Source organism: Providencia sp. PROV156 (assembly GCF_028480905.1).
Lineage (GTDB): Bacteria > Pseudomonadota > Gammaproteobacteria > Enterobacterales > Enterobacteriaceae > Providencia > Providencia hangzhouensis.
The window spans coordinates 1-115,343 of the sequence record NZ_JAMPPE010000010.1 but is presented as its reverse complement, the minus strand read 5'-3'; the positions used below and the strand labels follow the sequence as shown (position 1 = coordinate 115,343).

Annotated in this window: 96 protein-coding genes and 1 pseudogene (1 of these 97 running past the window's edge); 27 read left to right on the top strand and 70 right to left on the bottom strand. The window is 41.7% G+C overall.

All coding sequences use genetic code 11. From position 1 onward, the window contains the following. Positions 1–62, bottom strand: the start of a protein-coding gene (gene otnK / locus PSF31_RS09550) for a 3-oxo-tetronate kinase (RefSeq protein ID WP_096865129.1). 1,216 nt of this gene lie to the left of the window's left edge; only the first 62 of its 1,278 coding nucleotides appear in the window; the start codon lies at positions 60–62; its stop codon lies beyond the left edge, outside the window. Next, complete coding sequence (ltnD, locus tag PSF31_RS09545; RefSeq protein WP_164561228.1) at positions 59–967, bottom strand: L-threonate dehydrogenase; 909 nt, start codon at positions 965–967, stop codon at positions 59–61. Before ltnD ends, otnK begins: the two co-directional genes overlap by 4 nt. Positions 968–1,349: 382 nt before the next feature. On the opposite strand from ltnD, the gene PSF31_RS09540 reads away from it, so the two are divergent. Beyond that, positions 1,350–1,739: a YidB family protein gene (locus tag PSF31_RS09540; protein ID WP_004260854.1), complete on the top strand. Its 390-nt coding sequence runs from the start codon at positions 1,350–1,352 to the stop codon at positions 1,737–1,739. Between the two features lie 57 nt (positions 1,740–1,796). Here PSF31_RS09540 and metE read toward each other — a convergent pair whose 3' ends face one another. Further along, a complete protein-coding gene (gene metE / locus PSF31_RS09535; RefSeq protein WP_096865131.1) occupies positions 1,797–4,070 on the bottom strand; it encodes a 5-methyltetrahydropteroyltriglutamate--homocysteine S-methyltransferase in 2,274 nt (757 codons plus the stop codon). Between the two features lie 108 nt (positions 4,071–4,178). Here metE and metR point away from each other — a divergent pair, with 108 nt between their 5' ends. Beyond that, positions 4,179–5,135: an HTH-type transcriptional regulator MetR gene (metR, locus tag PSF31_RS09530; RefSeq protein WP_004260859.1), complete on the top strand. Its 957-nt coding sequence runs from the start codon at positions 4,179–4,181 to the stop codon at positions 5,133–5,135. On the opposite strand, the gene PSF31_RS09525 is transcribed toward metR, so the two are convergent. From PSF31_RS09525 to PSF31_RS09515, 3 genes are all read right to left on the bottom strand, one after another. After that, positions 5,020–5,919, bottom strand: a complete 900-nt coding sequence (locus tag PSF31_RS09525) for a carboxylate/amino acid/amine transporter (protein WP_004260860.1) — start codon at positions 5,917–5,919, stop codon at positions 5,020–5,022. The two genes, metR and PSF31_RS09525, sit on opposite strands and share 116 nt — an antisense overlap. A gap of 57 nt (positions 5,920–5,976) precedes the next feature. Beyond that, complete coding sequence (locus tag PSF31_RS09520) at positions 5,977–7,626, bottom strand: Na+/H+ antiporter (protein WP_096865132.1); 1,650 nt, start codon at positions 7,624–7,626, stop codon at positions 5,977–5,979. A 263-nt stretch (positions 7,627–7,889) separates the two neighbouring features. Then, positions 7,890–9,236, bottom strand: a complete 1,347-nt coding sequence (locus PSF31_RS09515) for an NCS2 family permease (protein ID WP_004260863.1) — start codon at positions 9,234–9,236, stop codon at positions 7,890–7,892. A 616-nt stretch (positions 9,237–9,852) separates the two neighbouring features. On the opposite strand from PSF31_RS09515, the gene PSF31_RS09510 reads away from it, so the two are divergent. Further along, entirely contained in the window at positions 9,853–11,541 is a 1,689-nt protein-coding gene (locus PSF31_RS09510; RefSeq protein ID WP_096865133.1) for an ArnT family glycosyltransferase, read from the top strand. Between the two features lie 46 nt (positions 11,542–11,587). Here the strand turns inward: PSF31_RS09510 and PSF31_RS09505 are convergent, their stop codons facing one another. After that, positions 11,588–12,871 (bottom strand): MFS transporter, encoded by a 1,284-nt coding sequence (locus tag PSF31_RS09505; protein ID WP_110592626.1) that lies wholly within the window; start codon positions 12,869–12,871, stop codon positions 11,588–11,590. 94 nt (positions 12,872–12,965) lie between these two features. Beyond that, entirely contained in the window at positions 12,966–13,718 is a 753-nt protein-coding gene (locus PSF31_RS09500; protein WP_094961400.1) for a sulfite exporter TauE/SafE family protein, read from the bottom strand. 211 nt (positions 13,719–13,929) lie between these two features. Here PSF31_RS09500 and PSF31_RS09495 point away from each other — a divergent pair, with 211 nt between their 5' ends. Then, positions 13,930–14,487: a helix-turn-helix domain-containing protein gene (locus PSF31_RS09495; RefSeq protein ID WP_004260872.1), complete on the top strand. Its 558-nt coding sequence runs from the start codon at positions 13,930–13,932 to the stop codon at positions 14,485–14,487. Here the strand turns inward: PSF31_RS09495 and PSF31_RS09490 are convergent. The 4 genes from PSF31_RS09490 to ivbL form a co-directional block, all read right to left on the bottom strand. Continuing rightward, positions 14,484–15,146: a hypothetical protein gene (locus tag PSF31_RS09490; RefSeq protein ID WP_164561229.1), complete on the bottom strand. Its 663-nt coding sequence runs from the start codon at positions 15,144–15,146 to the stop codon at positions 14,484–14,486. The genes PSF31_RS09495 and PSF31_RS09490 overlap by 4 nt on opposite strands. A 195-nt stretch (positions 15,147–15,341) precedes the next feature. Then, positions 15,342–15,626 (bottom strand): acetolactate synthase small subunit, encoded by a 285-nt coding sequence (gene ilvN, locus PSF31_RS09485; protein WP_004260877.1) that lies wholly within the window; start codon positions 15,624–15,626, stop codon positions 15,342–15,344. A gap of 2 nt (positions 15,627–15,628) precedes the next feature. Further along, positions 15,629–17,326 carry an acetolactate synthase large subunit gene (gene ilvB, locus PSF31_RS09480; RefSeq protein WP_036958316.1) on the bottom strand — a complete coding sequence of 566 codons (1,698 nt, stop codon included), beginning with the start codon at positions 17,324–17,326 and terminating at the stop codon, positions 15,629–15,631. Between the two features lie 103 nt (positions 17,327–17,429). Next, positions 17,430–17,519, bottom strand: a complete 90-nt coding sequence (gene ivbL, locus PSF31_RS09475) for an ilvB operon leader peptide IvbL (RefSeq protein ID WP_099975407.1) — start codon at positions 17,517–17,519, stop codon at positions 17,430–17,432. Positions 17,520–17,850: 331 nt separating this feature from the next. On the opposite strand from ivbL, the gene PSF31_RS09470 reads away from it, so the two are divergent. The 6 genes from PSF31_RS09470 to PSF31_RS09445 all read left to right on the top strand — a co-directional run bounded on the left by PSF31_RS09470 (position 17,851) and on the right by PSF31_RS09445 (position 24,267). Continuing rightward, positions 17,851–19,023 (top strand): MFS transporter, encoded by a 1,173-nt coding sequence (locus tag PSF31_RS09470; protein ID WP_096865136.1) that lies wholly within the window; start codon positions 17,851–17,853, stop codon positions 19,021–19,023. Positions 19,024–19,265: 242 nt separating this feature from the next. Next, positions 19,266–19,673, top strand: a complete 408-nt coding sequence (locus PSF31_RS09465; protein ID WP_004260890.1) for a helix-turn-helix domain-containing protein — start codon at positions 19,266–19,268, stop codon at positions 19,671–19,673. An 824-nt stretch (positions 19,674–20,497) separates the two neighbouring features. Next, positions 20,498–20,758, top strand: coding sequence for a hypothetical protein (locus PSF31_RS09460; protein WP_032471337.1), 261 nt, complete (start codon positions 20,498–20,500; stop codon positions 20,756–20,758). A 206-nt stretch (positions 20,759–20,964) separates the two neighbouring features. Next, on the top strand, positions 20,965–21,996 hold the full coding sequence (locus PSF31_RS09455) for an ABC-three component system protein (RefSeq protein ID WP_032471336.1): 1,032 nt from the start codon (positions 20,965–20,967) through the stop codon (positions 21,994–21,996). Next, entirely contained in the window at positions 21,989–22,465 is a 477-nt protein-coding gene (locus PSF31_RS09450) for an ABC-three component system middle component 2 (RefSeq protein ID WP_032471335.1), read from the top strand. The genes PSF31_RS09455 and PSF31_RS09450 overlap by 8 nt, the downstream gene beginning before the upstream one ends. Beyond that, positions 22,462–24,267, top strand: a complete 1,806-nt coding sequence (locus PSF31_RS09445) for an AAA family ATPase (protein WP_032471334.1) — start codon at positions 22,462–22,464, stop codon at positions 24,265–24,267. The genes PSF31_RS09450 and PSF31_RS09445 overlap by 4 nt, the downstream gene beginning before the upstream one ends. A 363-nt stretch (positions 24,268–24,630) precedes the next feature. Here the strand turns inward: PSF31_RS09445 and PSF31_RS09440 are convergent, their stop codons facing one another. The 6 genes from PSF31_RS09440 to PSF31_RS09415 form a co-directional block, all read right to left on the bottom strand. Next, positions 24,631–30,399 carry an ATP-binding protein gene (locus PSF31_RS09440; protein WP_164561230.1) on the bottom strand — a complete coding sequence of 1,923 codons (5,769 nt, stop codon included), beginning with the start codon at positions 30,397–30,399 and terminating at the stop codon, positions 24,631–24,633. Positions 30,400–30,472: 73 nt separating this feature from the next. Beyond that, entirely contained in the window at positions 30,473–30,949 is a 477-nt protein-coding gene (locus PSF31_RS09435; RefSeq protein WP_032471333.1) for a hypothetical protein, read from the bottom strand. After that, on the bottom strand, positions 30,942–32,951 hold the full coding sequence (locus tag PSF31_RS09430) for an integrase (RefSeq protein WP_096865191.1): 2,010 nt from the start codon (positions 32,949–32,951) through the stop codon (positions 30,942–30,944). Before PSF31_RS09430 ends, PSF31_RS09435 begins: the two co-directional genes overlap by 8 nt. Further along, positions 32,944–34,527 carry a tyrosine-type recombinase/integrase gene (locus PSF31_RS09425; protein ID WP_002024923.1) on the bottom strand — a complete coding sequence of 528 codons (1,584 nt, stop codon included), beginning with the start codon at positions 34,525–34,527 and terminating at the stop codon, positions 32,944–32,946. Before PSF31_RS09425 ends, PSF31_RS09430 begins: the two co-directional genes overlap by 8 nt. A 5-nt stretch (positions 34,528–34,532) precedes the next feature. Further along, positions 34,533–35,705, bottom strand: coding sequence for a tyrosine-type recombinase/integrase (locus PSF31_RS09420; protein WP_032471330.1), 1,173 nt, complete (start codon positions 35,703–35,705; stop codon positions 34,533–34,535). A 219-nt stretch (positions 35,706–35,924) separates the two neighbouring features. Further along, the gene (locus PSF31_RS09415) at positions 35,925–36,446 is read right to left on the bottom strand and encodes a single-stranded DNA-binding protein (protein WP_096864666.1); all 522 of its coding nucleotides are present in this window, start codon (positions 36,444–36,446) and stop codon (positions 35,925–35,927) included. Positions 36,447–37,054: 608 nt separating this feature from the next. Between PSF31_RS09415 and uvrA the strand changes: the two genes are divergently transcribed. Beyond that, positions 37,055–39,889, top strand: coding sequence for an excinuclease ABC subunit UvrA (uvrA, locus tag PSF31_RS09410; protein ID WP_004260897.1), 2,835 nt, complete (start codon positions 37,055–37,057; stop codon positions 39,887–39,889). A gap of 80 nt (positions 39,890–39,969) precedes the next feature. On the opposite strand, the gene PSF31_RS09405 is transcribed toward uvrA, so the two are convergent. From PSF31_RS09405 to dnaB, 3 genes are all read right to left on the bottom strand, one after another. Beyond that, positions 39,970–41,166, bottom strand: coding sequence for an amino acid aminotransferase (locus PSF31_RS09405; protein ID WP_036958319.1), 1,197 nt, complete (start codon positions 41,164–41,166; stop codon positions 39,970–39,972). Between the two features lie 102 nt (positions 41,167–41,268). Next, positions 41,269–42,351 carry an alanine racemase gene (alr, locus tag PSF31_RS09400; protein ID WP_004260901.1) on the bottom strand — a complete coding sequence of 361 codons (1,083 nt, stop codon included), beginning with the start codon at positions 42,349–42,351 and terminating at the stop codon, positions 41,269–41,271. 291 nt (positions 42,352–42,642) lie between these two features. Next, the gene (dnaB, locus tag PSF31_RS09395) at positions 42,643–44,055 is read right to left on the bottom strand and encodes a replicative DNA helicase (protein ID WP_004260904.1); all 1,413 of its coding nucleotides are present in this window, start codon (positions 44,053–44,055) and stop codon (positions 42,643–42,645) included. A 212-nt stretch (positions 44,056–44,267) separates the two neighbouring features. Here dnaB and PSF31_RS09390 point away from each other — a divergent pair, with 212 nt between their 5' ends. Further along, positions 44,268–45,251 (top strand): quinone oxidoreductase, encoded by a 984-nt coding sequence (locus tag PSF31_RS09390; protein WP_096864665.1) that lies wholly within the window; start codon positions 44,268–44,270, stop codon positions 45,249–45,251. Between the two features lie 77 nt (positions 45,252–45,328). Here the strand turns inward: PSF31_RS09390 and PSF31_RS09385 are convergent, their stop codons facing one another. From PSF31_RS09385 to PSF31_RS09360, 6 genes are all read right to left on the bottom strand, one after another. Beyond that, a complete protein-coding gene (locus tag PSF31_RS09385; RefSeq protein WP_036958321.1) occupies positions 45,329–46,510 on the bottom strand; it encodes an MFS transporter in 1,182 nt (393 codons plus the stop codon). An 11-nt stretch (positions 46,511–46,521) separates the two neighbouring features. Beyond that, positions 46,522–47,814 carry a dTDP-4-dehydrorhamnose 3,5-epimerase family protein gene (locus PSF31_RS09380; RefSeq protein WP_232062761.1) on the bottom strand — a complete coding sequence of 431 codons (1,293 nt, stop codon included), beginning with the start codon at positions 47,812–47,814 and terminating at the stop codon, positions 46,522–46,524. Positions 47,815–47,864: 50 nt separating this feature from the next. Continuing rightward, entirely contained in the window at positions 47,865–48,128 is a 264-nt protein-coding gene (locus tag PSF31_RS09375; RefSeq protein WP_004260915.1) for a hypothetical protein, read from the bottom strand. A gap of 629 nt (positions 48,129–48,757) precedes the next feature. Then, positions 48,758–49,759 (bottom strand): tRNA dihydrouridine(20/20a) synthase DusA, encoded by a 1,002-nt coding sequence (gene dusA / locus PSF31_RS09370; RefSeq protein ID WP_164561232.1) that lies wholly within the window; start codon positions 49,757–49,759, stop codon positions 48,758–48,760. Positions 49,760–49,972: 213 nt separating this feature from the next. Then, the gene (gene ycaC, locus PSF31_RS09365) at positions 49,973–50,599 is read right to left on the bottom strand and encodes an isochorismate family cysteine hydrolase YcaC (RefSeq protein ID WP_096864605.1); all 627 of its coding nucleotides are present in this window, start codon (positions 50,597–50,599) and stop codon (positions 49,973–49,975) included. Positions 50,600–50,736: 137 nt separating this feature from the next. After that, the gene (locus PSF31_RS09360; protein WP_096864604.1) at positions 50,737–50,946 is read right to left on the bottom strand and encodes a YdgH/BhsA/McbA-like domain containing protein; all 210 of its coding nucleotides are present in this window, start codon (positions 50,944–50,946) and stop codon (positions 50,737–50,739) included. Positions 50,947–51,189: 243 nt separating this feature from the next. Between PSF31_RS09360 and cbrC the strand changes: the two genes are divergently transcribed. Continuing rightward, complete coding sequence (gene cbrC / locus PSF31_RS09355) at positions 51,190–51,777, top strand: PF03691 family colicin E2 tolerance protein CbrC (RefSeq protein WP_096864603.1); 588 nt, start codon at positions 51,190–51,192, stop codon at positions 51,775–51,777. Positions 51,778–51,826: 49 nt separating this feature from the next. Here the strand turns inward: cbrC and PSF31_RS09350 are convergent, their stop codons facing one another. From PSF31_RS09350 to PSF31_RS09330, 5 genes are all read right to left on the bottom strand, one after another. Next, complete coding sequence (locus PSF31_RS09350; protein ID WP_096864602.1) at positions 51,827–52,621, bottom strand: inositol monophosphatase family protein; 795 nt, start codon at positions 52,619–52,621, stop codon at positions 51,827–51,829. 101 nt (positions 52,622–52,722) lie between these two features. Continuing rightward, complete coding sequence (locus tag PSF31_RS09345) at positions 52,723–53,196, bottom strand: DUF6882 domain-containing protein (RefSeq protein ID WP_096864601.1); 474 nt, start codon at positions 53,194–53,196, stop codon at positions 52,723–52,725. Positions 53,197–53,199: 3 nt separating this feature from the next. Further along, on the bottom strand, positions 53,200–54,135 hold the full coding sequence (gene uriH / locus PSF31_RS09340; protein ID WP_096864600.1) for a uridine-preferring nucleoside hydrolase UriH: 936 nt from the start codon (positions 54,133–54,135) through the stop codon (positions 53,200–53,202). 98 nt (positions 54,136–54,233) lie between these two features. Beyond that, positions 54,234–56,393: an ornithine decarboxylase gene (locus PSF31_RS09335; RefSeq protein ID WP_096864599.1), complete on the bottom strand. Its 2,160-nt coding sequence runs from the start codon at positions 56,391–56,393 to the stop codon at positions 54,234–54,236. A gap of 272 nt (positions 56,394–56,665) precedes the next feature. Beyond that, a complete protein-coding gene (locus PSF31_RS09330) occupies positions 56,666–57,685 on the bottom strand; it encodes a mechanosensitive ion channel family protein (protein ID WP_096864598.1) in 1,020 nt (339 codons plus the stop codon). Positions 57,686–57,828: 143 nt separating this feature from the next. Here PSF31_RS09330 and PSF31_RS09325 point away from each other — a divergent pair, with 143 nt between their 5' ends. Further along, positions 57,829–58,236 carry a DUF2750 domain-containing protein gene (locus PSF31_RS09325; protein ID WP_094961411.1) on the top strand — a complete coding sequence of 136 codons (408 nt, stop codon included), beginning with the start codon at positions 57,829–57,831 and terminating at the stop codon, positions 58,234–58,236. Positions 58,237–58,271: 35 nt separating this feature from the next. On the opposite strand, the gene PSF31_RS09320 is transcribed toward PSF31_RS09325, so the two are convergent. The 3 genes from PSF31_RS09320 to rbsK all read right to left on the bottom strand — a co-directional run bounded on the left by PSF31_RS09320 (position 58,272) and on the right by rbsK (position 61,697). Then, positions 58,272–59,288, bottom strand: coding sequence for an aldose 1-epimerase family protein (locus tag PSF31_RS09320; protein WP_164561233.1), 1,017 nt, complete (start codon positions 59,286–59,288; stop codon positions 58,272–58,274). A gap of 63 nt (positions 59,289–59,351) precedes the next feature. Continuing rightward, a complete protein-coding gene (fucP, locus tag PSF31_RS09315; RefSeq protein WP_096864596.1) occupies positions 59,352–60,659 on the bottom strand; it encodes an L-fucose:H+ symporter permease in 1,308 nt (435 codons plus the stop codon). Between the two features lie 108 nt (positions 60,660–60,767). Then, positions 60,768–61,697: a ribokinase gene (rbsK, locus tag PSF31_RS09310; protein WP_094961414.1), complete on the bottom strand. Its 930-nt coding sequence runs from the start codon at positions 61,695–61,697 to the stop codon at positions 60,768–60,770. A gap of 168 nt (positions 61,698–61,865) precedes the next feature. On the opposite strand from rbsK, the gene deoC reads away from it, so the two are divergent. Together deoC and deoR are read left to right on the top strand one after the other, a co-directional pair. Further along, complete coding sequence (gene deoC, locus PSF31_RS09305) at positions 61,866–62,534, top strand: deoxyribose-phosphate aldolase (protein ID WP_096864595.1); 669 nt, start codon at positions 61,866–61,868, stop codon at positions 62,532–62,534. Between the two features lie 54 nt (positions 62,535–62,588). After that, the gene (gene deoR / locus PSF31_RS09300; protein ID WP_004260957.1) at positions 62,589–63,368 is read left to right on the top strand and encodes a DNA-binding transcriptional repressor DeoR; all 780 of its coding nucleotides are present in this window, start codon (positions 62,589–62,591) and stop codon (positions 63,366–63,368) included. A 42-nt stretch (positions 63,369–63,410) separates the two neighbouring features. Here the strand turns inward: deoR and rnz are convergent, their stop codons facing one another. Further along, positions 63,411–64,325, bottom strand: a complete 915-nt coding sequence (gene rnz / locus PSF31_RS09295; RefSeq protein WP_096864594.1) for a ribonuclease Z — start codon at positions 64,323–64,325, stop codon at positions 63,411–63,413. Between the two features lie 234 nt (positions 64,326–64,559). Between rnz and PSF31_RS09290 the strand changes: the two genes are divergently transcribed. Continuing rightward, positions 64,560–66,740: an inverse autotransporter beta domain-containing protein gene (locus PSF31_RS09290; protein ID WP_164561234.1), complete on the top strand. Its 2,181-nt coding sequence runs from the start codon at positions 64,560–64,562 to the stop codon at positions 66,738–66,740. 88 nt (positions 66,741–66,828) lie between these two features. On the opposite strand, the gene rtcR is transcribed toward PSF31_RS09290, so the two are convergent. Further along, positions 66,829–68,412, bottom strand: coding sequence for an RNA repair transcriptional activator RtcR (gene rtcR, locus PSF31_RS09285; protein ID WP_096864591.1), 1,584 nt, complete (start codon positions 68,410–68,412; stop codon positions 66,829–66,831). 485 nt (positions 68,413–68,897) lie between these two features. Between rtcR and PSF31_RS09280 the strand changes: the two genes are divergently transcribed. The 3 genes from PSF31_RS09280 to PSF31_RS09270 are packed head-to-tail and all read left to right on the top strand — an operon-like array spanning position 68,898 to position 72,064. Then, on the top strand, positions 68,898–70,016 hold the full coding sequence (locus tag PSF31_RS09280) for a slipin family protein (protein WP_004260972.1): 1,119 nt from the start codon (positions 68,898–68,900) through the stop codon (positions 70,014–70,016). A 2-nt stretch (positions 70,017–70,018) separates the two neighbouring features. After that, on the top strand, positions 70,019–71,245 hold the full coding sequence (locus PSF31_RS09275) for an RtcB family protein (protein WP_096864590.1): 1,227 nt from the start codon (positions 70,019–70,021) through the stop codon (positions 71,243–71,245). A 24-nt stretch (positions 71,246–71,269) separates the two neighbouring features. Then, the gene (locus PSF31_RS09270) at positions 71,270–72,064 is read left to right on the top strand and encodes a nucleotidyltransferase domain-containing protein (protein WP_096864589.1); all 795 of its coding nucleotides are present in this window, start codon (positions 71,270–71,272) and stop codon (positions 72,062–72,064) included. Positions 72,065–72,147: 83 nt separating this feature from the next. On the opposite strand, the gene PSF31_RS09265 is transcribed toward PSF31_RS09270, so the two are convergent. The 5 genes from PSF31_RS09265 to PSF31_RS09245 form a co-directional block, all read right to left on the bottom strand. After that, the gene (locus tag PSF31_RS09265) at positions 72,148–72,603 is read right to left on the bottom strand and encodes a DoxX family protein (RefSeq protein ID WP_004260983.1); all 456 of its coding nucleotides are present in this window, start codon (positions 72,601–72,603) and stop codon (positions 72,148–72,150) included. A gap of 173 nt (positions 72,604–72,776) precedes the next feature. Next, the gene (locus PSF31_RS09260) at positions 72,777–73,343 is read right to left on the bottom strand and encodes a molecular chaperone TorD family protein (RefSeq protein ID WP_094961423.1); all 567 of its coding nucleotides are present in this window, start codon (positions 73,341–73,343) and stop codon (positions 72,777–72,779) included. Between the two features lie 38 nt (positions 73,344–73,381). After that, complete coding sequence (locus PSF31_RS09255; protein WP_096864588.1) at positions 73,382–74,281, bottom strand: dimethyl sulfoxide reductase anchor subunit family protein; 900 nt, start codon at positions 74,279–74,281, stop codon at positions 73,382–73,384. Next, complete coding sequence (locus PSF31_RS09250; RefSeq protein ID WP_004261008.1) at positions 74,278–74,916, bottom strand: DMSO/selenate family reductase complex B subunit; 639 nt, start codon at positions 74,914–74,916, stop codon at positions 74,278–74,280. The genes PSF31_RS09255 and PSF31_RS09250 overlap by 4 nt, the downstream gene beginning before the upstream one ends. Then, positions 74,913–77,330 (bottom strand): DMSO/selenate family reductase complex A subunit, encoded by a 2,418-nt coding sequence (locus PSF31_RS09245; protein WP_164561235.1) that lies wholly within the window; start codon positions 77,328–77,330, stop codon positions 74,913–74,915. Before PSF31_RS09245 ends, PSF31_RS09250 begins: the two co-directional genes overlap by 4 nt. A gap of 192 nt (positions 77,331–77,522) precedes the next feature. Between PSF31_RS09245 and PSF31_RS09240 the strand changes: the two genes are divergently transcribed. Then, on the top strand, positions 77,523–78,296 hold the full coding sequence (locus PSF31_RS09240; protein WP_096864587.1) for an AraC family transcriptional regulator: 774 nt from the start codon (positions 77,523–77,525) through the stop codon (positions 78,294–78,296). A 24-nt stretch (positions 78,297–78,320) separates the two neighbouring features. Here the strand turns inward: PSF31_RS09240 and PSF31_RS09235 are convergent, their stop codons facing one another. The 9 genes from PSF31_RS09235 to PSF31_RS09195 all read right to left on the bottom strand — a co-directional run bounded on the left by PSF31_RS09235 (position 78,321) and on the right by PSF31_RS09195 (position 86,091). Next, positions 78,321–79,475 carry an adhesin gene (locus PSF31_RS09235; RefSeq protein WP_096864586.1) on the bottom strand — a complete coding sequence of 385 codons (1,155 nt, stop codon included), beginning with the start codon at positions 79,473–79,475 and terminating at the stop codon, positions 78,321–78,323. A 16-nt stretch (positions 79,476–79,491) separates the two neighbouring features. Then, entirely contained in the window at positions 79,492–80,025 is a 534-nt protein-coding gene (locus PSF31_RS09230) for a fimbrial protein (protein ID WP_096864585.1), read from the bottom strand. Beyond that, complete coding sequence (locus PSF31_RS09225) at positions 80,025–80,540, bottom strand: fimbrial protein (RefSeq protein ID WP_096864584.1); 516 nt, start codon at positions 80,538–80,540, stop codon at positions 80,025–80,027. The genes PSF31_RS09230 and PSF31_RS09225 overlap by 1 nt, the downstream gene beginning before the upstream one ends. Then, positions 80,533–80,928, bottom strand: a complete 396-nt coding sequence (locus PSF31_RS09220) for a hypothetical protein (RefSeq protein WP_141395917.1) — start codon at positions 80,926–80,928, stop codon at positions 80,533–80,535. Before PSF31_RS09220 ends, PSF31_RS09225 begins: the two co-directional genes overlap by 8 nt. 50 nt (positions 80,929–80,978) lie before the next feature. Continuing rightward, positions 80,979–81,716, bottom strand: a complete 738-nt coding sequence (locus PSF31_RS09215; protein ID WP_036958337.1) for a fimbrial biogenesis chaperone — start codon at positions 81,714–81,716, stop codon at positions 80,979–80,981. A 14-nt stretch (positions 81,717–81,730) separates the two neighbouring features. Next, positions 81,731–84,283, bottom strand: a complete 2,553-nt coding sequence (locus PSF31_RS09210; protein WP_164561236.1) for a fimbria/pilus outer membrane usher protein — start codon at positions 84,281–84,283, stop codon at positions 81,731–81,733. Positions 84,284–84,371: 88 nt separating this feature from the next. Further along, positions 84,372–84,950, bottom strand: coding sequence for a fimbrial protein (locus tag PSF31_RS09205; RefSeq protein WP_096864581.1), 579 nt, complete (start codon positions 84,948–84,950; stop codon positions 84,372–84,374). A gap of 62 nt (positions 84,951–85,012) precedes the next feature. Continuing rightward, positions 85,013–85,600 (bottom strand): fimbrial protein, encoded by a 588-nt coding sequence (locus PSF31_RS09200; protein ID WP_004261070.1) that lies wholly within the window; start codon positions 85,598–85,600, stop codon positions 85,013–85,015. Between the two features lie 161 nt (positions 85,601–85,761). After that, positions 85,762–86,091, bottom strand: coding sequence for a helix-turn-helix domain-containing protein (locus PSF31_RS09195; RefSeq protein ID WP_164561237.1), 330 nt, complete (start codon positions 86,089–86,091; stop codon positions 85,762–85,764). A 621-nt stretch (positions 86,092–86,712) separates the two neighbouring features. Between PSF31_RS09195 and PSF31_RS09190 the strand changes: the two genes are divergently transcribed. Next, positions 86,713–87,333 carry a flavin reductase family protein gene (locus PSF31_RS09190; RefSeq protein WP_096864580.1) on the top strand — a complete coding sequence of 207 codons (621 nt, stop codon included), beginning with the start codon at positions 86,713–86,715 and terminating at the stop codon, positions 87,331–87,333. A gap of 56 nt (positions 87,334–87,389) precedes the next feature. On the opposite strand, the gene PSF31_RS09185 is transcribed toward PSF31_RS09190, so the two are convergent. The 11 genes from PSF31_RS09185 to PSF31_RS09135 form a co-directional block, all read right to left on the bottom strand. Beyond that, positions 87,390–87,902, bottom strand: a complete 513-nt coding sequence (locus tag PSF31_RS09185) for an AAA family ATPase (RefSeq protein WP_096864579.1) — start codon at positions 87,900–87,902, stop codon at positions 87,390–87,392. Positions 87,903–88,153: 251 nt separating this feature from the next. Then, positions 88,154–89,800, bottom strand: a complete 1,647-nt coding sequence (locus tag PSF31_RS09180) for a Na+/H+ antiporter (RefSeq protein ID WP_036958339.1) — start codon at positions 89,798–89,800, stop codon at positions 88,154–88,156. 267 nt (positions 89,801–90,067) lie between these two features. Continuing rightward, positions 90,068–90,616 (bottom strand): MarR family winged helix-turn-helix transcriptional regulator, encoded by a 549-nt coding sequence (locus PSF31_RS09175; RefSeq protein WP_004261083.1) that lies wholly within the window; start codon positions 90,614–90,616, stop codon positions 90,068–90,070. A 79-nt stretch (positions 90,617–90,695) separates the two neighbouring features. Further along, positions 90,696–91,451: a maleate cis-trans isomerase family protein gene (locus PSF31_RS09170; protein WP_004261087.1), complete on the bottom strand. Its 756-nt coding sequence runs from the start codon at positions 91,449–91,451 to the stop codon at positions 90,696–90,698. After that, the gene (locus tag PSF31_RS09165; protein WP_096864578.1) at positions 91,448–92,479 is read right to left on the bottom strand and encodes a carbon-nitrogen hydrolase family protein; all 1,032 of its coding nucleotides are present in this window, start codon (positions 92,477–92,479) and stop codon (positions 91,448–91,450) included. Before PSF31_RS09165 ends, PSF31_RS09170 begins: the two co-directional genes overlap by 4 nt. Before the next feature lie 9 nt (positions 92,480–92,488). Continuing rightward, positions 92,489–93,400, bottom strand: a complete 912-nt coding sequence (locus PSF31_RS09160) for a fumarylacetoacetate hydrolase family protein (RefSeq protein WP_096864577.1) — start codon at positions 93,398–93,400, stop codon at positions 92,489–92,491. Positions 93,401–93,500: 100 nt separating this feature from the next. Further along, positions 93,501–94,628, bottom strand: a complete 1,128-nt coding sequence (locus tag PSF31_RS09155) for a cupin domain-containing protein (RefSeq protein WP_004261095.1) — start codon at positions 94,626–94,628, stop codon at positions 93,501–93,503. A gap of 29 nt (positions 94,629–94,657) precedes the next feature. Continuing rightward, positions 94,658–96,955: a bifunctional salicylyl-CoA 5-hydroxylase/oxidoreductase gene (locus PSF31_RS09150; protein WP_096864576.1), complete on the bottom strand. Its 2,298-nt coding sequence runs from the start codon at positions 96,953–96,955 to the stop codon at positions 94,658–94,660. A gap of 16 nt (positions 96,956–96,971) precedes the next feature. Continuing rightward, positions 96,972–97,394, bottom strand: coding sequence for an acyl-CoA thioesterase (locus PSF31_RS09145; protein ID WP_096864575.1), 423 nt, complete (start codon positions 97,392–97,394; stop codon positions 96,972–96,974). Positions 97,395–97,404: 10 nt separating this feature from the next. After that, positions 97,405–98,934 (bottom strand): indolepyruvate oxidoreductase subunit beta family protein, encoded by a 1,530-nt coding sequence (locus PSF31_RS09140; protein WP_096864574.1) that lies wholly within the window; start codon positions 98,932–98,934, stop codon positions 97,405–97,407. A 9-nt stretch (positions 98,935–98,943) separates the two neighbouring features. Continuing rightward, the gene (locus tag PSF31_RS09135) at positions 98,944–101,142 is read right to left on the bottom strand and encodes a thiamine pyrophosphate-dependent enzyme (protein ID WP_094961459.1); all 2,199 of its coding nucleotides are present in this window, start codon (positions 101,140–101,142) and stop codon (positions 98,944–98,946) included. Positions 101,143–101,886: 744 nt separating this feature from the next. On the opposite strand from PSF31_RS09135, the gene PSF31_RS09130 reads away from it, so the two are divergent. After that, on the top strand, positions 101,887–102,894 hold the full coding sequence (locus PSF31_RS09130) for an AraC family transcriptional regulator (protein WP_036958341.1): 1,008 nt from the start codon (positions 101,887–101,889) through the stop codon (positions 102,892–102,894). Positions 102,895–102,975: 81 nt separating this feature from the next. On the opposite strand, the gene PSF31_RS09125 is transcribed toward PSF31_RS09130, so the two are convergent. The 7 genes from PSF31_RS09125 to soxR all read right to left on the bottom strand — a co-directional run bounded on the left by PSF31_RS09125 (position 102,976) and on the right by soxR (position 109,704). Then, on the bottom strand, positions 102,976–103,872 hold the full coding sequence (locus tag PSF31_RS09125; RefSeq protein WP_036958342.1) for a SphA family protein: 897 nt from the start codon (positions 103,870–103,872) through the stop codon (positions 102,976–102,978). A gap of 70 nt (positions 103,873–103,942) precedes the next feature. After that, positions 103,943–105,556 carry a phytoene desaturase family protein gene (locus PSF31_RS09120; protein WP_096864573.1) on the bottom strand — a complete coding sequence of 538 codons (1,614 nt, stop codon included), beginning with the start codon at positions 105,554–105,556 and terminating at the stop codon, positions 103,943–103,945. 3 nt (positions 105,557–105,559) lie between these two features. After that, positions 105,560–106,342 carry a cyclase family protein gene (locus PSF31_RS09115; RefSeq protein WP_096864572.1) on the bottom strand — a complete coding sequence of 261 codons (783 nt, stop codon included), beginning with the start codon at positions 106,340–106,342 and terminating at the stop codon, positions 105,560–105,562. 13 nt (positions 106,343–106,355) lie between these two features. Continuing rightward, entirely contained in the window at positions 106,356–106,892 is a 537-nt protein-coding gene (locus tag PSF31_RS09110; protein WP_232062918.1) for a flavin reductase family protein, read from the bottom strand. A 16-nt stretch (positions 106,893–106,908) separates the two neighbouring features. Then, complete coding sequence (locus tag PSF31_RS09105) at positions 106,909–108,153, bottom strand: styrene monooxygenase/indole monooxygenase family protein (protein ID WP_004261122.1); 1,245 nt, start codon at positions 108,151–108,153, stop codon at positions 106,909–106,911. 35 nt (positions 108,154–108,188) lie between these two features. After that, positions 108,189–108,974 carry an SDR family oxidoreductase gene (locus tag PSF31_RS09100; RefSeq protein WP_004261123.1) on the bottom strand — a complete coding sequence of 262 codons (786 nt, stop codon included), beginning with the start codon at positions 108,972–108,974 and terminating at the stop codon, positions 108,189–108,191. Between the two features lie 232 nt (positions 108,975–109,206). Continuing rightward, on the bottom strand, positions 109,207–109,704 hold the full coding sequence (gene soxR / locus PSF31_RS09095) for a redox-sensitive transcriptional activator SoxR (RefSeq protein WP_096864571.1): 498 nt from the start codon (positions 109,702–109,704) through the stop codon (positions 109,207–109,209). A 99-nt stretch (positions 109,705–109,803) separates the two neighbouring features. Here soxR and PSF31_RS09090 point away from each other — a divergent pair, with 99 nt between their 5' ends. From PSF31_RS09090 to PSF31_RS09075, 4 genes are read left to right on the top strand one after another with little or no spacing between them, the layout of a single operon-like run. Continuing rightward, positions 109,804–110,232, top strand: coding sequence for a DoxX family protein (locus PSF31_RS09090; RefSeq protein WP_004261127.1), 429 nt, complete (start codon positions 109,804–109,806; stop codon positions 110,230–110,232). A gap of 12 nt (positions 110,233–110,244) precedes the next feature. After that, entirely contained in the window at positions 110,245–111,354 is a 1,110-nt protein-coding gene (locus tag PSF31_RS09085; protein WP_096864570.1) for an efflux RND transporter periplasmic adaptor subunit, read from the top strand. A gap of 10 nt (positions 111,355–111,364) precedes the next feature. Beyond that, the gene (locus PSF31_RS09080; protein ID WP_096864569.1) at positions 111,365–114,469 is read left to right on the top strand and encodes a MexW/MexI family multidrug efflux RND transporter permease subunit; all 3,105 of its coding nucleotides are present in this window, start codon (positions 111,365–111,367) and stop codon (positions 114,467–114,469) included. Beyond that, positions 114,466–114,642 carry a hypothetical protein gene (locus tag PSF31_RS09075; protein ID WP_164561238.1) on the top strand — a complete coding sequence of 59 codons (177 nt, stop codon included), beginning with the start codon at positions 114,466–114,468 and terminating at the stop codon, positions 114,640–114,642. Before PSF31_RS09080 ends, PSF31_RS09075 begins: the two co-directional genes overlap by 4 nt. A 66-nt stretch (positions 114,643–114,708) precedes the next feature. On the opposite strand, the pseudogene PSF31_RS09070 reads toward PSF31_RS09075, so the two are convergent. Beyond that, a pseudogene (locus PSF31_RS09070) lies at positions 114,709–115,343 on the bottom strand (lipid IV(A) 4-amino-4-deoxy-L-arabinosyltransferase); the annotation flags it as partial.

Below are 115,343 nucleotides of genomic sequence, written 5' to 3'. Positions count from 1 at the left end.
AAGCCTGCAATATCTGTCGCACCGGTAAAATCATCCGCTATTACGCCTAACTTCACTGTCATGCTTTTTTCTCCGGTAAAGTAATACCTTTAAATGTTTTGATCACCGCGCTGTCATCCTGCTGACCAAAGCCTTCATTGCTCGCTGAAATAAACATTTGATGGGCTGTTGAAGCAAGTGGCAGCGGGAAATTTAATGCTTTCCCTGTTTCCATCACTAGCCCTAAATCTTTGACAAAAATATCTACTGAGGATTTTGGCGTATAATCACCGTCTAAGACATGTTGCATACGGTTTTCAAACATCCATGAATTTCCAGCTGCATGGGTAACAATGTCGTACATCACGTCAAGGTCAATACCCGCCTTGGCGGCTAAAGCCATACTTTCTGCGGCAACAGCTATATGCACCCCAGCTAATAACTGGTGAATCGTTTTGACGGTTGAACCTAAGCCGACTTCATCCCCTACGCGATATAAGCGCTCAGAAATAGCGTTAAATACGGGTGAAAGCTGCTCAAATAGAGCTGGTTCACCTGAAGCCATGATGGTCAACTTCCCTTCAGCGGCTTTAATTGAACCACCTGAAATAGGCGCATCTACAAGCGGTAATTGATATGAGGCAAGGCGCTGAGCGATATTTTTAGTTTGTTCCGCAGCCAAGGTACTGTGCAACACAATAACCGTACCGGGGCGTAGTTGTTCAACTAAAGGCTGTTCACCCGAAAATAAAATGGCTTCAACTTGACGACCATTAACCACCACCAGCAACAAAGCATCAATTTCATGGGCAAATTCCGCTGCATTTTGCCCCACTGCAATTGCGCCTGCGTTAAGTAGGCTTTTGCATGCACCTTGGTTTAAATCAAATCCATAGGTAGGAATGTTATTTTTTATAAGAGATTGTGCGATCCCCATCCCCATAGAACCTAGGCCAATCACGCTAATTTTATTAACGAAATTTCCCATAATGACCCCTGATGTTGTTAATCTTCGTGACTGTTGTGAATTTTCACACAATAAAATTCACAAACACATGACTAATATCACATTTGAGATAATATAAAAAACAAACAATAAAAGCATAATTAATTGAATTAAAACAAAATAAATAGAAATCTACCTTAAACATGCTTTCACAGAATAATGTGATAGAAAATGTGACGCTCGTTATATTTATTCACGTTTAATTCACAAATGAAAAACCTTTGTTTCTCTACTGGGCTATATTCAATGCATCATTTCTATTGACCTAAAACTCAAATTGCTGAAAATAGCCGACTACAATTTTTTGAATAATGCTCCATACTATGGATGAGAGCATAAATTGGCGGATTGCCTAGGAGATAACATGGGGTTATTTGAGCAAATGATGGGTATGGTTGCAGGCGATAAAATGCAACAATTTCAATCAGTAATAAACTGGGTTGAGGAGCAAGGTGGCCTTCAAGGTGTTATCGAAAAATTTAACGAGCAAGGCTTAGGCGGTGTTATTGCATCGTGGATCAGTGAAGGAAATAATTTACCTATCGATGCCAGCCAATTAATGCAAGTTTTTGGAAATGCAAATATCCAAGAATTAGCTCAACAGGTTGGCTTAGAGCCTCAAGCAACCTCAGAAATGATTGCTAAATATCTTCCTCAGTTGGTTGATAGCGCCACACCAAATGGCGAAGTCCCAGAAAACCTCGATTTGGCTTCTATCGGTATGAACTTACTGAAATCTAAATTATTTGGTTAATACTTTCTAAAAAGGCAGGGAAAACCTGCCTTTTTGACACACTAACTAATCGCCATTTTACTGCTCATTTCTGAGCTGTTTTGCTGCTTCAATCATGTTAGCTAATGCTTGGCGAGTTTCTGGCCAGCCACGAGTTTTCAAGCCGCAATCAGGGTTAACCCATAAGCGCTCAACCGGAACACGCTTCGCCGCCTTTCTTAATAGCGCAACAATCCATTCCACATTCGGTACATTTGGTGAGTGAATATCATAAACACCGGGACCAATTTCATTTGGATAATCAAAATCTTCGAATGCGTCTAACAGATCCATATCTGAACGTGATGTTTCAATCGTAATCACGTCGGCATCCAATGCCGCAATGGAATCCATGATGTCATTGAATTCGCAATAGCACATATGGGTGTGAATTTGCGTGTCGTCATCCGCAATCGCAGCACTGAGCTTGAAGGCGTCAACCGCCCATTTGAGGTAAGCTGCCCACTCGTCTCGACGCAATGGTAACCCTTCACGCAGTGCAGGCTCATCGATTTGAATAATACCGATACCCGCTTTTTGTAAGTCGTCCACTTCATCACGTAACGCTAGCGCAATTTGTTTCGCTATCGTTTCACGGCTAACATCTTCACGTGGGAATGACCAACATAGAATAGTGACAGGGCCAGTTAACATCCCTTTGACAGGTTTCTTCGTTAAGGATTGAGCATATTTTGCCCACTCCACCGTAATGGCTTCTGGGCGACTAATATCACCAATAATCACTGGCGGTTTAACGCAACGTGAACCGTAACTTTGCACCCAACCATTTTGGGTAAATACATAGCCATCAAAGTGCTCACCAAAGTATTCCACCATGTCATTACGTTCAGCTTCACCATGCACAAGGACATCGATATCTAAAATTTCTTGTTCTTTAATGGCTTGCTTAATATGTTCACTAATATTGGTGCGATAGTAGGTTTTATCCACATTCCCTTTTTTGAAGTCTAAACGTAATGTTCTGATTTCACTTGTTTGAGGAAATGAGCCAATCGTGGTTGTTGGCCATAATGGTAAGTTAAAGCGTTGACGTTGGCGCGCTGCTCGCTGTGGATAGGGGCTATAACGTTCTGTATCCCCTTCGCTGATTGCCGCCAAACGCTGAGCCACTGAAGCATTATTCACACGAGCTGATGTTCTACGCGCTCGAATAGGTGCGCTGTATGTATCTAATTCAGCAATATGGCTGTCTGTTGGCTGATTTAACGCTTTTGTTAACAGAACAAGTTCTTCGCATTTTTGGATAGCGAAAGCAAACCAGCTTTTCACTTCAGCATCTAAACGTGTCTCATCATTTAAGTCAATTGGGCTGTGCAGTAATGAACATGACGTTCCTACCCATATATCACGCTGACCTAAGAGCGGCTTCACCTGTAAGAATTTTTCCCCTAAGTCAGCCTTCCATACGTTACGACCATTAATAATTCCTAGTGATAATACCCAGTCTGCTGGCAGCACTTGATGTAGTTTTTCAATATCATCAGCGCCTGCGACCACATCAACATGTAGACCTTGCACAGGAAGTTGCTTAATCAAGCCTAAATGGTGGCTCACACCATCAAAATAGGTGGTTAGCAGTATTTTTATTTGGCCTGATAGCACTTGGTAAGCCTGCTGATAAGCTTGCTGCCATTGATCTGGTAAATCTAACACTAATGCAGGCTCATCAATTTGCACCCACTCAAGACCTTTTTCTGCTAAGCGTGATAGGATCTCCTGATAAACAGGTAATATTTCATTCAATAATGATAAGCGGTCAAACGGTTCACCTTTCACTTTACCTAACCAAAGGTAGGTTATAGGACCAATGATAACCGGTTTCACATTGTGGCCTAATGCTAATGCTTCATCGACTTCGTCAAACAGTTGTGTCCAAGACAGAGAAAATTGTTGCCCTTTTTGAAATTCAGGCACGATGTAGTGGTAGTTAGTATTGAACCACTTCGTCATCTCACCTGCTGGAGCGGGTTTGCCCGTTGGTGCGCGACCGCGGGCTACACGAAATAAGGTATCTAAATCAATCGAACCATCTTCATTTTGATGGCGTGGCGGCACATTGCCTAATAACAAACTGGTTGTCAGCACTTGGTCATACCAAGCGAAATCACCAACGGGTAATAGCTCAACACCCGCCTCTTTTTGTTGCTGCCAATGGCGTACACGTAGTTGATAACCAGTTTCTAATAGAGCGGCTTGGTCAATCTTGCCTGCCCAATAATCTTCTTGTGCACGTTTTAGCTCTCTTTTTAGACCGACACGTGGAAAACCAAGTGTATGATTTATAACAGACATATTGACCCCTTAAAATATTTAGCCGTCTAGATGTTTACACATCCATAATCAACAGGTACTGTATAAAGCACAAGCGCAAATTTTTCATTGTCACCGTGAAGGTTTCTCATGATCGAACTAAAACATTTAAAAACATTGCAAGCGCTCAGCCAATACGGTTCATTAGCGGCAACAGCAACTCACTTGCACCAGACACAATCTGCTTTATCACATCAGTTTAGTGATTTAGAGCATCGGCTAGGTTTCCGGTTATTTGTTCGTAAAAGCCAGCCATTGCGCTTTACGCCACAAGGGGAAGTCTTATTACAATTGGCGCAACAGGTTCTGCCATTGGTGAAAGATGCTATTCGAGTATGTAATGAGCCTGGGGTTTGTGCGTTACGCATCGCGATTGAATGCCATAGCTGCATTCAGTGGTTGACCCCTGCATTACAACAATTCAGACAAACTTGGCCACAAGTCAGCGTAGATTTTAAGTCAGGGGTGACGTTCGACCCTCAACCTGAATTGCTGTCAAGGGAATTGGATATTGTGATGACCTCTGACATTTTGCCAGATCAAGGCATCCACTATACGCCAATGTTTGATTATGAAGTGAAATTGATTGTAGCGAATGACCACCCGTTAGCCAAAAGGCCGCATATTGAACCCCATGATTTGGCAGATGAAACGTTGCTTATCTACCCTGTACAACGGGATCGCTTCGATGTTTGGCGCCATTTTCTGCAACCTGCGGGCGTGTCTCCTAATGTGAAAAATGTCGATAACACATTAATTTTAATCCAAATGGTTGCAGCCAAAATGGGCATTGCCGCACTACCTCACTGGGCGGTTGATTCATTTGAAAAACAAGGGCTAGTAAAAACCAAAACCTTGGGTAGCGGTTTATGGAGCCGGCTGTATGCAGCTTGCCGTGAAGGAGAACAGCGCCAGCCAGCTATTGAAGCGTTTACTGAGACGACGACGGACCACGCCGTGGAGAACTTGTCTTATGTGAAGGCCGCGAAAGGATCCAACGCTTATGCACCCAAAGAGAAGCAACTATCAGGCTCGATCCTATGGTAAAACTCAGCCAATCCGGATGTTGTTGCCAGATAGCAAAATTCACTAATAACCCCGCTGGAACCATCATGTTATTCATAATAGCAAGGGTTCCGGCATCCACTTTGGTTGCGCCATAGTTCCACATAAAGTAGCCAATGCCTGAAGCTGCAATACCCAACCACAGTAAGACGCCCCACTGGAGAGTCGTTGTCGGCATCATCGATTTATTACCAAATAGCAGCCATCCAAGTAATGCAATTAGCGTTGCACCAAGGTAAAACCATGAGAAAGCCTGATGTTGAGGGATCGGATGCACCTCCATCAGACGTTTATACCCCACCTGCCCAATCGCAAAAAAGATATTTGCTAACTGCACAAAAAGTAAACCTAACCAAAAAGATTCACTCAAGTGGTCATAACGAATAATTGCAGCACCGATTACCGCTAATAGTGAGCTAAACAAATAGCCTTTACGCAGCTTTTGCCGTTCTAATAAGTCATAAATTAACGTGACATATAGCGGCGTTAATACCGTAAAAAGCAAAAATTCAGCAACAGTAAGGTATTGATAAGCATGGAAGACAAACAGGTACATGATACCTAGTTGGCAAGCGCCCACTAGCATATAGAGCGCAATCACTTTAGCGCTAAATTGGCGCCAACGTAGGAAAGGTAAAAAAACCAGCGAAGCCAGTGCAACCCGTACTAACACTGAAAACCAACTATCTACTTGACCCGCAAGGTATTCGCCGATAAGACTAAACGACGCTGCCCAAAGCAGCGTCGTGATAACAAGTAACCACATAATGCTGTATTTCGCCCCAAACTTAAGAATGTTGGCTAGAATACTCGCTTTTTGGTTTTAATGCTCTTTTTCGATCAAGACGGCTTCTAATAAATCCAGATCAACCAGTAACGTTTGTAGCGTTTCATTACTGATTTTCTTGGTTGCGCGCAAGTGATAAAGCTCACCACGTTCTGCGCGTAATGCCGTTAAACGGAAACGCCGTTCAAGGTCTTCAACCAGCAAATTATGGTCAATTTCATCTTGTCCTGCGGTACGTCGCCTTAAATAACCCGTCACGCGGGAAGCGACTTCACTGATATCTTCTGAATCGAGTTTTTCATCAACGTCAGCAGATAAACGTTCCTGCATTTTATTTAAACTGACAATCGCCACTTCCGCCATCGCGGCTTTTGCCATGCGAATTTCATTGGCATCCGCTTCTTTATCTCCCACGTTAAAATTACGCAGCAGAAGCGGTAAAGCGACCACACCTGCAAAAATGGAAAATAAGATAACTCCCGCGGCAATAAACACGAGCTGGTAACGAGCAGGGAATGGCGAGCCATCCGTTAAAAATAACGGAATAGAGAGCACACCCGCTAAGGTAATAGCCCCACGTACCCCTGCAAAAGAGGCTAGCCAAAGCTCACGTACGGTATAGTTCGCAAATTGTAGTGGCTTTTTCTTTAAGAATAAACGGCTAAACCTTTTCATCAGCCATAGCCAACAAAAACGCAATAACAGTAAAGCAAAATAGATAATTGCCACCGCGGCAAATAGCATCCACGTTTCTACGCTTGGGTCGAGATCTGCTTGGATAACAGACGTTTCCCAGATACCGGGCAATTGAAGCCCTAACATGATGAAAACCAACCCGTTAAAGACAAATTCAAGCATCGACCAAACGCTATCAGCACGTAGCCTCATCGCTAATGGAGCGTTACGGATAACCCCCGATTTTGTGATGGTCATACCCGCCGCAACGGCGGCTAAAATACCTGAAAACCCAATATGTTCCGCAATCATGTATGATGCAAATGGCAGCAATAGCATAAATACAATTTGGGTTGCTGGGTCATCACCACTCCAACGGCTCATTAAACGTAACGATTTGCTGTACAGCCAAGTCACGATAATACCTGCGAGTAGCCCGCCAACCGCAACTTTGAAAAATTCAATGGTAACGCCAGAAGCACTAAACACCATGGTTCCCATGGCAATTGCTACCGCAAATTTTAATGCAACCAGACCAGAGGCATCATTCATCAATGCCTCCCCTTCTAGCACACTCATCATCCGTTTAGGGATACGCCCTTTTCCAACAATTGAAGATAACGCAACGGCATCAGTTGGAGATAGCACAGCCGCTAGAGCAAACGCAGCAATCAATGGAATACCTGGCATCAACCAGTAAATTAAATAACCAATCCCAATCACTGTAACCAGCACGAGAACCAACACTAAAATAAAAATTTCTCGACCATTTTGAAAGAACTCGCGTGTTGGGGTTTTCCACCCATCAACAAACAACAAAGGTGGGATTAACAGAACCATAAAAAGTTCTGGGTCAAAGGTGACATGCAGGCCGAATTGAGGCCAAGCCAACAGCGCACCGATAGCAATTTGAATGAGAGGAAGAGGAATACGAATAGGAAGAATTTTAGCGGCTACCCCTGAAACAGAGACAGCTAAAATCAAAATAAGAATAGTAAAGAAAATTTCCATGTTGCCCTTACTGAATTAACCTAGCGACTAGAACCTAAAATTTTGCCTGCCGCCGCATAGTAAGAGATAGCACCGTCCAGACCATGATAATTAAGACTAAGCCAGTAACCAGTGGAAATCATGCACATCCACTTGATTAACTGCCTTCTCTCTATTTTATCCCTAGCCATCCATTTTCGGGGAAAAAATTGAGACTTTACGATTAATTAATACAATAAGTTAAAAAGGTGGCAACACTAGCCACCTTTTTGAAATAATCCACTTTAGATTGCCAGACCTGAAGCATAAAACACCACTAAAAGTACAGCAATAATCACAGTACCAATATTCAATTTGCGCCATTCGCCTGCGCAAATGCGGCCGATAACCAAAGCAGCAAAGCCTAACATGATCCCCGTGACGATATTACAAGTCAGAACAATGAATACGGCACACAATAAGCCAGACATTGAATCCACAAAATCATCGAAATCAAGCTTAGAGACATTACTTAACATTAAAAGCCCAACATACATCAATGCTGGAGCTGTTGCATAGGCAGGCACCAAATAAGATAGCGGCGATAAAAAGAGAATAAGTAAGAACAGTACGCCGACAACCACGGCGGTTAAACCTGTGCGACCACCAGCGGCGGTACCTGCTGCAGATTCAATATATACCGCCGCAGGAGATGCACCAATCGCACCCGCAAAGATACTGCTTACAGAGTCTGCGGTTAACGCTTTACCGCCATCAATAATTTGACCGTCTTTATCCAATAAATTCGCTTGCCCCGCCACCGCACGAATAGTGCCTGTCGCATCAAAAACCGCCGTCATGACTAATGCAAGTAAGCTTGGCAATACCATTGGCTGTAATGCGCCCATGATATCCATATTGAAAACCAATGAAAGCCCGTCATCACCCAATGAAGGCAACTTGAAGAAACCTTGATATTTCACTGCGGGATCAAAAATTAAACCAATAATTGAAATTGCAATAATAACGAGGAGTACACCACCCGGAACACGACGTTTTTCTAAACCAAAAATAACCGCTAAACCAATGAGTGACATCAAAACAGGGAAAGACGTAAATTCACCAAGAGCAACAGGCAGGCCTGCATTTGGGTTTTTGATCACTAAACCCACCCCATTAGCAGCGATTAGCAGTAAAAATAAACCGATACCAATACCTGTACCATGTGCAATACCCATTGGCATATTGCGTAATATCCAACTACGAATACCTGTAACAGAAATGATGGTGAACAAACACCCCATTAAAAATACGGCACCTAGTGCCACAGGAATACTAATTTGCTGCCCTAATACCAAACTAAATGCGGTAAATGCAGTCAGTGAAATAGCACAGCCAATCGCCATTGGTAGATTGGCCCATAACCCCATCAATAAAGAACCAAAACCAGCCACTAAGCAGGTTGCAATAAAGACCGCAGTTGGAGGGAACCCTGCTTGCCCTAACATGCCAGGTACAACGATGACAGAATAAACCATCGCTAAGAATGTGGTTAATCCTGCAATGATTTCACGGCGAACTGAAGAGCCGCGCGCTGTTATCTTGAAAAATGAATCCAATTTGCAACTGGATGAAGCCTGTTGGCCTGACATGGTATACCTCTGCTGTTAATGGAAAACGAAGATTCTCAAATACTGCTAACAACTAACCTATACGTTGACGTAAACGATTACGTTTTTAAGAAAAAATAAACTAACTGAGAAAAAAACCCCAATAAAAACAGTTGCGCAATCGTTTGGCTTTTAAAATAGAATAAAACGTATCGTGAGGGGGGTAATTATCATTCTAAACAGGGGGAATGATCAAGTATTTTTAGCATTTCTTACCCATTTGCTGTTTTTAGCACCCAAATATGCAGATTCTTATGCAATAAAGATTATTTTCAAATAATGATTCTTTTTAGTTACATTTACTTTACGTAAAAATAGCTAAATACCTTTCATATAGTGTCTGTTTAAAGAGGGGGATCATTTTTTTGATACAATCCCAGAATATTTGCTTACAAAACCAATAGCTAAAAACTTATTTACTGGTGGTAATATGCGTCTTCTAAAAATAGAGCTAAAAAAACAGTTCCTATTGTTTTTTATTAAAAAATAAATATCACTTGCTGAGTAAATATATATTTAAGTATATAACCTGAATTATTATCAACTGCAGTTATAGTTTCAATTTAATCAAGTAAAAAACACATAAAACATATTAAAAATGTCAAATAAGAATGCACCATTAATCATATTACAGCGGAGTATTTTACTACTTTTCATTAGTTTTCTTGCTGTGTATTTATTACCAGGAATATATAGCCACAGCCCTTGGAAACAAGATGAAAATTATAGTTTTGGTATTATTCAAACTATGTATGAGACTGGTAAATGGTTAGTACCTACAAATGCGGGTGAGCCATTTATGGAAAAACCCCCGCTTTATTATTGGGTTGCAGCTATTACCTCTCATTTATTTTCAAGCTTCATGCCACTTTATGATGCAGCTCGTAGTGCAAGCTTATTTTTTTCGGTGATCAATTTTTCATTTTTTATTCTTTTGGCACGTCGTTTTTTCCAAGCCACAGACTTCACTGATACTCGCATTTGGGTCGCTTTTGCACTGTATGCCTGTGCCCCCGGTATTATCAGGCATAGTCATGATATGTTTACCGATGTTGCACTGATGGCAGGCGCAACCATTGGTCTGTATGGGTTATTGGGGCTGATACAACAACAAAAAATGCGCATGTCTGCACTTTGGTTATCTCTTGGAACCATCGTCACCATGTTGTCAAAAGGCGTTTTCATCCCCGGAGTTCTCTGGATTTGCCTGTTCTTATCTCCCATTTTTCTTGCTCAGTGCCGGACTAAGCAATTTTGGTTGCACAGCTTAACCGCAGGCCTAATCGCCCTTATCACTATTTTACCTTGGCCTATCCAACTCTACCTTCAGCATCCTGATTTATTTATAGTGTGGTTTTGGGAAAATAATATCGGCCGTTTCTTTGGTTTTTCTGTTGAGAAATTAGGCGCAAAAGCTAACCTAACGCGGATCCCTGCAGCGGTTTCCTTATTTGCCTTTCCTTCCGGTTTACTAGCTGTCGCTTATTTTCTAAGGCACCCAATTAAGCGTTTATTTAATTCAAACGAATTTCTGTTAGCACTATTTCCTTTATTAGGCGTTGTTTTCCTACAGATATCAGCTTCTGGTCGCGCACTATATTTATTGCCTTTTATTGCCCCAATGGCCATTTTAGGAACCCAAACACTACTTAGTTTCCCTGAAAAAATCCTTAATGGAATTGCCCGATTTGCGGCTATTTTATGGTCTGTACTCATTCTTTTTTTATGGGCTTGCTATTTCATCGCCTTGACTGGTCATCAACAAGAATGGCTAGCTCCATTTAGCCGCTGGCTCCCCATGAGCTACCAAATGCCATTTTCTTCCATTGCATTTATCTGCGCTCTGTTAATTACATTGGTATGGTTTTTACGCAATAAAATTATTCCAAACCCTATACCACCTGCTTTTCATATGATGAAAAACTGGTTATTAGGCTTATGTGCTGTTTGGGGGGTAATTTTAACCTTGTTTTTGGGGTGGATAGACTACGCAAAAGGTTTCGAAGGGGTTTTTGTCGATTTAAACCAGCATTTATCTGGCCAATTTACAGAAAATGATTGTATGGCTTCTGATAATATTGGCGAATCTGAAGCGCCAATGCTCTACTATTACACTGGCGTATTACACCAACGCCAAGACCGGTTTGAAAAACCTGAACAATGCCGCTGGCTAATTGTACTCTCAAAAACGATTAAACCTGCGCCACAAGGCATGGAGTTATTCTGGCACAATCACCGCCCAGATGAATTCCGAGAAAATCTAGTTGTGTATAAAGTTATTGAATAATTTATATGCGGTGCTCGCTAATTTGAGTAAAGCACCGCAAATCAGCTTATTGGATAACTTGTTCAACCGTTTGGGCGCTGTATTTTTCTCGTGTGAACCATAAAAATACTGTTACAGACAGAACCAATAACACCGGTAAACCTACAGGTGAGATTGAAGTCGCAACCCCAGCAAGTAATGGCCCTGATAAATTGCCAATTCCCCACAGCATAGCGGCAGCTGCATTAGCGATGATCAACTCATTCCCTTTGAAATATTGGCCGATTTGTACCAAAGCAATGGTATAAATTGCCCCCGCAGTCGCCCCTAAAACAAACAGCAATACCCAAATTAGATAAGGTTGAGTAATAAGGAAGGGCAATAATAGACTGGCTGCAAGTGTGATAATGCCACAAATTCGGTATAGTTTTTCTCTATTCATATGGTCTGCTAGCCAGCCAAAAGGTAACTGCATAATGGCATCCCCAGCAAGAATGGCGCTAATCATTAATGCAGCAACCGCCTCTGTGTGCCCCATTCCCATACCATAAATCGGGAACATCGATAAAATAGTTCCATCAAAGAAGGCAAAAAATAAAATTCCACCACAAATACCCGGTGCGATTTTTACAAATTGAATAATTGAAAAATTAGATTTCGCGGCATTTTCAGCTAAACGGTCACCGACTTTTTGATCCATTAAAATAAATAGCACCACAGAGATTAAATGGATCAACGTACAAATCAATAAAGGTGATTTATCTTCCACACCATAATAAGCAATAAATGAAGGCCCAAGTAGCTGGCTTACTGTGAAGACTGTAGTGTAAATTGCCAAAATACGGCCCCGTTTATTTTCAGGCGATAATTCGTTAATCCACGTTTCCCCCAAGCAAATCATCACACCACTCGCTAAGCCCGTTACTAACCGTAACGGAAATAATAACCAAAGAGGTAACGTACTCAATAATGGTAATAAGCTAATGGCAGAAACAATCGTTGCCAATAGCATTGCTTTTCGCTTACCTGACCAACGCACAATACGTTGAACCACTGGTGCAATTAAAAACATGCCTAATGCAGGTGCCGCCGAAATAATGCCGATATACAACTCATTGAAACCATAGTTATTTAGCCTAAGCGCAACCATTGGAATACTTAGCCCAATAACGATACCAATGACCGCAATACTCATAGTGATAGTAAAAATAGCAAAAGATGGGGAACGACGAAAATTTTGTAAACGCTGATTATCAGAGCTCATGTTGAAATTAACCCGTTTCTTTTTTACAAAAGAACAGATTTTAACTCCATAAAATAGATTATTATGAAAAATAAAAAACCACATCATTACTAGTGAAACTAATAATGTTTGCGGTGATTGTAACACGACTTATATATTCTGCTATTTATCTTTATGAAACTATTTTTGACGTTCTAAATACTTAAAGGACGAAAAAATACCGATAAAGCAGCACAACACCTGATAATAAAATGATGACATTAATAACTTTTAAAAAGCTTTCACGTGAAATTCTTAATGTTATATGCCGTCCAGCCCACGTACCAATTAACATGGCGGGAGAAAATGCTAAAGCAATCAATAAAATATCTAGATTGAGATACACCCCCATCACTAAAAATATCACGACTCGAGTTAGTGTGCTAAACCCAATTAATGTCATTTGAGTGATACGAAAACGCTGTTTATCTTCAATTCGGCTAGATAAATACATGGCATAAATAAAGCCACCACTACCAAATAAAGCACTAAAAACACCACCCACTAAACTAAATGGAACAACTAATGCTTTTGAAAAGGGTGATTTTGCTTTTTTAGAAAAGAAAGCGTGGAGTACATAACCTACAACGAATAACCCAAGTAATAATACGAGTATATCGGGGCGGGTTTTTAATAAAATCGCAGCACCGACTAAACTCCCCACTATCATTAGTGGAATTATCCATTTAATTTCCTGATAATCCGCATTTTTACCATCTTTAAATAAATTTAAAATCGCGGCGGTTAAATCAATTAACGCCAAAATTGGAACAATCATATTTAACGGCAAATACATGGCTAATACTGGTGTTGCAATCAGGGCTGAACCAAAGCCCGCCATGCCAAAAACCAAATAAGCAAAAAGCAGTGTTGAGAAACAAATCGCCATTTCTGGTGATAATAATTCAAACGGCATGACCTAAACTCCAGACGTTTTTTAACATCCTCACTATAGTTTCTTTCAAATACAGAAAATAGTTTTATTTTTGTAGGGTTTTAAATTTCAAATCTATATCAAAAAACAAAATAGCCGCTTTAAATACAATATACAATTAAGCGTGTATAATTTGCTTCTCTGAGTAATACAGAATTAGCACAATAAATTAAAATTCAGGTAAAGACACATTGTGGATAAAAAAATTAATATAAAAATCGGGCAAAAAATTCGCTTACTGAGGCAAGCAAGAGACCTTTCGCTAAACGAACTATCGCGTATATCAGGAATATCGAAAGCGGCTTTATCCAAGCTGGAGTCCGGTGACTCAAACCCACGTATTGATACATTAGAGTCGATTGCTATTGCCCTACGCTTTCCACTTAGCGACCTGTTTACTCGGCAACATGAGGCTTATCCCTATTTCCTCAAAGCCACTCCCAGCGAAAAAGAGTATTCACAACAGTTTAAATTTCGCATTAGCATGGGAAATATCTCTGAAATTTGGCAATTAACCATGAAGAGAGGCGCTATCATCAATAGCCCCGCCCATATGAGTGGAACCCATGAACACATTATGGTGAATTCTGGCTCCCTCATGTTACGACTGCATAACGACCAAAATATCGTCTTAGAGGCGGGGGACTTTTATGCTTTCAGTGGTGATTTCCCACATAGTTATCTCTGTATGGAAGGAGAACTTCAAGCAACTGTTGTTATGACCTACTCCCATCTTAGTGATAGCGTTTAAATTACGGCATGTTGTGCATCATAACTAATGCGCAGTGTCCCCTTTTTAAATTTCATCGACTTAATTGAAAAATGCTGAATATTATCTAGCGAAGAAACATGTGTTCCACCACAAGGCATTTCTTCAGTTTGGTCGATATAACTGATCCGTAAATCATCCTTTTGCTTTATTGCAACGGAGCGTCCACTACGAATGCTTTGGTTAACAATATCTTCAATATATTGGCTATCGAGTTCATCAAAAGGAGTAACATCCCCTTCCATCATGCTAAATTCCACTCGAGATTCATCAGGAAAATGATGGCCTTTTTGTGCAAGCCAGCCAAAACGACGCAATTCCCAATTCAACAAATGACCGGCGGTATGAAGAGCAGCGTAGAGCTGACGTTTTTCTTTGTCCACCCTTGCAACCACATTATTTTCTTGGCTAAAAGTAACACCTTCAGGTATGTATCCTACAATTAGCCCACCCGATTGTTTCTTAATACGAACAGGTATATCATTCACCCATGCTGTATCCATGGGTTGTCCGCCGCCTTGTGGGTGAAAAATGTTATCTTTTAAAGCTATCCAATGACCTTCATCATCATGCCCTTGTACCAGTAGGGATGTTTCAACTTCATACTGATAGGTGTCCGACAAATAGATATTGTTTTGCATAATTTTATACCTGTTTACTATTCATATTGCCAAATACAAACCTGCAATACATTCGGTGAATCATTATCCGGTAGCTGATTTTATATCATCTTTGTTCGCTTTAAGAAACCCTAAATTATCACTATAATTAAATGTAAAAGAAAATAGCCCATGCAATTGAATGGGCTATTTAAGTCATAAAGTTTAATATCAGAATTACTGCAAATAATTTTCCATTGTTTCGAAAAGACGCAAATCATCACTAAAGCGTACTTCCCGAACATCTTCTAATTTTTCAACTTGGTTAATCATTTGCGACAAGCGCTCATCTTTTTGTACTAATAGCCATATACGGCTCTCATCTTTATCTTTAATCGGCATACATAGAATGCCATCAACGTTAAATGCTCTACGGGCAAATAAACCACAAATATGTGACATAACACCTGGGTGGTTACGAACAATTAGCTCTAAAGCAATCGGATGATGTTCAAATACCATAATTACGCTCCAATCATATCAATGTTAGCTGCACCCGGCGGAACCATTGGATATACCTTTTGATTAACATCAATCAAGGCATGGATCAAACATGGACCTTTGGTATTCATTATCGCTTCTAATGCCATTTCTGGGTCTGCTTCATTATTTAAATCGCAAGTTTGCAGACCAAACCCTTCCGCAATCTTGATAAAATCCGTTTGATACGGATAAGCTGCAGCAAATATGCGGTTTTCAAAAAATAAATCTTGCTGTTGATGTACCATTCCTAACGCTTGGTTATTCATTAAGATGATTTTGATATTCAGTTGATGCTCCGCTGCGGTTGCCAACTCTTGAATATTCATCATCAAACTGCCATCACCGGAAAAACACACAATGGTTTTTTCGGGCTTTGCCAGCGCAGCACCAATGGCGGCAGGCAGACCAAAACCCATGGTACCTAACCCACCTGATGTCAGCCATTGACGTGGGCGAGACAGAGGATAAGCTTGGGCTGCCCACATTTGGTGCTGACCAACATCCGTTGTCACAATCGCATCTTCGCCTGCTGCACGTGCCGTAGACAGAACTAAACCATAATGGTTTAACGGGTTATCAGCCTCGCTAAAATTCAATGGATATTTCTCTTTTAATTGATTAACTTGCGCCATCCATTCTGTGCGCTCATTACGTTCAACTAAAGGCAATAACAATTCCAATATTTGACCCGCATCAGCATGAATGGCGATATCTGGGCGCTTAATTTTGCTAATTTCTGCTTTATCGATATCCACATGGATAATTTTTGCGTTAGGGCAAAATTTCTCAGCTTTCCCTATCGCTCTATCATCAAAACGCGCGCCAATCACAATTAACAAATCCGATTCTTCCATAATCATGTTAGTACTTGCGGCAGCATGCATACCTAACATCCCTAAATATAAGGGGTTTCGCATCGGGATAGTACCAAGTGCCATTAGTGTCATGGTTGTCGGTAACGTTGCTTTTTCCGCAAATGCAATCGCCGTTTCTGTGGAATCGGAGCTAATTACCCCACCACCAAAATACAGTACTGGACGTTTCGCGTTATTAATCATTTCAGCCGCTTGTAGCACTTTTTCCATGTCAAATGCAGGGGCTTTATCTTTCGGTAATACTTCTGGTATTTCAGTTAGTTCAATTGTGGCTGTTTGAACATCTTTTGGAATATCAATCCAAACAGGTCCAGGGCGGCCTGACTCTGCAATACGAAAAGCATCACAAATCACTTGTGGCAATTCATTGATATTACGAACCAAATAGTTATGTTTCGTTACTGGAATCGAAATACCATAGGTATCAACTTCTTGGAAAGCATCTGTACCAATCATTGATGAAGAAACTTGAGCAGTAATACAAACCAGCGGGATAGAGTCCAGCTTTGCATCTGCGATAGCGGTCACTAAGTTTGTCGCACCAGGGCCACTTGAAGAGATACAAACCGCGGCTTTTCCCGTGGTACGAGCAATTCCCTGAGCTATAAAACCTGCACCTTGCTCATGACGTGCCAGTATGTGGCGGATTTTCTGGCTTTGACCTAATGCGTCATAAAAAGGTAAAGCCGCTCCACCTGGAATGCCTGAAACGATAGTAATACCGTGCTTTTCCAGTAAATATACGATTAATTCCGCACCCGTAAAGCGGGTTTTATGTGGTGTTGTGGTGCCCGATTCGCTCATCATAATTATCCTTTGCTAGCCTGCGGATCCGAGCGAGAGGTGATAAAAAACCCCGCTCGGTTTGCGCCGGCGGGGTTTCTAAATCTGCGTTGATTTGTACCCGTTACGGCGCTAAGCCCACGACCACCACCACACGCACGACCACCGCGGCACATGGCGCGGTTAGTAGTAGGTTTGAGTGATTAGTAATCATGTTCACGGGATTTTCCTGTTTAGTCTGTCTAATTTATTGATTGTTGTTTTTCAGTTTCTTTTCTTAAGAAAACATAAATTTCTCAGGATGACAATCATTTTTTCTTGTTTTATTCCAAAGGAATGGTAATTGCGACATTCATCACACACCACTCTAATGGAGATATTATCTACAAAAATAAAAAAATACAGCATTAATCGCTATTTTAAATCACCCAAAAAAACCTTGACTTAAAGTCAACTTCAAGTTGCATCCTTTGCTCCAATCAAGGGGATTGCGCCTTGATGGAAATATTAACTAATTGATTTTTAATTAATAAATAGAGGGATATATGCCAAAATCCGTTTGGTGGTTAGCCATCACACTTGCATTATTTATCACAGGAAATGCTATTGTCCTTTCTGTAGCAGTGGTTATTGGCGAAAAACTGGCTACCAACCCAACTTATGCAACAATTCCACTGGTAAGCCAGTACGTTGGCTTAATCCTAGCAACTATTCCGATCGCGTTTTTAATGCAAAAGTATTCGAGAAGAGTAGGCTTTATTATTGGTAACATCGGTGGGTTAATCGGCGCAGGCTTTTCTATTCTGGGCGTGATAGAAAGCCATTTAGTTTATTTTTCTATTGGACTGTTTTTTACTGGGATTGCTATTGGTACTGCACAACAATTCCGTTTTACCGCAATTGAAGAAGCCCCCATTTCTTTACGAGCAAAAGCCATTGGCCTAGTTATGAGTGGAGGCATTGCCGCAGCCTTAATCGGCCCAACATTAGCTATTACCACTCAACGATTTTTTACAGAATACCCGTTTGCAGGGCCATTCATCACGTTAGCCGCCATTTATGTGATCGCATTTATTCTATTATTAATTGTGCCATTAAAGAAAATAGTGAAAACGCCATCGGATGAAGTGTTAGTCAAACGCGACTACAGTGCATTGTATTCACAACCTATTTTAAAATTAATCGCCATTGTTAGCGCGGTTGGATATGCCATTGTGGTTTTCACCTTTGCCTCGATACCGTTATCTATGAAACAACATGATTTCGCCTTTTCCTCTATTGCGATTGTATTTCAATTTCATGTATTAGGTATGTTTGCACCGTCATTTTTTACTGGAACATTAATTCATCATTTAGGGGCAAAACGCATTATTTTCTGCGGTATCATATTGTTAATTTTATCAGCGACTATGAACCTGCTAGGTAACCATTTTTACAATTATTTGTTGGCGGGTATTTTTGTTGGTGTCGCCTGGAATTTAATTTTAATCAGCACTACTAACCTATTACCACATACCTATGAAGCTCATGAACGCGCTAAAGTGCAGGGAATAACCGATTTTCTTATCTATTTCTTCGGTGGAATAGGGAGCTTAGGAGCAGGGGCTCTTTTCTTCACATTCGGTTGGCAGACGATGAATACCCTATCTGTCGTCATCTCAGCCATAATTTTAATTAGTTTTTGGAAGCTAAAGAAATATATCCCCAGCAACCAATGAAGAGCTTTACCATAGTACCGTGTTTTTATATTCAAAGGGCGTAATAGTTTCATCTGTTGCTAATCGATATCATTATGAATATATCTCCTTAAGATAAACTCTACTGGCTATAAACTAATTAAAAATCGGTATTTTGTCTATTTTACAAATTAACAAACTGTATTCGGTTTTGTTTACCATTTATTTATTGGCTATTGACTTAATGACGGATAAGATTAAAAAGTAACTAATAGGAAGATATTATGTATAAAGAAATCCCTGTTCCCTGTAATGGGAAATACACAGAATTTCAATCTACAGTTGTTAATGAAATATTAGTTTGGATTGAAATGAACTTAACCAGTCGTTTATTACTCGATGATATCGCACTCAGATCAGGATATACAAAATGGCATTTACAAAGAGTATTTAGAAAAGTCGTAGGTATGCCTTTAGGTGAATATATTCGCCGAAGGAGAATTTGTGAAGCCGCTAAAGACCTATGTTCCACCGAGCTTCAAGTTATTGATATTGCATTAAAATACCAATTCGACTCCCAACAATCTTTTGCAAAGCGATTTAGAGCTTATTTAGGTACGTCACCGTCAATCTATCGCCTATCGGGTGAAAGTCAAAATGACCCATTACTACTGGAACCTAAAGTAGCTTGATACGCTAATATGAAAATAAAATTTATATTTCCTTTTTTAATAACACTACCAATACAAAGCCCCATGTAAGTTAACTACTGGGGCTTTATTATTTCCCATTTAGTTAAGAAAACCTTAATTTAAAATTAATAAAACCTTAAGGTTTTAGTTTTATATTTACTTTACTATCTTAATAAAAAATAATAATTTTTTGGGTATATAATTTTATACATTTATCTTTATTAAAAAATAAAGGCTTCACAAGGAAGCCTTTATTTTTTGTGCATTCTAATCAGCAAATAAATTAGAACGGCAGTTCACATAAAGTTATGCAAAAAGCCATTCAAGCTATTAAAAGTATTGCCTTTTATTGTAAAAAAAGCCAATTTTGTTAAGTTAAACTCAAATATTGTCAACGATTTGAGCAAGAACTATGGAGTGTTCGCCGCTGAGCGTAAAGATAGCATCTTGACACTTTCGGCGACAGCACCTAATCAACAAAACGCCAACTGGATCTTGGAATATCGAGTGGGCCATAATTATCTCCTGTGATTATGGAGGAGTACCTTGAGAGATAGCCTCCCGAGGGTAAGGTATTGCTGTTTAGGGCCAGCTACCGCTATAGCCAGCGAGCGCTGACAGTGAGTAAAGAGTATGACAGGGACCAAAAAGGATAAAACTCTGTAATTGCCCTTTTAAGGTGCAAAAGACAAGTTTTCCTAAGCAAAGGATAGGATGAGAAGTATGATGATTCACTTATGAGTGGGTTAAACTATCCAAACATAAAGATCTAGGAAAAACTTTCACATGTGAAAGTTTTGCGGCTCAACTCCAAAGGAACAAAAATGGGCAGAACACTGGAAGATATTATTGCAGAGCAACCTCAAAATCTCGTTGATTCTGCTCAGGAAAAAGCTTCAAAACAGCTAATCCATATCCATTTAATCGAGTTACTAGAACGTATCGAGACTGATGCAGGTTGCCACATTGATAACTGCACAATCGATAGCCTACAGAGACTGAAGCAGCTTGTTGCATCCGCAGGAGGAAAACTTCGCCTTCATGTCGATCTACCGGATGGTTCAAATCACGGTTTTAAGCTGTGACCTGAATACTCAAAAGTACCACATTAAAACAAGAAACTTGGGAAGCTACTTTTTCTCGAACTTCAATTCTAATTGAACTTAGGAGCATTAATGTGTGCTATTGCTCAACCAAGTAATCTCAGGCTTTCAAATCTTCCGTTACTATTCACATTGAGCATTTTTTGTTTTAGTCTCAATTTGTTATTAGCGCTTATAGATGGAAACTAATGAGCACACATTTCTATCACCCAGGACCGGAACAACCAACACCGGAACAACGACTACTTTTATTCAATGATGTGAAGTGGGAGATGTTTATAGAACAGTGCGCCAGACAATTGCAAGTAGAAGGGAAATACACTCATGTGCATCGACTTGGTGGTGCGGGTGATAAAGGCAGAGACGTGTGCGGCTATTTACATCAATTGCCTGAAGAGGATACTTGGGACCTGTATCAGGGGAAATACTATGCAGGAACGCTATCTCCAAGTGCTTTTGCTCCTGACCTTGCAAAATTCTTATGGTACGTCTTCTCCAAGGCATACACGCGTCCTTTAAATTACTATATATGTGCGCTCAAAGTTGGTCCTTCACTGCTTGATTACACGCTAAATCCTGAAAGGTTTAAAGCTTGGATGCTTCAGGAATGGAAAGATAAGTCTGGAAATTTCGTAACATTCAAAAAAGATCTCACTCCAGAACTAGATCTATTTATTCAGAACTTTCCTTTTGAGGTTTTCAAGGTAAAGCCATCCGCTGATCTGTTAGAAATACACTCTCGATCATGCAAACACTGGGAGATGTTTGGCGTTTTACCTGCTCGACAGCCCAACCCAATTATGCCAAAAAATCCTGACACCAATGAGCATCAATTCGTCAAAGCACTTCTTGATGTCTATCAGGAGTTAGATCACATTGAACTATCTCATCTGACTGACATTCCTAAAAGGTATCAATCACATTTTAAAGCACAGCGAATGCTTTTTTACAGCGCGGAAGGTCTTAACCGTTTTAGTAGAGACAAGCTTCCAGGAGCATTTGATGATTTGAAGAACCAAGTCGAGATAGGGATAGGTAGCTCCTTAAATTATCCGCATGAGAATGGCCTCACAAGACTAAAAGAGGTTTTAAATACTGCAAACACATTACAGGTAACCTCTAACCCTTTAAGTGGGCGATTACAAGCAGGCGACCTCGGAGGAACCTGCCACCATCTTGCAAATCAGGGTAGAGTAAAATGGGTGGATGAAGATGAGTGATGTATTTAATACTCCATTTGAGCTTGGACTCAGAATGGTGCATTTGTTGATGGCTCTATATCCTAAAAAAGTTGATTTACAGCGCCTAGTTTATTTCGATTATGCCGCAATCTATTCGGCAGATCTAAACGGCCCAGAAAGCCTACATACGCCAGTTCCGCTGCGAGGTGGAGAATACGTCAGTAGGAGAGAGATAATTGAAGAAGGGTTATATTTGATGGCGCAACGGTCATTCATTGATGTACAGGCTGATGATGGTGGTATTAGTTTCCAGCTTGGTGAGAATGGTCCGGCCTTAGTTGGTCTGATTGGCGGAGAATACTCTCGAGAATTATACAAGCGCTGTGAATGGGTAGCGTCTGCGTTAGGTGATATGGATGAGAAAAATCTCGAAAAAATATTTGGAATGCGCGGCACCTTATGGGGCACAGAGTTCCTTCCAATAACAAACAAAGGAACTGCTCTATGACAATTAGTATTCATGAATTGGTGGTGACTGGGCCAGGAAAAGTGCCGGCAAAACTTACACTAAATGGAAAATCTCATTTAGTTTTTGGTCCCACTGATACAGGAAAATCTTACATTGTCGAATGTTTTAGATATTGCTTTGGTGGAGGTCAAAAGCCTAAAGGTGTTGGCTTCTCGGATGGATATACTAGGGCAGCAGTTCAAATCGTACTATCCAATGGCGACTATTTCACATTATTTCGAGACCTACTTAATGGTGAAGAAGCTGTGTATGAGGGCTTGCATGAGAATCCTCCTCAAGGTGAAATTGCAATTGAAAAAAATATAAGTGACCTGCTTCAGACATGGTGTGGAACTGCAGGAGTAAAGATACTGATTAAGGCAGGAAAGCTTGGCAATTTGACGGCAGGAGATCTTCGTCGCGTTAGCATATTTGATGAGATTGAAACATTAGACAATGTTTCATTTGAAGGTAAAGATACCAATCTGAAAACTCGAAACAAGTCTGCACTAGCTATGATCTTAAGTGGTTCAGATGATTCCGAAATGGTTCTTCCTGCATCAACAAACGATCGGAATATTGCAAAAGGACATATCGAGGCAATTAACCAACAGATCAATAACTTACTTGCGGACATACCTAATGACCTATCACTGAAAGATGCTCAGGAAAGTTTGCTTAAAGTGACAGCTGAGATTGGGGTCATCACAGCTCATATAAGAGGTCATGCCTCCGAACTTGCCGAGCTTAGAAATAACCGCTTAATAATTGATAAAGAAAGGCGACAACTATCTCAGGAGTTAGCAGCATTAAAAGAGGCAGAAAATAGATTTCAGTTGCTTGATAAAAAATATGTAAGCGATCAACAACGACTACAAGCTATATCAACTGCCGCATCAATAGCTGATAGTTTTGATATTCGACCATGTCCTCTTTGCTATACAGACATCCAACACCAGTTACGTCACAAAGATAAAGATACTCAGACACCAATGCTTCGCTTAGCTGCACATGCAGAGAATGAAAAAATCTCAGGATTACGTGATGGATTGAAGGAGGCTTTAAATGATGTTCTCATAAGACTTGATGAAATATCTAACGCACTGCAAAGAAATTCTAGAGAAGCTCTAGAAAATGAACAAAAACAAGAAGCACTTCTATCGCCACAAAGTCTTAATATAAAGTACGGCTTAGAGACTCTTTCAGATCGTAAAGTAACACTGTCTATGGCGGTTGCTGATTTATTAAGGGTTGAAAACCTTAAGATTCGGCTGGCTGAGATGAAAGAAAAAAGTAAGCGCAAAAAGCAAACTGTTAATAGAAATATGTCAGAAAGTTCGACAGTACTATGCAAAAGAATCAAAACACTATTAGATACTTGGGGGGTGCCTAGCGTAGATTCTGTTTATTTTGATGATAGCCTTTCTGACATTGATATTAATCAGCGTAGGCGTACATCCTATGGAAAAGGAAAGAGAGGTATTTTTCTAACAGCTTATATGGTTGCATTAATGGAGAGAGCTATGGTGAACGGACATCCACATCTGGGTTTTACTATTATTGACTCTCCAGTAGTGACGTATAAAGATCCCAAGCATGGAACTAACAGTGACGGCGAAGAACTTCTTGATGAAAGTGTTAAAGACCGCTTTTATGCTTGGTTAGCAAACCGTACCGAACCAGGACAGATTCTTATTTTAGAGAATGAAGAACCAAGTTTAGAGACCTTAAATATATTGAATTTTACTGAATTTGTTGGTTCTAAAGGTATCCCTGGCCGATTAGGTTTTTTCCCCGTATGAAAACCGACAATTATAGAACTTGTCCAAGGTTTGAGAAGGCCTCATTGAGGAGAGACCTCAAGGCACCATTGATTCTACTTGAACCACTTTCGCGACAAAGCAGTTTTTAGAAAGGTGGAGACAAACTCCACCTCGTCTCTCTGACCATCCGTCATGCGGATCATATTTACTAGCTCACACCAGAGACTTAAGTTGTTACTCTATAACTTTCACATGTGAAAGTTAATGCTTCTCTGCTTAAGCTTCAGTCAAGCTGGTGTTGCTTCCTAAATCCGACAAAGTATATAGATCTGAGTATCACATGACCTCGGCCAAGGCTTCGACAACTTTGCCAATATAGCAGTGCAATATGAGTTATATAAATCAACATATAAAAAACTCAATCTCTTGTTCATTAAACTCCCTAAAGTTATCTTCAGCTGTAAGCAGAATCGCCTTACATAAATAACAACTCTTACGTTCTGTTTCACTTGAGCTATGCCATTCTTCGATTCTTTCCTTGTTTACTACGGTATAAGAGCCACAAAATGAACGAATTCCTTTGGGATGAATAGGTTGCCAATCGTTATACCAGAAAGATGAAAAACCAACTTGAGATTCATGGACAAAGTAACTAAACAAACCATCGGAAGATGAACCAACAATTTTTTTACCATCAATGTTACATTTTGGAATGTAGAACCCTCGTGATTCAAGATCGGAGTGCCAATGTCCATACCTCATAAACGGAAACGTAGTGACAGCCATTGTAGGAACTGCGGACATCTGACTATTATCAAATTCATAAGACAGCTCATTATTCAAAAGATCACCAACAGCCAAGCAACCGGAGCGCTCTCTTACCTGTATATCAGGCGTAAGATCAATTTCTGTAGTCACCTTTACAACCGTCAGATCAACCCAATTATTGCCGTCAATTCTTATAGGTAATGAAAATGCTAAAAGGTCATTAGTGTCATCTATCTGTTTGAAATTAGATAACCCCTCTTTAACATAGTTGATCAAATTAGCTTCATTTGGGGAATTATGATTATTCCAAACCGGTAACCATTTTGGTTTTTGAGGACGAAGCTCCATATATGCAGGCTCGATGGGGAGTGCTGGTATGGAAAGATATTCCGCATAAGAATCAGGCATTCCGTAAAATTCTTTGGCTAGGTCTATTGTTCTCAGATATGCGGAACGACCTCGATGACTTGCTTGTGTATAGAATTGCCCAGTAGACCGTTGTCTATCAGCGCTAAAAAAGTAATCAATGGTTGTTGCTTTTGATGGTTGATACTTGAATGTATTGTTCCACTCAGTTTGGTAGTGCTCTATTAAAGGTAAACTGGTTCTTTTTGTTTCTTTTTTCAGCCAAGAATAGTAAACACGAGGAACATGACTTCCCTGATAATACTCGAATCTGGTATTGTCATGATCCAAAATAATAAAAGGAGCAAATGGATAAGCATACTGTCCGCGTTCAACTGAGGTAGGTAGCAATTCAGATAATATTATATCTGACAGTACGGACCTTGCTTTTATGTAGTTTCCGAGATTATTTGGGCAAATATACCCCTTACACTTCGCAATAAAAAATACACACAATACTTCTACGCACTCAGACTCTTGCTTCCTACTTGCTAAGTCTTCCTTTAATAATTCTTCAACTCTTGGATGTTGAGCTATTAAAAGTCGTGAAAGCTGTTCTATCACCCATAGTTTTACAGAAGGTATAGGCAACTTAAGCCTTGAAACTAAAGTTTTGAGCATCGCTTCTTCGAGAGAGTCATCGCGACGCCAATCCCAAGCCGGCTTTGCAAGTTGAAGATTGCGGACGCTCTCTTCTAAACTTGTAACCATATCTAACGTAAGCTTAAGTGCCTCATCTTTCCTACCACCATGAGAAAGCAAAAAAACTAACTTATCATTCGGAATAATTAATTTGCCAAACCTATCATTCCAATTATTCGGTTGTGATGTTGTTAATTTAATAAATTCGTCGATTTTTTTAGGGTATTGTTCTGCAACAATCTTAAGTCGATTGAGACTATTTTCTGAACTCTCATACCAATCAGACCACCCTCCCATTGCCTTGTGAGCCGCAACCAAAAGATCAAAGGCTTTCGTTTTACCTTCTAGTCCTCTCGCACTAAAAAAAAGAAGATCTAACAAATATCGCTTTTCATCAAAACGATCAATAAAACTATGCGCCTGTGGAATGAGCAGTTTTAATAAATCAGGTTCCTTACCTTGAGTACACCAATATTTGTACCAGGTCTTCCAAAATTCACCAGTACTGAATTTTCCCTTGAGTGCCGCAGTCAACTCTTCAAACTTGTCAGGCGGATAATCCGATGGCTGCAACGAAATTTTTTCATCAAGCTCATCAGTTGATGAACGCTTATCTTCAGTCATGTTTTGAACTTTAATACCAAGTAAGCTCTCTATTTCATCACTGATATGAATGGCCTGTGGATTTCCTTGTTCAATCTTTGCTCTAAGAATTTGGTAACAGCTCGAGTGCAACCCTGTCAGATATAAATGTTTAGTTATGGGCGAAGAAAGGTCACACCTTTCAAGCAATCTTAAAATTGTCTCTTCAGCATAATACCACTCGCCATCACTGAGCTCCTGCTCATAAACTGAAGCAGCTGTTTGTGGGTTTAATCTTGCTAACAACGAAGATATAGAGTGCTTAGAGTGCCTAGTTTCATCTCCGTCGGTAAACTTGGATATATTGAAAACGATCGATGATATACGCTCTAATATTTCCAGCGCAGAATCAGGATCAGCTTCAGAAAGATATTCCACAGCTGTCAAAACATCAAATATGGTAGGATCTTTGTGATGCCCGTAACCGAGCACAAAATCCCATGTTTTTCTCAAACACCTTTCAAAAAGGGCTAGATTATCGTGTTGGAATGCTATTTGAGCGAGTTCAAGGTAAGCATTAGAATTCTCAATTGTTTCTTCTAGCTCATTTAACTGTCGATCCTCTTCGAGTTCAATGAGCAGTGCAACTGCATCATCGTCTAACAGTTTGAGACCTACCTCCTTATACCATGACCGCAGCCAGTCAACTCTGAACACACCAGAGTCAATGATTTGCTTTAACTCATCACGCGAAACTTCAGATTTGGTTGTTATCAGGTGACAATCGGCCGCAATTTCAATCCAATCGCGCTTTAGAGCTATATCAGCTCTTCGTGTCTCCCAATGAACATCATCTAATATTGGCCCCGACGGAAACATCGTACAAACTACATCAAAGTTTAATGTGTTCCCTGCTAAAAGTTCATTTGCGATCCAATCTGAAAACTCATTAAGAAATTCATAATGATCTGACACATCCGTTCGATCTGATGTTGCACTAACTGGTAACCAAGAGAAGTCGCCTTCCGCACTTAACCTGATACAAAGTGAAGAAAAAAACCAGCTATGATAACCGTCAGTCTTTTCAACTTTGAAGACCGTTGCCGACGGGCCATCAAAATGGTGAGTCTTAATACTGGCAAATTTTTTCTTAGAGAATATATCTAAAAACTGAGATAACATCTGTGAGGAAAAAGCGCTATATTCTGGCCTACGAGCAATATCCGCACCCTCTATAATGCTTAATCTAATTGCATCGAGTTCGATTTGACCGATATGATTTGAATTACGGGGTAAACATTGCCAAGCCCTGAAGAGCAGACCCAGATCTTTTTTTGTACGGCATGCACGCCTAAAACTAGCCACATATCCATCGGGCCAATTAGAGAATTTTCCTTCTTCAAAAATCAAATCGTAGTTAAGGCTGTCAGTTAATACTCCTGCTTTTATCAATATAGCAGCTTCAGCTTCGTTATCCTGAGAGTGTCGTGAAGACAAAAGTTTGGTTCTAGCCCGATATCGATCAATAGCCTTCTGCGATAATAGCTCTGCTTGATCAACAGCCCCTCTATACCATAATGCATTTGCCAATATTGATAATTTGGTTGGTGAATACTCGTTTTGTCCAGAGATTATTTCATTCAGAGACGGCTGGTCAGCGATTATTAGAGAGAACGTTTCCAGGTTAGTGGAATCCCATGTCTGAAACTCAGGACCGTTGATAAGCCTAGTTTTTAGTGCTCTGTGCCGATATGCCTCTGCATACTCAAGATTCTGAAATGCATAAGTTTCTGCCTCAGATAATAGTCGAATGCATGATTTCACCGGCATTCCAGTAATAAGCTTATCAAGTACCCAGTCTCGAGTAACACCCTGTCGTAACTCCGAAGAGTCGCCCCCCCGAGCCAAACTCGACCAAAGCCAATTATCTTTGAGATGTATTGGGGCGCTCAAACTCAACCATTCGCAGACACATGGCAGTAATGCGTTTATTCGCTCCTGATGCTCCTCCTGATTTCGCACAAATACCACTAGACTTTCATGGAAAGGCCTTACGCCGCAAACTCCTTCTGACAGCATGTGTGCAACTGCATCTACACTCGGTGCATATTCGTGATTATCTTTTACAACAGTACCAATTGCCTGTCTCGGCCACGCAAACTGAAAACCACTGCACAGGTGAAGGACATCCTTTTGTCTATAATTTAAGTTACGCCAAAGCTCGGAATAGTAAGTAGTAATATTGCCATCGGAGCATGGAGGAAGCTTCTCAATCTGCCAGGAAGAAAGTGCTAATCCATGATGAGACAGATACTCAGAGGAATAGATCACATGCAGAGGATAGCCATTTGTAGCTTCTAATAACGCGCCGGCACTTTTCTGAATTTCTTCATCCACATGATCCTCATGACAGTTTAAGAATAATCGACCAGATTCAATATGAAGTTTTAAATACTCGTATATCGAATTTCCAGACATTTCAGGCAACCAGTGCCACTCATTCTTAGGTGAATGAGTAAGCAATGTGTGAGGGAGTAATTCATCGTCAACTGGCTGCGTTCCAACAAGTACCACTAAGTTTTCTGTTGTAGGTAGCAATTGTCTGAAGGTTTCGTCCAATGGCTTTTTATTTTTGGCATTGTCTCGCCACACATGATCCAGCCCATCAATTAATACTACAAAGGGTTTCCCCTTGTGTTTGTAATAACTTGCGCAGGTTACCAGCGCATCACGCAGGTTTTCAGGATGGGATGTTCTTGCATTGGCTTCTTTGTGAAAGCTATTGATTTGATGTAGCAGGGATTCAGCAACGATTCTTGGGCTTAGTCTGTCTTCAGTTGTATCGACCAACGATAAAAAATAGTGATGACGTAATAGCGGAATTTCCTGATCTTCCAATTCTTGACATAGAAACGATAGATACGTACTTTTTCCAACACCAGGCTTGCCCGTTAACGTAATGACTTCGCCTTTTGAACGGCTAATTCGAGCAAGTAGATCATTGTGAAAATCTGAATCAGGGAGGCAATAATCCTCAGGTACTGAGAATATTTCAGGTATGGGCTCCGGTCTTTTTGGCGATAAAACTTCTCTAACATGATGAAGATAAATCCAACCATTTTCTGGAGGATTATTCTGAAACATTGCCCATTCACGTGCTCTTGCGACAAGCCGCTCAACGCCTGTATCGTCGGAAAACTTCAAAAGCCCAGCTCGAACACTACGCTTTATCGTAAGGTAGTCTCCATCACTATGTTGGACGGTCAACTTCGAAAAAAGAAATATAGCGGCTTCGTGGCTTCCTAATTGTCGGATGATCTCTTGTTGTGAGTCATCATCAACCTGATTAAAGTCTATTTTAGAACCACGCAGGCAGGATTCCATAGATCTGTCCGGCCGCTTATTGGTCAATAGAACAACATCCCCAAGCTTTTCAGCTGGCACAGCATTAATGGCATTGTAGAGCTTTTTAAGAATGGAACGAGATCTAGCTGTTTTACCTGAGATTTTTAACAACCAATCCCACGTAAGGCAGTTTTCATCCTTCTCAGGAGAAGGGGTAAATTTAACTTGCCAAAAATCTTTAATGCCATTTGGTCGTTCACAAACAACATCATCTATACCTTCAGGTGTTTCATTGCTATCTGTGTCGGCTTCAAATGCTACCCTGGCATACTGAGTAGGGCTATGAAGCCATTCCGCAAGCAGTTTAACTCCCTGCAGCGTTTGATAATCATATCCCGTATAGATAATCGCAGAATTTTTAACTTTCATAAGACTCGAAAACACTCCTTATTCAATAAATCATCCTTTCCACTCCAAAAGTAAACCTCATCAACAGTTAACATTATGTTCTTCCCGAAGGCGGCATTTTTTTGTCGAAAGGACGTAATATTCGAGCTACCTCAGTATTTGAAGGAAGATCCCCCCCTTTTGGCGGAGTTTGATCAACGCTAGCCATCTGTATGCCTTTTTGCCGCACATGAAAGGCGATTTGCTGCCAGCGGCGTAACCATTGAGCTTCTTTTCTCTTGTAGGCTTCTAGTTCCGCTTTGAGGCGATCCACCTCTACCTGAAGCTCTTCCGCCTCTTTCGTTGCCTGCGCTTTGGTTTTCACGAGGCCACCCGACAATGCTTGTTTGGCATTGTCATAAGCGGCTTTAATTTCAGATTTGGCTTGGAGTGACTGACGACTAAAGCCAAAACGTTCTTCTAGAACAGCCCAGGTGAGTTTTGCTCCAAGCTCGCCAAGTGCCCAGCGATCCAAATCAGCTACGATTGTATTGATGTCACTATCGGACATGCGCCTGAAGCGCTTAACCATGCTCTACCTCGTTTAAATATTGTTCGGGATCAAAGTGCTCCACCCCGTTATCAGCAAGTTGCACAGCCAGCGTTTTGAGTTTTTTATCGTTATGAGCTAACCAATCAGCGCTCTTTTTGGGCTTGTTACTACTTAACTGTTTCTCTGCATTTTTTCGGGCCAATGCGGTAAGGGCATATTGGCGCTTCTGCTCGTCCAGCCTACCCTTGTCATCCTTGACCCACACGTAGTCTTTACAATCTGCCGAACATTGTAAATGGCGCTCGCAGGGTGTTTGAGAAAAGTTGTGGACGCAGATACCAGTCCCGACATCATGCACAGCCTGAATGCGTGCTTTAAGAATGGCATCCTGTACTTCTACCGGAACTACTTTTAGTTGCTCAGCCAATAGACCACCGACCAAGCCTTTTTTGATATCTTCGCGGAGCATCAATGCACGTTTTTCGCGGGATGTATGCTGATAGGCTTTGGTGTCCCTGGGATTGGTTCGCCCAAACCATTCGGTTTGCAGAAGATCACTTAACCCACCTTCATCAAGTAAAGTATTGAGCGTGTGGCGGAAGTGGTGACTGGTAAAATCTACTTCGATACTATTGGAAGCGTATTCAGCAGCAAGATCAGGGAAATAACGGAGAAATGTGGTGAACATAGACTGGCTACAGCTTGTAGCTAACCAGTGAGCATAGCTTCCAGTAGAAAGTCCCAATGAGCGAATAAATAAAAGATCTTTCAGATAGTATTCTTTACCAAATTGATCAATATGGAATGCTCGTAGTAGTTTTTCAGAAAAGTCTCTAAAACAATACGCTTTGACAGCGTCCTTATTTGTGTAGCAAATAGGGTTATTTGGCTTTTTCCCTTGCTTGGTCACTCGCTCATGGTCCTGCCAAACAAGACCAATCTTTCGAATCCATCCAGTAGAACAAATGGTATTGCTGCTTATCCCCATTTTTAACAGGTCATCAATGTATAACTTTCTTTTCTCTGGAATTTTATTCAAAAAACGAATATCGGGGCCGCTAGAACGATGCATTTCCTGTGCGGTAATTCTCACCGAATCTGTTGCCGCGCGTACCTCATCAAGTACATCTTTAACTATTGTTACGACCTCTGATGGCAAGTAGAGTTTTCTTTTAGGTGTAAATAGATCACCGAGACTAGCCTTTCGAGGGAAATATTCTATGAAGGCTTTTTGGTCTTGGTCTAACGTAACTTCTTGAAGCGGAAGTAATGAAATCTCACTAAAGCGGCGGCCAGTACAAGCAAGCAGAGTCAATATCAGGACATACAATCTGTATTTATGTTCTTTTGGAACCGTCAAATAGAGCTCACCGATAACCCGAAACACGGCAGGAGCAACAAGCTTCTCGGATTTGGTCTCCAGAACTTCAGGATCATCCAGCCTTTTATGATTCAGACCTCCTGTATTCACTGGGCGTACCATCTTCGAATATTTATACTGTAACAGCACCCTGCACAAACCATTAGCATCACAGTGTGCAGCGAACTCTGCAACATGCTTGTGAAGGTTGTAGGCAGTGGTGTCACTGTAGTGTTTTGAAATTAATCCACACGCATCGTCTAGCGCTTCTGGCGTGAGTTTGGTCAGTTCCTGCCCCAGTTGGTTAGCTGCAAATGAGATATACCCAACAGCGGTAATGAAGTTACGCTGATTGGGTGTTGATTGATGTTTTCTGTGGAATCGAAGAATCAGTAATGCCTTGGCAACCTCCTCCCAGTCATGACGTAGAGGTTCTGAGCCAAGTTTAGGGGGAAGCGTAAAAGCAAACGACGCAGTTTTGGCGTTTTTACCCGTAAGCTTGACTAGGCGGCCAGCATTCACTTGCCACACAGGATTACCCCAAAAAACCGACTCAAACCCTTCCAGCTTCATTAGCTTAGCTTTATCGACCAAAGCCTGGGTATTTGCCTTTCTATCGCGCTCAAGACGATCAATGAAGGGAATAACCTTGGCCTTACGATTTGAGCGACCATCAGACATTGCTACCTCCTTCTTCACAAAGCTGTGCCACCTGTGCGACCGCAGCGATTACCTCATCAAGCTGTATGCCCAATCGTGCATTCTCGTACTTTTTTAAACGCTCTTCACGATCGACCAGAAGACACTCCAAAACATGCTCATGATCAGCATGACGATAAGGCTGAAATTTAGGGCACAAATAACATGAATAAGGAGGATCAAGGTGGCAGACACTAGACTCCCCACACACACCAATATCAGACTGATCATCTGGATTTTGCTCATCGACAAACGTCAGGTGCTTGTCATCTCGCTCACCATTGATAGCGTCTTCATCATTATCAATAAGCTTACCTTTGAAGAAATTGAGGTACTTCGAGAATCCTTTTGCCATCGACTTGTCGAGATGCTCAACAACTGCTCCCGCAACATCAAAATATACCCCCACATGCTGGGTATCCGTATGATCTAATATCCTGGCTAGCTCACGCTTGCTGATACCCTCTGTCGCCAGGCCTGTTGCCAAGGTGTATCGTAACCTCCTTGGTGTGACATACATTAATTCACCAGTAAGAGGGGAAATTATGTTATGACGTTTTGTAAAGGCTGTAATTAAACGAGATATATCCCCGCTCGTCATATTGAAAATATGCTCTAAATCTAGAGAATGCATGGCAACGCGGTTACCGCTTGTTTTTATTAGAAGAGGTCGATTCTCTGGGGTAGAGAAGTCTTTACCTTTAAAGCTAAGAGGCACTAAGTTATTTTTCTCGACAAGATTTTCTAGAATTCTTCCGAAATGGGGATCTAAATATTCATCCATCAGGTCATCGCGAGGATTAACAAATCTCTTCTTAATACGCGGCATCCGAATGATATAACAGGGGTCTTCGTTCGATGGATCAAGCTTAACGAGATCACCTTCCCTTAGGTATGTCAGGTTTGCGGGGTTTCGGCCGAAAGCTAGTGACAAAGCCATAACAGCCTTTTGCTGGAGATGCTCAAACTCTAGGCTCTTGTCCTCTTTTAGCGCAGCAATCAAAAGAGGGAGCTCTAAGGATTTATGTAATGGCCCCATATCGGGGTCGGACATCCTAACGGCCTCACCCTTTGGACCTCCAGGTATAACCATTGCTTCAAGTTCAGCGGCATAGGCATCTGAAAATGTACTATCTGAAATGTTGTCAGAACACCAGATATACCACCGAATTGGCATATACATTGTCCAAAGCTTGTGCCGAGTGCGCTGAATGTTGATAGAGTTTTCAAATAAATCAATAAGATGATCTTTAGCACTTTCCGGTTGATTATCTTTCCCCCAATCCCTAAGAACGAGCCTCCATACATCACGAAAAACTTTGTATCCAGCGGATGTTGAAGTACGCCTAACTTGGTCAGACACATAGTGCTTCAACGCATTTCTCAGCTGTAAATTTGAGACTTTGCCAAAATCGAGTGTTGAGTGGCCACGAATCACTATGGGGAGCAACCATTGATCGCCTGATATATCAATTGTTTTCCCCTCTCGAGTAACCAAGATCTGCATCTCAGACCAAGACTGATCTACAGATTGTGTTTTCGATAAGTTCGTACTCACTTTGGCTACCTCTCGGACATCATATCTGCCTGATAACGCCTCAATGACTTAACCGCCTGCTCCTCCACTTCTTGGGCAATATAAATATCTTGTGAATCTAAACTACTATCGCCACGCAGAAAGGCCAGCGCTTCTCGTCTGCGCTGCTCATCCATTCCTGAAGCTCTAAGAACCCTCTCAAGCCGGGATGAGAATGTGTGCCTAAGAGACTTGGCCGTTAAGTTTTCAGGAAGACGGTCAACATATTGCGTTCGCAATAACTGAAAAAACTGTGTAATTGAGGATTGTGACAAGGGCGCCCCCTCATCACTCAAGATTAAATAGTCTGATTCATGGTTACTTTTGCTTTCAAGCACTTCACGCCAAGTAATAATGTACTCATTTAATGTAAAAGCAAACTGCCGACTCTCAATCGGAATAAGTCTACCATTACGCTTTATTTGAGGCCTCGGCCGCCTCACATCCAGTGGGTCTGCTGGTCTACGCTCAATCTTTATCGCCGAAATCGCACCAACTTGAACATCTTCTACCCTAAGGCTAAGCAGTTCACCTGGCCTTAGACCACAAAACAACATTAACCCTACAGACACATAGTTTCTAAACTTTACAGCAGGATCTCGTCCAAATCCTTGCTTAGCATCGGGATGCAACACGGCAAGCAGGAAGTCAACCTCTACCTCATTTAGCCCCTTACGAAGGCTTTTCTTCATTGGTGTGGCAGACATAAAGCTGCCTTCCAACATTTTTAGAAAGAATGACTTTCGCTCTCTCAAACGTTCATAGTCTAGGGAAGACAAAGGCAACTGGCTTATCAATACGTCCATACACCAACTGATAAATTGTCTAATAGTCGTTAACCGTTGATTAAAGGTATTAGGCGCTACTAAATTTATACGTCCATTGGCCTGATCAATTCTTAACGCTTCGACCAAGCCACCTTTTAATTCTGCTTCGTTGAATGAGTTCTGAGCCAGCAATTTCGCAGATAGGTCATAATTCGATTTATCCAGCCAGCGATAGAGCACTGATAGCTCTCTCAAATTCCGAACCAATGTATTTGTACTGAGGGAGCGTCTGGCAAGAATAAACTCATTAGGTAAGACAACTGGCATACCAGAATCATCCAGCATCATTGGTATCTGTTCGCCCGTTTCGTGTGTGACTAGCTCTATTTTCATTGCACCACCCTTATTGACAAAATAAGAGTAGCTACAAAATTTTATCTTTACAACTTTTAAAGTTATACGATTTTATAAAAACACAAAGTCACATAAAACGAAAAAGCCCTTCAAATGTTTACACACTCAAAGGGCTTAATTTTTCATTTTTATTCTTTAAAACCAATTAGTTAATTAGACTAATTTAAGAAATATTTAACAGTAATCACTTTATGTCATTCAGAACGGAATATCGTCATCGAAATCCATTGGTGGTTCATTAGTTTGTGGAGCAGGTGCTGATGAGCGTGCGGCTGGAGCTCCGCCACCACTAAATTGTTGTGCTGCTTGAGGCTGTTGAGGTTGGCCCCAACCGCCTTGGCCGCCTTGACCTTGTGATGGTGCATCACCGCCACGGCCACCTAGCATTTGCATTGAGCCACCGATATTCACAACAACTTCTGTCGTGTAACGGTCTTGACCACTTTGATCTTGCCATTTACGTGTTTGCAAAGAACCTTCTATATAGACTTGTGAACCTTTTTTCAGATATTCACCCGCCACTTCCGCTAATTTGCCGAAAATAACCACGCGGTGCCATTCGGTTTTTTCACGCATCTCACCGGTTTGCTTGTCACGCCAACTTTCAGAAGTTGCCAGAGTCAGGTTTGCCACAGCTCCGCCGTTAGGCATATAACGGATTTCTGGATCTTGTCCTAGGTTACCGATAAGAATTACTTTATTTACGCCTCTGCTGGCCATTTATTACTCCTGATGCATTGAATTTTAATCTCTGGATTAGCCGTGAAGTTTACCACGACAGAGCTGATTTGCACCAATATTTGAAATTAAGCTTGTTAATTTGCGAAACGCTTTCCAGCTTTTAGTGAAATTCCATAGTGCTTTTGTCAGTATAGACACAAAATAATACACACCGCATCTATCTTTTCGATAAATTCAGATCGCTGTTTTTCTGTTTTTCTGTTTTTCTGTTTTTCTGTTTTTCTGTTTTTCTGTTTCACCATTAAAATCTTACTCTAAATAGTTCAAGCTGTGGCTAGGCGGCAAGCGAAGGTATCGCGGGGAGCATACAAAAGTATGTGACCTGCGTAACTGAGAGCAGCCAACAACACCACGGTTTGAAATATGATGAGCAGAACCTATTCTAAATAGTTCAAGCTGTGGCTAGGCGGCAAGCGAAGATATCGCGGGGAGCATACAAAAGTATGTGACCTGCGTAGCTGAGAGCAGCCAACAACGCCACCGTTTGAAATATGACGAATAGGAAATACTGTATATCCATTCAGCCATAAATATGTGATAATAGTCTCTTGCGATTGTTCAATATCAAATCATCCGGGAAGTGGTAAATGGATAATATCGAAGTCCGCGGCGCACGCACGCATAATCTGAAAAACATCAATCTCATCATCCCTCGCGACAAACTCATTGTTATTACTGGGTTATCTGGTTCAGGGAAATCATCTTTAGCTTTTGATACCCTGTATGCAGAGGGTCAGCGCCGTTATGTTGAATCTTTATCTGCTTATGCTCGCCAGTTTCTTTCTTTAATGGAGAAACCGGATGTCGATCATATTGAAGGGTTATCCCCTGCAATTTCGATTGAACAAAAATCCACTTCACATAACCCACGTTCGACGGTCGGAACCATCACAGAAATTCATGACTATCTGCGGCTATTATTTGCACGTGTTGGTGAACCTCGCTGCCCTGATCACGACATACCGCTTGCGGCTCAAACTGTTAGCCAGATGGTCGATAATGTTCTGGCTCAACCCACCGATCGCCGAATGATGCTACTTGCTCCTGTCGTTAAAGAACGTAAAGGGGAGCACGTTAAGTTACTCGATAACTTAGCCAGCCAAGGCTATATCCGTGCCCGAATTGATGGGGAAGTTTGCGATCTATCCGATCCACCAAAGCTCGAATTACAGAAAAAACATACGATTGAAGTCATTGTCGATCGTTTTAAAATTCGTGATGATATTGCTCAGCGTTTAGCCGAATCCTTTGAAACCGCACTAGAACTCTCTGGCGGTACCGCAATTGTCGCGGATATGGATGATGCGAATGCAGAAGAACTGGTTTTTTCTGCCAATTTTGCCTGCTCTGTTTGCGGCTACAGTATGGTGGAACTTGAACCTCGCCTATTTTCTTTTAACAACCCTGCAGGGGCCTGTCCAAGCTGTGATGGCTTAGGTGTTCAGCAGTTTTTTGATCCCGAAAGAGTCATTCAAAATACTGAAATCTCACTAGCAGGTGGTGCAATTCGGGGTTGGGATCGCCGTAATTTTTACTATTTCCAAATGCTGATGTCATTAGCTGAGCATTATAAATTTGATGTGGAAGCGCCTTATGACACTCTGAGTCCTGCCATTCAAAAAATTATTTTATATGGTTCAGGCAAAGAAACGATTGAGTTTAAATACCGTAATGACCGTGGCGACATCACTGTGCGCCGGCACCCTTTTGAAGGCGTGCTCAATAATATGGAACGCCGTTATAAAGAAACAGAATCAACGGCTGTCCGTGAAGAATTAGCGAAATATATCAGCAACCGTCCATGTGTCTCTTGCCATGGGACGCGCTTACGTAAAGAGGCGCGCTTTGTATTTGTTGAAAATACGACATTGCCTGAAATCGCAGATTACAGCATTGGCCACGCAATGGAGTTTTTCCAAAATCTAAAACTCACAGGCCAGCGCGCTCAAATCGCAGAAAAAGTTTTAAAAGAAATTGGCGATCGCCTGAAATTTCTCGTCAATGTTGGGCTTAATTATCTGACACTTTCACGCTCTGCTGACACCTTGTCTGGTGGCGAAGCACAACGCATTCGTTTAGCAAGCCAAATTGGTGCTGGTTTAGTGGGAGTGATGTATGTCCTTGATGAACCTTCAATTGGCTTACACCAACGTGATAATGACCGCTTACTTGAAACCTTGATCCACCTGCGTGATCTAGGAAATACCGTGATCGTCGTTGAACATGACGAAGACGCGATCCGCGCCGCAGACCATGTGATTGATATCGGCCCGGGTGCTGGGGTGCATGGTGGGCAAATTGTTGCCCAAGGAACACTGGAAGATATTGTCGCAAACCCTGATTCACTCACTGGTAAATTTTTAAGTGGTGAGCGCAGAATTGATATCCCACAGAAACGCGTTCCAATTAATAAAGATAAAATGCTGACGGTGTTTGGGGCAAAGGGTAATAACCTGAAAAATGTGACGTTAAAAGTCCCTGTTGGGTTATTTACCTGCATCACTGGCGTGTCTGGTTCAGGTAAATCAACACTGATAAACGATACGCTATTCCCTATTGCTCAACGCCAATTAAATGGGGCGACAACCATCACCCCTGCCCCTTATTTAGATGTAGAAGGTTTAGAGCACTTTGACAAAGTCATTGATATTGACCAGAGCCCAATAGGCCGTACACCACGTTCGAACCCTGCCACCTATACTGGTGTGTTTACACCTGTGCGTGAACTATTTGCCGGTGTGCCTGAGTCTCGGACTCGTGGTTATAACCCAGGGCGTTTTAGCTTTAACGTTAAAGGCGGTCGTTGTGAAGCTTGCCAAGGTGATGGGGTTATTAAGGTTGAAATGCACTTCTTGCCTGATGTGTATGTCCCTTGTGACCAATGTAAAGGCAAACGCTATAACCGCGAAACGCTAGAAATTAAATATAAAGGTAAAAATATCCATGAAGTGCTGGATATGACCATCGAAGAGTCTCGTGAATTTTTTGATGCCGTACCTGCCCTTGCCCGCAAGTTACAAACGCTGATGGACGTTGGTTTATCCTATATCCGCCTCGGTCAATCAGCGACGACGCTCTCTGGTGGTGAAGCACAGCGTGTGAAATTAGCTAAAGAGTTATCTAAACGCGGTACAGGGCAAACTATCTATATTTTGGATGAACCAACAACTGGCCTGCACTTTGCTGATATTCAACAGCTCTTAGTCGTTTTACATCAGCTTCGTGACCAAGGAAACACCATTGTGGTGATTGAGCACAACCTTGATGTCATTAAGACAGCGGACTGGATTGTCGATTTAGGCCCTGAAGGGGGTAGTGGCGGCGGTGAAATCTTAATTGCAGGCACACCAGAAGAAGTGGCTGAGTGTGAAAAATCTCACACCGCACGGTTCTTAAAAACGATTTTAGAACGCGGCTACTAAGTAGAAAGGCCATTAAAAAATAAGTAAGAAGATTATCAGGGAGCATTTTGTTCCCTGATAATTATTACGATAGCTAAGAATTATTGGCTAACGGCAGCAAATGCTTCAACAATGCGTTTAACATTATGGCGATTGACACCTGCCATACAAACACGGCCAGTTCCAACCAAGTAAACCGCAAATTCGTCTTTCAGGCGAGCCACTTGCTCTTTAGAAAAACCAGTGTAGCTGAACATGCCGCGCTGCTTTAATAAGTGATCGAAATTTTGATTTGGTAATGCTTTTTTTAGCTCATCGACCAATACCGTACGCATGTCTAAAATACGTAAGCGCATCTCTTCCACTTCCGCTAACCATTTGGCTTTTTCAGCGCTGTTGGTTAATACCGCAGCAACAATTTTTGCACCATTAGATGGCGGGCTAGAATATAAACGGCGAACACCCGCTTTTAACTGGCCTAACACACGGTCACGTTCATCTTGGTTTTCACAGATCACAGAAAGCCCACCTGCACGTTCACCGTAGATACCAAAGATTTTAGAAAATGAGTTACTGACAAACACGGGTAAGCCAGCTTTAACCATCGCTCGGATAGCATAAGCATCTTCATTAATGCCTTCTGCAAAACCTTGATAAGCAATATCTAAAAATGGGATCAATTTGCGTTCTAATGCTACCTTAGTGACTTCATCCCATTGTGCAGGAGTCAGGTCGGAGCCTGTTGGGTTATGACAGCACGGGTGCATTAGGATGATGCTATTAGCAGGCAATTGTTTGAATGTCGCTAGCATCTCATCAAATTTAACGCCTTTGGTTTTTTCATCAAAGTACGGGTAGTAATGCACTTTTGTTCCCGCACCTGAAAAAATAGAGGCATGGTTTTCCCAAGTTGGGTCACTGCACCACACTTCGGAATCGGGATAATATTGATGTAAAAAATCAGCACCAATTTTTAACGCACCAGAACCACCAATCGTTTGGACGGTAGCGATACGTTCCTGTGCAATTAGCGGGCAATCCTCACCAAATACTAATTTTTGTAATTCAGTACGGTAATCTTTCAAACCTTCCATAGGCAAATACAGTGATGCGCTTGCAGGCAGTTTATTTAACGCCGCTTTTGCCGTACCGACTGTCGCCAGTTCAGGGGTTTTCCCGTCACCATCATAGTAAAGACCGATACTCAAATTAATTTTATTTTCACGAGAGTCTTTATTAAATTCATCCATTAACGACAGAATTGGGTCGCCCGGATAAGCATCAACATGTTCGAACACAGGACATCTCCTAATCATTATTTTACGCTAAATAAACCAAGCGATGATTTGCCATATTTAGCGCCATTTTTACGTTGTTATCTGAAAATAACCCTTTGCTGGCTATTCGTCTACATATTCCATTGCAACTCTAGAGGTTAACTTCGTCAGTAACTCATAGTTGATAATGCCTGTTTGTGTGGCAATTTCTTCAACCGGTAGTTGATTTCCCCACAAAATAACGTCATCCCCCACTTTATCATCGGCATTTAGTCCCAAATCCACCACTGTCATATCCATGGAAATTCGCCCAACAATAGGCACTTTTCGCCCATTAATTAACACCGGTGTGCCTGAAGGTACGTTACGTGGATAACCATCACCATAGCCGATTGCAACAACACCAAGCAGTGTGTCTTTGTCACTACACCATGTTTCACCATAACCTACACATTGTCCTGCCGCATGTTCCCTAACCGCAATTAATGTTGATTTTAGTGTCATCACAGGAAGCAAACCGAAGTCTTCTGCACTTTTCCCTTCTTGTGGCGAAGCGCCATACATCATGATCCCTGGACGAACCCAGTCATAGTGAGCTTCTGGCCAAAGTAAAATTCCTGCGGAGGCGGCAATGGATTTCTCACCCTCTTTACCGTCAATAAACTGTTTAAAGCAGGCAATTTGTTTTTCAGTTGTCGGTAAATGGGGGGCATCCGCTTGGCAAAAATGACTAACAATATTGATAGGGAGCTGAACTTGCTGGCAGCGTTGTAAACGTTGATAAAAGCCTTCGGCATCTTTAGGAAGTATGCCAAGGCGGTGCATACCTGTATCCAGTTTCATCCAAACTTTAAGAGGATAGGGTAATTTGGTAGCTTCTAGCATTTCAAGCTGTTCTATACAGTGGATCACGGTGTCAATCTGGTGTTCTGCCATTAACAACAAGTCAGATTGTTCAAAAAAACCCTCCAGTAAAACAATCGGTTTTATCACACCGTGCTGCCGTAATAGTAGCGCCTCATTGAGTCTTGCCACACCAAAGCCATCCACCAGCTCTTCTACTGCCTGACCAACCCCTACTAACCCATGACCATAAGCGTTTGCTTTGACAACTGCAATCATCTGGCTATTTGGTGCAATTTCTTTCACCCGTTGCAAGTTGTGTCGCAGAGCGCGGCGGTTTATCAATGCGGTTGCCGCTTTCATTGTTTCCTCGTTCTTTTTCTCTAAACCCGCTAAAAATTAAGCTGCCCTTTGGCAGCCCAATATATTCTCTATTTGTTATACGCTAAAAAATATCAATTTCCATTCGATCTTGTTTCTGTATAAAGAAAAAATTATTCAAACTAGTTTAACTTTAATACTCTAAATAGTTTGCATTGTCGCTAGGCGGCGATTGAGCTAATCCAAGAAGCATACATAAGTATATGATTCGCGTAGCCGAGTGCAGCCAACACCGTGACAGCGCAAAATATGACGAGTATTTATGATGAGGATTTAGTCCTCATCATTATAAGCTGGCCCTGCATAATTATCGAAGCGCGACCACTGCCCATTAAACGTCAACCGCACCGTACCAATCGGCCCATTACGCTGTTTACCGAGAATGATTTCCGCAACCCCTTTGAGCTCACTATTATCGTGATAAACCTCATCACGATAGATAAACATGATTAAGTCCGCATCCTGCTCGATAGACCCTGATTCACGTAAATCCGAGTTAACAGGGCGCTTATCGGCACGTTGCTCAAGACTACGGTTTAACTGCGACAGAGCCACCACAGGTACATTTAATTCTTTCGCTAGCGCCTTAAGTGAACGTGAAATTTCGGCAATTTCTAACGTACGGTTGTCAGAAAGAGCAGGAACTCGCATCAATTGGAGGTAGTCAATCATGATCAAACTTAAACCACCATGTTCACGATAAATACGCCTCGCACGTGAACGAACCTCTGTGGGAGTCAGGCCCGAAGAGTCATCGATGTACATATTGCGCTTTTCCATCAAAATACCCATCGTGCTTGAAATTCGCGCCCAATCCTCATCATCAAGTTGCCCAGTACGAATACGGGTTTGGTCAACACGGGATAATGATGCCAACATACGCATCATGATTTGGTTTCCTGGCATCTCTAAACTGAAGATTAAAACAGGTTTTTCTTCCGTCATCGCCGCGTTTTCGCACAAGTTCATTGCAAAAGTGGTTTTCCCCATCGATGGACGCGCGGCCACAATAATTAAATCAGAACCTTGTAAACCTGCGGTTTTTTTATCGAGGTCTTGGTAACCTGTTGAAACCCCAGTAACACCGTCGTGCGGTTGTTGGTAAAGTTGCTCAATTTTTTCAACAGTTTCAGACAAAATGGCTTCAATACCTTTTGGCCCTTCGTCTTTATTCGCTCTTGACTCAGCGATTTGGAATACTTTGGTTTCGGCTAAATCGAGGAGATCTTCACTGCTTCGCCCTTGTGGATCATAACCTGCATCTGCAATTTCATTAGCGACTGAAATCATATCGCGAACAATCGCACGTTCGCGGACGATGTCTGCATAAGCATTAATATTCGCCGCACTTGGCGTATTTTTAGATAGCTCAGCCAAATAAGCAAAACCACCGACGCTATCCAACTCACCCTGCTGTTCTAGTGATTCTGATAAGGTGATAAGGTCAATAGGTTTGCCTTGCTCAAGCAAAAATTGCATCTGTGAGAAAATGGTACGGTGGGGGCGGCTAAAGAAATCAGCGTGAGTCACACGTTCAGAAACGGTATCCCAACGCTCGTTATCTAACATTAACCCCCCTAAAACAGACTGCTCCGCTTCGAGAGAATGTGGTGGAAGTTTTAACCCTTCCATTTGGTGGTCTCGTGGGGCATCCGTTTTGAAATTTGATGAGGGTTTTTTAGCCATACATTAATATCCAAGTCTATAATTAACGATCTGCGCTTAGTATACGCCAATCTTATTTTTTTGTGGTTTTCTTTGCGTCTTTGCGCAAAGTAATCACAAGATAAAATACATCACTGAAAGCACAAACCTATAATTCTTCTGATTGAAACATGGCGTTATGATAAAACGATTGTTATTGTAATTAAAATGAATAGTCCTTATTGGAGATTGTCATGGCAAAACGTATTGAATTCGCGCAACATGGCGGCGCTGATGTACTTAACTTAGTAGATTATTCCCCAGCAAACCCAGCAGATAATGAAATTCAAATAGAAAACCGTGCTATCGGGATTAACTTTATCGACACCTATGTTCGCAGCGGTTTATACCCTGTTGCTAAGCTACCAAGTGGCCTTGGTACAGAAGCGGCAGGTGTTGTTGTGAAAACTGGTGCCCATGTCACAGGTTTCAAGCCCGGTGACCGTGTCGTTTATGCGCAAGGCCCTCTAGGTGCTTATAGCGAAGTCCATAATGTCCCTGAAAGTGCCGTGGCACACCTTCCTGATGGTATTACCTTTGAACAAGCCGCAGCCAGCTCATTAAAAGGCATGACGGTTTATTATTTATTCCATCAGACATATCAACTGAAACGTGACGAAGTCTTTCTGTTCCACGCCGCTGCAGGTGGCGTTGGGTTGATAGCTTGCCAATGGGCAAACGCGCTAGGCGCCAAGATGATAGGCACGGTGGGTTCTGCAGATAAAGCGTTAAGAGCCAAAGATGCCGGAGCATGGGAAGTCATCAATTACCAAACAGAAGACATTGCAGCTCGCGTGAAAGAAATCACTAATGGCGAGAAAGTGAATGTGGCGTATGACTCAGTGGGCCAATCCACATGGATTGCTTCTTTAGACTCGCTCAAGCGTCGCGGCTTAATGGTGAGTTTTGGTAACGCTTCTGGTCCTGTTACCGGTGTAAACTTAGGAATTTTAAACCAAAAAGGCGGATTATACGTCACTCGCCCATCACTTGGTGTCTATGTGACTAACCGTGCTGAGCTAGACCAAGCTAGTAATGCCTTATTTGATATGATTTTAAGCGGAAAAGTGAATGTAGATGTGCCGCAATCACAAATTTTTGCTTTAAAAGATGCACAAAAAGCTCACCTCACTATCGAATCAAGAAAAACCCAAGGTTCGAGTTTGCTTATTCCGTGATAAATAGCCCCCTTAATTAGCCAGTCATTTTTGCTAGTTAAGGGGCTTTATCTATTTTTAAGATTTAATTCTAGAGCTTAAACAGAGGAAGCTATGTGCCGATAAACATAGACGCCAGATATAAAAGAAATCATTACTGCTACTGACATAAAATAATAAATAACAGTTGTTGAATCGCCAAAAAAGTATATAACCATTCCAATAAAAGGGAGCACAGACTGATTAAGCAATACAATAATAGATGAGACTCCAGCAAAATAATTTGACGGAATACATTCTATACGTACCATTCGACAAATATTTCCTGTAAAGACTTTACCAATAATAGAAATTGCGTAGAAACAAACGAATATTATAAATGATGAAGGATATGATATTAAAAAAATCGAACTCCCCGTAATAATCAGAACCGCGCTAAGTAGAAGTTTTTTCCGCTGAATAAAGTGAGTTAATGAACTATAGAGATAGGTTCCAGTGACACCACAAAGGCCAGCCGCAACATCAATAAAACCGAAATACTTCGCAGGAAGCCCCATCTCTTTGTCAATCAATGCCGTACCACTCGATTCAATAATGCTATCAAACATATTATTACCAATGGCGAGTAATACGGTTAAAAACAATATTGGTATAGAAAAAATATAGATAAAATGGTGTTTGAACAGCCCATTTTCCTGACCTGAAACATTCTGATTATCTTCATGCTTCATATTGCTCAATTCTTTTTTCTTTAAAATAAAAAAAAGAGCATTAATAATATAAAGTAAAAGTGGAATGATAAGTACTGTACGAATCCCATAGTCGATAATTATCATGCCAATCAATGGACCTACTATCATTCCAGAAAAGTCCATTCTTGATATTAAATTAACATGATATTCCTTTTTGTAACTTATTAATGAGATAATTTTCTCATAAGAAATAATAGTTTGAGAGTTTCCTATTGATATTAGGCTACCCACAATACCAAATGCGACTGCAATTATTAGGTCTGAAGAAAAATCATTGAAAGCTAAAAATAGACATCCTATTGATTTGATAACATCAGATAAAATAGAAAGTGGGCGTACTCCAAGTCTATCAATGTATTTACCAATAAGTGGAATAATTAATATTCTTGGTAACCACCATAGAGCATAGGATAAACCTGAATATTCAATACTACCTGTTAACTGGTAAACTAGAACTGGCGTGAGAAAGACCATAAGGCCATCCGCAGTAAGTACGCAAAAAAGCATTAAAAAGAATAGGTTGCTCATAACTTATATTTTTATACCTTCTCCTTCAATAACACTTTAACATATCGACCTAACTTATCATCAAATACCACTACTGATTTAGGTGTGTTGTGCGTGGGTGCCTCTCTGACTATTTCCTTCTGCTTCTCAATCAGAAACTCATAGTATTTTTTATCTGCTTTGATATTATTTGTCTTATAACTCATATAATTTAGATTTTTTATTGGCCAGTCTATTACATCATGACCAGGAATATATTCTTTATCCTCACTGATATAAATAATCGGTCTATTAACAGTAACCACGCCAGCCATATTCATCAGGGCATGCGCTACACCACATGGAATAACTAATTCCACATTAGGCAAAGGAGTGAATGTTATTTCATCTTCAACGAAAATAGTATCCGAACCTTCCCTCATATCAACTAGCTTTAGTGTAATTTGATGTTCGGCTTTACCCAGAAAAGTTAAATGGTCTTCTTGGCCCAAATGTAATCCATAAGAATCAAAATCGTAATGTTCATAACCATGCTCTACAATATACATCGGTGACATTCTTGTCAGTGGGACAATTCCACTGTATTTCCCTGTTTTGACTGATGGAATTTCTTTAAATTCAACACCAATAATTATTGAATTAGGTAGAACCAAAACCTCATCATCATTAATTTTCTCTCTGATACGTACATTTATTTTGCTTCCATCATCTAAGTTAAGCTCTCGAGTTTCAGAATGTTGAAATTTGTGTTTCATTAAATTTTTATGCTGATATTCAGCAATACGATGATAAACAATATCAGCTGCTTCTTCTGTCATTGGAAAGTAGCCAGATACCTCTAAAGGATGAACATTTTCTGGTATATTTATAACATCATTGTCAGGAAACCAAGTAAGGTCAGGTCGCGATAATGTTTCAATATCAGGAAGAAAAAGTGCATAGGAATTAATTGTGAATATATTTTCCAGATTATGAAATGTATGAGCAATGCCAGGTGGAATTACAAGTGTTTTTGCCGAAGATGGAGTAATATTAAATTCCAATGACACTCTGAATGTGGGGGAATTTGCACGGCAATCGATGAATTTTGCAGTTATGATTTGCTCTGTATTTCCGATGAAAGTCAGCGTATCTTGCTGGCCTAAATGAATCCCATACTGACCGTATTTAAATTCATGCTCACCATGATAGATAATATTTATAGGGTAGGTAGTAACGAAAGGAATAACATATGAGTCTGACTTTCCATTATTAACTCTCCATCGTGAGATCCAATGTAACCCTGTAATAGTTATTTTTTGGTTGAGATCATTAATTTCATCCATATAAAACCTCATTTAAGGTGGCAGCCCTAACCTACAGGCCGCCAAGATAATTAAATATTGACCACTTCTATGTCATAACCTGCACTTTCTGCACTTTTTATTAGTTCGCTTAGGCTACTTGTATTAAGTTGATAATATTTATCATCTGCTGGTGCATTTTTGATTCCAGCCAGATAAGCAAGCTTATCTAAAGCAACAGTTGCCACAGATTTTGTCTGTAGGATCATGTCAGTAAAACTATTTCCTTCTGCATTTATTACTTCAACACTTTTTGGAGATTTGTATAGGCGGGCTATATTTTGAATTTCGCTCATATGAGCTCCTTACTTTAGATTAAAAAGTATATAGGTATGTTTATGTCATGAAGGTGAAATGAAACATTAAAAAAACATTTCATTAACACTTATAGCATCGACATTTTTATTCTGTCAATAACCAATTAGTTTTTTAATCCAAAAAACACCAAAATTTCGATATTAATATTCACATATATTTAATATGAAATTATATAATAAACATAGTAACAAATATCCATTCAAGAAATAGAACTTACCATTCACTAGATCTTTTATATTCAAGAAATGTCATTGCAGTCTGCGATTGACGATAATTGGCTTTTACATAATCGATTCTCTCGATGGAATTTTCGCCAAGGAAGCCCATCAAATAAAGAATGAAATGAGTAAAGAAAATAGAGAGGATCGCTGCATATGTCACCCCTTTTCAAAGACCTAAGCCAGCGAAAGCTGGCTTAGGTCTTGGCAACGTGCGAAATCAATAAGATATTAGTATTTCAATGAATTACATAACCGTATGCATTTAAACATTCCTATACTTGTTCAATTAAGATCGCACTCAAACTGAACAAATATTATACAATCCATAAAGTTACATAAAGTAACTGTAATTGAGCTAGAGTTTTGCCTTTACGAGTAATTTATACTCACTCACCACGCGTCACAAATTCGAGAGCTTGCTCAACAACAGCTAAGTCAGCCCCTTTTTTATGCGCATTTTCACTTAAATGACGACGCCACTGACGTGCGCCGGGGATACCTTGGAAAATCCCTAACATATGGCGGGTCATATGGCCTAAATAAGCGCCTTTCGATAACTCTTTTTCGATGTAAGGGTACATCGCTCTAACAGCGTCAACACCATTAGTGACAGGAAAGTGCTCACCAAACAATTGGTTATCAACCGCCGTTAAAATAGACGGGTTTTGATAGGCTTCGCGCCCCACCATGACGCCATCTAGGTGTTGAAGATGCTCTTTTGCGTCTTCCAGCGTTTTGACTCCACCATTAATCGCCATGGTCAAATGAGGAAAATCACGTTTTAATTGATAAACTCGCGGGTAATCAAGTGGTGGGATTTCGCGATTTTCTTTTGGGCTAAGGCCGGACAACCATGCTTTACGTGCATGGATAATAAACATTTCACAACCGCCTTTATCAGAAACGGTTTCAATAAAATCACATAAAAACGCGTAGCTGTCTTGCTCATCAATACCAATACGAGTTTTTACGGTTACAGGAATAGAAACCACGTCTTGCATGGCTTTCACACAATCAGCAACAAGCTGTGCATCTCCCATTAAACAAGCACCAAAACGCCCATTTTGTACGCGATCTGATGGGCAACCTACATTTAGGTTAATTTCATCATAACCACGCTCTTGTGCCAATTTGGCACATTGGGCTAATGCAGCAGGATCGCTACCACCAAGCTGTAATGCAACAGGATGCTCTTCCTCACTAAAGGCAAGATAGTCCCCTTTTCCGTAAATAACCGCCCCTGTTGTGACCATTTCGGTATACAGCAAGGTGTTTTTGCTTAATAAGCGATGAAAATAACGGCAATGCCGATCTGTCCAATCGAGCATCGGCGCAACGGAAAATCGGTTTAGGTTGGTGTAGCCTTGTTTTGAGGTATTTTGATGCATGGTGGTCTTGTGTATTGAAATCAAATGGATAGCCCCCAAAAGTAAGGAGCCAAGCAAAAACAGCAGGCTATTATAACATAGAGCGAATTAAGTGCGATGATGACGAAAATGAGCGGCTGAACTCAGTTAATTTAACGAAATAACCCCCGATATGAGCAATGTCGTATCGAGGATTTTTAAACCAATTATGTCATTTTAATACCCAGTTACGCACTATTTTTTCGCAGAAAGCAGTGCATAGCTAGTCATTAAGTTACGGTAATCAGGGATATGGTTTGAAAACAAAGTGCCTAACCCTTCCACATCATTACGCCAATCACGGTGTAATTCACAAGCGGCACCAAACCAGCTCATCAATTGAGCACCTGCTTTTGACATTCTATCCCACGCGGCATCACGTGTAATCGGGTTAAATGTACCTGAGGCATCAGTGATCACAAAAACTTCATAGCCTTCTTCCAGTGCAGATAGTGCAGGAAATGCCACGCATACTTCTGTCACAACACCGGCAATAATCAGCTGTTTTTTACCTGTGGCTTTGACAGCTTTAACGAACTCTTCGTTATCCCACGCGTTGATTTGACCAGGGCGAGCAATGAAAGGGGCATCAGGAAATGTTTCTTTTAATTCAGGTACTAACGGGCCATTAGGACCATTTTCAAAAGATGTAGTCAAAATAGTTGGTAAGTTAAAATATTTTGCCAAATCGGCCAGTGCTAACACGCTGTTCTTGAATTTATCTGGGTCTTGGTCACGAACTAGCGATAACAAACCCGTTTGATGGTCAACAAGTAATACAACTGCATTATCTTTATCTAGGCGGTTATATTTGAAACTCATATCAACGACTCCTCAATGATTAGAAAAGTACTCTATGTGGGTTCAGATAAAACAAAAGTGGTATTTAATCTGCTTATCGCGCCTAAAATACCACTTTTTATCAAAAATATTTCAACAAGATGAATTCATACAATTCGTTATTTAGTTTCTGCGCTCATTGTGACAAAATTCCCCATACGAGCACTGGTAATTGTATAGCTATCTGCGCCCGCTGCTTTAGCTTTAGCTGCAATTTTCGCTTCTGTTGAAGCTAGCGTATCACCTGTTGCGGTGATTATTGCTGCTGATGCACCAAATGCGACGAAAGATAATACAGAAGCTGCCATCAAAGTTTTTAACATGTTCATAGTCTAATTCCTTCATTTTTTATTCGATGAGACAACCCTTGTTGTCTGCGATGAAGGCATCATATCGACAATGTTATTTAGGTTAAAGCTAATAATATAGCTCAATTTATTCAAATTAACTGAACAATGTACTTTATCTGAAACTCACCATGGAATAAAACCGAAAGATATAATCAAGCAGCCTTGTGGTATGCTTTCCCAAAGTTGGTTTACTTCTCGCGCAACCTTTAATAGGAACTGTATATGCCACTCAATAACCGAACACTCCCTACATTTAGGTACCACCCGAACCCTATTGAAACAGAAGCTTTTCTGACGGATAAAACAGTAACCTGTGATTGTTGTAAGCAACCTACTGATATTTATTATGAAAGCCCGTTTTATTCTACTGAGGATATTGATGCTTTGTGTCCTTGGTGTATTGCTGATGGTTCTGCCAGTGCAAAATTTGATGGTGAGTTTCAAGACCCTGCCAGTGTTGAAGGTATTGATTGCGAATATGACGAAGACGGCGAGTTTTCACATACTCTAAACCCCTACCCTACTGAAATGTTTGATGAACTAATTAAACGAACACCGGGCTATCAAGGGTGGCAACAAGAAATTTGGCTCGCACACTGCCAAGAGCCTTGTGAATTCATAGGCTATGTTTACTGGGATGACATCAAAGATAGACTCGATGAATTTGTTTCCCTTGAAAATGATATCGCTGATTATGGTTTTTCAATTTCAGAGCTCGCGAATATTCTCCATCAAGATAGCTCTGCTCAAGGTTATTTATTCCGTTGTTTACATTGCAAAAAACTACGTTTGCATTTTGATTTTAGCTAATTTATATCAACTAAATCGCGTGAAGAGGCTTATCTTCACGCTCTCATCTTCAACTATTCATCAGTTCAATAATTTGCTCCGCTAATTCTGGCGTTGCGGCTGATAGCAAGCTTCCCGCAAACATGGCTTGCTTACGCTGTCCATTTAATGCACAAACTTCCCCGCCCGCCTCTCGGATACACGGAATAAGTGCCGCACTATCCCAAGGTTTCATAATGGTATCAATCGCACCATGAATGCGACCGCTGGCAACCATGGCATGCTGATAAGCGTCATTAGCAAAAATGAAATCCCTTGCTTGGCCCACAACCGCATCCAAATGATAAATTTGCGACCCTTCTCGGGAATTATAATTACTATTATGAATGCCTGATGCGCTTACCACTGCTTCTGATAATGATTTAGGCGATTGGCTTTCGAGTTTAAGCTGTCTTGGAGCCTGACTAGCTGTTTGCACCCTGCACCCTTCCCCTTGTGAGGCAAAGTAGAGTGTGGATATCGCGGGAAAACTAATCACACTAAGTAATGGTTCCCCATTTTCCACATAAGCAATTAACGTACTAAATAACGGCACTCCATAAATAAATGCACGCGTACCATCAATCGGGTCAATTACCCAACCAGAACTGAATTGCTGCTCACCGACAAAGCCAAACTCCTCACCTAAAACAGCGATATTCGGTGTTTTTTGTGCAAAGAATGCCCTAATTTCTTCTTCAACTCGGGTATCCGTTTCCGTAACTACGGAACGATCGGGTTTATAATCAAACTTTCCCGCCCCTTCAAAAGCGTCTACTGTCATGGTTTTGACTAATTTAGCGGCTTCGAGTGCAATATTTAACATGACCAAGCTCCTCATTGAAAAAGAAAATGAGTATAACGGATAGGTTATGGAATAAAGGCGCTAAAATGCCTTATCGACCAGAGATAAAGCACCAATACAACCTAAATTTGTTTAAGAGAAACTTCACCAAATGTCATAAATACCAAAGTGTTCCCCGCAATTCCACGGTACACCCCTTGCTGATTATTGAGTTCGCAAGCCAATGCCGTTAATTGCCATGCGTCATACTCTTCGATTTGACTAATGCGGGCGGTTAATAATGCGTTGTCTTTCCGCTCGCCATAAGCTTTCACCGCGATTGCATCTTGTGTTAAAGCGCTGTCGATAGAACTGTTTGCCCAGCTCCACATCCAACTGCCTTGGCTTTGGTCATAAGTACCAACAATTTGAACGGGCGCTGTTGCCATTATATTGTCAGGCGCATGAAAAATAATGGTTCCTTCGTCTTGGTTCACTGACCAATCAGCTTCATCTAATTTCCATGTATCACAATGAAATTGGTTTTTGGCCTGTAACGCATTCATGCTACGTTCAATTAATGCCTCATAAGGCATTTGTTCTATTTCATTATCCATTTATTACCCAATATTTTTTAATGCGTTGATAATCAACTGCCAAAATTTATGATGGTCTAATTTAACAGCAACTTGAGTATGGCAATTTTCAGGCGCAGGATGGCGGAAGTCAGCCACCGTCATGCCTAACGTGTGCGTCCCAGTCAGTTCAATATTTACAGGCACTTTTTGTGTGGTCATTACGTTAGGGTCAATAACATAAGCAACCGCACAAGGGTCGTGTACTGGCGGAGCATCAAAGCCTTGAGCTTGCTTGTACATTTTCCCAAAAAAATCCAGTAGTTCGACGACAAATTGTGAACAATCACTGCCAATCGCAGCAATTTGTTTCACTACATCAGGAGTTGCTAGCGCTTGATGGGTAAGGTCTAAGCCCACCATGGTTAACGGCCATTTTTCATTGAAAACAATATGAGCCGCTTCTGGGTCAATTTTGATGTTAAATTCAGCTACCGCACTCCAATTCCCAACATGATAGCCCCCTCCCATCAGCACCACTTCTTTAACTCGTTCGACAATGCGAGGCTCAAGACGAGCAGCAAGCGCAATATTCGTTAATGCGCCAGTAGGAACTAAAGTTACCGTTTTAGGCGGGTGAGACATAATGGTTTCGATAATCAGTGAAACTGCATGTCTTTCATCAAGCTTCAATGTTGGTGTCGGTAATACAGGCCCATCAAGCCCTGATTCCCCATGAATATCAGGCGCAACTTCAATTTCCCGAACTAAAGGGCGTACCGAGCCTGCGGCAAATGGAATACCGCTAATCTTCGCCATTTCAGCGATAGCTAGTGCATTATGAGTGACTTTTTCGAGGGTTTGATTACCAGCAACGGTTGTTACCGCCAATAATTCAATGTCAGGGTTACCATAAGCCAGTAATAAAGCGATAGCGTCGTCATGGCCGGGGTCACAATCGAGGATTATTTTTTTGCTCATACCTTACCTTATTAAAATTGGAGTCAGAAATGGCACTGACCCCAATTTAACCAGCTAGCAAGGTAAAATCTATGCTTAATATCTGAATACTTAGAAATTTATTTTAAAACATGCGCATAGACACGTTTTTTCTCACCTTCATTTTTCGAAATATACACACCTTGTAACTCAGGAGCAAAGCCCGGTAATGCATTAATACCCGTTTCTAGTGCTTTGAAATAACGCAGTACTGGCCCCGACCATACTTCCCCAGGTACGACACATAATACGCCCGGTGGATACGGTAATGCCCCTTCAACGGCAATACGCCCTTCCAATTCATCTAATGGCAATAATTCACAGTTACCACGAATAAACTCTAAATGTGCTTGTTGAGGTGCCATTTTCACTTCCGGGAAGTGAGCTTTACGGAACATCTCTTTTTGCAGCTGTTTAATATTGTCATTAACGCTGAGTTGGTGCATCTCTTGGCATAAACGGCGTAATGTATAACCCTGATAATGGTCTTGATAACGCTGATAAACCGAAGGCAATACATCTTCTAATAACGCATCTTCATCCAGTAGCTGTTCGAAACGGACTAAATGGGATACTAGCAGTTCCAGTTTTTCACGGGTTTCTGCGGGTGTTAACAAAAATAAAATTGAATTTAAGTCACATTTTTCAGGGATCACGCCGTGTTCACGTAAAAAATGCGCCAAAATCGTCGCAGGCACGCCAAAAGCGTCATATTCTCCACTTTCGACATCAATACCTGGCGTCGTTAGCATCAATTTACAGGGGTCAACGAAGTATTGGTCCTGTGCATAGCCATCAAACGCATGCCAACGTTCTTGCGGTATGAAGTTAAAGAAGCGTTGCTCAGCAGCGATTTGCTCTGTTGGGTATTCGTGCCATAACTTGCCATCAACGATTTCAGGAACAAAAGGCTTAAAATAACGGCAGTGCTGAAGTATCGATTTTCTTACCTCAATCCCCACTTTCACGCAGTCCATCCACATCATTTTGCCTGCATCACCTTGGTGAATACGTGCATTGACATCTAAAGAGGCAAACAAGGGATAAAATGGGCTCGTCGAAGCGTGCATCATAAAAGCATTGTTGAGTTTTTTGTGTGAAACAAAGCGCTCTTGCCCCTTGATGTGGTTATCTTTTTTATGGATTTGTGACGCTTGTGAGAAACCAGCCAGTTGTTTATGAACTGACTGAGTCACCATAATACCGGGGTCATTTTCATTTAATTCAAGTAGCAATGGCGAGCACTGGCGCATCATTGGAATAAATTGTTCATACCCCACCCACGCAGAATCAAATAAAATGTAATCACACAAATGTCCAATTTTATCAACCACTTGCCTTGCGTTATACACAGTACCGTCATAAGTTCCAAGTTGGATCACCGCTAAGCGAAATGGCCGTTGGGCTTGTGCTTTTTCAGGCATCACCTCTTGGATAAGCCCACGTAAATAACTTTCATCGAAGCAGTGCGCATCAATACCGCCAATAAAGCCAAAAGGATTACGTGCCGTTTCTAGGTAGACCGGTGTTGCCCCCGCCTGTATCAGCGCCCCATGGTGGTTTGATTTATGATTATTACGATCGAATAAAACTAAATCACCCGGTGTTAATAGCGCATTTAGCACGACTTTGTTGGATGATGAGGTGCCATTTAAGACAAAATAAGTTTTGTCCGCATTGAAAACTTTCGCGGCAAATTTTTGTGCCTCTTTCGCTGCGCCCTCGTGGATCAATAAATCGCCCATTGCCACATCGGCATTGCATAAATCGGTACGAAACAGGTTTTCACCATAAAATTGATAAAACTGCTCCCCTGTTGGGTGGCGACGGAAAAATTGGCCGCCTTGGTGCCCCGGACAGGCGAAAGTCACATTATGGCCCGCAGCATAATCCATCATTCGAGCAAAAAATGGCGGTAATAACTGCTCAAGGTACTGATTTGCAGCATCGAGCAATTGACGACTATTTTCTTCACGAGCAGCCGGGACTGGCGGTAATAGCGCCGTTAAATAAGGTGGTAAATTTTCATCGGTTGGCAGCTGTTTATCACTAATGATAAACAGCGGAATACTCAGCTGACTCTCAACAACTCTTTCCCACAGCCCTTGGTTGGCATCTTGTTCAGATAGCACGACAGCGGCAATATTGTTTAACTGTGCATCGCGAATATCTACCCACTGAAATTCATTAGTGAAATAGATTGCGATCCCCTGGCTACATGCCACATTGATTTTGTTCATAGCAGTCTGGCTCTTAGTTAGCTGAGGAAAAGAGGCGGACAATATACTTGATAGATCAGGGAATTGAAATGACTAGCATGGTAAGAAAAGAGGGCAAGATTTGGAAAGTCGAATATATTTTATAAGCCACTGGTTAATAGCATAAAAATTCTATCTCATCACAACCTGCTCCCCCATACTTCAGGCCGTCATAAAGATAATAAAAAGATAAATTAACCAATTAACCCTGTGAACACCACAAATTAATCGGTCAATTTATCCGTAATGGGATGTTAGTTGTTTTTTTCCACATACAAAGTCTGTGATGGGAATGCAAAGTCCGCATCGTGGCGTTTAACTATCTCAATGATCTTCAAATACACCGCTTGCTGTGCGGCTAGCCATTCAGCCCAAACCGTTGTTTTGGTAAAGCAATACACCATAATATTTAACGAAGAGTCGGCAAAAGCATCGAAATAAACAAGTAAGGTTTGGCTGGTATCGATATTCGCATCTTGTTGTAACATCGTGCGGATATCATCGACAATAGCTCCAATTTTGTCTGAATCTTCGTAACGCAAACCAATTTCAGTTTTGATACGTCGGTTAGTCATGCGCCCCGGGTTTTCCACACTAATAGAAGAAAAAACCGAGTTGGGAATGTATAGCGGACGGTGGTCAAACGTAATAATTTTAGTGATCCGCCAGCCGATTTCAACCACCGTGCCTTCAATGTTTCTATCCGGTGAACTGACCCAATCACCAATATTGAAGGGCCGGTCAAAGTAGAGCATTAACCCAGAGAAAAAATTACTCAGGATATCTTTACCGGCCATACCGATAGCAATACCGCCAATCCCGCCAAACGCCATCAAACCAGAAAGGCTCATCCCAAAATGCTCGCCAAACAGCAGTACCATAATGACAAATATCGCTGTTTTAAACACGCGGGCAACAATACGTGCCGAAGTGGGGTCACTGCCTTTTTTAATCTGTGCTTTTTCTAGTCGGTTCGCTAGTTGGAACAGTTTTCGCATTAAAATCAATGCAATCAATGAGATGGTAATAAAATTAACCAGAGAAGTGGAAATAAAGGTTAAATCAAAATCTTTTGCGGCCATGTCTACATATTGAGCAATAACAATAACCACGCCACACAGCACAACAGTTTGAATCACATTGATCAAAATACTTTTGCGCTTATGTTTATGCTTACGGCGTTTATGTACAATCTCAAAAGCTAAATAGATTGCGAGAAAAGTCGCAATTAAGGTCATACCAATCGCATATTTTTCAAGTAATGCTTCTATCATTTCTAACCGCCCTAAAATTTACCTGATAGATCTTATTTTTATTTGTTTTACTGTGTATTGTTTTTCGTTATCTTGTTATTAAGATAACAATTATAAAGATAATTTTCCCAATAATTATCAGGTACTTTTTAGATTATCCAATAATGAATAACAACCTATTTTCCCCAAATGATAAAGAAATAAAAAATGTCCATGCGCTTAGACCATACCAACAGTATAACTATTTTGTCGGTAAAATCGCTGACTGGGAACAGGTATGGAGCCTCGGTGATGGGAAAAATCTCGTTACCGCATGGAATGATGAAAAATGTCTTTTTCTCCCCCTATGGCCTGCCAAAGCATTTGTTGAGTTGTGTTTAACGGGTGAATGGGCAAATTTTACGCCAATGCTATTTACCCTTAAACACCTGATGACAGAAATTCTGCCTGATATGCATGAAGCAAATATTAAGGTTGCATTGATGATGCAGTCTGATGGGGAAAAAACATTAGTTTATGATGCCGCGGCGCTTCTGCGCGATTTAGAAGAAGAATGTCAGCAATATGAGTAAAAGGCAGCAATGTGCTGCCTTTTTAAAGTAAAAAACTACTTTTCAACACCAGTAGTGACAGTAAATTCACGAGTTTGCCCTGCCTCTAACCAAATCAGTGTTTGGTTATTTTTCGCCGCAAGGAAACCTTCTGGACGACAAGTTGCAGGGAGTACAAATGCGCCAACTTTTTGGTCACCATTATACAAAATCCAACGAGTTGCATAATTTAGCTCATTAGATTTAAAACGCGTTACAAACGTATCTCCTGCGGGTGAAACCATTCTAAACTCAGGCGTTGCGGTATATTGACTAAGATCATCCATAAAAAACACAATTTCAGGGTCACACATTTGTGGCTGATTAAGCTGATTTAATGTGACTTTGCCAGATTTCAACGCTTCATTAAATGCGAGCCATTTTTCAGTTGGCTGTACATGCCCCGGTATTGATTCACGCAATTTAATCGCATTTTCGGGGATATTTTGTGTCAATGTTGCATTCTCCACGTAAGCATAATTCATATGGCACATATATTGGAGAGGCATAGGCACCGATGCTAAATTGGTGACTGACATATGAATATCAAATAATGCACTATCTGAGTTTAATTGCACTGACGGTGTCGCACGATAATGATGACCAAAACCCATCACATACTCATATTCGCCGACGACTTTTAAACTTTCGCCAGTCAGTTCAAGCCAAGCGCTATCCATTGCTGCACAAGGCATTTCCCCATGTAATGGATGTGAATCTTCTGGTGAAGGGCAACCATTACTGATTAAACCTGAATGGAATGCAAAGCAACCGTAGGTTTCAACTACCGTTGGAACACGTTTTGGCGCTGAAAACATATTTTCCATTTTCAGATTTTGGCCACAAAATTGTGCATCCCAAATCATTTGTCCTAAAAAAGGTAAAATCGTTAAATACCCTTGCTGATTTTCAATTCGTAGCCCTTCCACGCCAGTTTGGTAACGAAATGCAGTGGCAGTAAATTGGTTATTTTTTAAAATAAGCGTCGGGTTTTCCGTAAATAAGCTTTTGTGAAGAGGTATCAATGTATTCATTTTCATACTCACGGTTTAATAAGATAAATGGAATTGGGTAGCTCACACTACCCAATTTGAGCACTATTTTGCAGCTTGTTTGGCTTTAAAGCGGCGTTCACCAACGAAGTAAATACCGACATACACGAAGCACAGCATGGAAACGAGGAATGAAAGTTGTAATGAGTGCAGCATATCTGCGACATAGCCTTGAACGGCAGGAACAACCGCAGCACCGACAATCGCCATCACAATGACCGCCCCAGCCATTTCGGTATGCTCATTATCAACGGTATCCAAAGTACCTGCATAAATGGTTGCCCAGCAAGGTCCAAACAAAATACTCACCATGACCGCTGCATACACCGCAGTGAAACTCGGAATAAACGCAACATAAATCAGGAACAACGCCCCAATCGCCGAGTAGATAATTAGGACTTTTTCTGCATTAAAGCGAGTCATTAGAATATTGGCGATAAACTTCCCAATAAAGAAACAGGCAAAGCTATACACCATAAAGTTTGAGGCATCGCGTTCGTTAATATCCCCCATCTCTAATGCGAGACGAATGGTAAATGACCACACAGCCACTTGCATACCGACATATAAAAATTGGGCAATAATTCCTTTTCTAAAGCGACTATTTTTCGCTAAATATTTTAAGGTTTCTAATGCAGTAGGACGCTTATGATCTTGCGTTTCTGCCACTTTACATTTAGGGAACTTGGTAATAAGGAATAAGATCATTACCACAACCAATACCATAATCATATAACGGTAAGGTTCGAGGGTATTTTCCAACATGGCTAAACGGAATTCATGAATTTGTTCCGCATTCATTCCTGCCATTTGGTTTTGTAAGCTATCCCCCTCGGAAAATACCAGATACTTACCTAGCAAGATCCCGCCCGCTGCGCCAATTGGGTAGAAAGTTTGGCTAATATTTAAACGCAATGTCGCGTATTGTTTAGGCCCTATCATTGAGCTATATGTATTTGCTGCGGTTTCAAGGAAGCTTAAACCAATCGCAATGGCGAAAATAGCTGCCAAGAACATGGTGTAAGTCGCCATATGAGACGCAGGGAAGAACATACTGCAACCCGCGATGTATAGGATCAGCCCCACCATAATAGCATATTTATAACTGGTTTTTTTGATCACTAACGACGCTGGAATAGCGATTAAGAAATAACCGCCATAGAATGCACTTTGCACTAAAGCAGAGGCGAAGTTACTGAGTTCAAAGACACTTTTAAACTGTGTGATTAAAATATCATTTAATGCTGCAGCACATCCCCATAATGGGAACAGGCACGATAGTAGGATAAATTGGAATAGAGGAGTCTTACTCAGGTAGCCATCCGGTAACTGAGTGATGTTCTTAATGTTCATAGTAACCCTTATATTTTTATAATTTATACCCGATGAGTGGCTATGTGGCTCTGATGACCACTTAATTATTCAAAGGGTATATAGCTACGTTGGACTATTATTATTTAGCTATTCATTAGCTGTGTTGATTTGCACAAATTCATTAAATTGCTCAACACTTGGATAAGAAGATTGAGTCCCTTTCCCTGTCACACTGAAGGCCGAAAACATCACTGCTTTTTTCAGTGCTTCTTCAATATTCCCCGTATGGACATAGTAATGAGAGAAACAGCCGATAAAGGCATCCCCTGCACCACTGGTGTCAATGGCATTCACTTTAATTGCGGGTATATGTAACTCACTGTCGCGAGTCATCCATAACGCCCCTTTATCTCCTAATGTCACGATGACATTTTTTAACCCTTTATCCAGCAAAGACTGTGCGGCACGACGGATGTTATCCATCGTGTCTACTGGCATATTGGTTAAAATTTCTAATTCCGTTTCATTAGGTACAAAGAAATCACATCGGCAAGCAAAATCGAGATCGAGCGTACGTTGCGCTGGAGCTGGGTTGAGCAACACTGGGATCCCATGTTTATTGCCGAATGAAATTGCGTGATAAACCGTCTCAAGCTGGACTTCTAATTGCAGGACGATCAATTTACATTTTTTCAGATCTTCCGCTGCGCGATCGATATCTTCCGGGGATAAAAATTTATTCGCCCCTTTGACGATCAAAATGCTATTTGATGAATTTTGATTAACAAAAATAGGAGCGACACCACTTGAGGTACAAGGTACTTTTTCCACATAACGGGTGTTAATACCGTAAGACTCAAGATTGCGGATCGTATTATCTGCAAAAATATCATCGCCGACTTTGGTTAACATGATCACTTTTGAATTTAACTTAGCAGCAGCAACCGCTTGGTTCGCACCTTTACCGCCGCAACCAATTTTGAAAGCTGGCGCTTCTAACGTTTCGCCTTCTTTTGGCATTTGATCGATATAAGTGATCAAATCAACCATGTTTGAACCAATAACTGCTATATCCATAATGTCCCTCGTGTTAAATAAATCACATAATGATATGATAGTAACATTATCATGTTGCAAAAATATCATTTGTGATTAGGATCTCGAATAACGAATGATCAAGTGTTATATCTACCACATTTCCTCATTCTTTGTTGTCTATCCCACATTTATATAGGAAAGTTGAAAATGCAAGACTTAGCAAAATATATTGATCACACTTTACTTGCTGCGAATGCGACTGTCAGCGATATTACTAAACTGTGTACGGAAGCTGCTGAACACCATTTTGCCTCTGTATGTGTGAACACAGGTTATGTTCCTTTAGCCAGCGAACTTTTAAAAAACAGCGACGTTAAAGTTTGCTGTGTGGTAGGCTTTCCACTAGGGGCATGCTTAACTGAAGCCAAAGCATTTGAAGCCGCAGAAGCTGTCCGCCGTGGCGCTGATGAAGTCGATATGGTTATCAACATTGGCATGCTAAAAAGTGGCGACTTAGACTTTGTCCGTCGTGATATCGAAGCGGTATTTGCAGCCTGCGGTAAAGCAACATTAAAAGTTATTTTAGAAAACTGCCTATTAACTGATGAAGAAATTACACAAGTTTGTGAAATTTGCCGCACAATTAAAGTCGGTTTTGTGAAAACTTCAACAGGTTTCAGTACAATGGGTGCAACAGAGCACCATGTCGCCCTGATGCGTAAAGTGGTTGGTGATGAAGTCGGTGTAAAAGCCTCCGGTGGTGTGCGTGACCGTGAAACCGCAATTAAAATGATTGAAGCTGGCGCAAACCGTGTAGGTGCCAGCGCGAGTGTAGCAATTGTCACAGGAACGGCGACCAAGCCGAGTGACTACTAATGATGGGGCGCGGTCTAACCGCGCCAATTTTGTGCATTTAAAAAGGATTGTAGGGTGATAGAAACTAAACAAAAAGAACGCCTTCGCCGTTTAAGTGAATGTTTAAAACGTTCAGGACGCATTCATTTAAAAGAAGCCGCTAGAATACTCGAAGTTTCAGAGATGACTATCCGACGAGATCTCAGCGCAGACACAGAAGGCCCCATTCCTATGTCACTCCTTGGCGGCTATATTGTTTCTGTTACCCAACCAGCCAACTTAGCTACCCAAGAGCCGCAAGCCGATGTTTTTACCCCTGACCAAACCGAAGAATTATATATCCCTAATCTTGCCGCGAGTATGGTGACAGAAGATGATGTAATTTTCTTTGATAATGGCATTGAAATGGCCACCTTGATTTCACTCATCCCCGAAGAGATTAATTTCACTGGCATTTGTTACTCACATAATGTTTTTCTCGCCCTTAGCCAAAAGAAAAATGCCACCGCGCTTTTATGTGGCGGGGAGTATCGCCCTAAAAGTGATTCTTTTTACAACCCATCACTCCCTTCATTACTTGATTCAATCAACCCTAAAAAAGCCTTTATTTCAGCGGCTGGCGTGCACGGAAATTTTGGTGTAACTTGCTATAATCTCGATGATTTACCCATGAAGAAAAAAGCGATGGAAAAATCTATCCGTAAGATTTTATTAGCACCCTATAACCTGTTTGATGAAGTCGCTACCGCTAATATGGGGGAATTATCACAATTTGATGTGATAGTCACAAATAGGCAGCTTTCTGATGAATATGAAACATATTGCCGTAATGGCTTTGTGAAAGTGATTTATTAAAATCGCCAATAGATTTAGCGGACAATATCTTGCCCGCTAACATTAAATCTTCACGGTTAAATAGTCTTCTGCGATTTCTGTTGCGAGGAACACCGATTGGCACTCTGCAAGCAATCTTGGTATATCTTCACTCACGTAGCGACCACTAATATGAGTTGCGATAAAACGCTTAACCCCAGCAGCACGTGCTAACTCCGCCGCTTGTACCGTAGTCGAGTGGCCACGCTCATTGGCTTTTTTCGCAAATTCGGCCTCTAAGGTGGTTTCATGGATCATTACATCGGCATTTCTCGCAAGCTCCAGTGCTTGTTCTGTCGGTTGAGTATCACCAAAAATCGCAACGACTTTACCGGGAATAGGCTCACCAAGGTAATCAGCCCCATTCACGACTCGCCCATCATCAAGAACAATGGTTTCACCCGCTTTAAGCGCTTGCATCCAAGGGCCGCGAGGAATATTGTCATTGGCTAATTTGACTGCGTCTAATGCACCACTTTTTGGGTGCTCTTCAATACGATAGCCGTAGCACTCAACACGGTGGTCAAGAGCATAAGCCGTCACAATTAACTCCCCATCATCAAATAACTGCCCAGCTTCAATTTCAACGATTTCCAACGGGTATGTCATATAAGACACACTCACGGCTAATACCGTTTCAATATAGTGTTTTAACCCTTTTGGACCATAAACAGTCAGTGGGTCTGTTGCCCCACCCATTGAGCGGCTACATAACAAACCGGGTAGACCAAAAATATGGTCGCCATGTAAATGGGTAATAAATATTTTCTCAATTTTTGGCGTTTTAAATGGGCTATTTAAAATGCGATGTTGTGTCCCTTCTCCACAATCAAATAACCAGTAGCTTTTACGGATACCGACTAAATTTAATATCATACTGGTGACATTGCGCTCTTTTGTCGGCACCCCAGCACTGGTTCCTAAAAATGTTAACTCCATAACTTCCTCATCTAATTTGTTGTTTTTATTATGGTAAGATTTTTTCCAATAAAAAAATCATTTATTTTAATCTGTATAGTATTCCGTATTTTTTGATTATCAACCAAAGCCAGTTATTCCAAATATTTCCAATATACAAATCGTATTTCCATATTCATCCGATCAATTCACAAGCACTGATCATTGTCTGCCCTGAAAATAGCGATATTAATGTTGATATCAGGAATATGTTCGATGAATCCCCCTTCGTCAAAATTGAAACCTAAACTACCGAACAGTTTGCTCCTCTCTACGGCAATTTGGTCTACGGCTATTTTGCCAATGGTGCCAAGTTATGCCCAAATCGTCCATTTAGACGATTTACCTACACTCGGTAGTCAGGCTATTCAATTTGAAGGAACCCAACCCAAAGCCCAACCTGAAGATAGTACTGAACGTTTTTTAGCGGAATATGGACAAAATGCCGCAAACTTTGCTTCTGAAGAAAAAAACACCAAAAATCTGGCAGATATGGCACAAGATTACGCTCGCCATAAAGCCGCAAATATGGCGACGGATGAAATAACACATTGGTTATCCAAAGCCGGTAATGCCAGGCTAAATATTAATCTCGATAAAAAATTGTCAATTAAGACCTCTCAATTAGATTGGTTAGTACCTTGGTATAAACAGCAAGATTTGTTGTTATTTTCTCAGCACAGTATTCACCGTACTGATGGCCGGCTACAGACCAATAACGGTATTGGTTTACGTCATTTCCAACAAAATAGCATGATGGGGGTAAATGCTTTCTTTGATCATGATTTATCCCATTACCATTCGCGCTTAGGGTTTGGTGTGGAATATGCTCAAGATTACGTTCGAATGAGTGCGAATAGCTATTTGGGGCTATCGACTTGGCGTAGTGCATCCGAATTAGCCGATGATTATAACGCACGCCCCGCCAACGGCTGGGATATTCAACTTGAAGGTTGGCTACCCACGTATGCGAATTTAGGTGCGAACCTAAAACTGGAACAATATTACGGAGATGACGTCGCTTTATTTGGCAAAAATGAGCGCCAGAAAGACCCAATGGCGGCTACCGTCGGCGTCAATTGGTCTCCATTTCCTCTGCTCGCAATAAATGCAGAACATAAAATAGGCAATAGTGGAACAAATGAGACAAATGCTAAAGTGGCGTTTAATTGGTTGCTAGGAAGGAGCTTAGCGCAACATCTTGATACTTCGGCGGTAGCGGCCACTCGCCATATTTCCACCAATCGCTATGATTTTATTAATCGTAACAACAATATTGTGTTGGAGTACCAAAAGAAAAGCTTAATTTCATTATCATTACCGAAAGTTATTCAGGGTATGACAGGGGAAGAGCTTTCTATTATCCGCAATTTAACCACGAAATACCCGCTAGAAAAAATAGTGATAGAAGCCCCTGAATTGATAGCAGCAGGGGGGAAAATACACCTTAATGGCAGAGAAAGTTCAGTAAAACTACCGTCTTATAAAATTGCCAGTCATTCATTTAAAAACTCACAACTCAATCTTTATCGCTTAACCGTGACGGCTTATGACACTAATGGAAATGTCTCACCACAAGCAGAAACGTTAATTGAAGTTACCAACACAGGCGCTCTCACTATCACCCATAAGAATACCGCAAAAAGAAATAATGCTGTCGCTGATGGTAAAAATACAAATATATTCACTGTAGTAATTAAAGATACTCTTGGCCACCCAGTACCCAATGCGAAAGTCAATTTCACATTGCCTGCAAATCTTAATTCTATTAATCAAAAAAATACGGGATATTATTCATTACTTAATCATTTTATGTGGAAGGCTCAGGCAGAAAAATCAGTTTCTGAACAATCCCATAGCATCATCGCTAACAGTAAAGGTGAGGCTTCCATTCAATTTACTAGTTTGGTATCAGGAAGTTATGCAATAAAAGCAAATATTGAGCATGGTACAGAAATTAATGAAATATATAACTTTAAATCCGATATTAGCCAGTCATTCATTGGTAGCATCGATATCATTCAAAACAATGCAGTGGCAGATGGGATCAGTAAAAACAAAATTAAACTGCATATTGTGAATAATAGCCGACAAAGCATCGCAGGAGCACACGTTCACTTTGAAGCAGCAAATGCCATTATCTCACCAATTAAATTGACTGATGAATATGGAAATACAGAATTAGAAATCAGCAGCTTAGTCGAAGGTTCTATAAATATCATTGCCACCCTGAATGGCGATAGTCGAACAATACAAGTTAACTTTCTAAGGGATGGATCTGCGATAAATATTCAGCCGAGTATTGGGACTCTTTTTAAATCTACAGTAAATGAGAAAAATAGTCCTACACGCACACCGTTAAGTTTGCTAAGGGAGCTATTTCAAAATATGGGATAACACTGCTAACAATAAAATAGACTTAATTTAACTGCCCTTTCAGCGTCACAATTTGCCCCTTAATAGGGGCTTTCTACTATAAATTTTTTCAACCGTTCCCCTTCAACCCATCCCAATCCAACCCAAATTTAGCGAGATACTTTCGCAGCCTGTCTGCATCATTGGGTTGTTTTTTCTGCTGCCGCGAAACGGCAAACAGCTCACGCCCCGCTTCGGAAAGGGTAGATGAACGGCGACAAACTTCCAGCACTGTTGCCAACTGTGGTTGGTCGAATAAATCAATTTCACCAATTTGCTTTGGTAATGTATTGGTTGATTTTGACTGCCATTGGGCTTGCAAACGGCCAATTTCTTCTTCGGCCACCGCTTTAGTAATACGCCCGCGTTCGGCAAACGTTGCCATCCGGCTAATGGATGCACCCAACTCACGAAAATTGCCACGCCACAGGGCCTGAGAGGAACAGGCAAACTTCACATACACATTGCGAGCTTCGCTATCAAAACGAATTTGGCTTTGTTGCTCTTGGCAAAATTTGGCTAATTCATAATCAATATTCGGTTCGATGTCTTCACGGCGGTCACGCAAGCCCGGTAACGCAAACGTCCACATATTGATACGGGCAAATAGGTCTTCACGAAATTTGCCCTCCTCCACTTGCTGCGCCAAATTACGGTGAGTCCCTGCAATTAATTGAAAATCACTGTGAATTTCTTCATCTGAACCATAAGGGAAAAAGCTTTTTTCTTCGATGGCTTTCAATAGCATTGCTTGTTCATCTAGCCCAAGTTCCGCAATTTCATCGAGAAATAAAATACCGCCATCCGCTTCTTTCAGTAATCCACGCCTTGGGTTGATTGCCCCTGTGAATGCCCCTTTTACATGACCAAACAGCGTTGACATAGCGTTATCACCACGCAAGGTAGCGCAGTTTACTTCCACAAAGCGCCCTTTAACTTGGTGGCGACTTTCACGCAGTTGATAAATTCGCCGAGCTAAGAAAGACTTCCCCGCCCCCGTTGGCCCATTGAGTAAAATCGGGGCTTTAGAACGCAGTGCGACACGTTCGATTTGCTCAATCATGGTATTAAATGCCGCGTTGCGGGTGGCAATACCCGATTTTAAAAACGAAACCTGCTGTTGCTGCTCTGTTTGGAAACGGCTGGTGATATGGGTATAACGGCTTAAATCAAGGTCAATCACGGTATGAATGCCGATAGGGTCTTTTTCTCGCCCTTTTTGGCTCGGTGAAGTTTGAATTAATTTGGCTGGTAAATAATGAGCTTCCGTTAATAAAAACCAACAGATTTGCACCACATGGGTACCCGTAGTGATATGTACAAGATACTCTTCATTATCAGTATCAAATTGATAATGCGAAGAAAAATCCAGTAATGAGGTATAAACCTCTTCAAAATCCCACGGGTCAGCAATATCCACCTCATGCAGTACCACTTCCGTATTGGGAGAAGCTTGTTCAATATCCTCTTTCACCCGGTGCGCCATGCCATAGTCATTCACCTGATGCAGTAATTCAAAACGACCAATATCCAAATCAGGCTGTTGGCAAAGACCAACCGTTGGCCGCCATTTTGTCCAGCGATTGGCTTTTTTGCCTCTTCTATCGAGTACTGTGCCCAATACACCAATCACAACCTTACGTTTCTTGCTCATAGTATTTATATAAATTTATAAGTTACGATATAAAAAGATAATAAATAGCATAATCCATTTACCACGCCAATGTTACCCACTTTTCTCTTAATATTATTTTTTACTTATTTTTCAATGTAGTAGAAATATTTATTTCATTTTTAAAAAAGTTGGCACGCTTCTGGCAATACTATATTCATCCACTGCCGGAAATTGTATGAACTGCAAGTTCAACCGGTGCAGACATGGTGGCTTAGCCACTACATGGTCTGTATGCCGCCGTCAGGAAGATACCTTGGTAATAGCCTAGCTATCAGGTTCGACTCCTGAAAAAAATACAAATCCAACTGTATAAAACTAAGCAGAAGTTAAGCTTAAAACCGCCACTCGAGAGCTTTGCCGAGTGATGAGCAGAAATTTAGACAGCCAATTTTGGCACTCTACTTTTCCCCTCACCACTTCGCTTTTTTCTTCAGTGCCGGATAAATATTGAAAAAGGAAAAATAATGAAAAAAATAAATATCGCTCAAGGACAAATCGCATTGACCGCTAAAAATGGGGATTTTAAACAATTACTGACTGCGGGTGAGCACCGTTTAAATGATTGGTTCAATCGATTGACTGTGTCATTGTTCACACTTGATAACGAACCTATTGATGAAAAACTAGCAGACCACTTACGCCAATTTCACCCTGATTGGGTTGATGACCACTGTATTGACATCGCTTTGACTGATGACGAGATTGGTTTTATTTACTTGCACAATAGTTTGACAGAAATATTGCCACCAGCGACCCGTCGGTTGTATTGGAAAAATGGCAATAATTTAAAAGTGGAGCCGCAGTCGCTAGAAAATAGCGTTATTGACTCTGCATTCGTTGCACGTCTGATGGGTAAAAAACGCATTAAAGGCAATGAGTTGGCCTTGATTAGCCAAGTACCTGCATGGCATGTCGGTATGTTAAAAATTGATGGTGAGATACAAGATTTATTACAACCGGGAACTTACGGTTATTGGAAAATCAACCACAAACCGGAAGTTGAGATAATAGACACCCGTTTACAATCATTAGAAATTAGCGGACAAGAGATTTTAACCAAAGACAAAGTCACATTACGCATCAACCTGTGCGCTAACTGGCGCTATCACGATATTTTACTGGCGTTCTCAAAATTGAGTCAGCCTGTAGAGCATTTATATCGTGAATTGCAGTTTTCAATACGAGAAATCGTGGGGACTCGAACCTTAGATGAACTATTAGAAAACAAACAATTAGTCGATGAGCTGATGTTAGCTCAAGTCGCGCAATGCGTGGTTGAATTTGGCCTAGAAATTGACAGTATCGGTGTAAAAGACATCATTTTGCCGGGAGATATGCGCACTATTTTATCCCAAGTCGTTGAAGCCGAAAAATCGGCACAAGCTAACGTGATCCGCCGCCGCGAAGAAACTGCCGCGACTCGTTCACTGTTAAATACCGCAAAAGTAATGGAAAACAACCCGGTTGCATTGCGTTTAAAAGAACTTGAGACCTTAGAAAGTATCGCACATCGAATCGACCAAATTTCCGTTTACGGTGGATTAGATCAAGTATTAAACGGATTGGTAAAAATTAAGGAATAACAATGAATAACAATAAATTTAATCAATTAATTCAAGAAAATGGCGTGCCTGTAAAAATGTGGACCAACGGCGTGCCTGTAGACCCGAAAGCGGTAACACAACTACAAAACACCGCTAAAATGCCGTTTATTTTTAAGCACCTTGCGGTAATGCCTGATGTACACGTTGGGAAAGGTTCGACGATTGGAAGTGTGATACCAACCAAAGGGGCCATTATTCCTGCGGCAGTCGGCGTGGATATTGGTTGTGGAATGATTGCCGTGCGAACGTCCTTAACGGCATCGGATTTGCCGGATAGCTTGCAAAACATCCGTTTTGCTATTGAGTCGGCGGTTCCGCACGGTCGAACTACACATCGACATGGACGTGATAAAGGGGCTTGGCATCGTACCCCTGATATTGTCGATACCCACTGGGCACACTTGGATGAAGAGTTCAAACGTATCTGTGATAAGTACCCAAAACTGCGTGGAACCAATCATTACAACCACTTAGGAACATTGGGAACGGGAAACCACTTTATTGAACTGTGTTTGGATGAACAAGACCGTGTGTGGATAATGCTACATAGCGGGTCACGTGGTGTAGGAAACGCGATTGGTAATCTGTTTATCACATTAGCGCAAAAAGATATGCAACAGCATATCGCCAATTTGCCGGATAGAGACCTCGCGTATTTCGAAGAAGGAAGCGTGCATTTTAATGACTATATGGAAGCGGTAGGTTGGGCGCAGGACTTTGCTCGCCATAACCGTGAAGTGATGATGCACCGCGTTCTGGAAGCACTATCACGCGAAATTCCAAAACCGTTTATCACAGAGCAAGAAGCCGTAAATTGCCATCATAACTATGTGCAAAAAGAACAGCACTTTGGTGAAGAGGTACTGGTAACCCGAAAAGGTGCCGTGTCGGCTCGAAAGGGCCAAATGGGGATCATTCCAGGGTCTATGGGAGCAAAAAGTTTTATCGTGCGCGGTTTAGGTGACAAAGAAAGTTTTTGCTCATGTAGCCACGGTGCAGGACGCGTAATGAGCCGGACAGAGGCGAAAAAACGTTTCTCTGTAAGCGACCAAAAAATGGCGACCGCCCATGTTGAGTGCCGAAAAGACAGTGATGTGATTGACGAAATACCGATGGCATACAAAGACATCGACGCAGTTATGGCGGCTCAATCATCACTGGTTGAAATTGTTCATACCCTACGCCAAGTGGTGTGTGTGAAAGGGTAAATATAAAAAGTAACAGGAGAAAGCATGGAAACTGGCCATGAAAGTGTATCCGTGCTGATGAAAGAACGGATAGGAAATACACTCAAAGAAATAGAAGAAACTCATCACGTTAAAATACTGTTTGCGTGTGAGTCCGGAAGTCGCGGTTGGGGCTTTGCCTCCCGCGACAGCGACTATGATGTCCGATTTATCTATGTTCACAAACTTGCTTGGTACCTAACGCTAGATAAAAAACGCGATGTGATAGAAAAGCCAATTGATGATGAGCTGGATGTATCAGGTTGGGAGCTATCTAAAGCATTGAAATTAATGCGTAACTCTAACCCTGCATTAATAGAGTGGTTGCATTCACCCATTGTTTATTTTAAGGATGAGGCATTTTTTACTCAACTGGAGCAACTGGCTGCGCAATTTTATTCACCATTAAAATCACGCTATCACTATTTATCAATAAGTAAGCGTAATTTACATACTGACTTTAAAGGTGAGCGCGTTAAACTGAAAAAATATCTTTATCTGCTGCGTGCGATATTAGCCCTGCGTTGGATAGAAGTAAGCAAGAGTATGCCACCAATGGCATTTCCTGAATTAGTCGCGGCCACAGTTACCGATAACAAGGTACTTGCAGAGATAGATGAATTGCTGGTTATTAAGCACCAAGCGGTTGAAAGTGATTATGGTGCGAGGCGCCCAGCTATTGATAAGCTCGTTCTGGAAGTCATAGCCAATGCAGAACGTATGCAATTTCCTGAGCCCGCTTGCCGTGACAGCCGATTATTAGACGAGTTCTTGCGTACAATTGTGCTAGCAACTAATTGACTATCATGATTAAAAAAAGACCATCAGAACATTTTTGATGGTCTTTTTTCAAAGGCAATGTCAAACACGAAAGAAAAACGGATTTATCGCCAGTTCGGGTTTTTGATAATGGAATATTTACCCGCACCTAAAAATGCCAATGCAATACCGCTCAAGAAGAAATACACAATACTTTCAATCGCCCATGCGCCTGTTTTATCAAGCACGAATGTTTTATCTAGCCCAATCATCAGCCATGCAATCACCATAGTGAAGGCAACTAATAATGCAGATGGGCGAGTTAAAATCCCTAAAATAATGAAAATAGGCGCAACAACTTCACCTAAAATTGTTCCATAAGCGATAAATTCAGGTAAGCCATAAGAAGCTAGCAGCGCTTTAATACCACTCGCCCCTGTCATTAATTTACTCATACCATGAAATAACATGAGCCCACCGACGGAAAGACGCAATAACAACCTGCCAGCATCTTCATGGGACAACAAACGATTTAATAAATTGACCACTTTATACCCCCTATGGATATCCAAAAACATCATTAAGTAGTATGACTTAAAAATGCATTATGACTTAGAAAGGTAAAGTAAGAATCATTTTAATTTGCATTTCTTATAACTAAATCAATTTTCATTTAATTAAATTTTGTTAACTTTTCACCCATTCAAATATTACGTTTAATTAACCATTAAAAGGTCAAATATACTGAACAATATTATATACATGACCTTACAGTAACCAGCGCTAATTCCGTTAATGCGTTATAAAACGGGCTACATGTTGTTCGATTTAATTGCTGAGAAAACTGGGGTAACCAACTCCCCAAATGGTCATTTAGCAATTCTTTTAATGCTGCCTCCCTGACTTGTGAAGCCAAAACTGCCGCTTGAAATAACATTAAACCAACATGGTCAGAAGGCTCTGGATAACGCGTCTGAATTTTTAAACGCTCTCGTTGTAAAAACTCGCTCAGCGCCAGTGTCGAAGAGCCCTGTAATACGCCTTCAGGGTCGAGGTATACCGAGCCCCATGGCGGAGCAGGTAATGCTTCAGGCCCAATAAATAAATTTGTCCACTGAGTATGCAGCGTCGCTATTTCGATGCTTAGCGATGCCGAGATGCGTTCGCTAAGCTGAGTACTGATTTTACAAGGCCACTGAGATGCAAAGTCATTTAGCTTGAAGAAACTTATCGCATAATGGCTTGCATCATCATTTGGAGAAAATAAATAGCAAGTGCCTAAGATATTAAACGCTGCTGCATAATGTGAAAAATGGATCATAAAAAAGGTAATTTCCTAAGCGATAAACTGTTATTTATTTACAGATGAATAGTATAGAAACAGTAACGCAGCATAAATTCAGCAATTATGGCAACCGCACAACCCACCACTAAGTACCCTTTGCTGCTCGAAGTCATAACCCCACTCGCGGTTTGTCGCATATGACGAAATAATCCATATCCCAATAAAATCACCGCCAGTATTCCAACTACCCAGCTAGTGATACGCAGCGACCAAATCCTTTGGTAGGCATGAATAGAGTCGATAGGAAATGTAATCGATTCATTATGATAACTCGTGCTAACTAAGTAACTTTCATAGGCAGGTTGATAAGCTAAACGGGCTAATAAGCTAATGCCAATAACCGCCCATAGCACCCATAACCCACGCGTTGAGACTTGAGCCGCTGGCGATCCTGCATGAAAACGCAATAACAAATTGATTAATAAATAATACCCAGCAGCTCCCGCAGTTAACATCGTGCCGTAGAACATCAAATAAGTATTATCATTCATCCACGTTAACATTGATGTATAACGATAAATTGAAGCCATGGCATACACATCACATAACCCAGCAATGATAGCCAAACCAAGCAGCAGAAACGACAATTCCTTTTTGAACCATAGCCACAAAAAAGTCAGCCCAAGAAAAGTAAAATAGGTTGCAGTGAAAACCACTTCACGGCTTAACCACGATGAAAAGATATTCAACAAAGAATTAGGCGCATTCAAAGGAACCCCTAAGTGGGTGATTGAAGACAATAAACCTACCCCCGCAAATACACAGGTAACAAACACGTATTGCTGCAAAAATTGTGTATTCGTTTTGTGAGGTAAAGCCGCTGATAATTTTTTCGCAAAAAGCGCTAACATCACACTCAACCCAATGGATGTTTGCATTAAAAATGTGAATAACAATAATGGCCATTCATTCATTTGGCTTCTCCTTGTGAGTTTTGAGTGCGACCAGCCCCAAGATGTGGGTGGATCACTAAATTGGGATGGGTAATCGATGAGTCTGGCAACCCACGGACATCCGCCAGCTCGCCATAACGTTGTCTGAGTTCATCTATTGGGCCGAACTGAATGGCCCCTAATGGGCACGTAGCGACGCAGACGGGTTGCTCCCCTTTGAGTTGCAGGTCGATGCAAAAATCACATTTCGACATTTGCTTGGTTTCAGGGTTCATTTGCGGTGCGCCATATGGGCAAGACCAAGCGCAAGTTCCACAACCCACGCATTTGTCTGTATTGACCATCACGATGCCATCCCCTTCACGCTTGTGCATCGCCGTTGTCGGGCAGTTTTTCACACACATTGGGTCGGCGCAGTGGTTGCAGGAAATGGATAACGTATAAGCAAAGACGTTATTCACCAGTCCTCCCGTGCCATTTTCAATAAACTCACCGCCAGCGACTTCGTATACGCGACGATATTTGCGCCCGACATCGAGATTATTTTTATCTTTGCACGCCACTTGGCAGGCTTTACAACCTGAGCAACGTGCAGAATCAATATAAAAACCAAGCTGTTTGCTGCTTACAGCGGGATAAACGTGAAATTTACTCATGCTTTGCTTACCTCCACCAATAAGGTTTGATGGGCATTTCCATGTGCCATCGCCGTGCTACGGGCCGATGTTAAAACGTTAGCGCAGCCACCTTGGTCAACGCCATTTTCATCAGGTTGCCACCATGCTCCTGCTTGTAAAGCCACCACTCCGGGCATAATCCGCTGGGTGATTTTGACGGGCACCATGGTGATACCGCGGTCGTTATTCACTTTGACGCGCTCTCCATCCGTAATATTTCGTTTTTTGGCATCAATGGGGTTGATCCACAACTCTTGGCGCTGTACCTCTTGTAGCCACGGGTTAGCAAATTGCGTTGAATTGGCACGGTTACGGCCTTTCCAAGTAATCAACTGCAATGGATATCGGGAAACAAGTTCATCTTCAGGCCCTTCAATGGCAGGCACATAATGGGATAACGCTGGGATATCCACATCATTACGTTCATAAAGACGCTGAGAGAAAATCTCAATTTTTCCTGATGGCGTTTCAAACGGGTTATTATCGATATCATTAATATTTTTCTCAAAAGCGACATGCCCAACATGGGGTTTGTGCTTTAACAAATGACGGCGTTTAACCAGCAGCTCATCAAAAGTTGGAATGCCATCTTCTGGGCGTTTCTGATGGGCATCATTGACTAAATGCTCGATCCACTGTTTTTCTGTACGACCTTCACTGAATTTCTCGCCAACGCCGAGTTTTTCAGCGACCTCTCGCAACCACTCATAGTCACTACGCCGCTCAAATTCAGGCTCAACGACTTTTTCCGATAAAATAATATAGTTGCCAGTTCCCCATGTTCCCCCCACATTCCAGCGCTCTAAAAAGCTGGTTTCAGGCAATAAAATATCGGCATACTTGGCGCTGGGTGTCATGTATAAGTCACTGTAAACGATAAACTCAACTTTACTTTCATCTTCCAGAACTTTAGCAGCATGCAAAATATCGGGGTTCTGGTTAGTCATATAGTTACCCGCCAACGAAAAAATCATTTTGATTTCCGTATCGAGTTTTTCCGCATTTTTTAAACCATTATTTGGCGTCACAAGGTCTTTGTTTTCACAAGCTTGCACCCAATTGGTGATATTGATTTTCGCTTTAACGGGGTTTTCAAATAGGCTAGGGCCCGCTAACGTTTTACGTAAATCAGGGGTCACTGCCATTCCATAGCCCGCAGCCCAGCCCCCTTTTACGCCTACATTTCCGGTAATTGTGGCTAATAGCGTGGCCCCTCTGGCGGAGCGTTCACCACAGATGTGACGTTGAGGCCCCCAACCTTGCATTAAGGCCGCCGGTTTTGTATTGGCATATTCGCGAGCCAGTTGACGAATGGTATCAGCGGGGACTTTGGTGATAGGTTCTGCCCATTCTGGGGTTTTCACCACACCATCTTTTTTCCCCATTAAATAAGCCACTAATGACTCATTTTCAGGGATGCCTTCGGGCATCTGGTGCTCATCAAAACCAATAGTGAATTTGTCGATAAAAGATTGATCATGCAGGCCTTCGCTGATGATCACATACATCATGGCATCCATCATCGCATTATCTGTTGTCGGCAAAATGGGGATCCACTGATCCGCTAATGACGACGCGGTATCCGAGTAACGTGGGTCGACAACAATAAATTTAGTGCCATTTTTTTTCATTTTTTGGAAATAATGATTCGTGTGACCAAAAATGGTTTCGTTCGGGTTATGTCCCCACAAGATCACCAATGGCGTATTTTCTAATGTGTCTAGCGTGCTACCACTTGCTGACGTGCCATAGGTATAAGGCGTAACCGCCATGGTATTGCCGTTGCTCACTGAATGGTAATTTTCCAGAAAACCACCCGTGATATTAAACAACCGACGCAACATATTGGCACCGGAGAAAATTCCCCCTGTTACCCCAGTACTGAGGCTAACAAAGCGCGATGCAGGGCCATATTGGGCGTTGATACGCTGCATGTTGTCAGCAATCAAGGTTGTCGCTTCTTCCCAGCTAATTCGCTCAAAGCGCCCTTCTCCACGTTTGCCCACTCTTTTCATTGGGTATTTCAGGCGATTTGGGTGATAAACGAACTTCCGGTAACTGCGGCCACGCACGCAAGCACGCATGATGGGCATCTCTTCGTCTAAATCGGCATCTGGACGGGTGCTAATTCGTGTCACCACACCTTCTTTAACGTGTGCTCGAATATCACATTTGCCACCACAGTCAAAACTACTGCAGGTGGAGACCACTCGCTCACCTTCATTTTGCAGCGTTGTGGTTGGGATGATATTCGGGTTTTCTGGTGTTGATGCAACAGTGTTTGTCGCAATAAATGGGACAGCCATGAGTGCAGAGCTGCCTTGAATAAACCGACGACGGGTTAGGGGTTCAATCAGACTCTCACTATCCGCCTGATCGTAATAATTTTCCATGATAACTCTACCTCTGGCATACATTAGGTTGCCGCGATAGGGTAAACATTTCCCTGTTTACCAACTTTCGAAAAACCGCCAAACACATTGGAATTCCAGCCAACCATGAAAAACATGTGGTTATATCAATAAAAATTGCCTATATTCAGAAAATATATGATAACTTTTGAATCTCAGCCAAGAAAAATTCCTATGCGAAATATTCCTCTGAAAACTGTCGATGCAACTCCGCGTGATGTTTTAGCTATCGGAACAGACTATTTACCAAACGTGCTGCTTGATTCTCACGTTCACCGCCGTGCCCAGTTTCTATATGGTGCGACAGGCTTGATTGAAGTGAGTACCGCAGATGGCGAGTGGGTCATACCGCCTGATAGTGGTGTTTGGATCCCCTGTAATACACCTCATGAAACGCGCATGTTGAATGTCAGTACGCGTAGCTTATACATTGAGCCCAAAGCCGCTCCACGTAGGGGAAACAAATGCGAAGTACTCAGGGTTTCCCCCTTACTTCGTCAGCTATTGCTTGAAGCAGTTGATACCCCAATTGAATATGATTTAAATGGTCGTGATGGTGTGATGTACCAATTGATTTTGTATGAAATTGCACAAGCAGAGCCCCTGCCTTTCTACGCCCCCATCCCACGAGATGAACATTTAGCCCAGTTGTGTCGGGAATTCCTAAAAGCGCCACAAATCACCTCATTACCACAGGAGTGGGCGGCAAAACTACATAAAAGTGAGCGCTCATTTAGCCGTTTTTTTGGTGCTCAAACGGGGTTATCTTTCTCTGCCTGGCGGCAGCAAGCTTGCTTATTAAGTGCGATTACCCATATTTCTGCAGGTAAATCCATTACTGAGGTCGCATTTGATTTAGGCTACAGCAGCGTTGGGTCTTTTTCGACCATGTTTAAAAAATGGTTAGGGCAAAGTCCATCCAGTTTTATTCAGAGAATTAGTGGATAACACCTAACCATTCAAAAATTCAATTTAGTCAAATGTGGCAATTAACCATGCAGACCCTTGATAACTTCCTGCGTCTGCATTATTTCCTTGAATACGACTACGAATATAAATAGTGCGATTTGAATGAATTCCCACACGAATATCTGTACCTGTCGCGCCGGTTTGTTCATCCACAATGTCTAACTTACTGTAAATCGTTCTATTTGAAGCATCTTTCATTGGCAAGCGCTTTTGTGGGTCGCCATCTGTCACATAGTCTAACCGTAACCTTACCTTCGTTAAGGCAGCAAATTTGCACGTGTATCTGATACTTTCCGTCACCAAGCTATCGTAATGAATACTACTTAATTGACCGTGTCGCAAATTGACTGTGCTAGCCTGCCCAGAGCTCGTTTGCGTGGAGCACATTGCTTTCACATTTAACTGAGAAGCGGCAAGACGCATTGGCACTGTTGAGTCAGATAAAGGCCAGCTATCAAAGGGTGGCACTGCTTTAGGCTCAGTAAAAGCGCGAACATAGCCCGCTAAATCCATTGCAGGAATAACCAGTTTTCCATCAATAATTTGCTCATTAATAAAAAATGTAATAGTAACTGGAAATTGACTGGTAAACTCTTGGGCAGCCCTAACAAGCCCCACATAAGCATATGAGCACATTCCTGCATCAATATTTATCCAATTCATTATCGGAGTTTCCACCGTCATCACTAAATTGTTATTGATCCGGTAGGCTGTTTTTCCATCAATCGTGACTCCCGCAGAAGCCACATACATAAACAAACGATGAAATGCCTGTGATGAATGAATTCTTGTATTGCTGCTCCCCCATCGTCTCCCAACACAATCAACCAAGCCAGACACACTCACTTGAGCACTATTACCATCAATAACAATAGGGTTTCCTACACGATAATAATTTTTGCCATCAGAACCAACTCGTGCAACGGGTTCAATAACACTATTACTATCGATCCGAATTGAATAACCTGAATTGGAATTTTGTATTCGAGATGCATAGTCCGCATGAGCATTCATTCCATACAAACTAAGAATGACCACCAGAAAATACATTGATAGGCTATATGGGTGTTTAAAGAACTCTCTCTTCAAAAATAAGGGAAATGGTATTTTCACTATAGAGCTAGAAACCGCCTGAAACAGGATTTGAAAATTAGACATAACCGATATTACCGCCTTAATAGTAAGTGACCGAAATCATGGCAATAGCACTAAATTTTCCAGCACGGAGTTGGCTCGCTGGTAGGGTATTGACGAGCTCAGCTTGTAAAATAATTCGCTGTAAAGTGGCATCTATTTGTTCTGGAAATATTTGTTGAATTTGATTAACTTCAAGTGGATGAGCCACACCACCAGTTATATTATTGATATTAATGCCAAGGCCATCAGTACTAGTGGATAAAATACTTTTTCCTTGATAAACCATAGTGTTACTATTTTTGGGGTTAATCATAATACCGAGTGATTTATTCCAATTACAGCCAGTTAAATACAATGGAAATGTATGGGATTGGGAAATATCATCAGAGTTATGCGGTAGATTAATCACCCCAAAATTGATTTTTAACGGTGTACTGTTATCTTCGCTACGCAGGTGGCAGGCTGGGTCGACTAACGTCGCGCTCACATCGATTAAAACATCCGACTTAGACATAAATGGGAGGAATAAAAAACACAAAACAAATTTAGATAACCAATTGATCGTATTCATTACTCATACTCCAATGAAAAAGTCGCTGAGCTTGAGAAAACCCCTTTTTTTGCTTCATTCAACGGATTTTTACGCACAAATACACCAAATTCCAATTGTTGACTCCCATCCGTAACCGTAACAGGTGTTACCTCAATCGATTTATCCCAAGTAACAAGTGCGCCTTGCTTATCAACTACACCAAGCAGTACACCACTACTTCCATCCGTTCCAAGGTAATTCCCTCCCTCTACAGTGACTTGTTTTGGGCTTTTCCAGATAATCTTAATCATCTTATTAAGGTCGGCTTGGCTGCATTTTTCAATCGTGATAAAAAATGGTGTAATATCACTAGGAATGTTGTCATTAATCGACTTCAAACGTATATTTTCAATTTTTACCCGCTTATTGATGGAATCAGCCGCTAACTGACAGGTTTTATTGACTAAAATACCACTAAATTCCACATCTAGGCTTTCCTTACTCCAACCAAAAATAGGAACCACAAGACTTAAAAGTAAAATGGCCTTACTCATAAACCACCTCCAACCGTAATAAATTCGATTTATGCATTGAAACAGGTGGGTGAATAAAATTATTACCGTTTAATAAATTCATTTTCTCCATGGCCGTAACATTTCCATTCTGCACATCATAGAAGCGTATTTGTGCGGGCGTTGTTTGCGTTTTATCCGCAGAAAATGCACCTCCTGCGCCACATTGAGTCAACATCACCGCTGAGGTTGATATTTTTAAGTGGCAAGGCGAATTGAATAATCGAGCGCTCACTTCTAACCATCCACTATTTAAATCTTCATAATGTGATTCATTCACCGCAGTATGATTTAAAAGTCCGTTCGCTGAAGCCATCACTCCTATCATGCTACTGATGAAAAATAGACCAATAAGCATATGCTTTATCAATGCATTACCCCTTCTATTATTGATGCTAGGCGTATATCCCCCTCAGCTAACTAATATTCATCCACCACTGTGCAAACGTCTTGTTGGCAATGAAAAGCCAAAGTCGGTTTTCCGCCATAATCGTTGATATAGGTTAAATGAGGTCTTGTTAGTGGCTGGGAAATAAACTCTTGAGTCGATTTAGGCGGCACCATCACCACTTCAAATTGGCTTTGTTCCGACTGTTTTTGGTTATTACCCAAGCCAATAACCGTCAAATTGAAAGGCGTTGAATTATTGAGCTGATACCCTTTATTCGTTTTCATTAATGTGACCTTATGTGCCCAGTTTGTTTCTGACTTGGCTAAAATGGACGGAGGTCGATAAAAAAGCTTCACTCGCGATTGCAAAGCAATTTGTAAGGTATTCGCATCATGAGATTTAGGCGGGACTTCTCGCAAATTAAAATAAAATACGGATTCCCTATCTTGCGGTAACTGACTAAATAAAGGCGTCAGACTCAAGCGAACTAAGCTTTGGCTATTCGGCTCTACGCGTTGTAGTGGCGGCGTAGCCAATAACGCTCCTTTTGTTAGCTTCTTACCTTGTTGGTCTTCAATCCAACTTTGTGCGAGATACGCCTCTTCTGGGTTATCATTAGTTATCTTGATATTAATCGATTTCACATCCCCAGGAAAAATAATCCGAGTTCGATCCAGGGTCACTGCTGCGTAGGTATTAAATGATAATATAGGTATGACAAGCAGTACTCTCACAATCCATTGATAACAAATATCTAACTTCCACATAATTAGCCTCACAATCATTTACTTGATGATGAATAAACTGAACGAACCGCTTTGACTGAAGAGCATGGCAGCAACAACAAATCCGTAAGCTCATTTAATTTTTCAGGTAGAGATAACTCGCACTGTGGCTGGTTATTCCAATACAACGACAACTTTTCTTGAGGTGATACCCCCACTAGCCACGTCACACCGCCTTCACCCACTAGCCCTACTTCTTGGTTATTTTTATTACGTACACTGGCGCCAAAAGGTGGGTGCTTTCCATCTGACAAAGCAAAAACAACAAATAATTTATGCCCCTTCATCACCGATAAGCTGCGATAGCCTATGGCACCTTTGGTTAACGTAATATCTGTCGAGGGATCGAGGCTTTCTATATCATCGGGTAACTGGCTGGTATTAATTGAAGCTGTTGATTTTCGATAATTATTCACATTGGGAATAACAGCCAACCCAAATGCATTGGTTTTAATCACCCCATTATCGAGAGGAATACCGCTCACGTCGGGGGTTTCAACCATAAGTCGTGTATCACCGTGCGCTGATCGGTGCAATGCTGCCCCTTTCGAGGTTAATGTAAGCCCGCCATTGATTGACCCGCCAATGCTGTGGTATTGATCAGGCACATAGCTCGCATTTATAGATGTACTTGCTTGAGAGATATCTCGTGAATAAAAGCCACTCAAACTCACTTGATTATCAATATGTTGGCCGTGGTTATAACCAACATTGATATTGTAATTATCTTGTTCCCCATAACCACTATAGCCAACCTGATGATTAAATTGATTATTACCCGCTGACCGTGAGTAGAGTTCAGAAAATGTGATGCTATGCCCGCGGAATAACGGTACCGTGAGATATAGGTTAATTGCATCATCTTCATTGCCATTGTCTCGTTCAGTACGAGTTGCTGATAATGATAAATTTGCGGCATTCTGGGACAGAAGAGGAAAATTTAAAGGCGCATTAATGTATAAACCGTATTGCGTTTGTGAGTCGTGCTGCCAATAAGTACTATATTGATAATTAAGAGAAATATTAAAATCATCAAAATATTTATTTAAATATAATTGATAATTTTCTTTTGCTGCCTGAGTACCATAACCTATTCTCTCTTCATCCATAAATTGCGTTAGTGTTCGGTATTCTTTGTCGGCAAAACGGTAGCCTGCAAAGGTAATATCTGTACGTAGCTCATCGAAAGATTTTGCGTAATTAACGCGATAAGAGCGGCCTTGGCGTCTTTTATCTGAAAAATCGGCAAAAGATTGTGTGATATCAAAAGAAACCGCGCCTATTGAAAAAAGATCCCGTCCGATCCCTAATGCTGCACTTTGGTAATAACCATTAAGTTGAGTTCCTCCATATAATGACCATGCATTTGAAACACCATATGATAATTCACCACTTACAACAGGCTCACCTGTCAAATGCCGATTGTCATAACGCGTCTTTCCCATTGCGACTTTATAAATAACGCGTCCGGGACGTGTTAAATAAGGTAACGAAGCTGTACTAAGACTAAACTTGCTCTCCTCCCCATTTTCTTCACGCACAGTCACATCTAATACACCACGGATCCCACTATCAAGTGTTTGAATACGAAATGGTCCAGGAGGCACTGCCGTTTCAGAAATAATGCGTTCTTGGCTGCGAACAATTACAATCGCATTAGTATTTGCAACACCAATAATTTCAGGTGCATACCCCACTAATTTAGGCGGTAGCATGCGGTCATCACTTTCTAAAGAAAAACCAGTATATTGCCAAGATTCAAAGATATCCGAATAAAAATAATTTTCTCCCAACGTAAAGATTGAGGCACTATCTTTCAATGAAGTAAATGCATAAAGACGAGTAAAATCAAAGTCATGTTTTTCTTGAGGATAATCACCCCGTTGCTTCTGATAAGATGTACTGTAATCACCACGTAGGCGCCAAGCCCCCCAATTTACCCCAGTGATTCCATTACTTGATAAATAGATTTGCCGATTACTATTCGTTTCCTTGGTTGCAGAAATATTCGCATTGTAATCAATAAATGCGCCACCTATTCCTTCTTCCCATAAATTAGCAGGAACCCAGTAAGGGTCGCGATATTCCATCCATATTTGCGGAATAGTCATTTTCAGCGATAAGGTGCTGAGCTCTATGGCTGTTTGAACGCCTGATAGCGCAGAAAAATCGAGGCATTTTCCACTATGAGAAAGTGTCACTTTCTCCATCGCAGAACGCTTTAACCCAATTAACTCAAGGATATCAGGAGGAATACAAATAGTTTGTGTCGCTTGGGTTGATTCACCTGCAATTGGCTTATTTTCATAAACAGAGATATTACGGGGTGCCCCTAAACGTTGCCCATTAACAAAAAGAGTAAAAACATAATCCCCCGGTAGCGTATACCCTGCTACCGAAAACTGGCTCATATCAATATTTTGCATATCATCTGCATCTAAAACATCTGTATTAAATTCAGTTGCAAATGCTTTCCATCCTATAAAACTCGGTAACAGAAAAGCAATGAGCCAAGCTAGCTTCAATTTTTCGTTAGTTTTGAACACCATGCTCTATACCATCCTAGCTATACCAGATTAAATGCAATAAGAGTTCATCTTCAAAATGAAGCTCATAAAAACATATTCTTCGTGCGTGTTATTGGTAATCGATGAAAAAGCGGATCAGCCCGTAATAACGGCCCGCTTGAATCGGCTGTCCGGTTAATTCCAAACGTAAGAAATAGCGAAGGAAAAGGCTGTATCCTGATTTATCTTGATACAACACATTGTCAGATAATGAATAAACCTTATTAGGCTGTAATCGTATTTTTGAATTGTCTAATACCGATACGCCTAGCCCTTCGGAAGCACCTTGTAGCGTAAAAGCATCAATATATTGCGCACGTTGGCCGACAAAGCGTATTTTCCATGTTTTTAGGTCAATGGTTGAATAAGCACTACCACAATCTTGTAGCTCAATAATAAAAGGCTGATCATGCATTTCTCTTTGCAAGCTATTTGACAAAAAAGCGAGAGCCAAAGAAGAAAAATCAATAGTTTGATAGCGATTTTTCAACGTTATTGAACACGGCGCATCGATAACACTGCCTTTAAGTAATGTTCTTGCATTGACGTTGTAGGGCTTAATAATTTTGGGGTCTGCATATGAGTGAATACTAAAAATAAGCATTATCGACAAGACTATTATATTCATAACCCTTTGATAACTAACCATGCCCCCCCCTCTAGCGAATCAATATTTAACCACCAGTCAATTCTGGCGGTTAAACCATTTAGTTATTGATAGGTAATACGAAAGTTTGTTACTGCGCTGAACTTACCTTCCGATACACTTTTCGTTGTATCAACAGCTTTTGCTAACGCTTTGAAAGATAATACGTTATCTCCTTTTTTATTGATGATACGTGAAAGCACATCTTTAGCTTTTCCAAACTCAAATCCATCAATACCAATTCCTACATTGTTGGTATTACCCGCAGAAGTAGAAAGTAAAGTATTTGCTGCATCCGCATAGCTTTGCCCTGTAAACACTAATTCCATTGATTTAACAGCAATAGGTTTTCCAGCTGTATCAATATCAAAGTCAGTGAAATCACACCCAGTAAATTCAATATTAAATTTCACCTCAGCCACGCGACCATTTTCCAATGCTCGACGAGATAATTGTCCAAAATCAATAACTTGCTTTAGTGAGGATTGCGCTATATTACAAGGAGTACTAACAACGACACCTTCGAAATCAACTGTACCTGTGTTGTCGGCAGCAGAATTTGTTGAAAAAATACCAGCTATTAATGCAGTAAAAATAAATAACCGAGATGATTTTGATAAATAGGGTGCAATATTTAATTTGGTAAATTGCATATATTTTTCCTTTCAATTAAAAAATTAAACTACAATAAATACGCCATTAAATATTCAATAGCGTAAATCTAATTTCGATATTTAATTCAATTAAAGAGGACATAAAACTAAGTATCACCATATGAGTGATTTTTTACTCCAACCACATACCCAATTGAAAATTATCTTTTTTTTGATTCCCCATAATAGTAGAAAAGTGATCTTTCGATGAGATTAAAAAATTCATTTTGTATTCTTATATCTGCAATTTCATTCGAATGATTCACTAGGACTTTGAAAAAAAATTCTAGCCAATTTCTTTCTAATACGCCCAAAAGAGTATTCAATACTTCAACATTAATACCTGTTTCCCCTCTCTCATAACGAGAAACCTGTTGTTGACTTATTTTTAGTATTTTAGCTAGTTGGTACCCTGTTAATGATTTATCAATTCTGGCTTGTCTTAAAAATAACCCAATATCCCGACGTAATAACGTATTTGTTTTTATCATACTAATTCCAATGAATAAAACTCCCATTTGAAATTTTAAATGACTCGTTAAGAACTTAAGAATCAGTTTGTTTTTACATCTAATAAAAATAGAGAATAATTTAATTTAAATATAGTTTTATTAATTAATTCTGTAAATACGTTTGTATCGATCGAACTTATATAATTTGATAGCTATTTCCTATTAAATTATATAACCCATGTAATATAACTTAGATGAACACACAATAAATATTAAAAATCAAAAGATTAAAAACAAATAAATCAAGATAATAGCAAGGCGGATTAATTAAATGTAAAAATATTAACATGCAGAAAATAACGAAATTAAAAGAATAAATTAAAGCTTCTAATTAAAATAAATCAATCCACTGGATTTACACAAAAATAGAGTTAAGCAATAAAGTCAATACTAAAGCTCATAAATAAAATAAAGATAATCATCAATTACTATTTAATTTAATATTATTATATTAAGTTATATCCTCAAACGTTAATATAAGAAAAATTAAAAATAGAATATCCACTTACTGCATTCTTTATGCATTAATAGCATTTATTATTTAAATACCTAACACCTTGTTCAAATATCCGTTAAAGTAACGTTAAAAAGGACTCCAAAATGATAGCAAAGTTTTATAGTTACCAACCACAACAGGGTCACGGGCTACCCCATGATCCTATCCCATCACTCATTGGTCCTAGACCTATTGGTTGGATATCAACCTGTGATAGTAAAGGTAGAACCAATCTAGCTCCTTATAGTTTTTTCAATATTTTCAATTATTCACCACCTATATTGGCCTTTTCGAGTGTTGGTAAAAAAGATTCAGTAACTAATGCCATCGAAACAGGGGAGTTTGTTTATAACCTTGCTACGCTTTCACTCGGTGAACACGTAAATATGAGTAGTGCCACACTCGCACATGGTGAAAGCGAATTTGTATTAACGGGGCTATCCACCCTCCCTTCAACACTCGTTTCACCGCCTCGCATCGCTCAAACACCCGTTTCAATGGAATGTGTTGTCACGCAATATCAGCAACTTAAACGGGCAGATGGGCAACTATTGGATACTTGGATGGTGATGGGAGAAGTCGTCATGGTGCATATTGATGAATCAGCCTTGAATAATGGCTTATATGATTGTGCTAGCCAGAAACCTCTATTGCGTGCAGGGGGGCCAGCTGATTACTATTGGATTGAACAGCAGCAAAACCTCAAAATGTATCGACCTAAGTGACCATAAATCTGAGTAATAAGTCTCCTCCATAAGTTTATTACTCAGGTATGTTACCTTTATGGATAAAATTTACAGATTAACCGCTCGCTACTTGTTGGATAAGAAAAATGTGCCGTAATTAAATCAAACTGCGTTTCAGATGTTTGAAATGGGTTTTCCCCTGCTAAATTACGAGCAGCAAGCCTTGCCTTACACTCATCATTACTTACCTGCAATACATGAAATACATAAGATACATCAGATGATTGCGCCAAAGACATTAACCATTGACGCTGTATTGGTGTGTTGGCGGGAAAATCCATCACGATATTATTCCCAGCCTGTATCAATTGCCTAATATGGCCTTCCAATACCTGTTTTACTAAAGCACTTTTTTCGACATAGTGAGCCAATTCAGTAATTTCATTAGGATAAAGAGCGGCAAGCCATTCATCTTCACAGAGCAAAATAGTACGAGGGAGGTTAGCCAGTTGTTTCGCTAATGTCGATTTCCCAGAGGCAATTTTCCCACAAAGAAAATGCAAACGAGGTTGTTTTTTTAATAATGGAGATGCTTCTGTTAAATTCATAAATAGTTCCTTACTGAATAATTAACCAGATAAGGACAAAAAACCCGCCTTATCTGGCGGGTTTAGGATGTAGCTTATTCCCACCACTATGTGATGGTAATAATAATGCTTAAGCTTGCTACAACCTGTGACATATAAATTTCCTAAATTGAATTGTAACCAACCTATCAGAACTCAATACAAGCCGTCAAATTCAGTTGAATTACAATAACAAAAGACCTGAATAAATTCAGGTCTTTTGTTTTCGCTAATTAATGTTTACCATTTTTATGGTGATTCAGAGTTTCTTCTTTTAAATCAAGTTCATCACGTAAACGGTGATACACCCTTTCATTGATATTTTTACTTTTACGCATTTGATATAACGCGTCGCGTTTCGCTTTTAACGCCGACTTAGACATTTCGCGTTCCATATTAATCATCTTATGTAAATCATAGACATCTGACTCAGTTTCATCCGAATTATCGAGTCGTCTGCCATAAATTTCTAATAGTTGCGCCCCAACTTCAGTACGCATAGCAATTTCATCCATATCATCCGATGGGTGGTTCATTAATTCACGTAAATGTGCCATCGCGGCTTCATTTAAAGCTAAACGCGCTCGAATTTCGTCATTATCATAAGGTAAGTCTTGTACTAACCCTTTCGTTAAAATAGGCAGTGCGATACTGGCAATCAATAATGAGCATAAAATCACCCCCATCGCTAAGAAAATAGCCACGTCACGATTCGGGAATAATGAACCATCTGGCATCAATAAAGGTAACGTTAAAATACCCGCTAACGTAATCGCTCCGCGCACACCCGCTGTCGCCATTACTGCCATCATACGAATATGCATAACATCTGCTTCTTTACCGCGACGGCGTTTATGGAAGACGGTTAAAGTCATCGAGATCCACACCCAGCTAAACCGTAAAACTGCCAATGCCACGGTAATAATCGCCACATAAACAAACAGCATCCAAGGATGGCTCGCACCCGCGGCCTCTGCTACAGCAGGCATATTTGTCCACATACCCGGTAACTGTTCGCCTAACAAAATGAAAATCATCCCGTTCAACGCAGTTTGTACCGTATCCCACACCGCTTTACTTTGCATACGTGTAGCAGCTTGCATGCGACCTGCAATTTTTTCATAGTGCATCGCAATACCAGCAACTACTGCCGCTAAAATACCGGAAACATGCAAATGTTCAGCTAATAAATAAGCCGTAAATGGCATCAGTAAGCTGATCATAATTTGAATTGCAGGTTCTTCCCCAGTACGCTTAACGAGCAGTTGGTTTAACCAGCCAATTGCCCAAGCCACCAGCAAACCAATTAAAATTCCGCCAAATGCCACTAATACAAATTGCCCAGCCGCTGAAGCAAGGGAAAATGTACCTGTTAACGCAGCGACCACTGCAAAACTAAAGCACACCAGACCCGTTGCATCATTCAACAATGACTCCCCTTCCAAAATATGCGCCATTCGAGATGGCAATGGGGAATTGACAGTCATGGCAGACACGGAAACGGGATCCGTTGGCGATAAAATGGCCGCTAACGCAAAGGCAACAGCTAAAGAAATGGCTGGGATTAACCAATGTATAAAGAAGCCCATACCAATCACTGTTACAACCACTAAACCTATGGCTAGCGACATGATCGGTTTAATTTCTTGAAATAAGGCTTCTTTAGGAATACGCCATCCATCAAGGAATAATAAAGGAGGAATAAATAAAAATAGAAATAGATGAGGTTCAAATTCAACTGTAAAACCGTATAAAGACAAGCCAGCCCCTAGTGCTATCTGGATCAGGGGTAATGGAATAATATCTTTGAGCAGTCGTGAAACAAAAACGCTCACAACAACGGCTAATAAAAAAACGAGTACAAGTGTCACTACTGACATTGATTGCTCCATGTTTAGCTAATCATTAATTATCAGTTATGAAGTAAATAGATAAAATGAATCAATGTAAAGTGGCAATTAATCAATCGATACAAAAATAATAAAATTAAGAAATAGCCTATCTATCATCAGGTTGCAAAAATTACCATTGACTTAAATGCCCCATAAGAAACTTATTTATCTATTTGATAAATAAATATTTAAACGCAATATCAATAATAAGTTATGTATTGCCATCAAAAATAGAACTAAACCATCATTAATCGACTATTTTGTTGTTTCTTTAGATAAATTTAGGCTACCTGATTTTTTTCTTTTTAGCTTTTTTTCATTATTTTTATCGGAAGTGCTTTTATCTGCAGTATTGGTGTTTTCTATACTATGCCGCTCAATTAATTCTTGTAGCACTTGCTTAAGAATCTTACTTTTACGTAGCCCCAAGGGAGCTAAAACAACTTCTTCGTGTTGCTGAGCTGCAATAAGTAAACCATCAACTAGTGACATTCCACTTGATGTCACACTGACAAGTGTTATGCGCTTATCACTACCATTATGGTTACTGTGGCGAACCACGTGCCCTTGCTGTTCTAGCCGTTGTAGTACGCGAGTAATTGTCGGTTGTTTACTGACTGTTTTTTGTGAGAGCTCTGTAATCCCCATCGAGCCATTACCTGCTAGTGTGGATAACACTCTCCACTCTAATATTGACAAACCTTTTTCTTCAACAATGGCATGAAACTCAGATGAAACCAACATCCAAGCCTGCCCCAATAGGGCAGGCAAATAATTATCAACAAAAACCTTTGAGTTTGCCATTCGCTCCCCTTGATAACATCTTGAATTATTGCATTTGATTACAACCCCTCAAGAGTAGCAGAAGTCGGCGATAATTCAGCTAAAACTTTCCACTTAGCAATGAACCAAACCCATCAACACGAGTTTCTAAACCCAACTTTTTTAACATCATATAGGTCGTCGCCACCGAAGAAGACAGTACAGGTAAACCAACTCGGTCTTCAATTAATTGTATTGAGGGTAGCGAAGGCATTTGCACACATGCAGAAGCCACAATTGCATCTACTTGGGTATTGAGTTTTTTCGTAATTTCCACTGGTGCTAATGGGTTTTGCCGGCCCACATCTAAATTATCTGGAATTTCCAATGAAATACTATCTACCACTTCAATGCCTTCACTTTCGATATAATCAATCACTAACTGCGTCAACGGCTTCATATAAGGCGTTAAAATAGACACTTTTTTAGCGCCCATTACATGTAAGCCGTCAACTAATGCCCCAGCGCTAGTCACTACAGGTGCTGGATGGCCGTTATCTACCGTACGTTGAAACAAACGTTTTTCTGAAATGCGATGATAACCTTTCCCCATGCTCATAATCGCAACTAAACAGGCATATCCCAGCACATCAACCGCAGCATCTGACAATTCAATAGCGCAGCGGTCACTATCGGAGTCCATTTTTGCCAGCTCCTCTTTGGTAACTTTTTGCATACGCATACGGCTTGAATGAAAGGTAAAGCGCTCCGCAAACAGAGCTTCTCTTGCCCGTAATATAGCCGGAATTTCTGTTTCCATCGTGGTATTTGATGACGGGACAATCTGCCCAATACGATATGTACGTGCTAAACTCATATCTCCCTCTCCCCAAATGACTCACCTGATTCTGGAAATACGTTTAAAGCTTCATCTTCTTGCCCATTACCATGAAAACGTGCTGCCGTTAATGGCCGGCGGTTCACCTGTAAATCAAAGATATCAAAACGGTTATAATGCCCTGTAATATCATGCATTTGTCGTGGTTGAATACAGCGATTTAAATCAATTTCACCGTAAACAATCCCTTCTTTGTCAACCAATGGTTCGTCTACAACTCGTCCATCAGGCCCGATAATTCCTGAGAAAGCGCTATTTGGCCGAGCCAGTAACTCACGTGCTTCTGGGTGAGTTGCAGACATTGCATCCATAATCTCTTCTGACACTGTCGAACAGGAAACAATCGCAAAAACTTTGCCTTCGAAACAGTGGGCAGATGCGCGTAAACGAATCGCTTCGGCCATGTCATAGTCTTTTGGTGCAACGGGTAAGGCGATATAGCTCGCAATATGGACTAACTCGCCTTGCGCCAATAGAGCAAAACGCGCCAATGTATTGGTGTTTTCCCCACAAGCCAATGCCCCAAGAGGCCCAATACTGGTTTGATGCACTTTTAGTGAAGAGGCATCTCCATTTGCCCACGTCAGTTTTTCTGCCCATGTTGGGACTAATTTACGATGGCGCCCCAGAATTCTTCCTTCATCAGAAATCGTCACTAATGTATTATATAACGTAGCGATTCCATTAGGGTTCCGCTCATTCACACCAATTACAACATTGATGTGGTGGCGTGCGGCAGCTTGAGCAATTTTTTGTATTTCAGGCCCTGGGACTTCAATGGCAGATTTGCACAGTTTTTCAAACCATGGACTGCCATCTATCGGGTTCATCACCCAACTCCAATAAGGGTAACCAGAAATAAAAACCTCTGGAAATGCAACCAATTTCGCTCCGTTATCCGCCGCCTCTTCAATTAAACGACAAACTTTATCTACCGTAGCATTGGTATCGAGAAACACCGGAGCGGCTTGTACCGCAGCGGCTTTAAACGTCTGCAAATTAAGCATACTTCCCCCTTAAACGGCGACAACTGGATGGCGCAATTCACCAATATTCTCAACATATGCTTCAATCACATCCCCCGGCCAGACCCATTCTTGAGGTGTTCTTCCCGCCCCTACCCCTTCAGGAGTGCCTGTTGCAATAATGTCACCTGGTTCTAATGTGATCCCTTGGCTAATATCTTCAATCAATGTATTCACATTAAATAGCATGTGGCGTGTATTTGAGGATTGTTTGGTTACACCATTCACCTTCAAGCTTAAATCTAAGGTATGGGGATCTGGAATCTCATCAGCAGTGACAATGCATGGCCCAAATGGTGCATAGGTATCTTGCCCTTTAGAATAAATCCATTGCCCAGCACGGCGGCAATCACGCGCACTCATATCAATCATCAAGCTGTAGCCAAACACATAATTAAGAGCATTTTTTGCCACGACACTTTTCGCACGAGTGCCAATAATCACCGCCAACTCCACTTCCCAGTCTAATTGTTGGGTAATTTTGGCGTTATGTTCAATGGCATCTCCCGGCCCAATCACTGTGGTTGGGGGCTTAGAAAAGATAACGGGTTGTTTTGGAAGATCTTTTGAGGTGTCTAATGTACGGCTGGATTCCGCCACGTGTTCAACATAGTTTAAGCCAATACCAAAAATATTTTTACGTGGGCGAGGTATCGGCGCCAAAATTTTCACATTTTGTACAGGCCACGCAGTCCCTGCTGGGAATTGCCCTTGATATGTATTCAGAAGTTCTGTACCAACACGCACACCTTGTGGGCCTAAATCGATAAAGTCCAACATATTATCAGGCAAGTACAGCCCTTGCTCTTGTGCCAGAAGGGCTAAATCCACTACTTGTTGATTAACAACTGCTCCTAAACGGGCTGCCGCGGTCACATCAGAACGATAAGTTATTAAGCGCATTTTCTTTCTCCTTGAATGAGGTGATTGCCTCACTCACTTCTTCACGTAAATTGGAATAATAAAATTATTTATATTAATCAATAAAAAATATAATACTCACCTAGGTAACGACTTTCTGGTGACCGTCATTTTCTACTAGAGCCTCTTCATAATAGAGCCCCAAAGAGTGCATTACGGGTAAATCATTAAAGCAAAACAAACAAGCATCTTCGGTTTGTGAGGTATTCACATGTTCATGGAACATCCACGATGGCACACAGAAAATATCACGCTCTTGCCAATCAAAGCGTTGCCCATTGATCACGGAGTACCCTTGCCCTTTCGCTACTTGATAAATAAAACTTCCCGTATGGCGATGAGCTTTACCAACAAAGCCCGGACGCAGTAATTGCATACTCGCGCCAATGGTTGGCATCACAGGTCCTCCTGTGAGCGGGTTAGTGTAGTGCATCAAAACATCATCAAATACTGAGCCATCCGCTGCCTTCGCTGCACGGCACAACGCCTCGTAGGTTGGCCCCCATTGGTATTTAAATAATGGTGAATAAGGTTTATCCCAGCCGATATCGTGAGGACGTAATGCGGTTCCTCCCCACATACCAACGGGGTAATCGATAGGTCGTGTTTGTGCTTGATGTAAGTCAGGATGCACTTTGTAAAACCCAGCTTCCATGGCATTGACTAACGGGATATCCAATCCATCTTGCCAGATACAAGGTAAACCATCTTCCGCAACGCCGTGTTCATGCCATGTCCCATTCGGCGTCAGTACAAAGTCGTTGGCTTCTAGCATCATTTTTTGCCCTTCGACAATGGTATATGCCCCACGCCCTTCCATAATAAAACGCAATGCTGAGGATGAGTGGGCATGAGCCGAAGCGGCTTCTCCTGGATGCATGACTTGTAAACCTGAGTACAGCCAACCTACTGCAGCAGCCACTTCTTGGCGGCCGGGATTATTCAGATAGATTACGCGACGCCCCGCTTTTTCTGGTGTCACCAGTTCAACTGAGCGCAACACATGTTCGCGTAAATCACGGTAGCGCCACAACACAGGAACTGAGCTTGATTTGGGTTGCCACGGTTCAATCTTGTTTGCGACCGTCCATAATGCACCTGTCTTCAACGCATCTAGTTCTTGGTAATACGCCACTAGCTCAGGGGTATCTGCCACATCGGCACGCCCTGCCACATTTTCTCGGTATTGGTCATGGGAGTGTGTACTCATGCTATTTTCCTCTTTGTTTGCCAAAGCCTTTAACGCGACTTCAAGGATTGAACGAGTTGCTGACGCCCATATTCATACGGTGCCGGCCAACGAGTTTCCCACCCATAACGCGCACATTCATGTAAGACCCATGCAGGGTCAGAAAGTAATGGCCGAGATAAAGCACATAAATCCGCCCGCCCAGCGGCAATAATGCTGTTGACTTGGTCAGCATCAGTAATAGCACCTACGGCAATAACCGGTATTCCAGCTTCATTACGAATACGGTCTGCCATTGGTGTTTGGTACATCCGACCATAGACCGGTTGCTGTTGCGGTGACACTTCACCTGAAGAGCAGTCAATCATATCTGCGCCCGCTTGCTTCATTGCACGGCCAATTTCCACCGCGTCATCAACCGTAGTCCCGCCATCCACCCAATCCGTCGATGAAATACGTACACTCAAAGGTTTTGACCACACCTGACGCACAGCACTAATGATGGCTAACGGAAAACGTAAGCGATTTTCTAACGTTCCACCGTAGTTATCTGTACGCTGATTAGTTAATGGAGAAATAAAGCTCGACAGTAGATAACCGTGCCCTGCTTGCAGTTCAAGCCAGTCAAAACCAGCCGTTTCTGCTCGTTTTGCTGCCGCAACAAATTGGTCAATCACCGTAGTCATTTGTGCCTCGGATAGCTCTACCGGAGTTTGTGAGATATTCGGTAAATAAGGCAACGCTGAAGCAGAAACTAACGGCCAGTTATCTGCATCTATTGGGTGATTTTCTTTCTCCCACCCTCGCTGAGTTGAACCACGGCGCCCTGCATGGCCTAATTGAATGCCAATTTTGGCATCCGTTTTTTGATGAATAAAATCAGTCACACGTTGCCAAGCAGTAACTTGCTCGTCATTCCAAATACCGACACAGCCTTTTGTCACACAGGCATCGGGGGCTATAGCCGTCATTTCAGTCATCACTAGACCCACACCACCTAATGCGCGGCTTCCCAGATGTACCAAATGAAAATCATCGGGTATACCCTGATTAGCGCAATACAACAATGTTGGTGACGCGACCACGCGGTTATTAAGAGTGATACCTCGTACATGATAAGGTGTCAGCATAGGGGGCACTTTTGCCTTTGAAGTCACACCTGTTTGTTCCGCAAACCACTGCTCATAGTTTTCCAACCATACAGCATCACGCACGCGCAAATTTTCATGAGATATACGCTGTGAACGCGTTAAGAGAGAGTAGGCAAATTGCTCTGGAGCTAAATTTTCATAACGACAGACATTTTCAAACCATTCTGTCGAATTGCGTGCCGCATTCTGAATTTTCAGAACTTCGACACTGCGAACCTTCTGGTAATGCACAAGCCCTTTACGTAAATCACCCCCTGAAGTTTTCAAGCTTTCACACAACTCGATAGCATCTTCTAGTGCTAATTTAGTCCCAGAGCCAATAGAGAAATGGGCGGTATGTGCCGCGTCACCCATTAAGACCACAGGAACGTCTTTACCTTGAGTGGGCTGCGTCCAATGCACCCAATTTTCACAAATGACCCGAGGAAAGCGGATCCAAATTGCGGCACCACGTAAATGCGCTGCGTTAGCAATCAGTTTTTCACCATCAAGCCACGACGCAAATAGTTTTTCACAATAAGCGATGCCATCCTCTTGAGACATTTGGTCAATACCAGCTTTAAGCCAGGTTTCTTCCGTCGTCTCCACAATAAAGGTCGATAACCCTTCTTGAAATTGATAGGCATGAACTTGAAACCATCCGTGCTCATTTTTAGCGAATAAGAAGGTAAAGGCGTCAAAAATCTTCTTTGTACCTAGCCAAACAAAACGGCAACGACGTTGGTCAATATCGGGTTTAAATACGGTTTCATAACGCGTACGTACCGCACTATTAATGCCATCAGAAGCGATAAGCAAATCAGCTTGGTACTCACGAGCAATCGCTTGGTCATCCGTTACTTGGGTTTCGAACACTAACTCCACACCCAACTCCACACAGCGGTCTTGTAATATATTGAGTAACTTTTTACGCCCAATGCCGATAAACCCGTGGCCACCACTGCGGTTACATACACCTTTAAAGTGCACATCAATATCATCCCAGTGGCTAAATTCCGCAGAAATAGTTTCAGCAGAAACAGGGTCCGCTTGGCGTAAATTACTGAGCGTGGCATCAGAAAATACTACCCCCCAACCAAAAGTGTCATAAGGGCGATTACGTTCCACCACCACTACACGGTTCTTTGGGTTCTGTAGTTTCATCAGCAACCCGAAATAAAGCCCTGCGGGACCACCGCCAATACACACAATATTCATGGAACTTCTCCTTTACTTACACTGGTTGCTGAGCGGTTAATGCCTGATACAAGGCGTCTGGGATAGGGATTGCTTGATGCGTTTCTAATGATGTTGTCACATAGGTTTGCGTCACTTGCATGCGCAGTACTCCATCAACACTGACACAGCGTTGATGTAACGTCAGAGACTTGCGACCAATACGCTGTACATGTAGCTCTAACATCACGTTATCCCCCATTTTGCTAATGGCCTTGAACTCCGCTTCTAGGTGTACTGTCGGCAAGCCAAAGCGTTGTTCCATGATGTAACCCGCAAAGCCTTGAGGGACTAATTCATCAACCCAACGTTCAAGTAAATTGTTAAACATCACGAAATACTGGGGGTAAAACACAATCCCTGCGGGGTCACACTCCGAAAAGTGAATTTTATGTGGCTTAGTAAATATCAGTAAACTCATGATGTTATCCTTAATTCATAGCTAAACGTTGACGGCATTTTTCCAATTCTTTCCCATGTTCGTCAGCCAATGCGGCTTCACGCAGTTCACGTAAATTAATGGGGGTGAGTTTGTTACCTTGCTGCGCAACGATGTCCATTAAGATTTTAAAATTACGCAACCCTCTCGCATGAGTGTCGCTATACCCCTTAACCACGCGTTGACATTCGGTAATTTCGGTTGCAAGTGCAGGGTTAGCTTTCGCTGCTTTAATTACAGCAGCTAACCACTTTTCAATGCGCTGCGTTTCTAGTTGATAACGTAACGTCGAACGTCGGCCTTTTCGCCATGCGGCTAATAGATACAACTGTAAAAAACCTAATAAAGAACTGGTAGTGATCGTGCGCCCCTTTTCGGTCATTTTGCGAAGCGCTTTGTGTAACCAATGTGGACGCATTAACCAACGACCTAAATTTTTGGGAAGCGTTTCGCAAATTTCTTCAATTCTTGGATGCATAAATTCATTGATCTCCAATAATTGATTATCTTTTGCCTGTACTTCATTGCGAACGCGAGAAAAGCGGCTATCACGAATTTTAAGGTCAGCCACCCGGATGGTGTCTTCATAGGACATCCAAAGGGCTAAGTGGCGCGCAAGCGCACGTTGCAAACGCTCATCTTGCCCGCCATCTTGCGCAAAGAGGTTATTGAGGCGATCCAAATATAAAGTGGCATAGGCAGGGTCTTGGTAGTCTATAAGTCGGCGAGTCCCTTCAGTCACGAGATACTGCACATGAGGAGAGAATTCATGTTGGATACGAGCTAATAGTTGCGATACCTGCTTATTTTTTGGTGAATATACGGTGTTCTTTGTGGACTCCGGCTGATATGCATCTTCGGGTTTAGTCGCTTTTTCTGCTCCTAATGTAAACGCTCGCAAGCTTGGCTTTACGCCAACACCTCCACGTACAATCGTTTCTTCAAATTGTGCGCGGCTAAATGGCAAAACACCGGAACCAAACAGTGCTCCAAATAAAACAGCACTAATCACACTGCCACTTTTTTGTGCTGCTTGTGCCATATCAAAGTGAATAAACTGGCGCGCAGATGCAGCAGTGTGGCGAATTAATGCTTGGCTATCGACTCGCCCATCACCCATGGCTGATTTTTCCGCGATAGAGTAAACACGGTGTGTTGAACTAATCAATGTTGTGCGCTCTGGGGTAACAAAGCCGCGCTGTACTGCTCTGCCTGCTTCCATTAACTCAGAGGCCAAAACAACATCAACATCACCGGGCATCGGCATAAGAGCTAATACAGGAAAAGGGGTTTGTGGGTTATCAGCACCTGGGAATAATTCCACATAATAAATTGTTGCCCCCGTGCGCTGTGCCACGCCAGGCACTGAAGTCGTTTGAGCAAAATAACCGTTTTCTTCACCTAGGTTGACAACCCAGTCGGCAAGGACTCCACCGCCTTCGCCGCCCATGGCTAAAATGGCAATTTTAATCGGCTGTAATGCGACTTTTGTTGATGGTAATGCAGTTGATAAAGAATTCATGCATCCCCCTTAGAAACTAAATTGTTCACGACGACGTGCGTCACGACGCTGTAAATAGCCAATAAACCAACCGCGTACACGATGGCGCAATTTGTCCCAACCATTAGGGTTAGTAATAATTTGAGCTTTAAAAAAAGAAGGGCACAAGACAGCAGCGTGAGAGACTTCACCACATAGCCCACAACCGACACAGCTATCCATCACTGTTGCAACCGGGTCTGTTCTTAATGGGTCTTGGCTTGGTTTAATTGATAAAGACGGGCAACCAGATAAACGAATACAAGAGTGATCCCCGGTACAGGTATCAGGGTCGACACCAAAACGCTCACGTACCACTCGTTTGCCTGCGGCAACATCACTACGCACTTTTTTCTTTTCGCGGCGTTGTTTGTTCAACATACATTCGCTTTGCGCAATCAGAACCTTGGGCCCTTGCTCATCGGTTGTTAAAGCTTCACGTAACGTATTTGTCATGGTTTTTAAGTCATAGGTGTGTTTAATGGTTTTCACCCAATTAACACCCACCCCTTTCACCGCTTTTTCAATTTCATGACCAGTACTACGGGTTGGATTCAACGCTGTCGAAGAGAGAATATCTTGCCCTCCTGTCGCAGAGGTATAGCTGTTATCAACCACAATAGTTAAGTTATCACTACGGTTAAAAACACTATTGGCAATACCACTGGTTAAACCGTTATGCCAGAACCCCCCATCTCCCATCACTGAAATCGCGCGTTTCCCAGCCTTTGCATTCAAAGCCGCAGCCCCTGCGCCTCCTAGCCCATAGCCCATGGTGGTATTCCCCAAATTAAAGGGCGGTAGAATAGAAAATAAATGACAGCCGATATCCGCACTCACATGATGTTCGCCTAATTCACGCTCTACCAACTTCATCGCAGTGAAAATAGGCCTTTCCGGGCAACCTGTACAAAACCCTGGTGGGCGCGCATGGACAGATTCATCTAATGTTGGCTCTGCTGCATTCACGTATTCAGGTAAAGATTCTTCAGATTTTTGAGTGGCAATATTAATCGTTGGAATACGAATCTGTTTTGCAGCCGCTTTGACTTGTGGAGCTATCTTTCCATAGCATTCAAAAAACGAACGTAAACCCGCAAGCACTGTTGCAGTATTATATTCCCCCGCCATTGGCAGCATATCCTTACCATGCAGGGCAATATCAATCTTGCGTTGACGCAAAATATTCGCCACATTTTGCTCAACAAAATTTGGCTGGCCTTCTTCCAAAACTAGAATGGCTTTTTTATGACGACAAAAGCGTTCAAATTCATCGTCAATCAATGGATAAGCCACATTCATCACATATAAAGGAATTTGGCTATTACCAAAAACATCCGCTAGCCCTAGCTGATTTAATGCGCGGATCAACGTGTTGTAACAACCGCCTTGTAGCGCAATTCCAACATCATCCGAGTCTTCTGAAAAAAATTCATTTAACTCATGTTGTTGAATAAATTTAATTGCAGCGGGCCAGCGAGCTTCAATTTTTTCTTTTTCATGTAAGAAACTAGCAGGGGGTAATACTATGCGACTGACGTCTCGAGTTGGGTTCTCAAGCGCATCTTTGACGGTAAATTTAGGGCGCTGATTATCTGCGCAAACAAATTGCCCGTGAACGTGACAAGAACGAATACGCATTTGTAACATAACGGGTGTATTACTGGCTTCAGAGAGCTCAAAACCATCTTTCACGGCTTGAACGATAGACGGTAAATTGGGCCGAGGGTCAAGCAACCACATCTGCGATTTCATCGCAAAAGCATGGCTACGCTCTTGCATAATAGAAGAGCCCTCACCATAGTCTTCACCAACAATAATTAAAGCACCACCTAACACACCACCCGAAGCTAAGTTAGCTAAGGCATCAGATGCGACATTCGTCCCCACTGTTGCTTTAAAAGTCACAGCTCCTCGTAGTGGATAATTAACTGAGGCTGCTAAGGTTGCCGCTGCAGTTGCTTCACTTGCGCTATTTTCAAAGCGAATACCATATTCAGATAAAATATCTTGTGCATCAGCAAGGACATCCATCAAATGGGAGATAGGAGCACCTTGATATCCCGCAACATAAGATACACCCGACTCTAATAGCGCTTTTGTAACAGCAAGGATCCCTTCACCACTGAAGGTTTCACCTTGCCCTTGCCGTAATTTTTGAACTTCTTGTACAAACGATCGCTCAGCCATTTTAACCTCACCAATCAACATCAGAACGTTTTTATCTTTTTTGTGTTTATTATTTGTATATCTTTTGTTAATAACAGGTCAATCCATGATTAATCATGTAAATTAGATTTATGCAGAGAGTGGATAAGGCTTGCAGATAAGGGACAAATAGTGAGTTAAAACAACTAGAAAATTAGTTTTTCCGCCAAATAGCGTAGAAAAAAAAGATCAATAAAATAAATAAAAAATACTGAATAGCATGTTTAAATAGAAAATAGGCCTCACAAAAGCAAACAAATCAGAAAAAAACATCGCCATAAAATAATTAATTAGAGCATTACATTAATTAAATAAGAAAAAGATAGGTAAACATAAAATTTAATATGAAAAATCATATATATTTTACTGTTATTGAAATAAAAATAACTTTATTTTTTATATTGTTATCGCTATCACAACAACCGCATAGTTTCTATTTTTTTGCAGTTTTAGGATAGTTTCTGCATGTTTTTATCTAGGTAAGAAAATTTGTTTATGTTATGTTCAACTCATGACTAGTTAAAAAATAGTCAATAAAATGTTAACAAAAAGGAAGGCTTCATTTGACTTAAATGGAAAGCATTCCTCCCTAATATAATAAATCATTGCAAAATATTATAATAAATTGAATTTACTGAGAAAAACACATAACAAGCAATATTAGTCGGGCCCTATTTTGGTTATTCTATAAAGCAGGGCTGGCAAATCATTTTGGAGGAACCTCCGATGTTGAGCAACTCGTGGTCCCATTCATCTGCATCTCAGATTGAAAATCAGCTCTGTTCTTCAGAGCGTTTATTATTTACCTCAGCTGACCCTGAAGAGATTAAATCGATGGTTGGTCGAGTCATGAAGCCACATCAATTTAACTTACTTAATCCACATCAACGCCTTGATGCTCGTATGCACTATATTCCTATGGGGGATATTTCTCTAAGCCGCTTACGCTATGGTGCCGATGTCTCCATTATTCCAGGGCAACTACAGGACTTTTTTTTGGTTCAAATGCCTCTATCAGGTACAGCAGTCATCGAAAGTGGTGGAAAATGTATTGAATCAACTCCTCAGATGGCCTCACTTCTTAGCCCTGAAGAATCAACAATAATGCGTTGGAATAGCGATAACGATCAATTTATGTTACGCATTTCCCGTTCTTTACTCGAAAGATCCTTAGTAGGCCAACTAGGGCATACTTTAGATAAACCGTTAGTTTTTGAGTTGGGTTTTGCTTGGCAATCTTGCATTGCATGGCGCACTTTAATGAATTACCTGATTGAATGCGCAACTCGCGCGCCCGATCTCTTACAACATAAATTGATCACCACTCAAGTTGAACAATTGGTTTCTGTCACTTTACTTTCTACCCAAGGCCATAATTATATCGAAGACTCAGGCATGCGAAGGTCAACAATTCGTCCTCGTCACGTACGCAGAGTGCAAGAATATTTAGAAGCACACGCCCATGAACCTATCACTGTTGAGCAGCTAGCTCATATTGCAGGCGTCAGCTTACGCAGTTTATATGCTGGTTTTAAAGAGTTCTTAGATATCAGCCCAATGCAGTATCTACGTGATTTACGGATGGAACGTGTTCGAGCAGAGCTCCTTTCAGGGGAAGCAACTAGCGTCACTGGGGTAGCTTTACGTTGGGGATTTGCCCATATGGGTCGCTTTAGTGCAGATTACAAACAACGCTATGGTGAAACTCCAAGTCAGAGTATGAAAAAAGCCTAAATTCCCAATCATCACTTTCTTAGAAATACCCCCCCATATTGTTATGTAATACCAATATGGGGTTTTGATATACAAACGTGTTTAAAAAGGTATCGATGCCTTCAAATAAATTTGGGAACCTTCTGGACGGTTTCTGACTTCAAAATCCTTTTCCCATTTAGCAGTAAATAGCCACCCTTGCGGGTTAGCATAGCGAATTGAAGGCCCAATAGAATAGGCTCGAGCTTTTCCTTGAGCTGAATTTGGTCCGCTATCATCTGTCGTTTGCCAAAATGCATAGCCCCCAATACCTGCCACCCAACCATTGCCGAACCCCCAACCTAGTGCATAATCAGCGTGAAATGCTTGCCCTGAACGTGTTTTCGTATCGTTATTGCGGAAGTTAAAGTCATACATCATCTTCAAATCCGCATTTACACCAACAGGTGGAATATAACTGATTGCCCAAACTGGTTGCAGCGCCCAATAATTCTTACCTAAACTTGATGGGTCTGTTTTGCTGTATTTACCTGTTGGAGCATACGCATCTAGCCCAACCACATAATGCAAATCGGCTGATGGATGAAACCCTAATGCGGGGCCAAATGTAATATCACCGAGGCCGCGGCTGGTATCTTTTTGCCCCGCCGCTTTTGCAGTCACATCCAATAGTGGCACAATCGTATGAAAAGCCAGATCACCACCAAAGACTTTTTGGTCAGTTACCCAAATAAGTCGAGGAGCGAGTACGTTCACATTGACGCTAAACCCCGGAACAGGGATCTTATCGCCTTTGTTATCGCGAATACTGTCATAATGTGCATTTCCACCATACACCAGTACATGTACCCCTTGCGGTGGCAATGCACCTGACATAAAGTTTTCTAGCCCATCGGGGTATACCCCTAAACCGCCACCTTCGGTGGCAATCGCACCAAACGAAAATATGCTGAGACACGAACCTGCTACAAGCTTACCGATTGTTGTTTTTTTCATCATGTTTCCTGCCATAGTGGGTTGCTTACTGTGTGTGCTTTACCTGTTAAGTCACAAATCCTTTGCTGATTTATTATGTCCTGCGTTTGACTGCTAATTTTTGTGCAACAAGGTAACCTGAACCACCACCTAAACCCGGACCGGGGTGGGTTGAGGCGCCAATATGAAAAAGGTTTTTGACTGCGGTTTGATGCGTTTTCGTCTGGCCAGTCGCAGCAAAAGGCCGCAACCAGAAGAACTGATCAGGTGAACAAGTTCCTGAATAAGGGTCACCACCAACAAGGTTACAGTTATAATTTTCTAGGTCGGCGGGAGAAATTGCCTTGCGCCCCACTATCAAATTAGAAAAGCCAGGCATTACCAGCTCTAAGCGCTGTTGAATTCGATCTGCAACAGCCTCTCGCACTTGCTCATCCCAACCCCCGTCATCCGGTACTGAAATTTCACCAGCAGAGTCCCCCTTTAACACTCGAGGCAACTCTTGCATTTGGATCCATAAGATCCACCCTCCTTCTGGGGCTCGACTGGGATCGAGCGCGGTAGGTTGGCCAATACCAAATGTCGGTTTATCTGGTAAATAACCATTATTTGCCTGTGTCACCGATAAACACACTTGCTCCATGCTTTCAGTGAAATGAACCAGTGGTACATTTAACAGTTCAGGATTACACCAAGGGGGAGGGGCGCTTAAAGCAAAATGAATTTGCATACCCGCACGCCCATAACGGTAACCTCTCGCTTTTTCCCTCACTTGCAGTGAAGTATTTTCGAGTAATGACCCATACAGCTGCGTTGGGGTAACGTTACAAACTACGCTTTCAGACGCAGCAATGATTTGCCCATTCGCCATCACTCCTGTTGCTCGTTGGTTTCTCCCCTCACCTGTAGTGATGATTTTTTCAACATTCATACCCGTTTTTAGCTGGCCACCATGCGCTTCAATAACCTTCGCAAAAGCCTCCACGATACGAGCACTGCCGCCTTTCACCACTGGCATACCGCCAGCCACCACCGCCGCAAAGGTTAATTTCCCAATTAATGCAGAACTGGCTTCATCCGGCCCAAGTCCGGTATGTAATACCCATGGCGCCATCAAAGCTCGGCTAAAGTCGTGCTGTAATTCACGTTCTGACCAACGGCGAAAGCTTTCTATTCCTGCTTTTGCAAAATCAAGCAAGCCATCGACTCCACGTTTTCGCCATTCTGAAAATAATAATTTCAGCATATTGGCGCTATATGGGTTTTGCCCTAATAGGCCAAATGTAAGCGCTGCATCTTGCGTAAATAGCTGTTCCGCCATCTTACGAAATGCAAGGCCATCCCCCGGAGCCAACTGGTCGAGTTGCTTAGCCGCTTCAGAAATATCTCGTTTTAACGCAATCGATTGACCATCCGGTTGCACTAACCCCGTTGAATAATCACATTGAGCAAATTCTAATCCATACTGCTTTAAATAGGGTTCGAGCTCTTGGTACCCAGGGCTACCAACAAATAAGGAGTACCAGCAAGAAAGTAAATCGTGGGTATAGCCCTCAAACAAATTCTCAGTGCGGATACAGCCCCCTAAGCGGTCATTTCGCTCAAGAACGAGGACTGATTTTCCACGTACTGCCAACAAGGCTGCACACATCAAGGAATTCATTCCACTGCCCACGACTATCACTTGAGGAGTTGAGCTTGCTGTCATACCTCACCCCACAAGTGCGAGTACACGTAATGGGCTGCCAGAACCACCTTCAATTTTAAGTGGCGCAGCAACAATCACGACACCTGTCGCAGGCAGTTTGTCGAGGTTCGTTAAACATTGCAGGCCATATTTATTGTGACCATGCATTAAAGTATGGCAAGGGTAAGGTACTGGCCAACTGTATGATTGCCCTGCATCTGTATTGATGGTTTCAACGCCAAACCCTTTGACATCACGCTGATGAATAAGCCATTCCACCGCTTCTTGCGATGGTCCGGGCGTGTGTGCACCATTTTCACGCATACTTACATAGGCAACCGGGTCATTCGCCTTTTTCGACCAATCCGTTCTGAAAAGTACCCAAGCTGCTTTAGGAATTGTGCCGTGCTTTTCTTCCCATTTTTGCAAAAACTCTACAGTTAACACCCAATCAGGGTTTTGAGCCACTTCCGCACTGGCATCTACCACAACGGCTGGCGCTACAAAGTTTTCCACTGGAATAGTATCAACGGTGTTATTGATTTGGTCTTTGCCACTGATCCAGTGAATTGGTGCATCAAAATGCGTGCCGGTATGTTCTCCGCAACTAAAATTATTCCAATACCATGCAGGGCCGTTATCGTCGTAGCGAGAAATTTGTTCCATGTTAAATGACCAAACTTGCCCAAATTGTTCAGGTAATTGCAGTGCCGGAAATGAAGGCGATAAGGTTTGTGTCAGGTCGATAACTTGGATGTTCCCTTGCTGCAATTGTGTCGCGAATGTCATTAAAATTTGCTGGTTCATAGTCACTCCCTCCTTAAGGCGCTTCATGTAATGCAGTAAAACTACCGCCATGGAACACTAACGGTTTACCCGCTTCACTACCGATACGGCGAACATGCCCCACCATTAATAAGTGGTCACCAATCGTGTCTTGCTTATGGTTTTCGCACACCAATGTGGCAATAGCACCATGCAATGCAGGAACGCCTTCTGGTGTTAGGTGGGTAGCCACATCTGCAAATTTATTTTCGATACGTGGGTTCGCAAAACGCATCGCTAGTTCTTGGTGTCCGTGGCCTAATATATTGATAGTAAAATGAGTACAATCACGAAATACCGCTAGGTTTGGTGAATGATTCACTAAGCTCCATAGCACTAATGGTGGGTCAAGTGATAACGACGCAAATGAGTTGATAGTTAACCCAACATCACGGCCATCTGCAGTTCGGGTGGTAACAATCGCCACGCCTGTTGGGTAACATCCCAACAGATTACGCAGTATCTTTGATTCAAATTCAGTCTGGCCCCATTCGCTATCACACATGGCTATATCCTCTGCAACCATAGACATATTGATATCTCCCCCATTAAGCTCGAGCTTCTTCCATCATTTGCGACTGAATATACGCCTCACAAGCAGCCTCATCTTTCCACCAAGGGAATAATACGGGCGGGTAATTAAAGGCATTAGCAATGGTATGTGCGAGGGATGGCAGCTGCTGGGCTGCATCCAATAAGTGTAAAATATGCGGCTCAGGTGGGGCGAGTAAGGAATTGGTCCATTCCACAACATGGCGACCATACTTCCAGAACTGCTCAAATGTGTCATTCATCCACTTTGCAGTGTAAGGTTTGTCACCATGGGCTAAAATAGCGTCATAATAGACTTTACAAGCCTTGGTAGCGTTATTCGAACCTTGACCCGTTAGTGGGTCATTGGTGACTAACGCATCTCCTAAACCAAACACAATGTTACCTGATGGTAAAGTTAACACTGGTTTTCTCACTGTTGGTGCAAATCTTCCGGCTAAGATGCCATTATCATCAGTTAACTCAACATTATGACAACGTTCTGCTTCCCAAGGTAAATAGGTATTGAGTATTTTTTTACTGTATGCCAAGTGTTCCTGTGGAGTACGAGCTTCATTCCACTGATCCATAGGCCCACCGGGGATCCCTTCAAACACCATAATGTGGCAATCACCACTATTCGTCAGTGATGGGAACACAAAATACTCACCAACACCGGGTATTAAGTTGAAAGAAACTTGTGAATACTCTGGCGTTGGTAACATGCCATGCACATAAGTCAGTGCCAAGGCCCGTTGTGGTTTGTCATAAGGTGAGCGGGAGGCATCGCGCTCAAGCAGTTTAACAATTTCCCCTTTTCCACCCGCTAACACGACTAAATCGTGTGTTTGCGCTAAGCGTTCCAGTTCTGCAATACCAACATCTTCAATGCGTAAATTACCGCCACGAGCTGCAAATAACTCCATCCAGTAAGGCATTTTGATACGTTGGTCGACAGCTTGGGCATAATTATCGAGACGTGAACGCCAAGAAATTACTTTTTCCCCCGCTTTTTCGGGATGAGGAACTGTAAAACCAATTCCTTCAACCGGCGGACACTGTTCTTCCCAAAAATTAATGCCTAAATCACGTTCAAATTGCAGTGAAATATCGAACATGCACTGGCTCGACATCACTCGGCCATTTTTAACGTCATCTGGAGTGCGGTTTGTTGCAACAGTGACTTCATAACCTTTATTGAGTAGACCCAAAGCTAATGGCATACCCGCTTGACCACCACCGACGATAGCAATACGGCGCATAGTATTTTCCTCTACAAAATAGTTAAAATGGTGTCTTATTCAGCAAGACGGGGAATTGCCGGTTTAGCCTGTTCAGGCCCCATAGCGGAGTAACCGCCATCGACAGCGTAATCCGCACCTGTAACAAAGCTGGCCAAATCAGAAAGTAGGAACGCGACAACTTGAGCGACTTCTTCTGGGTCACCAACGCGCTTTAATAAGTGGTAATCAGCAGCAACACGGTCTGTTTTTTGGCGGTCTCCCCCTGTGATTTCATCCATAACTCGGGACCAAGTCCACCCGGGGGAAACGGAATTTACACGAATTCCTTCAGCCGCATAATCCATTGCTTGGCTGCGAGTTACCTCTAACATGGTGGCTTTAGATGCAGGGTAGAGCCAACGACCAGTTTGGGCGACAGAAGAAGAAATACTGGTAAAATTGACGATGGCACCTTTACCCGATTTTGCGAAATGTACTTTTGCAAGCTGCGCAGCCATCACTGCACTCACCACATTAATATTCAACGCAGTGAGCCAATCCTGCCTTGTAGATAACTGGCCTTCATCAAGATAAGTGGCGGCCAGATTAACTAAAAAATCGAGTTGCCCATATTTTTGCGCAACACGGTCAATGCCTTGTTTAAGTTGTTGGTCGTCAGTGATATCGACAGGAAGAAAATCAATATTGGGCTCACTTTGAGCTACCTTTTCACCATTCAAGGTATCAATGTCAAAAATCGTGACTTTAACGCCGTAATCACTTAATACCTTCGCAACGGTTGCACCAATTTTGGTCGCTCCCCCAGTCACAATGGCAATCTTATTATTCAAGCCTTTCATCTTTGTCACCCTCTTTTTCTCTCATTTAGTTACAATGAGCTCACAAAAAATTAACATAACGAATAGTTACGCAAATATGCTGAAAAGGGGTAGCCGATGGGCGCAAGAAATATCCATTATGTGCGGTAATTTAAATAGTAAGGTGATGATATAAATCGTTAAATAGCCACTTTCAGCAGTGGCTATCCAAATAATGAAAAGTATGATTAATCGCAGAAATTAATAAAATAACTTATGGACGTTCTAAAATACGGGCACCAGGGCCTTTCCTACCAAGTATATCATCAGGATTGCGCAGCGGACAGTCACTGAGTGATAAGCAACCACAACCAATACAGTTATCCAACTCATTACGTAAACGTGTCAGTTGCCGAATACGCTTATCTAAAGATTTACGCCATTGCGTCGACATCTCCTTCCATTGCTCCGAAGTTAGCGCGCTATTTGCAGGAAAACGCCCCAATGCCTCTTGAATTTCATGTAGTGGGATCCCCGTACTTTGTGCAACCTTAATAATGGCGATGTAACGAAGTACAACAGAGTGAAATCGTCGCTGATTCCCTTGAGTTCGTGTACTTTGAATTAGCCCCTTTGATTCATAAAAATGGACTGTAGAAACAGGCACTCCCGAGCGTTTTGCCACTTCGCCCACCGTTAATGCCCGAGTAAAATCAATTTTTTTCCCCTCGTTCTTCTGAGGTTTTATCGTTTTTGTGTCTTTGTCCGCCATTTTAGCTCACCTTTGCTTGACCTCAACTTAACTTAAGGTTTTATAGTGCCACCCTGCTAGTTTGTCAATTGAGGTTATTTTTTAAAAGGGGATAGGTTTATGCCATCGGTGATTACCAAAATGTTAGAAAGCAATAGCTTATGGGTTATTGCTCGCTTACTAGTCTTGGTCTTATTTATTTCATCTGGTTTAGCCAAAGTTTTTGATTATGAAAATAGTCTGGCCGAAATGCGTGCCGCTGGTCTTCACCCAGATTGGTTTTTCAATATTGCTTCTGCTGCTGTCATGTTAATTGGCTCTGTTCTTGTGCTATTTAACCGTCTTTTATGGCTTGGAACTGGCGCGTTAGCCGTGTTTTTGTTCCTCACTATTGTGGTTGTCCACACCTTTTGGAGCTACACGGGAGAACAAGCTCAAATCGCCATGTTTTGGGCAATTGAACATATCGCTGTTATTGGGGGCTTAATCGCTATCGCCATTGCAGGGCATTTTCGAGGTCTTTATTTCGCGTTAAAGACGCAGAAATAGAAGGAAAATTTAATGAATAAAAAAACAATAATGACACTTTGTTCCGTTTTGATCGCTGTTGGGGCGGGTAGCGCGATTTATTCGACCTATGCACAAAATGAAGAAGACGAACAAGCAGCCTACCAATACCCACCCGTAAAAGTGGCATTGGCTCCTGTTAGCTTAGATACCGCGCCTCGTACTTTTTACGGTGTAGGTGAGTTAGAAGCTGGCAGCCAAGTCTTAGTCGCCGCAGAAACCAATGGCCGTATAACAAAAATTGCATTTGAATCTGGCCAGCAAGTCAAAAAAGGCCAATTGTTAGTGCAACTCAATGATGCCGTTGAACAAGCTGATTTATCACGTTACCAAGCACAGTTGCGCAATGCGGCTCGCTTATATGAAAGAACACGTTCATTATCTGCGCAACATTTAGTGGCAGAGGCTCAAGTGGACAGTACACGTGCTGAACGTGATATTGCCCAAGGCCTGATCCGCCAAACCCAAGCATTGATTGCGCAAAAGACGATCCGAGCGCCATTCGACGGTACGATAGGTATTCGCCAAGTCCATGAAGGACAGTATTTAAACCCAGGGGAAGCCATTGCCAGCCTGGTGGATACCAAAACCTTAAAGCTCAACTTTTCCTTAGATGAACAGGCCTCACCGGAACTGCATCAAGGCCAAATTGTTGATATTACAGTTGATGCTTATCCCAATAAAACTTTTCCAGCCCGTATTACGGCCATTGACCCACTCATTGGTAAATCACGTACTATCGCCCTGCAAGCCACATTAGAAAATAGCGATGGCACATTAAAAGCTGGGATGTACGCCAATGTGAATGTGGTACGCCAAGCCAGTAATGAAGTCATTACAATCCCAGAAACCGCTGTTACGTATACCGCCTATGGCGATACCGTATTTATTACGCAAGGTGAAGGGGATGCGATGACCGTCAAGCGGGTGTCCGTAAAAACGGGGCAACGTTGGGATGGCAAAATTGAAATAGAACACGGCTTAAGTGCTAACGATAAAGTCGTCACTTCTGGGCAATTACGCTTAAACGACGGCTCTGCTGTCACCCCTGTTGCCCAAGATACATTGTCTGAACCTGTCACTAATACGGCTCAAGGTTCATAAGGAAGGCGTAATGAAATTTACTGATATTTTTGTTCGCCGACCTGTTCTGGCTCTCGTGGTCAGTGCGCTGATTGTGTTAATTGGTTTATTTGCGTTGAGTAAGTTGCCTATTCGCCAATATCCACAACTTGAAAGCTCGACGATCACCATTACTACGCAATACCCTGGCGCATCAGCTAAATTGATGCAAGGGTTTGTGACACAGCCCATCGCACAAGCGGTTTCCTCTGTGGAAGGCGTAGACTATCTGTCTTCTTCTTCTGTGCAAGGAAGTAGCCTTGTCACCGTACGAATGGAACTTAACCGAGACTCCACTCAAGCCCTTGCGCAAGTAATGGCGAAAGTGAACCAAGTTCGTTATAAATTACCGAAAGAAGCTTATGACCCTGTGATTGAACTTTCCTCTGGGGAATCTACTGCGGTTGCTTATATCGGTTTTTCCAGCACCAATTTATCCATTCCCGCCCTGACAGACTATATTTCTCGCGTCATTGAACCAATGTATTCCTCAATTGATGGTGTCGCTAAAGTTCAAGTCTTTGGAGGCCAACAATTAGCAATGCGTTTATGGCTGGATGCCGATAAATTAGCTGGCCGAGGGCTAACCGCTGCGGATGTTGCACAAGCAGTTCGCCAAAACAACTACCAAGCGGCTCCCGGTAAAGTCAAAGGCGAGTTCGTGATTTCCAATGTCTATGTTAATACCGATCTCACTAATGTCGATGAGTTTCGTGATCTAGTGATCCGCAACGACGGCAATGGATTAGTACGTTTAAAAGATGTGGGAACCATTGAATTAGGAGCCGCTTCCACAGAAACCAGTGGTTTAATGAATGGTGAGCCTGCGATTTATCTTGGTTTATTTGCCACACCAACCGGTAACCCTCTAGTAATCGTTGACGGCATGAATCAATTAATGCCTGACATCACCAAAACCTTACCACCCGGTGTTAAGGTGGAAATGGCATTTGAAACTTCGCGCTTTATTAAAGCGTCTATTGACCAAGTGATTAGTACATTAGTTGAAGCGCTACTGATTGTTATTGCGGTTATTTACCTGTGTTTAGGGTCAATTCGCAGCGTCATCATCCCAATTTTAGCTATTCCGCTATCTATGTTAGGTGCAGCCGCACTCATGATGGCATTTGGGTTTAGTATTAACTTACTGACGCTACTGGCCATGGTATTAGCAATTGGTCTCGTCGTCGATGATGCTATCGTTGTGGTCGAAAACGTCCATCGCCATATTGAAGAAGGGAAATCACCGGTTTTAGCGGCTTTAATTGGTGCTCGTGAAGTGGCAGGCCCAGTTATCGCGATGACGATCACCTTGGCGGCGGTATATGCTCCAATAGGGCTGATGTCAGGTTTAACGGGAGCTTTGTTTAAAGAATTCGCACTCACGTTGGCCGGGGCGGTGATTGTTTCCGGTATTGTGGCATTAACCCTTTCCCCTGTAATGAGCTCGTTTATGTTGAACTCAAAACAGAATGAAGGGCGTATGGCGCGCATGGCAGAAACCTTCTTTTCTACCTTAGCCCATTACTATACCATTGTATTGAATTTCTCTTTGAAAAACCGTTGGTTAACAGGTGTTATTGCCGTTGGTGTATTCATTAGCTTACCACTGCTTTATCAATCGGCTCCTCGTGAATTAGCCCCTGTGGAAGACCAGTCTAGTGTATTAACGGCGATCAAATCTCCGCAACACGCTAACCTCGAGTATGTAGAACGTTTTTCGCGTAAATTACATGATGTTTTCATGGAGTTGCCAGAAACAGAAAGTACTTGGATTATTAACGGAACCGATGGCCCCTCCGCCAGCTTTGGGGGAACTAACTTGACATCATGGGAGCAGCGTGATCGCGCCGCATCTGAGATCCAAGGTGACTTACAAGGGCGCGTCGGTGATGTCGAAGGGAACAGTATTTTCGTTTTCCAGTTACCCGCCTTGCCAGGTTCAACGGGTGGCTTGCCAATCCAAATGGTTCTCAGAAGCCCGCAAGATTATTCGGTACTCTATAAAACCATGGAAGAGATCAAGCAACAAGCACGTGAAAGCGGTCTGTTTATGGTGGTAGATAGTGACCTCGACTACAACAACCCAGTGGTAGAAGTCCGCATAAACCGTTCAAAAGCGAATAGCTTAGGTATTCGTATGCAAGATATCGGGGAATCACTGACCTTATTAGTGGGGGAAAACTATATTAACCGCTTTGGGATGGATGGCCGTTCTTATGATGTGATCCCTCAAAGTATTCGTAGCCAACGCTTAACACCGGAAGCCCTTTCACGCCATTATGTGAAATCGGAAGCGGGAACTATGATCCCACTGTCAACGGTGGTTGATATCAATACCCAAGTTGAACCGAATAAACTCACGCAATTTAATCAGCAAAATGCGGCAATTTTCCAAGCAATACCCGCGCCTGGTATCACATTAGGCCAAGCTGTTGCTTATTTAGATAATATTGCCAATGAGCTACCAGCAGGTTTTAGCCATGACTGGCAATCCGATTCGCGCCAATATAAACAAGAAGGAAACACCCTCGCCTTTGCCTTTATGGCGGCGCTCATCATTATTTACTTAGTCTTAGCGGCACAATATGAAAGTTTAGTCGACCCATTGATTATCTTGATTACTGTTCCACTTTCAATTTGTGGTGCGTTAATTCCATTGGCACTTGGTTATGCAACATTAAATATTTACACCCAAATCGGCTTAGTCACATTGATTGGCTTAATCAGCAAACACGGAATATTGATGGTTGAGTTTGCCAATGAATTACAAGCCAATGAAGGGTTAGATAGACGACATGCCATTCTCAAAGCAGCACAAATTCGTTTACGCCCAATACTAATGACAACCGCAGCAATGGTGATTGGCTTAGTTCCTCTGCTATTCGCTACTGGAGCAGGAGCAAATAGCCGCTTTGGCTTAGGCTTAGTGATAGTCACTGGTATGTTAGTTGGCACATTATTTACCCTGTTTGTTTTACCAACCATTTATACCTTGCTAGCCCGTAATCATAGTGCAACCGCACTAACACCAAGGCGCTATGAGCTTGCCGAAGCGAATCGCCTAATCAAAGAAACTGAGGAGACGTCCCAATGAGAAATACGTTAACTAGCCGTCATCAACGTAACAACCGTACAGTCAACGAAGTGGAAGTGAATGCGATGAGCAATAGCATGGCCATGCTATTAATTTATCATGGTCTCCCCGCAGGTCTGGAAAAATCCCATTCCGCCTCAAACCCGAGCACTTTAAATAAGCCTACACGCTAATGTAAATAGCCGCCAAACCTAAATGGTATGGCGGCTATTATCAAACAACATCCCAACGTACTGTCTCTATTGGCCTTCATAAAAAGCTAAAACAAGATTACCTTCCCGAATAATAATTGGGTTGCCGGGTAATGCGTCCAACAATTCACGCTGAGAACTTTCTACGACCACCGCCACATCTTTATAATGATAATTTTTTAATAAATCAGGTAACTGCTTTAAGCTATAAAACCGATTAGCGGCATCTGGGTATTTTAGCCCGTAGCCTAATTCCCCAGTTTGGTGAAGCATCGTAATATCACTACGTTTAAGTACCCATGCCAATGTGGTGCCTAGCCCGACATTATTGGTTAACAATACAGATTTATCAGCTAACTGGTGATGATACTTCGCAATCACCTCTTGTGGCGTATTATTACTGGCAATACGAGATGGGATCACATGCCCTACCGTTAAGCTAATTGCCACCGTACACACTGCGGCTAAATACCAAAACCGTTGTTTGAAAGAAAGCAACGCAACCAATAACCAAAAAATAAATGCGCCAGCGGCTAACCATAGCTTTCCACTTTCATCGGCCTGATATACATTCAGTTTAGGGTAATAAGCAGAAGCAATAATTCCACCAGCAATAACGCCACCTATCAGTGTGTTAATCAATGCATTCAAACGAATAGTGAGTGTGTTTTTCTCAGTCAGTA

Bases quoted from the DNA above. Each gene is read 5' to 3' on its own strand.
- ltnD (WP_164561228.1), bottom strand. From the start codon at position 967: ATGGGAAATTTCGTTAATAAAATTAGCGTGATTGGCCTAGGTTCTATG.
- PSF31_RS09540 (WP_004260854.1), top strand. From the start codon at position 1,350: ATGGGGTTATTTGAGCAAATGATGGGTATGGTTGCAGGCGATAAAATG.
- metE (WP_096865131.1), bottom strand. From the start codon at position 4,070: ATGTCTGTTATAAATCATACACTTGGTTTTCCACGTGTCGGTCTAAAA.
- metR (WP_004260859.1), top strand. From the start codon at position 4,179: ATGATCGAACTAAAACATTTAAAAACATTGCAAGCGCTCAGCCAATAC.
- PSF31_RS09525 (WP_004260860.1), bottom strand. From the start codon at position 5,919: ATGTGGTTACTTGTTATCACGACGCTGCTTTGGGCAGCGTCGTTTAGT.
- PSF31_RS09520 (WP_096865132.1), bottom strand. From the start codon at position 7,626: ATGGAAATTTTCTTTACTATTCTTATTTTGATTTTAGCTGTCTCTGTT.
- PSF31_RS09515 (WP_004260863.1), bottom strand. From the start codon at position 9,236: ATGTCAGGCCAACAGGCTTCATCCAGTTGCAAATTGGATTCATTTTTC.
- PSF31_RS09510 (WP_096865133.1), top strand. From the start codon at position 9,853: ATGTCAAATAAGAATGCACCATTAATCATATTACAGCGGAGTATTTTA.
- PSF31_RS09505 (WP_110592626.1), bottom strand. From the start codon at position 12,871: ATGATGTGGTTTTTTATTTTTCATAATAATCTATTTTATGGAGTTAAA.
- PSF31_RS09500 (WP_094961400.1), bottom strand. From the start codon at position 13,718: ATGCCGTTTGAATTATTATCACCAGAAATGGCGATTTGTTTCTCAACA.
- PSF31_RS09490 (WP_164561229.1), bottom strand. From the start codon at position 15,146: ATGCAAAACAATATCTATTTGTCGGACACCTATCAGTATGAAGTTGAA.
- ilvN (WP_004260877.1), bottom strand. From the start codon at position 15,626: ATGGTATTTGAACATCATCCGATTGCTTTAGAGCTAATTGTTCGTAAC.
- ilvB (WP_036958316.1), bottom strand. From the start codon at position 17,326: ATGAGCGAATCGGGCACCACAACACCACATAAAACCCGCTTTACGGGT.
- ivbL (WP_099975407.1), bottom strand. From the start codon at position 17,519: ATGATTACTAATCACTCAAACCTACTACTAACCGCGCCATGTGCCGCG.
- PSF31_RS09470 (WP_096865136.1), top strand. From the start codon at position 17,851: ATGCCAAAATCCGTTTGGTGGTTAGCCATCACACTTGCATTATTTATC.
- PSF31_RS09465 (WP_004260890.1), top strand. From the start codon at position 19,266: ATGTATAAAGAAATCCCTGTTCCCTGTAATGGGAAATACACAGAATTT.
- PSF31_RS09460 (WP_032471337.1), top strand. From the start codon at position 20,498: ATGGGCAGAACACTGGAAGATATTATTGCAGAGCAACCTCAAAATCTC.
- PSF31_RS09455 (WP_032471336.1), top strand. From the start codon at position 20,965: ATGAGCACACATTTCTATCACCCAGGACCGGAACAACCAACACCGGAA.
- PSF31_RS09450 (WP_032471335.1), top strand. From the start codon at position 21,989: ATGAGTGATGTATTTAATACTCCATTTGAGCTTGGACTCAGAATGGTG.
- PSF31_RS09445 (WP_032471334.1), top strand. From the start codon at position 22,462: ATGACAATTAGTATTCATGAATTGGTGGTGACTGGGCCAGGAAAAGTG.
- PSF31_RS09440 (WP_164561230.1), bottom strand. From the start codon at position 30,399: ATGAAAGTTAAAAATTCTGCGATTATCTATACGGGATATGATTATCAA.
- PSF31_RS09435 (WP_032471333.1), bottom strand. From the start codon at position 30,949: ATGGTTAAGCGCTTCAGGCGCATGTCCGATAGTGACATCAATACAATC.
- PSF31_RS09430 (WP_096865191.1), bottom strand. From the start codon at position 32,951: ATGTCTGATGGTCGCTCAAATCGTAAGGCCAAGGTTATTCCCTTCATT.
- PSF31_RS09420 (WP_032471330.1), bottom strand. From the start codon at position 35,705: ATGAAAATAGAGCTAGTCACACACGAAACGGGCGAACAGATACCAATG.
- PSF31_RS09415 (WP_096864666.1), bottom strand. From the start codon at position 36,446: ATGGCCAGCAGAGGCGTAAATAAAGTAATTCTTATCGGTAACCTAGGA.
- uvrA (WP_004260897.1), top strand. From the start codon at position 37,055: ATGGATAATATCGAAGTCCGCGGCGCACGCACGCATAATCTGAAAAAC.
- alr (WP_004260901.1), bottom strand. From the start codon at position 42,351: ATGAAAGCGGCAACCGCATTGATAAACCGCCGCGCTCTGCGACACAAC.
- dnaB (WP_004260904.1), bottom strand. From the start codon at position 44,055: ATGGCTAAAAAACCCTCATCAAATTTCAAAACGGATGCCCCACGAGAC.
- PSF31_RS09390 (WP_096864665.1), top strand. From the start codon at position 44,268: ATGGCAAAACGTATTGAATTCGCGCAACATGGCGGCGCTGATGTACTT.
- PSF31_RS09385 (WP_036958321.1), bottom strand. From the start codon at position 46,510: ATGAGCAACCTATTCTTTTTAATGCTTTTTTGCGTACTTACTGCGGAT.
- PSF31_RS09380 (WP_232062761.1), bottom strand. From the start codon at position 47,814: ATGGATGAAATTAATGATCTCAACCAAAAAATAACTATTACAGGGTTA.
- PSF31_RS09375 (WP_004260915.1), bottom strand. From the start codon at position 48,128: ATGAGCGAAATTCAAAATATAGCCCGCCTATACAAATCTCCAAAAAGT.
- dusA (WP_164561232.1), bottom strand. From the start codon at position 49,759: ATGCATCAAAATACCTCAAAACAAGGCTACACCAACCTAAACCGATTT.
- ycaC (WP_096864605.1), bottom strand. From the start codon at position 50,599: ATGAGTTTCAAATATAACCGCCTAGATAAAGATAATGCAGTTGTATTA.
- PSF31_RS09360 (WP_096864604.1), bottom strand. From the start codon at position 50,946: ATGAACATGTTAAAAACTTTGATGGCAGCTTCTGTATTATCTTTCGTC.
- cbrC (WP_096864603.1), top strand. From the start codon at position 51,190: ATGCCACTCAATAACCGAACACTCCCTACATTTAGGTACCACCCGAAC.
- PSF31_RS09350 (WP_096864602.1), bottom strand. From the start codon at position 52,621: ATGTTAAATATTGCACTCGAAGCCGCTAAATTAGTCAAAACCATGACA.
- PSF31_RS09345 (WP_096864601.1), bottom strand. From the start codon at position 53,196: ATGGATAATGAAATAGAACAAATGCCTTATGAGGCATTAATTGAACGT.
- uriH (WP_096864600.1), bottom strand. From the start codon at position 54,135: ATGAGCAAAAAAATAATCCTCGATTGTGACCCCGGCCATGACGACGCT.
- PSF31_RS09335 (WP_096864599.1), bottom strand. From the start codon at position 56,393: ATGAACAAAATCAATGTGGCATGTAGCCAGGGGATCGCAATCTATTTC.
- PSF31_RS09330 (WP_096864598.1), bottom strand. From the start codon at position 57,685: ATGATAGAAGCATTACTTGAAAAATATGCGATTGGTATGACCTTAATT.
- PSF31_RS09325 (WP_094961411.1), top strand. From the start codon at position 57,829: ATGAATAACAACCTATTTTCCCCAAATGATAAAGAAATAAAAAATGTC.
- PSF31_RS09320 (WP_164561233.1), bottom strand. From the start codon at position 59,288: ATGAATACATTGATACCTCTTCACAAAAGCTTATTTACGGAAAACCCG.
- fucP (WP_096864596.1), bottom strand. From the start codon at position 60,659: ATGAACATTAAGAACATCACTCAGTTACCGGATGGCTACCTGAGTAAG.
- rbsK (WP_094961414.1), bottom strand. From the start codon at position 61,697: ATGGATATAGCAGTTATTGGTTCAAACATGGTTGATTTGATCACTTAT.
- deoC (WP_096864595.1), top strand. From the start codon at position 61,866: ATGCAAGACTTAGCAAAATATATTGATCACACTTTACTTGCTGCGAAT.
- rnz (WP_096864594.1), bottom strand. From the start codon at position 64,325: ATGGAGTTAACATTTTTAGGAACCAGTGCTGGGGTGCCGACAAAAGAG.
- PSF31_RS09290 (WP_164561234.1), top strand. From the start codon at position 64,560: ATGAATCCCCCTTCGTCAAAATTGAAACCTAAACTACCGAACAGTTTG.
- rtcR (WP_096864591.1), bottom strand. From the start codon at position 68,412: ATGAGCAAGAAACGTAAGGTTGTGATTGGTGTATTGGGCACAGTACTC.
- PSF31_RS09280 (WP_004260972.1), top strand. From the start codon at position 68,898: ATGAAAAAAATAAATATCGCTCAAGGACAAATCGCATTGACCGCTAAA.
- PSF31_RS09275 (WP_096864590.1), top strand. From the start codon at position 70,019: ATGAATAACAATAAATTTAATCAATTAATTCAAGAAAATGGCGTGCCT.
- PSF31_RS09270 (WP_096864589.1), top strand. From the start codon at position 71,270: ATGGAAACTGGCCATGAAAGTGTATCCGTGCTGATGAAAGAACGGATA.
- PSF31_RS09265 (WP_004260983.1), bottom strand. From the start codon at position 72,603: ATGATGTTTTTGGATATCCATAGGGGGTATAAAGTGGTCAATTTATTA.
- PSF31_RS09260 (WP_094961423.1), bottom strand. From the start codon at position 73,343: ATGATCCATTTTTCACATTATGCAGCAGCGTTTAATATCTTAGGCACT.
- PSF31_RS09255 (WP_096864588.1), bottom strand. From the start codon at position 74,281: ATGAATGAATGGCCATTATTGTTATTCACATTTTTAATGCAAACATCC.
- PSF31_RS09250 (WP_004261008.1), bottom strand. From the start codon at position 74,916: ATGAGTAAATTTCACGTTTATCCCGCTGTAAGCAGCAAACAGCTTGGT.
- PSF31_RS09245 (WP_164561235.1), bottom strand. From the start codon at position 77,330: ATGGAAAATTATTACGATCAGGCGGATAGTGAGAGTCTGATTGAACCC.
- PSF31_RS09240 (WP_096864587.1), top strand. From the start codon at position 77,523: ATGCGAAATATTCCTCTGAAAACTGTCGATGCAACTCCGCGTGATGTT.
- PSF31_RS09235 (WP_096864586.1), bottom strand. From the start codon at position 79,475: ATGTCTAATTTTCAAATCCTGTTTCAGGCGGTTTCTAGCTCTATAGTG.
- PSF31_RS09230 (WP_096864585.1), bottom strand. From the start codon at position 80,025: ATGAATACGATCAATTGGTTATCTAAATTTGTTTTGTGTTTTTTATTC.
- PSF31_RS09225 (WP_096864584.1), bottom strand. From the start codon at position 80,540: ATGAGTAAGGCCATTTTACTTTTAAGTCTTGTGGTTCCTATTTTTGGT.
- PSF31_RS09215 (WP_036958337.1), bottom strand. From the start codon at position 81,716: ATGTGGAAGTTAGATATTTGTTATCAATGGATTGTGAGAGTACTGCTT.
- PSF31_RS09210 (WP_164561236.1), bottom strand. From the start codon at position 84,283: ATGGTGTTCAAAACTAACGAAAAATTGAAGCTAGCTTGGCTCATTGCT.
- PSF31_RS09205 (WP_096864581.1), bottom strand. From the start codon at position 84,950: ATGGTTAGTTATCAAAGGGTTATGAATATAATAGTCTTGTCGATAATG.
- PSF31_RS09200 (WP_004261070.1), bottom strand. From the start codon at position 85,600: ATGCAATTTACCAAATTAAATATTGCACCCTATTTATCAAAATCATCT.
- PSF31_RS09195 (WP_164561237.1), bottom strand. From the start codon at position 86,091: ATGATAAAAACAAATACGTTATTACGTCGGGATATTGGGTTATTTTTA.
- PSF31_RS09190 (WP_096864580.1), top strand. From the start codon at position 86,713: ATGATAGCAAAGTTTTATAGTTACCAACCACAACAGGGTCACGGGCTA.
- PSF31_RS09185 (WP_096864579.1), bottom strand. From the start codon at position 87,902: ATGAATTTAACAGAAGCATCTCCATTATTAAAAAAACAACCTCGTTTG.
- PSF31_RS09180 (WP_036958339.1), bottom strand. From the start codon at position 89,800: ATGTCAGTAGTGACACTTGTACTCGTTTTTTTATTAGCCGTTGTTGTG.
- PSF31_RS09175 (WP_004261083.1), bottom strand. From the start codon at position 90,616: ATGGCAAACTCAAAGGTTTTTGTTGATAATTATTTGCCTGCCCTATTG.
- PSF31_RS09170 (WP_004261087.1), bottom strand. From the start codon at position 91,451: ATGAGTTTAGCACGTACATATCGTATTGGGCAGATTGTCCCGTCATCA.
- PSF31_RS09165 (WP_096864578.1), bottom strand. From the start codon at position 92,479: ATGCTTAATTTGCAGACGTTTAAAGCCGCTGCGGTACAAGCCGCTCCG.
- PSF31_RS09160 (WP_096864577.1), bottom strand. From the start codon at position 93,400: ATGCGCTTAATAACTTATCGTTCTGATGTGACCGCGGCAGCCCGTTTA.
- PSF31_RS09155 (WP_004261095.1), bottom strand. From the start codon at position 94,628: ATGAGTACACACTCCCATGACCAATACCGAGAAAATGTGGCAGGGCGT.
- PSF31_RS09150 (WP_096864576.1), bottom strand. From the start codon at position 96,955: ATGAATATTGTGTGTATTGGCGGTGGTCCCGCAGGGCTTTATTTCGGG.
- PSF31_RS09145 (WP_096864575.1), bottom strand. From the start codon at position 97,394: ATGAGTTTACTGATATTTACTAAGCCACATAAAATTCACTTTTCGGAG.
- PSF31_RS09140 (WP_096864574.1), bottom strand. From the start codon at position 98,934: ATGAATTCTTTATCAACTGCATTACCATCAACAAAAGTCGCATTACAG.
- PSF31_RS09135 (WP_094961459.1), bottom strand. From the start codon at position 101,142: ATGGCTGAGCGATCGTTTGTACAAGAAGTTCAAAAATTACGGCAAGGG.
- PSF31_RS09130 (WP_036958341.1), top strand. From the start codon at position 101,887: ATGTTGAGCAACTCGTGGTCCCATTCATCTGCATCTCAGATTGAAAAT.
- PSF31_RS09125 (WP_036958342.1), bottom strand. From the start codon at position 103,872: ATGATGAAAAAAACAACAATCGGTAAGCTTGTAGCAGGTTCGTGTCTC.
- PSF31_RS09120 (WP_096864573.1), bottom strand. From the start codon at position 105,556: ATGACAGCAAGCTCAACTCCTCAAGTGATAGTCGTGGGCAGTGGAATG.
- PSF31_RS09115 (WP_096864572.1), bottom strand. From the start codon at position 106,342: ATGAACCAGCAAATTTTAATGACATTCGCGACACAATTGCAGCAAGGG.
- PSF31_RS09110 (WP_232062918.1), bottom strand. From the start codon at position 106,892: ATGTCTATGGTTGCAGAGGATATAGCCATGTGTGATAGCGAATGGGGC.
- PSF31_RS09105 (WP_004261122.1), bottom strand. From the start codon at position 108,153: ATGCGCCGTATTGCTATCGTCGGTGGTGGTCAAGCGGGTATGCCATTA.
- PSF31_RS09100 (WP_004261123.1), bottom strand. From the start codon at position 108,974: ATGAAAGGCTTGAATAATAAGATTGCCATTGTGACTGGGGGAGCGACC.
- soxR (WP_096864571.1), bottom strand. From the start codon at position 109,704: ATGGCGGACAAAGACACAAAAACGATAAAACCTCAGAAGAACGAGGGG.
- PSF31_RS09090 (WP_004261127.1), top strand. From the start codon at position 109,804: ATGCCATCGGTGATTACCAAAATGTTAGAAAGCAATAGCTTATGGGTT.
- PSF31_RS09085 (WP_096864570.1), top strand. From the start codon at position 110,245: ATGAATAAAAAAACAATAATGACACTTTGTTCCGTTTTGATCGCTGTT.
- PSF31_RS09080 (WP_096864569.1), top strand. From the start codon at position 111,365: ATGAAATTTACTGATATTTTTGTTCGCCGACCTGTTCTGGCTCTCGTG.
- PSF31_RS09075 (WP_164561238.1), top strand. From the start codon at position 114,466: ATGAGAAATACGTTAACTAGCCGTCATCAACGTAACAACCGTACAGTC.